The following is a 114,887-nucleotide window of genomic DNA, read 5'->3' as shown; positions in this document are numbered from 1 at the left end:
GCGTAACGCGCAGAACCGCAAGAGCCCGGCCGGAGCCCGCATGGGGTTCCGGCCGGGCTCTGCGCGTGCGGGATCCGAAAGGCGACGCTAGCCCTCTTCGATGCGGGTGAGGATGCGCTTCGCCAGGACGCCGAAGCGGGCCGTCTCGTCCTCGTCGAGGACGTCGAAGACCAGGTGGCGGACGAGGGCGACGTGGCCGGGAGCGGCCTTGGCGAGGATGTCCAGGCCGTGGTCGGTGAGCTTGGCGAGCGTGGCGCGCCCGTCGGTGGGGCAGGCGAAGCGCTCGATGAGCCCGGCCTCCTCGAGGCGGCGGGCGACGTGGGACAGGCGCGAGAGGGAGCCGTTGCACAGGTAGGCGAGATCGCTCATCCGGCGCGTGTGGTCCTCGGCCCGCTCCAGGACGGCGAGCACGCCGTATTCGAAGTGGCTGAGCTTCGCGTCGCGCCGCAGCTGCTCGTCGAGCGCACTGGGGAGCTTCATGACCAGGCTGATGAGGGCCAGCCAGGTCTCCATCTCGGCATCGTCGAGCCAAAGCGCGTCGTCACTCATCCCACAAGCTTAACTTCGCTGCTTGCCGCGGCGGCTTGAGCGAGTAATCTTAGTTGAAGGTTCAATATTTCCTGGGAATCATTCACCCGACACCCCGCAGTGGACCCCCATGGAGCGGACGAGGAGAGACCATGACCGCCCAAGCCGGAGCCGCGTTCGACGCGTTCCTTCGGACCACCGCCCCCGAGGCCGCCGAGCGCCGCCCCTGGACGAGCGCCGACGGCCCGATGCCGGTCCTGTACCTCAGCCACGGCGCGCCGCCGCTGTTCGACGAGGCCGACTGGATCGACCGGCTCTTCGCCTGGGCGCAGCGCCTGCCGAAGCCCAAGGGCATCCTCATCGTCAGCGCCCACTGGGAGTCGGCCCCGCTCATGCTCTCCAGCCCCGAGGCGGGCACGCCGCTGGTCTACGACTTCGGCGGCTTCGACGAGCGCTTCTTCCGGATGCGGTACGCCACGCCCGACGCGAGCGCGATGGCCGAGCGGGTGGCCGCGGCGATGCCCGACGCCGAACCGCTCCACCGGCACCCGAGCCGGGGCCTGGACCACGGCGCGTGGGTGCCGCTCAAGGTCATGTACCCCGACGGGGACGTCCCGGTGCTCCAGCTGTCGATCCCGACGCACGACCCGGACCGGCTCATGGGCATCGGCCGCCGGCTGCGGCCGCTGCGCGACGAGGGCTACCTGGTCATCGGCTCGGGCTTCATGACCCACGGGCTGCCGTACATCGACTTCTCGGACCGGGTCCCGGGCTGGTCGTCCGACTTCGACGCCTGGGCCGCCGAGGCCCTGGCCGCGGGCGACGTCGATACGCTCGCCTCGTACCGCTCGAAGGCGCCCGGGATGCCGTACGCGCACCCGACGGTGGACCACTACGTGCCGCTGTTCATCGCCTACGGCGCGGCGAGCGAGGCCGAGCAGGCCGCCGAGACCGTCATCGACGGCTTCTGGTTCGGCCTCTCGAGGCGCTCCTTCCAACTCGCCTGAGCGGGCCCGCGCGGGCCTGGGCGTCGACGTCGGCCGGAGTGACCGGCGGCAGGCGGGCGTCGGCATCGGCGCGGGCGCGCCGCCGTTCGGTGAACCCGCTGCGCGAGAACGGCGTCCCCGCCGGACGATGCGCGGTCGGCTGCGGTTATTTGAAGCCGCGGTGGAGGGCCACGGCGCCGCCGGCGAGATTGCGCCAGGCGACCTTCCGGTAGCCGGCCTTCACGATCCGCTCGGCGAAGGCGGCCTGGTCGGGCCAGTCCATGGTCGTCTCGGCGAGGTACTTGTAGGCCTCGGGGTCGGAGGCGACGCGCGCGGCGACCTTCGGGAGGATGCGCTTGACGAACAGGCCGTGCGCGGCCCGGTAAGGCTTCCAGGCGGGGCGCGAGACCTCGCACAGGACGAGGCGGCCGCCGGGCTGGAGGACCCGCAGGATCTCGGCGAGGCAGGCGTCGAGGTCGACGACGTTGCGGATGAAGAACGAGCCGGTGACGGCGTTGAACGTGTCGTCGGCGAAGGGCAGGCGGAGCGCGTCCCCGGCGACCAGGGGCACCTGCCGGTCGGCGTGGGCCTTGAGCATGCCGATGGAGATGTCCAGGCCGATGACATCGGCGCCGGACCTGGCCAGTTCGGCGGTGGAGACGCCGGTGCCGGCCCCGAGGTCGAGGCACCGCTCCCCCGGTTGCAGGCTGAGCGCCTCGCGGGTGGCCCTGCGCCAGCGCTTGTCCTGCCCGGCGACCATCACGGTGTTGGTGCGGTCGTATCCCGGAGCGACCCGGTCGAACATCGCGGCAACGCGACGGGGCTCCTTACTGGGGGTGTTCGCTTCATTCGCCTGGCTCACGGGCTCAGCCTCGCACATCGTGGAACGGGGGGCCGCCGGAGCCCTGGCAGTGTGGGCCGGAGCCGACCGGGACGGTGACCGAGCCCTCATTCGAGGCGGCGGGACCCGCTCGGGCCCTGGTGGCGGGGCCTCGCCGGGGACAGAGAAATCCGCCGGAGCCCTGTCGGTGTGGGCCCCGGCGGATCAAGGGGTTAGCGGGCGCGCGGAGTGCGCGTCACGCGCTGCCTCGAGGGAGCTGGGAAAGGAAGGCAGCGCGTTCGCCCGGCGGGAGTGCCCTTTCGGGAAGGCCGGTGAGCCGGAGATCGGCTCGGGTCGACGATCGGAATGTCTGCGCGGCAAGGCGGAGCGCGTCCGGATCAGCGGTCGCCGTGATCATCTGCTCCTCCTCGCGTCATCCGGCTCGGACGGTGGTCGGGCCGCGTCCGGGGTGAAGGGCTCGGGTCCGCCGATCGTGATCCGATCGACTTTCGGGCCGCCCCGCGGTGCGGTCTGCGTTACAGGACCACACTGACGCACCCGGGCTGTGATGTCGATCTATGAAACCGAACCGTTATCGCACGTGACCCATCCGATAACTACGGCGTGCTCGCTGTCACATTTCGGCTGGTAGTTGGCCCTTTCGGGGTGGGAGTGCGCCGTTTGGGGAGGTTTAACGCGGACATGAGCATGTGAACTGGAGGTTTCGCGGCGGCGGCGAGCGGCGGGAAGGGACCGCGGACGACGATCGGCGGGGCGCGCGTACACACACAAACGCGCGCCCCGCCATCTCCAGGGGATAGAGGAGAGCGGCGAGCGCCGCTCCCCAATGGGGTCGAAGTCCTGAGCCCTGCCAGCATCCCGGACACGAGCGGCGCGGCACAAGCAGTGTGACCGAACCGTTATCGAAACTCAATGTTCGATGAGGCGGCCCTTGACGACGGTGGCCTTGCAGTTCCCCGCCGCCTCCGACACGAGCGCGGCGTACGGGTTGGCCTCGGTGTCGACGTCGAACACGGCCAGGTCGGCGCGGGCACCGACCTTGATGGCGCCGATGTCGCTGCGCCCGAGCGCCTTCGCGCCGCCTTCGGTGGCGGCGCGGACGAGCCACTCGTTGAGGCCGTCGCCGTCGTCGCCCTGGGCGAGGGCCAGCTTGCGCAGCACGGGCCATTCGGCGGCGACGTCGAGGTCGGGCGCCGAGGCCCGCGAGTCGGTGCCGACGGCGACGGGGTTGCCTTCGGCGCGGTGCGCGGCCACGGGCGCCTCCCCCGCTTCGAGGCGGGCGTTCGAGCGGGCGCACAGGGCCACGGCGGTGCCCTGCTCGCGCAGGAGCGCCCGGTCCTCGGCGTCGAGGTGGACGCCGTGGGCGACATGGGAGTCGGCGCCGAGCCAGCCCACCTTCGCCATCTGCTGGGCCGGCGAGTGCCCGGCGCCGCCCGCGGCGAGTTCGAGGTCGAGGCCGATGCGGCGGTTCATGAACGCGAACGGCCCCGAGCCGCGGCGCACGAACATGTCCTCATGGGTGGTCTCGGCCAGGTGCGGGTGGAGGCGGATGTCGAGGGTGCGGGCCAGCTCGGCGAGGCTCTTGGCGACGCCGGTGCCCAGTGAGTAGAGCGTGTGCGGGCTGACGCCGACGGCCAGGTCGGAGCCGTTGACGGCGCGCGTCTCGGTGACGATCTCCCGCCAGGCCTTGCGGCGCTCCTCCCAGGCCTCGTCGTCGATGAAGCAGGCCTCCCAGTAGGCGACGCCCGCCAGGTCGGAGGCCAGGAGCGGCTCGAACGCGGCGGCCGGGGTGACGACGTCGGCGACGGCGGTGACGCCGGCCGCGAGGGACTGGTCGACGCCGTCCTGGGCGGCGGCCTTCCACTCATCGTCGGCGGTGGCCGGGTTGCGCCTGGCGAACTCCTGGATCCACTCGAAGAATTCCTTCTCATTGCCGTGCATGTCGGCGAAGCCGGTGTAGCACAGGTGGGTGTGGGCGTTGACCAGGCCGGGGGTGAGGACGCCCGCGAAGGCGGTGGCGTCCTCGGATTCGGGGGCGTCGGCGGCTGGCCCGACGTAGGCGATCCGGTCGCCGTCGACCCCGACCGCGCCGTCGCGGACGGGATCGCCGGCGATCGGGACGACGACGGGGGCGGTGTAGATGTGCATGCGGCGAGCTTACCGAGCGTGCCGTTCAGACTCCGAGAGCGGAGGCGGCGCTCACGCGGCGCGGTCGGCCCGGTCTTCGAGCCGCTCGTAGGCGGGGAGGACGACCTCGTCGATGAGGCGGCGGCGCTCCGGGTAGGGCAGGAACGCGGCCTCCAGGGCGTTCACGGTGCAGCGCTTGAGCTCCGGCCAGCTCCAGCCGAAGTTCTCGGACAGCAGCTGGAACTCGCGGGAGGTGTGGGTGCGGCTCATCAGGCGGTTGTCGTTGTTGACCGTGACGCGGAAGCCGAGGTCGTACAGGTCTCCCACCGGGTGGGTCTCGATCGACTCGGCGGCGCCGGTCTGGAGGTTGGACGAGGGGCACACCTCGAGGGCGATGCGGCGGTCGCGGATGTAGCTCGCCAGGCGTCCGAGCTTCGGTTCGTCACCGCGGAGGTCGATGTCCTCCATGAGCCTGACGCCGTGGCCGATCCGCTCGGCGCCGCACTGGGCGACGGCCCCGCTGATCGAGGGCAGGTGGGCCGACTCGCCGGCGTGGATGGTGAACCGCATGCATTCGCGCCGCAGGTGGTCGAAGGCGTCCAGGTGGGCCTCGGCCGGGTGGCCGATCTCGGCTCCGGCGATGTCGAAGCCGACGACGCCCTTGTCGCGGTAGGCGACGGCGAGTTCGGCGATCTCCTTGACGCGGTTCGCGTGGCGCATGCCGCACAGGATGGTGCCGGTCGTGATGGGGTGGCCGGCCGCGGCGGCACGGCGTTCGCCTTCGGCGAGCCCGGCGACGGTGGCCTCGACGACCTCGCCGAGGCTCATACCGCGCTGCAGCTGCTGCTCGGGGGCGTAGCGCAGCTCGGCGTAGACGACGCCGTCGGCGGCGAGGTCCTCGACGGCCTCGGCGGCGACGCGGGCGCAGTTGTCGGGGGTCTGGAGGACGGCGACGGTGTGGTCGAAGGTCGTCAGGTAGCGCTCCAGGCTGCCGGAGTTCGCGGCCTCGAAGAACCAGTCGGCGAGCGCCTTCGGATCATGGGCGGGGAGAGGGTGGTCGATCTCGGCGGCGAGCTCGATGAGGGTCTGGGGACGCAGACCGCCGTCGAGGTGCTCGTGGAGCACCGCCTTGGGGGCGGAACGGATCTCGTCGTGGGTCAGCGGCTTGAAATTCATTCCGCGAATGGTAGTCACCGGCTCTCGCGAGGACGCCTCAGAGTCGCACCTCGTCCCAGTGGACGGGGCGCTCCTCGGCGAAGACCACGGCCCACTCCAGGGCCCAGCGGCGGTGCCAGACGAGGCTGTCGTCCACGCCGGGCGGCAGGGCCGCGCCGGCGCGCCTGGACTGGTCGCACACCCAGTCCAGGCAGTAGTACAGATCGAGCATCTCAGCGACGACGCCGGCGTCCCGGGTGGGCGTCAGGTGGCGGTCGCGCCATTCGCTGAACGACTCGGGGCGGCGCAGGTCCGGCAGGAGCTCGGGGAGCTCTTCGGAGCAGGCGACGGTGGGGTCGAGGTGGTCGACGAGACCGAGCAGCCAGGCGACGGCGTAGAGGCACTCGAGCTGGTCGGCGTAGCGGGCCCGTTCGCCTCTGCCGCAGGCGATGAAGCCCCATTCGTCGGGGGTCAGGTGGTCCAGGACGTGGGCGTCGAGCAGCCAGCGCATGGCGAGTTCCTCGGGCATGTTGAACACGCGGGCCTGGACGATGTTGAGGATGGCCGCGCGCGCCTCCATGTGGACCCGGGGGCGGAGCCTGGGGAGACGGCCTTCGGGGAAGGGCATGGGGAAGCGTTCGGGGGGCGCGGGTATGCCCAGGGCACCGAGACCGTCCACTGTACGCACTCTAACGCTGCGGGGATCTGTGACCAGCGACGGCATATGGGCTCCCTACCACTAAGGGTTCACCTGACGGGGTGGTTGCATAACACGGAAGGGTATTTGTGAAAGACTGTAGCGTCCGACACATGTTCCAGTCAATCCGGGCCCGGTGAGACGCGCGCCGCGCCACCTTCGGGCATTCGACGGTTACGCAGGTGTTTCGCGGCTGATCACGGTGAGTCTCTTGTGGCCGGGGCCACGGCCCGCGACGGAGCGTCCGCAGAGCGTCAGATACGGGAACGCGGCCCCGCGGCCTCGCACCCCGGCCGGAGGCGGAGGCTTTTCGGTCGAAATTGGACAAGGCGCTTATATCGTGCCCCGCTTTCGGGTCGAAGGGGGAATTCTCCGCGTTCCACGCAACGGGGGCAAGCGTTTCAAGCGTCGTAACGGTGACGGGATCGCCCGATCCCGAACGAACCGCTTCCCGAGAGGACGACACGATGTCAACCACGGTGCAACGGCATTCGAAGCCCTGCAGGGCATTGGCAGCCGCCGCGGTGCTGCTCGCGGCGGGCGCGGGCGCCCTTCCGGCGCAAGCCGCCTCGGCGAACGGAACCGATGCGGCGGAGCTCTCGTGCGAGCTGGAGACGCTCCCGATCCCCGACGGGCTGCTGTTCACCTTCACGACCGGCATGAGCGACGACGGCTCGGTCATCGCCTACCGAGCCTATCCGCTCGACTTCGGCTTCGAGCGCTACACGATGCTGTACTCCGGCGGCAAGGTCACCGAGGTGCCGATCCCCGGCGAGGACCAGGCGCTGAACGATGTGAACTCCGGCGGCGAGGCCGCCGCCTCCACCTGGCTCGGCGACGGCTCGGTCCCGTACGCGTGGCGCGGGGGCAAGGCCGCGGAGCTGCCGAACACCGGCGGCGGCGAGGCGAACGGGATCAACGAGCACGGCGACATCGTGGGCCAGAGCGGCTCGCAGCCGGTGCTGTGGCCGGCCGGCTCCGAGGAGGCGGTCGAGCTGGAGCTTCCCGAGAAGGCCGTCTGGGGCACCGCCACCGACATCGGCGACGACGGCACGATCGTCGGCTACTTCTCCATCGAGAACGGCGACTTCAAGCCGTACGCATGGAACAGCGACGGCACCGGCTCCGAGCTGCCGTGGCCGGAGGGCGTCGAGCCGGGCACGGCCCACTCCTACGTTTCGGACCTGAACGGCCAGTGGGCCTCGGGGTACCTGGACACGCCGGAGCACCCCGGGGCGGGCATCCGCTGGAACCTCGCCGAGGGCACGGCCGAGGTCCTGGAGATCGAGGGCCCCGCGGCGGTCGCCGCCGACGGCACCGCGGCCGGATCGCTCTTCCCCGACGCCGCCGTCCAGACCCGCGAGGGGGTCGTCGCGCTGCCGGGCGTCAGCGACCCGGCCGACAACTACTTCGGCGACCAGGCCGACTCGATCAGCTCCGACGGCTCGATCGTCGCCGGGAGCGTCTACGTCGGCGAGGACGCCACCGGCATGCACACCCTCAACGCGGTCAGGTGGACCTGCGAGCCGTAGTGTCCTCGACGGCCGAAGCGGGCCCGTCCGGCCGCGCCGGGCGGGCCGCGCCCGTGCCCGACCGGTCTCGGGGCCGTGGCGATCGTGCAGTACAACGGACCGGTGAACAGCACTCGCGTCATCGCCGACCGATACGAACTGGCCCGGCCGGTCGGCGCGGGCGGCATGGGCCGCGTCTGGCAGGGCGTCGACGCCCGCCTCGGACGCGAGGTGGCCGTCAAGGTCGTCAGGCCCGACCTGCTGGAGGGCCCGCAGCGGGACGAGGCCGCCGCGCGGTTCCGCCGCGAAGCCCGCGTCACCGCCCAGATCGCGCACCCCGGCGTCCCGGCGATCTTCGACGCCGGGGTCGACGAGGACTCGGGCGAGCTGTACCTCGTCATGGCCTACCTGCCGGGGCTGAGCCTGCGCGACCTGCTCGACGAGACCGGCCCGCTCCCGGCCGACTGGTCGACCGCGATCGGCGCGCAGCTCGCGTCCGTGCTGGCCGCCGCCCACGCCCGCCAGGTGATCCACCGGGACCTCAAGCCCGCCAACATCATCGTCGGACTCGATGGGCGGGTGTCGGTGGTGGACTTCGGGATCGCCGCGATCCTCGAAGGCGACCCGACCCGCCTGACCGCCACCGGCGACAAGCCGGGCACGCTGAACTACATGGCGCCCGAGCAGATCAGGGCGCGCCCGGCGGGCCCGGCCTCCGATCTGTACGCGCTCGGGGCCCTGCTGTACGAGATGGCCACCGGCGAGCGGCTGTTCGCCGGGCGCGGCAGCGCCTACGAGGTCCAGACCGCGCACCTGGAGGAGGTCCCCGAGCCGGTGCGCCGCCGCCGGCCGGAGCTGCCGCCCGAGTTCGACGACCTCATCGGGCACCTGCTGCGCAAGGACCCCGGCGAGCGGCCGGGCGACGCCGCCGCGGTCTACCTCGTGCTCGCCGGGCTCCTCGAACGGCTGCCCGTCTCCGGCATGGCCGCCCGCGACTCGGGCGACCCGACCTGGCCGTTCCGGGCGCCGCTGGCGCCGCCGTCCGTCGCCCGGGAGGCCGCGGCCGAGCTCGGTCGGACCGCCGCGGCGCCGCGCGCCGCCGAGCGCCTCGCCGGGGCCGAAGGGCGCCTGCGCGAGGGCGACTTCGGCGGCGCGCTCACCGCGTTCCGGGCGCTGGCCGCCGACTTCGAGGCGGCCGACCCGGCCGAGGCCCTCCACTGCCAGGTGCGGGCGGCGCAATGCCTTGCGGCGCTGGGAAACGCGGCGACCGCGCTCAGCGGGCTGCACAGCGTCGTCGAGCGCCTGCGGCGCCTGGCGGGCGAGGCCGACCGGCGCACGCTGCGCGGGCGCCGCGCCGCGGTCGACATGCTGGCCGCGCTCGGGCGCGGCGCCGAGGCGCACGGGGCGCTCGCGGGCCTCGCCGTCGACATGGCGGCCGCGCTCGGCGAGGACGACCCCGATACCATTGAGGCCAGGCGGCTGCTGCGTGCCTGGTCCGTTCCTCCCCAGGCGGGCCCCGGGTGGCCGGTGCAGATCCAATCCACGGCTGGGAGTCCCCCGTAAATGACCGTCCCCGGTCCCGTCGTTCCCCAACAGCGCCTCAAGACCGCCTCCGAGATCGGCACGATCCTGTGGGCGATGCTGCCGATCCTCACCTGCGGCTTCGGCGTGGCCATCGCCTTCGGTGCGGCCGTGGCGAAGCGGCGCACCCCGGCCACGATCGCCGCCCTCGTCGGCTACAGCGCCCTGTCGCTGACGTGGATCTGCCTGGCTGGCACCTTCGGCGATCAGGCGCCGGGGTGGGCCGACGCGCTCATATACGCGATCCTGCCGGTCGTGACGGTGGTGGCGACGGTGCACCTGTTCGTGATCCGGCCGCTGGTGTGGGCGCCGCCGGCGCCGGCGCCGGACGTGCTGGTGGCCAGGGCGAGCGGCCCCGAAGCGGTCGACCGGGCCAGGCGGCTGCGCGCGCAGGCCCGCGGCACGGTCGCCGCCGATCCCATGCTGGCCAAGCGGCTCGGCATCGGACGGCCCGACCTGCCGCGCCAGTTCGACGACGGCGGCCTGGTCGACCTCAACCACGCGCCGGTGGGGGTCCTGATGTCGCTGCCGGGCGTGACCGCGGTGAGCGCCAAGCAGATCCGGGACCGGGTGGAGCGCTTCGGGCCGTTCCAGAGCCTCGGTGAGGTGCTGCTGGTCGTCGAGATCAGCCCGACGTTCGAGCACCACCTGCGCGAGTACGTGGTGTTCATACCGTAGGGGCGTCAGAGGTAGTCGAAGCAGATGATGCCGGACGTGCGGCCGAAGTCGTCGACGAGCCCCCGGTAGGCGCTGCCGGTGCATTGGCCCGAGAGCTCCTCGAACACGTCGCCGAACGCACCGCGGTCTTCGAGCTCGAGCTCGAAGACGTCGGTGACGACGGCGTCGGCCACGGCGGGATCGCACGGCCGCGTCCACCATTCGACGTCGCTGGACTCGAAGCACTCCTCGACGGCGGGGACGACCGGGGTCGCGCCCTCGGCGTCCGGCCTTCCGATGGCCTCGAAGCAGAACAGGTACTCGACCTCGCCGGACTCCTCGTCGTGGACCATGTCCCAGCCGGTGTGGGGCCGACCGGGGAAGTACGCGGTGATCTCCTCGCCGCACAGGTCGAACAAGGGCTGATCGTCGACGAGGTCGGCACCGTCCGGGGAACTCGCGCCGGAGTCGCCGCTGATCGCGGTGAGGGTCCAGAACGCCGCCTCGTCGTCGCAGTCGACGGTGAACTCGACGGCGTCGCGGGCGGGGATCTCCCGCGGGAGGCACTCGCCGGGTTCGGCTTCGGTGATGCCGGGTGCGGGGGACTCCTCGTTCGACTCGCAGCCGGTGAGCATCGCGAGGCCGAGCAGTCCGGCGGCGGCGAGGCGCCGCAGCGGGGCGGAGATCGAGGGGTGAGCGGTCATGCTGGCGCTTTCTGCGGAAGAGCGGTCGGGTGCCGGTGCCGGGCGTCTTCGACGATACGGCGGCGGTGCCAGTGCGCGCGGCGAAGGCCCGAGGCACAGCCTCGGGCCTTCGGTTCGGTCGTGCTCGTCGACTACTCGACGCAGAGCAGGCCGGTGGTCCGGTCGAACTGGTCGAGCAGCTCGTAGTAGGCGGTCCCGCCGCATTCGGCGGTGGCGCCTTCGACGTCGGGGGCCGCCCACTCGGAGGACGGGAACTCGACGGCGTTCGCGACGGTGGAGTCGGCCGCGGCCGAGTCGCACGGGAGGGTCTTCCATTCGGCGTCGGCGCTGGAGAAGCACTCGCCGGTGGTCGGCACGGCGAGGAGCGCGCCCTCGCCGTCCGGCTGGTCGGTGGCCTCGATGCAGAACAGGTAGTCGACGGCGCCGGTCGCCTGGTCGTAGATCATGTTCCAGTCGGTGAGGGGCTTGCCGGGCAGGAGGGCGCCGACCTCCTCGCCGCACAGGTCGAAGATGGGCTGGGGGTCGGCGATGTCGCCGCCGGAGGCGGTGACGCCGGGGTCGGCCTCGATGGCGGTGATCGTCCACTGCGCGGTCGGGTCGGAGCAGTCGATCGTGAACTCGTCGCTGGTGCCGTCGAGGAATCCGGGGGCGAGGCAGTCGCCGGACTGGGCGTCGGCGGCGGCGTCGACCTGCTCGTCGCTGACCTCGGTGGAGCCGGAATCGCCGTCGTCGGAGGACTCCAGGAGGGAGCAGCCGCTCAGGGCCACGGCGCCGGCCAGGCCGACGCCGGCGACGGCGAGGACGCGCTTGAAGGGGGCGGAAGTCGAGGTGTGCTCGGTCATTGGTCGCTTTCTGTGAGCCGCCGCCGGTCGGGTCCCGGTGGCGAGGTTGATGCTCCGCGACTCTAAGGACCGCCTTCCAGCCCCGTGCCGACGGTGCCCACCGGAATAGGCGTACACACCGGCCTCAAGCAGGCATTTCGCCGTTGTGACGGTTGCTTCACGCGGTGTTCGGAGGCGGAGATCACTGGCGCGGGGGTTCGGCGAGGACGGCGACCGCGGCGCGGGCGGGGTCGTCGGCGAACGTCGAGGGGAAGGCGTCGGCGAGCCGCCATCCGGCGCGGCGCAGGGCGCGGTGGCGGGCCAGGTGCGCCCGGGGCCCTTCGGGGTGGACGGCGCAGATGAGGCCGACCGCCCGCTCGCCGTCGCCGACGACGAGGTCGACGCTCCAGTGCCCGGCCGGGTAGGCGCGGCGCACCGGGACGTCCGAGGCGGCGAGGGCGTCCGCGAGGGCGGCGGTCCACTCGTCGGAGCCGGCCTGCCCGTCCACTGGGGATGCCGGTGGGCGGTCGGCGTAGGTGAGGAACTCGCCGACGAGGCCGTCGGGTCCGGTGAGGGCGGTGACGACGTGGAGGTGGGCGCGGGCGCGGGTGATCATGACGTTGAACAGGTTCGGGTTCGCGATGAAGCGCCTGCGCCCGGCCGGGTCGCCGTCGGCGGCGCCGAGGGAGGCGATGACGGTGTCGGCCTCGGAGCCTTGGAAGGCGTGGACGGTGCCGGCGCGGATGCGGCGGGAGCGGATGGTGGCGACGTCGAAGCGCCGCACGACGGCGGCCTCGATCGCCTCGGCCTGGGCGCGGAACGGCGAGAGGACGGCCAGGCCGGTCTCGCCGCGTTCGACGAGCTCGGCGAGCAGTTCGACCGACTTGTCGACTTCGGCTCCGAGGACGCCTTTCGGCGAGGATTTCGCGGCGGTGACGCGGTGGACGGCGATGACGTCGGCGTCGTGGTTGCGCGGGTGGGTGGTGATCGGCTTGACGCGGCCGTGGTAGAACTTCGCGGCCGAGAAGCCGATGAGGTGCGGGACGCTGCGGTGGTGCTCGGTGAGCTCGACGACCGGCCCGGCGCCGCAGGCGAGGTCGTAGGCGCTGACGCGCCTCGTGTCGAGCTGGGCGGCCCGGTCGGCGAGGCCGTGGGAGGCGAGGACCTCGGTCAGGCGCTCCTCGCCGGCGAAGGAGACGAACCGCAGCTGCCTTGGGTCGCCCGCGACGACGGCGCGGCGGGCGCGGGCCAGGACGGGGGCGGCCCGCAGCTGGTTGATGTGGCTGGCCTCGTCGAGGATGACCAGGTCGAACATGCCCGGCACCGAGGGCAGGAGGTCCTCGACGTCGGCGACGGTGCCGATCCACAGCGGCATGGCGCGGAGCATCGCGGCGGCGTCGACGGCGGCGAGCGCGCGGCGCCGCTGGCCGCGGTCGCCGACGCGCAGCGCCGTCGCGAGGTCGGCGAGGGCGCGCCGGGAGGAGCCCGATCGTCTCGCGGCCGAGCCGGTCTCGTGGCTCAGGGCGGTGCCGACGGCGGTGGCGGCGTCGCGGTCGGCCTCCTCCAGGGCGTGCCAGAGCGCGGCCAGGTCGGTGCCTTCGGCGGCGAGGCGGGTCATGGCGCGCCGGTCGCGGGCCGCTTCGAGGGCGCGGGTGAGCGCGGCGGCGGGGCCGTCGGCGCCTGCGAGGGCGCGCAGGCGGCGTCTGGCGAGGCGCCGCCGGAGCCCGGCCCACCAGCGGTCGTCGTCGCCGTGGGCGCGGTGGAGGAGGCGTTCGACCTCGTCGAGGTCGGCCTCCTTCAGGGCGGGGAACTCGTCGAGGAGGAAGGCGGGGGCGGTGAGGGCGCGGGCGCGGCGGGTCTCGAGCTCGAGGGCCCGTGTGATCTCGCCTTCGAGGCGGTCGGTGTAGTCGAGGGCGTCGGCGGCGGCCCGCTCGTGGCGGTCGACCTCGCGTCTGCCGTGGCCTTTGGCGACGCCCGAGCCGAGCCTGGTGGTGAACTCGTCGCGCCGTTCGGAGTCGCCGAACTGGACGGGCAGGGGGCCGGGGTGGCGGTCGAGGAGGGCGGCGAGGACGTCGGCGGCGTGGACGGACTGGGTGGCGATGAGGACCGAGCGGCCCGCGGCGACGGCGTCGAGGGCGACGGCGGCGAGCGTGTGGCTCTTGCCGCAGCCGGGCGCTCCGGCGACGACGGTGACCGCCTCGGTGCGGGCCGCGGCGACGGCGGCGGCCTGCTCGCGGCTGAGCGGGAGGGCGCAGCGCGGCGCCGGGGCGTCGGCGACGGCGGGGGGCTCGCGGTCGTCGGGGTCGTAGATCGCCGCGAGCGCGGTGGCGTCGAGGCCGGGCGCGTCGGCCCAGTCGCGCAGCCGGGAGGCGAGCGGGCTGGGGGCGGCCTCGCGGTCGATGTAGACGACGGGCCGGGGGACGACGACGAGGCGGCCCTGGTCGCGTTCGGGCGGGCCGTCCTCGATCGAGGCGTCGGGGAATCCGGCGGAGGCGGCGGCCTTGCGGAGCCAGTCGGTGTCAGCGAGGAGGGCGTCCCGGCGTTCGGGGTCGAAGACGGATTCGAGCGTCGGGGCGAACTCGGTCTCGGCGAGCTCCTCGCAGACGGCGATGTCGCCGGCGGGTCTCACGTGCTGGCCTCGGGAGAGGGACCTGGTGCTCTCGAGGCGGACGGGGCGGCTGATCAGCGGGTAGCGCACGCGCTGGGTCCTGCCTTCGACGTCGGTGCGCCCCATGACGACGCCCCAGCCTTGGCGCAGCAGCCGCTCGTCGCGGTGGAGCTCGTCGTAGGCCTCGAGCGCGCCGCCGTCCTCGACGTGGTCGAAGGCGGTGCCCCAGGCGGTCTTGGCGCCGAGCCGGTCGAAGGTGGGCGGCTTCGGGGCGGGGGCGAGGTCGGCGAGGGCGGACAGGAGCCTGGACACGCTCATAGCCGCAGTGTACGGCCGAGGCGCAGGCGCCGGGCGGCGCGAAGGAGGACGCGGGTTCCGCCCATGGTCGCCGCGTCCTCCGGTCCGTGCGGGCCTCAGCCCAGCTGGTAGTACGTCTCGGTGCTCTCCGCCGAGGACAGCGAGGACAGGGCGAGGACGGCCTCCTCGACGCCCGCGGAGTCGACGAAGACGCAGCCGTTGGCGGTGAAGGACTCGCCGGGGGCGACCTCGCCGACGTCGACCAGGTCGTTCGGCAGCACGCCGCAGGTGTCCTCGTAGCGGAAGTCGTTGAAGTCGACGGCCATCCACAGGTCCATGAAGGGGTCGGCGGCGGCGTCGCCGTTGTTGGTGCCGGTGAGGGTGAACATCAGGTACTGGGAGCCGTCGGCGGGCTCCTCGTTGAAGGCGTTGGCCTCCAGGATCGTGTCGGTCGCGTCGAGTTCGACCTCGGTGACGGCGACGTCCCAGGCGCCCACCGCCCCGGCGGCGCACCGCTCGAGCGGCGACGCGAAGTCGGTGCCGGCGCCGTCCTCGGCGGGGGCGATCTCGCAGGTGTCGGCGGCGGCGTCCTCGGCGGGCGCCTCCCCTTCGGCCGCGGTGTCCTCCCCGCCTGCGCCGTTCTCGACAGTGCTGGTCTCGGCGTCGGACTCGGCGCCGCCGTCGTCCGAGCCGCAGGCGGCCAGGCCGACCAGTCCGATCAGGCCGGTGCCGGCGACCGCGAGGAGCTTGCGGGCGGCGAGGGCGTCGATGTCGAGTTTCATGATCTGCCTTCCGTGTAGAGCTATTCAACACATGATTCTTGTGAACTTGGTTCACGAGCATAATAGGCTGTGTCAAACCTCAGCAACGCGGGGTAGGTTACGATTCGATAAACGCGAACAGGGGAGCCGCATGTCCGACGACGAGACCATCACCTTGACCGACCTCGCCCGCCTCGCCGAGGTCGGACGCAACGCCGTCAGCAACTGGCGCAGGAGGGAAGCCGACTTCCCGTCCCCAGTGGACGACAGTGCGAGGCGGCCCCGCTTCGCCCTCGCCGAGGTCGAGCGGTGGGCCGCCGAGCACGGCCGCCGCCTCCGCGTCACCCCCGCCGACCGCCTCTGGTTCGCCGTCCAGGGCTCCCACCCCTCAGCCGAAGCCGCCCTCCAGGCCATCGCCGCCGCCCTCGAGAGCCCCGCCGGGCAGGGGGAACTGGCGCACCGCCTCGCCGAGCTCACCGCGACCGCCTCCGCGGCAGAGCTGTTCGAGTTCTTCATCGAGCGCGCCCGCGAGGCCGCCGGGACCGGCACGGCGCCGGGGCTCGGCGCGCTCGTCGACATCGCGGCCGTGTGCGCCCCGCGGAAGGAGCGCCTGGCGGTCCACGACCCCGCCTGCGACGAAGGCGACCTGCTCACCGGGCTGCTCCGCGCCGTCCCCGGCGTCGGCGCCGTCAGCGGCCGGGACCGCTCGGCCGCCAGGGCCGCCGTCTGCGAGCGGCGCCTGCGCCTGGCCGCGCCGGGGGCCGAGGTCCGCGTCGACGTCGGCGACTCCCTCCTCGGCCCGCCGCCCGCGCGGCGCTTCGACCTCGTCGTCTGCGACCCGCCGTTCAACGTCAAGGACTGGGGCTACGACCGGCTCCCCGCCGGCGACGACCCGCGCCTGGCCTACGGCACGCCCCCGCGCACTGAACCCGAACTGGCCTGGGCCCTGCACTGCCTCGCGCTGCTCGGCGAGGGCGGCGTCGCCGTCGTCCGCATGCCCGCCATGGTCGCCCACCGCCGCTCGGGCAGGCGCATCCGCTCCGAGCTGCTGCGATGGGGCGCGCTGCGGGCCGTCGTCGACCACCCCGGCTCCAAGGCGCACATCTGGGTGCTCGCCCCGCGCGCCGAGACCGCGCACCTGCTCGTCTCCACCGGCGGCGACTTCGACACCGCCTGGCGCACCGCCGTCAAGGACCCCGGAGGGACCGTCGCCACCGCCCACTCGGCGACCGTGCCGCTCATGCGGCTGTGGGACGAGGACGTGGACGTCTCCCCCGCCGTCTACCTCGCCGCGGGCGAGACCGACGCCGGCCAGCTCGCCCAGCGGGCCGAACTCCTCGGCGAGCGGATCGCGGCCGCCTCGGACGCCGTGCCGCGCTTCGGCGCCGGCACCGCCGAGACCACCCCGGAGACCGGCCTGGCCGAGCTCGAACGCGACGGGCACCTGACCGTCCGGTCCGGCGCCGCCGAGGGCACCGGCGTCATCGTCGACCCCGTGGGGCCCAGGACCGTCCGGCTCGGCCCGCTCGAGAGCGCCGCCGACGGGCAGTGGACGATCGCCTGCGACGCAGCGGCTCTCGACCCGGGCTGGCTCGCCGCCGTCCTCGCCGCGCGCCTGCCCGCCGCCGCCAAGCGCACCGCCACCGGCGCCAGGCGGCGCATCCTCTCGGTCAAGGTCCCGCGGATCACGCTCGAAGAGCAGCGCAGGAGGGGCGCGGCCTTCGCGGGCGTCCTGACGATGCGCGACGCCCTCGACGAGGCGGGGGCCGAGGCCGCCGCGCTCGCCGCCGAGGCCGCCGCGGGCCTGGTGAGCGGGACGGTCACCGTAGAGGACTGAAGGCGAGCTCGCCGTCGCGCCAGATCACGCCTTTGTTGCGGCACAGGCAGAAAGGGTGCCCGATCGGGTCGGTGTAGACCTGCCAGCCGTAGCCTTCCGGCCCGATGAAGTTCTTCTGGAGCGTCGCGCCGAGCTCGACGACGCGGCGCTGCTCGGGCTCGAACTCGTCCACCTCGAAATCGAGGTGGTACTGCTTGGGGTGCTCGTCGCCGGGCCAGGTCGGCGGCCGGTAGCGCTCCACCCGCTGGAAGGCCAGCTCGATCTCGCCGAAGCGGATGCCGGCCCAGTCGCCATCACTGTCCGGTTTGGGCGATCGGCCGGTCACCTCGGCGTAGAACGACACCAGCGCCATCGGATCCGGGCAGTCGATGATGAAATCGGTGAGTTTCAGCATCAGACGATCTTGCCACGGGCGGCTCGCGGCCGACAGTGGTTTCACCGAGCGGCGCGGGCGCGCCCGGTGGGGCAGAGGAAATCGGGAGTTGCGCGACTGAATCGGTACAGTTATATTCGTTGATACGTACCGCCGAAATCAATCGGGTCTCTCGACGACCGGCACTCGCCGACTCCCACTCCCCCAACGAAAGGCGTCGACATGGGCGACCCCCGCGCTGCACGGACGTTCCCATTGGGCCGTCGAACCCTGTTCCAGACCGGCGCGGCCACGGCCGTCACCGCCGCCCTCACCGGATGCGCCGAACTCGACGAAGGCCCCGAAGGCACCGCCGCCGGCTCCGACGAACTGGCCGACCTGCTCCCCCAGCACATCCCCTACGAAGGCGCCGTCGCCCCCGACCTGCCCGCCGAGAGCGACGGCACCGTCTCCCCCGGCTACCTCTCGCGGCCCGCCGAGGTGATCCAGGCCGTCGCCGAGAAGCCCATGACCACCGGCGAAGAGATCACCGCCATCACACCACTGTGGAATCCTGCCCCGCCCGGGCTCCCCGACAACTCCTACTTCACCGCCGTCAACGAGGCCCTCGGCGGCACCGTCCGCTTCAACATCGCCGACGGCAACAACTACGTCGACAAGATCACCACCACCCTCGCCGGCGGCGACGTCCCCGACATGTTCCAGATCCCCGGCTGGGAGATCATCAAACTCTCCGACTTCACCGCCGCCGCCAACGAACTGTTCGCCGACCTCTCGCCCTACCTGGCCGGCGACAAGGTCACCGAATACCCCATGCTCGCCAACTACCCCACCGCCGCCTGGGCCATGGGCGTCTTCGGCGGCACCCTCCTCGGCATCCCATGGGAACGCGCGCCCTACACCAACGCCCTGTTCGCCCGCCAGGACATCCTCGACGAACTCGGCCTCGAACACCCCGCGAACCTCGAAGAGCTCATGGCCGTCGCCGAAGAGGTCAACGACCCCGCCGCCGGACGCTGGGCCTTCGCCAGCCTCGACCAGACCGTCCAAGAGGCCATGGGCGTGCCCACCCTGTGGCGCGACGACGACGGCGCCCTCGTCCACAAATTCGAGACCGAGGCCTTCGCCGCCGCCATCGCCTTCGTCCGCGAAGCGTTCGACAAAGGACTCGTCCACCCCGACTACGTCGCCGACCGCTTCACCAACACCAAGGAGCTCATCGGCTCCGGACAGGCCGTGTTCTACGAGGACGGCCTCGGCGCCTGGCACGAGATGCTCGGCACCTACCGCGACGTCGAAGGCTTCGACCTCCAAGCGGTCGACCCCATGGCCGCCGCACCCGGCGGCACGCCGACCATCTGGCGCGACGACCCGGCGGGCATGCTCACCTTCATCAGGAAAGACCTCCCCGAAGAACGCATCAGGGAATGCCTGCGCGTCGCCAACTGGTGCTCGGCGCCGTTCGGCACCGTCGAATGGGACCTCGTCTGGGACGGCGTCGAAGGCGTCCACTTCGAAGTCGACGCCGACGGCGTCCCCCAGCGCACCGAACTGGGCCAGACCGAGGTCGCCAACACCTACCTGTTCCTGTCCGGCAGGCCCAACGCCAACTTCAAGTTCCAGTACCCCGGGCTCGTCGAGGCCTTCCACGCCTGGGAGACCAACGCCGCCCAATACCTCGACGACCGGCCCTTCCAAGGGCTCCGCGTCGAGATGCCGTCCGAACTGGCCGCCGAGAACGAGACGATGACCGACGCCCACCACGAGATCTACCGCGGCCAGCGCGACGTGGCCGAATGGGAGACCCTCGTCGCGGACTGGCGCGCCAAGGTCGGCGACGAAGCGCGCGAGTACTACACCGGAGTCGCCGAGGACAACGGCCTGCTGTGACCGTCAAGACGCCACGCTCCCCGGCCGCCGAAGCCGGGGAGCCCAGCTCGACGACCACAGTGCGCAGGCCGAAGGCCAAGGCGCACTGGCGATCCATGCTGCGCCGCGACTGGCCGCTGCTCCTCATGGCCGCGCCCATGATGATCCTGGTGTGGGGATTCTGGTGGATCCCCTCACTGGGCAACGTCATCGCCTTCCAGGACTACAAGCCGTTCTCCGGCGGCATCTTCGGCTCCCGCATCGTCGGCTTCACCCACTTCCAGGCGCTGTTCAGCGATCCCGAATTCCTGCGGGCGCTCACCAACACGCTCTCGATCACCGCGTTCCAGCTCGTCTTCTACTTCCCGGTGCCGATCCTGCTGGCACTGCTGATGCACTCCATCGCCTCCGAACGGCTGCGGTCGATGCTCCAGAGCGTCGTCTACCTGCCGTACTTCTTCTCCTGGGTGCTCGTCATCGCGATCTTCCAGCAGATGCTCGGCGGCGCCGGTCTGATCAGCCAGCTCCTGCGCCGAAGCGGTTTCGACGGCATCGACTGGATGACCGACCCGGACACCTTCATCCTGCTCGTGACCTCCCAGGCGGTGTGGAAGGACGCCGGATTCGGCGCCATCATCTTCCTCGCGGCACTGGCCGCGATCGACACCGACCGCTACGAGGCGGCGGCCGTCGACGGCGCCGGACGCTGGCGGCGGCTGTGGCACATCACGCTGCCCGGCCTGCGCCCGGTCATCGTGCTCCTGCTGATCCTGCGCCTCGGCGACGCGCTCAACGTCGGATTCGAGCAGTTCTTCCTGCAACGCAGCGCCGTCGGCTCGCAGGCGTCCGAAGTGTTCGACACCTTCGTGTACTACAGCGGCATCCGCGTCGGCGACTTCGACTACGGCGCCGCCGCCGGACTGTTCAAAGGCGTCGTCGGCCTCATCCTCATCCTGGCGGCCAACAAGGTCGCGCACATGCTCGGCGAACGAGGGGTGTACTCGAGATCTTGACATCCTCCATCCGCCTGAAGGCGGGGGATTCCCGGCTTGCGGTCCGCGCGAGGCGGCCCGGCTACGGGTGGGTTCCTGTTTCAACGGGCCGCGCCGGGTCTCCCCGGTCTTACCAGCCCTCCGCAGGCGTTTCAGGTGTCCGCATGTCCTGCGGCCACCAGGCGCTTGCCTTCGCGCCTGATGTTCAGTTCGGCGTTCGCGTCACGGTCGTGCTCGGCTCCGCACTCGCACGCCCACTCCCGCACACGCAGGCCGCCCAGTCCTTTGGGACCTGTCAGTGCTCCGCACGCCGAGCACAGCTGCGTGGACGGGAAAAACCGGTCCACCTTCACGAACGTTCGCCCGGCACGGTTCGCTTTGGATTCGAGCCGGTTCAAGAACATGCCGAGTGCGGCGTCATGCACGGACTTCGCCGACCGGCCCCGGGACAGGCCACGAACGTTCAGGTCTTCGACGTACACGGCTTGGTTCTCACCGATGATCGCCGCGACCTGCTGGTTCAGCCAGTCGTCCCGCCGGTTCCTGGTCTTCTCGCAGATCTTCGCGACCTTCAGTCGTGCCTTAGCCCGGTTCTTGGAGCCTTTCTGCTTCCTGGACAGTGCCCGCTGTGCCTTCTTGAGCTTGCGTTCCATCTGGCGGAAGAACTTCGGGGAGTCGATGGTCTGGCCGCCGCGCAGGACCGCGAAGGACTTAAGTCCGAGGTCGATGCCGGTCTCCGCGTCCGGGTCGGTCAGTGGCTCGGCCAGGTCCGCGCCGTCGCAGGCCGCAACGACGAAGCTCGCGTAGTACTTGCCCGTGGGAGTCTTGACGATGGTCACCGAGCTGGGCTCGGCGGGCAGCTCGCGGGACCAGGCCACCTTGAGGTCGCCGACCTTCGCGATGTAGAGCCGACCATTCGCCTTGAGTCTGAATCCGCGCCGCGTGTACTCGGCTGTCTGCGTCCCCGAGCGGCGCTTGAACCGGGGTGGACCGACCCTCGCTCCCTGGCGCTTTCCAGACAGGGAACCGAAGAAGTTCCGATAGGCCCGGTCACAGTGCCGCAACACCTGCTGCAACGGCACTGCCGATACCGCCCCGAGCCAGGCCCGGTCCGGAGTGCGTTTCGCGTCCGTGATCAAGGACTTGGCGAGGGCGACCGCAGACGGGTACTTCGCTCCGGCCTCATATGCGGCTCTGCGCGCGGCCACGGCGTCGTTGTAGACCGTCCGAACACACCCGAACGTCCGCGCCAGCGATTGCCGCTGCGGACCGGTCGGATAGACCCGAAAGGAATACCGAAGATGCACAACGGGAACCATATCCGGTGGGTACGGCACTCCCAATGCTCGCAGTCCCGCTTCGCGGGATTGCGAGCAGGCAATCGCCCGCGTCTCCTCTTCGCTCTCAAGGGCGGTGGAGTATCCACGCGGAGGAATCCATGACCGGACGAGCCGCCTGGGAAGAGAAGCCGACCGCCGCCGGCCGGGCCGCGAAGGGCCTGAGCATCGCGGTGGTCATGCTCGTGATCCTGTTCCCGCTGTACGCGATCGCCCTGACGAGCCTGTCCAGCGCCGAGACGGTCCACCGCGTCGGCGGCCTGGTGATATGGCCCGGCGACGGCATCACCTTCGAAGCGTACGAGCAGATGTTCCGCAACCCCGTCGTCCTGCGATCGCTCCTGGTGAGCCTCGGCATCACCGCATTCGGGACGATCCTGAGCGTCGTGGTCTCGATCCTCGGCGCCTACTCCCTGTCGCGGCCCGGATCCTTCGGGCACAAGACGATCCTGTTCTCGGTGCTGCTGATGTTCGTGATCTTCCCCGGGCTCATCCCGGTCTACCTGTGGGTCAGCGCCATCGGTCTGCGGGACGACTACCTGTCGATCATCCTGCCGATGGCCGTGTCGGCGTTCAACGTCGTGGTCCTGCGGGCGTTCTTCATGAACATCCCGCAGGAGCTGTTCGACTCGGCGCGCATCGACGGCGCCGGCGAGTTCAGGATCCTGTGGCAGATCGTCACACCGCTGTCGAAGGCCGTCATCGCCGTGGTCACCCTGTTCTACGCGGTGGCGTACTGGAACAACTGGTTCAACGCGTTCCTGTACCTCGACGACACCGGGAAGTGGCCGCTCGCGCTCGTGCTGCGGACCTACGTGGTCGAGTCCGCGCCGCTCCCGCAGGCCTCGGGCCTGGCGGAGGCGCCCCCGACGCTGGCGGTCAAGATGGCGATCGTGATGATCGCGATCATCCCGGCGGTCATCATCTACCCCTTCGTGCAGAAGCACTTCAAGAAGGGCGTCATCATCGGAGCCGTCAAGGGCTGAACGCGCCGCCGTTCCCGTATACGGTGAATCGTCGACGGCCGGACACATGCCCGCCGTCGTGGTGTTCCGGGCCTGTGAGTGAGGCCGGGAGCGGGTGATGGAGCCGCCGAGGGGACTCGAACCCCTAACCTTCGACTTACAAGGTCGTTGCTCTGCCAATTGATGCTACGGCGGCTGGTCAGAGGCCATGCGGCCTCGGACGCCACGATTGTACTCGACACGGCGACGGCCTTGATAACGCCCGAGATCACATTTTCTCCGGATAGTCCGGGATCACCGTCTTGTCGGTGGTCACGGCTAACCTGGCCGTTATGTTGCTGCGTTATCAGTTTCGTGCCTATCCGGGAGGTCCCGAACGCGCCCGTGCCGCGCGGACCTTCGGGTGTGTTCGGACTGTTTTCAACGACGCGGTGGCAGCTCGGAAAAATGCTCACGCGGCGGGGTTGCCCTATCCTTCCTCAGCCGTTGCAGAAGCTGTTGATCACCCAGGCCAAGCAGACTCCGGAACGGAGTTGGCTGGCGGAGGTCAGCCCGGTGCCATTGCAGCAGGCAGTGCGCGATTGCGATCAGGCCTACCGCCGATTCTTTGCATGGATCCGGGGCGGCCGACCAGGTCCGAAGATGGCGCGGCCGAAGTTCAAGAAGCGCTCTCATCGCCAGACCGCGCGGTTCACACGAACGGCGTTCCGGCTGCGGGACAACGGCGCGCTCTATCTGGCGGGGATCGGCGAGATCAAGATCGCCTGGTCTCGGACGCTGCCGGCGGTTCCGTCGAGCGTGACGCTCATCAAGGCCGCGACCGGTAAGTATTTCGTGTCGTTCGTCGTCGAGGAGCCCGGCGAGCCCATGCCTCCGCGCGATGCCGACGAGGACACCGGGATCGATGTCGGTCTGGCCTGCTTCGCAGTCATGCGCAACGGTCGGAGAATCGAGACGCCGAAGTTCCTGCGCAAGCAGGAGAAGCGAATTGCCAAGGCACAACGTGCGTTGAGTCGCAAGCAGAAGGGTTCGAACAACTGGCACAGGCAGCGTGTCCGGGTCGCCCGGCTCCATGAGCGGGTGGGCAACCAGCGGCGGGATTTTCTGCACAAGCACTCCACGGTCATTGTCCGCGAGAACCAAGCGGTCTATGTCGAGGATCTCGATGTGCAGAGCATCCAGGAGCGGTTCGGCCGACTCGCCAACGATCAGGCGCTCAGTGCTTTCCTTCGGATGTTGGAGGCGAAGTGCGCCCGTTACGGGCGTGACTTCGTCAAGGTCGATCGGTACTTTCCTTCGACGCAGTTGTGCTCGTCGTGCCTTGAGCCGACCGGCCCTGAAGGCGTCGCCGGTCTGAATGTGCGCAAGTGGACCTGTTCGAATCCGAGGTGTGGCGCCACCCATGACAGAGATGAGAACGCCGAAGCCAATCTTCGCGCCTTCGGGCGTGAAGTACTCGCCGCAGGACGGAAAGGTCCGACTGACGCCGGACCAGGCGGAGAGTTGAAACGACTGCGGAGCGCTGATGAGTCCGGGATTTCCCGGCACGGCGCGGCATCACGATCGCCGCGAGGCGAACGGACAGAACCAGTAACCACCGCTGCCGTGAGGTAAGCGGCCGCGCGGACCATGCCCGCGCGGAGTTTCCGGCTTGTCCGGGAAGGACGTCAAAAGACAGTTGCTCTGCCAATTGATGCTACGGCGGCTGGTCAGAGGCCATGTGGCCTCGGACGCCACGATTGTACTCGACACGGCGGCGGCTCCGGCGGTGCCCGATTCTCCGCCTGGGCGCTATTCGCGGAAGGCGTAGATCTGCATGCCGCCTTCGATGAAGCAGGCGAGGTGCATGTCGGAGGCGGCGCAGTCGTAGGCCTCCAGCTCGGCCTCCAGCAGGTGGCGGGAGCCGTCGCGGACGCCGAGGCCGACGACCGTGCCCGGCTCCAGGATCGTCGAGCCGGAGGGGTAGGACAGGGCGCTGCCGCCGTCGATGCCGTGGAAGGTCTCGTCCCTGCTGTCGTCGACCTGCTCGAAGTCGTTGTCGTAGATGAGCGTGCGGACGTTCTCGCCTTCGTAGTACTCGACGAGGAGGCGGTCGCCGACGGCCTCGATGCCGCCGTACTCGTACTCGTCGAAGGTGTGGGCGACCTCTCCGTCCTCGGCGTCGTAGACGCTGTAGGTGTAGGGGCCGGAGCCGGCGACGGCGTCGCCGCGGAGCTCCTGGACGCACATGCGGTGCTCGCCGCAGGGGGTCATGCCGCTCGGCTCGAGATCTTCGCCGTCCTCTTCGGGGCGGACGCGGTCGTTGCCGGTCTCCTCCAGCGTCTCGAGGTCGTAGACGTTGATCCGGTAGCCGCTCTCCTCGGCCGCGACCACGTACATGCTGCCGTTGAAGGCGTAGTAGCCGTCCTCGGTCGACTCGATGGCCCTGGAGACGATCTTCTCGCCCGACTCGATGTCGAGGACGTGGACGACGCCGTCGCTGGTGAGGGCCCAGACGCGGCCGTCGCCGTTGTCCTGGGCGGTGGGGCGGGCGAGGTCGTCGGCCGGTTCGGCGAGGCCCCATTTGACGATGCCGACGCTCTCCTCCTCGTCGCCGACGTCCCAGGAGTGCTGCTCCTCGCCTTCCCGGTCGTAGACGGTGACGGTGGTGCCGCCCTCCCAAGCGGAGACGAGCTGGTCGCCCGAGCGGGCCGCCTCCGAGGACGGCCGGGTCACCTCGCCGAGCGTCTCGCCGGTCTCCCAGTCGAGGAAGTACCAGGTGTACTCGGTCTCCCCGGCGGTGTTCTCGGTCTCCTGGGAGAAGGTGAGGATCTCCTCTGAGTAGTAGAAGCCGTTGTTCCAGCCGTCGCCGTCGATGGTCTTCTCGTCCCACAGCGGTTCGCCGGACTCGGCGTCGAGGGCGCGCAGGCGCAGCTCCTCCTCGTCGCCGACGCCGCCCGCGGTGTAGGCGAACAGGGCCCTCTCGCCGCGGACGCGCACGTCGTAGAGGCTGCCGTTGGCCTCGGTTCCGAAGGCCGTGGTGTCGCCGACCTCGGTGAGCTCGATGAAGTCGCGCTGCTTGTAGGGGTTGGTGAAGTACCACCACAGCAGCGGCGCGGCGATCGCGAGCACGGCGATCCCCGCGGCGATGGCGATGAACTTGTTGCGCCTGGCCTTGCTCTGCTTGCCCGCGCCGGGCATGTGGAGGGGGAGGGTGCCGTCGCCGGGCGGGGTGCGGGGCGGCAGGCTCGCGGCGGTGGCCGGGGACTGCGTCGGGGGCGGGGACATCACCGGCGGGGTGACCGGCGCGGGCCCGTCGAGGGCGACGGCGGCGCCTTCGGAGACGGGCAGTTCGGGCTGTTCGAGGACGGTGGGCGCGATGCCGAGCTCTTCGTGGAGGACCTTGGAGACCAGTGGCATGCGGCTGGAGCCGCCGACGAGGAAGATGCCGGCGAGCTGCTCGGGGCTCCTGCCGGTCAGGCCGATGACGCGCCTGGTCTCGCCGACGGCGCGGGACAGCAGGGGGCGGGCGAGCTGGTCGAGTTCGCCGCGGGTGAGGTGGAGGGCCTGTTCGAGGTCGGGGACGGCGACGGGCGCGACGGAGGTGCGCGAGAGCATCTCCTTGGCGCCGCGCACGTCGTTCCACAGGGCCCTGCGGTCGCGCAGTTCGTTGGCGGTGGCGGGTTGTTCGAGGCGTTTCCACAGTTCGGGGTCGCGCTGGCTGACGGTCTCGCCGATGTGGGCGACGAGGGCGGCGTCGATGTCGAGGCCGCCGAGGTCGGAGAGGCCGCCGTCGGCGAGGACGCCGAAGGAGCCGTCGCGGCGCCGTTCGACGACGGCGATGTCGAGGGTGCCGCCGCCGAAGTCGAAGACGGCGAGGGCCTGGCCGGGGTCGATGGGGTGGGCCAGGCGCGTCGTGTAGTAGTGGGCGGCGGCGACCGGTTCGGTGATGAGCTGGACGGGCTGGTAGCCGGCCTGGGCGGCGGCGTCGTGGAGGGAGGCGCGGCGCTGCTCGCTCCAGTCGGCGGGGCAGGTCATGACGGTTCTGGGGAGGCCGCCGACGGCTTCGACGCAGGCGCGGGCGACGCGGGCGAGGATCGCGGCGAACGCGGCGGTGACGGGCAGTTCGCGGTCGCCGAGGAGGATGGTGCCGTCGGCGATGCGCTGCTTGGGGTTGGGTTCGAAGCGTTCGGGCGCGGTGGAGCCGAGGCGTTCGGCGTCGCGGCCGACGTGGACGGTTCCGGCCTCGTCGAGGAACACCGCCGAGGGCATGACCGGGGAGCCGTCGAACAGCAGCGGGCGGGTGCGGCCGTCGGGCCAGACCACGACGGCGACCGTGTGCGAGGTACCGAGGTCGACGCTGAGGAGGTAATCGGCCGGCATGGTCAGAGCAGCTCCGGGGGTCGTGGTGGGACGAGTCGTATCAGATTATGCGGCGGGGTCTAGCGTCGCTGGCGCTGGACCTCGGCGAGGGCGATGGAGGCCGCAACGGAGGCGTTGAGCGATTCGACGTCGGAGGCGATGGGGATGCCGACGCGGTAGTCGCAGGTCTCGGCGACGAGCCGTGAGACGCCTTTGCCCTCGTCGCCGACGACGATGAGGAGGGGGTCTTCGGCGACGGGCATGTCGTAGACGTCGGCGTCGCCGCCGGCGTCGAGGGCGACGGTCATGAATCCGGCGTCCTGGCAGGTCTTGACGGTGCGGGCGAGGTTGACGACTTTGGCGACGGGCAGGCGCGCGGCGGCTCCGGCGGAGGCGCGCCAGGCGACGGCGGTGACCGAGGCGGCGCGGCGGGAGGGGATGAGGAGGCCGTGGCCGCCGAAGGCGGCGGTGGAGCGGATGATCGCGCCGAGGTTGCGCGGGTCGGTGACGCCGTCGAGGGCGACCAGGAGCGGCGCGGTGCCGCTGGCCTCGGCGGTGGCGAGGAGCTCGTCGAGCCCGGCGTAGGCGTACGGTTCGACTTCGAGGCCGATGCCCTGGTGGAGGGCGTTGTTGGTGCGCCTGTCGAGGTCGCGCCGGGAGAGTTCCTTGACCGGCAGGTCGCGGTTGCCGGCGAGGCGGACGGATTCGGCGACGCGTTCGTCGAGGTCGGTGCCGTAGGCGACGTACAGGGCGGTGGCGGGGACGCGGGCGCGGAGGGCTTCGAGGACGGGGTTGCGGCCGAGGAGCATCTCGGGTTCGTCGCGGCGCTGCTCGCGTCTGGGTTTGGCCTTGCCGATGTTGGTGGAGCGGCCTTCGGCGGCGGCCTTGGCGCGTTCCTTAGCCTGTTTCCACTGGGTGCGCTGGGGCTTGTCGTCGCCGGTGTAGGACTTGTGCCAGGGCCGGTCCTCGGCCTTGAGGGTGCGGCCCTTGCCGGCCAGGCCCTTCTTCTGGCCGCCGGAGCCCTTGCTGGGGCCGGCTTTGGACGTCTTGCGGCGGTTCGGGTGGCCGCCTTTGCTGCTGCTCATGTGCGTGTTCCCTCGTGGGTGGTCGTGGCTGTGCCCCGGTCTGCGTCTGTGGACGGCTCGGTTATTCGACCGTCCAAACGGGGCCACGAGGGGTGTCTTTGACGGTCACGCCGGCGCGGGCCAGTTCGTCCCGGATGCGGTCGGCGGCGGCGTAGTCCTTGCGTCCTCGCGCTTCGGCCCGCTGTTCGAGCGCGATCGCGACCAGCGAGTCGACGACGCCGCTCAGTTTCGCCTCGGCCGGGTCGTCCCAGTGGGCGTCGAGCGGGTCGAGGCCGAGCTGGTCGAGCATAGCTCGGACGCCGCCGGCGATGTCGGCGGCGGCGGTGTCGTTCCCGGCGTCGAGGGCGGCGTTGCCCTCGCGGGCCATGTCGTGGATCGCGGCGATGGCGGCGGGCGTGTTGAGGTCGTCGTCCATGGCGCCTACGAAGTCGGAGCAGGCCATGCCGCCGATGGTGGCCTCGAGGCCGAGCTGCTCGGCGGCGCGGTGGACGAAGTTCGACAGGCGGTCCCAGGCGCTCTGGGCTTCGCCGAGGGCGGCCTCGGAGAAGTCGAGCGGGGAGCGGTACTGGGCGGTGGTGAGGTAGTAGCGGATGTCGACGGGCCGGAAGCCCTTCTCGCCGAGGGCCTCGACGCTGAGGATGTTGCCGAGGGACTTGCTCATCTTGGTGCCCGAGAGGTTGAGCATGCCGTTGTGGACCCAGTACTTCGCGAAGCCGAGGCCGGCGCCGCGGGACTGGGCGAGCTCGTTCTCGTGGTGGGGGAACATGATGTCGGTGCCGCCGCCGTGGATGTCGAAGGCGTCGCCGAGGTAGCGGCGGGCCATGGCGGAGCATTCGATGTGCCAGCCTGGGCGGCCGGGGCCCCAGGGGGAGGACCAGGCGGCGTCGTCCGGTTCGCCCGATTTGTGGGCTTTCCAGAGGCCGAAGTCGCGGGGGTCGCGTTTGTCGCCGGTGTCGGGGCTGGAGAGCATGTCCTCGGGGCGGCGGTGGGAGAGCTCACCGTAGTCGGGCCAGGAGGAGACGGAGAACCAGACGTCGCCGGCGTCGGTGACGTAGGCGTGGCCGCGGTCGACGAGCTCGGTGATGAGGTCGATCATCTGGGTGATGTGGCCGGTGGCGCGCGGTTCGTAGGTGGGGGCCTCGACGCCGAGGGCGGCGTAGCCGCGCGCGAGTCTGCGCTCGTTCTCGTAGGCGATGGCCCACCAGGGGCGGCCCTGCTCGGCGCCGCGGACGAGGATCTTGTCGTCGATGTCGGTGACGTTGCGGACGTAGGTGACGCGGTAGCCGGAGCGGCGCAGCCAGCGGATGAGGACGTCGTAGGCGACGCCGGAGCGCAGGTGCCCGATGTGGGGCGGGCCTTGGACGGTGAGCCCGCACAGGTAGACGCCGACCTCCCCGGCCTTCCTGGGTTGGAAGTCGCGGACGGATCGGGTCCCGGTGTCGTACAGTCGCAGACTCACCCGACAAGTTTAACGGCAGCGCCCGCCGGGGCCGCAGGTCCCGGCGGGCGTCTCCGATGCGTGTCAGGCGGTGCGGCGCTTCGCGAGGAGGAGCAGTCCGCCGCCGACGGCGAGGACCGCGGCGACGGCGATCAGGAGGCCGGTCGCGCCGGTACCGGTGACCGGCAGGACCGGTGCGCCGCTCGCGTCGTCGCCGGGCTCGGCGCCGGCGTCGCCCGCGGTGACGTCCCACAGGGTCGTGGTGCCGGAGACCTCGTTGCCGACGGCGAGCATGGGCCGCCCGTTCGGGGAGTCCTCGGCGCCGATGAACGCGATCGACTCCGGGCCCAGGTCGCCGGCGTCGCCTTCGCCGGGGACGGCGGTGAAGTCGCGGGCCGTGGCGTAGTCGACGAACTCGGCCGAGGCGGGGTCGGTGATGTCGTAGACGACGATGCCGCTCTGGCGTTCGAGGCCGATGAACGCGTAGGTGCGGTCGCCGACCTGGCCGACGGCGACGGCCTCGGGCTCGGGGCCCTTGTCGTCGGAGCGGCCGTCGAAGTCGTTGTCCTCGGAGTCGGCGTTGAAGTGCTCGGGCTCGGCCTCTGCGACGAGCTCCTCGATCGCCGAACCGGAGTCGAAGACGAGTTCGCCGCTCGAGTTCCAGATCGAGAAGGAGCGGCCGCCGAAGGAGTAGAGCTCCTCGTAGCAGCCTTCGGCGCTCTGGCCGAGACTGGCGGTGACCTTGAGGCGGCCGAGCTGCTCGGCGGACTGGAGCTCGGCGAGGTCGTGGCCTGCGAAGCGCTCGGCGCCTTCGCACAGTTCGAGGTCCTCGACGCGGGTCTCCTCGGAGTAGCCGTCCCAGTCGCGGGTGTCGCCCTCGTTGGCGGTGACGAGGTGGGTCTCGCCGCCGGCGGTGTAGGAGGCGATCGAGTCGGGCAGGTACATGCCGTAGACGGGCCAGGCGGCGAGGTGGGCCGCGCCGTCCTCGTCGGAGGCGTCGAGTTCGTTGCCGGGCGCGAGGTGGTCCTTGAAGCCGAGCGGGAGGATCTCGGTCACCTCGGCGGCGGCGATGTCGACGACGGCGATCGCGTTGTTCTCCTGGAGGGTCACGTAGGCGGTGTCGTCGTCGGCGACGGTGACGTACTCGGGTTCGATGTTCGCGGGGATGTCGGCGCCGCCGTCGGGGCCGAAGACGCGGAAGCCCTCGGGGAGCGATTCGGCGTCCCAGGAGGCGAAGTCGGCGGTGCTCGCCTCGTGGGTGGCGGCGTCCACGACGGAGACGGTCCCGGCCGGGTCGGTCGAGTAGTCCTCGGCGGGCTCGCCTTCGTTCGCGACGACGACGCGGGAGCCGTCGGGGGTGAACGCGAGGCTGTCGGGGAGCGAGCCGACCTGGGCGCTGTCGATGAAGCCGCCGTCGGTGTCGAAGAACGCGACCCAGCCGGGGTCGGTCTTGGCGGGGGCCTCGACGGCGGCGGCGACGAGGCCGCCGTGGACGTCCACGGAGTTGACGGTCGCGCCGTCGACGCCGAGGGCGGCGGCCGCGTCGAGCTCGAAGAGCTCGGTCGGCGCGGCGGGGTCGGCGACGTCGAGCACGTCGACGACGGCGGCCTCGGCGTTGACCGCGAACACGCGCCGCGTCTGGGGGTCGTAGGCGACGATCTCGGAGGCGCCGGCGGCGAAGACGCCGGTGTCGTGGGAGCCGAGGACGGACAGCTCGACGGCGCCTCCCGTTTCGGCGTCGCTCTCCTGAGCGGAGGCGGCCGAGGGGAGCGCGAGCGCCGCCACGGCGACGGCGAAGACTGGGGCGAGCAGTCGCTGATGCACGGTGCGATACCTGCCTTCTAGGGGGACGGGAGGGACCGCCCCAGTTCACCGGCGCGAGGGGACGGGCCGCCGAGCGCCAGGCGAACGGCGCATGAACAGGCAGCCGCGAAACGGCCCGGGCGGTACCCGGGTACTACGCCGGACGGCGGGCTCCTCCCGCGGCAGGAGGCCGATTTCCCTCTGTGAGGTCATGTGGTGGGCACCGGATGCTCATAGACTGACCGCGTCCCAAGACCCCATGCTCGAGATTGGAGCTCCATGATCACCGCGAAGGGTCTGTACAAACGCTACAAGAAGACTGTGGCGGTAGACCATCTCTCGTTCGACGTCCGGCCGGGCGTGGTCACCGGTTTCCTGGGGCCCAACGGCGCGGGGAAGTCGACCACGATGCGGCTGATGCTCGACCTCGACAACGGCGAAGGCGAGACCCTGTTCGACGGGCGGCGGTTCGACTCGATCCGGCGGCCCATGAACGAGGTCGGGGCGCTGCTGGAGGCCAAGCCGTTCCACCCCACCCGCTCGGCCCGCAACCATCTGCGGATGCTGGCCGCGGGCAACCGCATCCCCGACTCCCGAGTCGACGAGGTCATGGAGTTCGTCGGTCTCGCCGAGGTCAAGCGCAAGAGGCCGAAGGGCTACTCGCTGGGCATGGCGCAGCGGCTCGGCCTGGCGCAGGCGCTGCTCGGCGACCCGAAGATCCTGCTGCTGGACGAGCCCGCCAACGGCCTCGACCCGCACGGCATCCACTGGATGCGCGACATCCTCAAGAGGCTCGCCTCCGAGGGCCGCACCATCTTCGTCTCCAGCCACCTGCTCTCGGAGATGCAGCTGATGGCCGACGAGCTGGTCGTCATCGGCCGCGGCAAGATGATCTTCAACGGCGACGTGGACCAGTTCGTCCGCGACTTCACGCAGGCGAACGTGATCGTCCGCGGCCCTCGGATCGGGGATCTGACGGCGGCGCTCGAAGCCGCGGGCGCCGAGATCGCCAAGGGCGACGACGGCGAACTGGTCGTCTCCGGTCTGGAGATCGGCGAGGTCGGCCACGTCGCGTTCACCGAAGGCGTCGAGCTGCACGAGCTGTCGACCCGCCGCGCCTCCCTGGAGGAGGCGTTCATGTCCGCCACGGGGGCCTCGGAGCAGTTCGTGGCCCAGGAGATCCAGGCCGCCGTCGAGCAACCCGGAGGTGCCCAGCATGCTTGATGCACTCAGATACGAATGGACGCGACTGAACACGCTCCGGTCGACTTACTGGCTCATCGGCATCGGCCTGCTGTGCGCGGCGGCGCTCCCGACCATCTTCGGGCTCGCCGACGGCGGCGAGACGCCGCTCGCCCCCGAGGACATCGCGGTCGGCATCAACGGCGGCGCGTCGTTCGGCATCCCGTTCCTGGCCGTGTTCATGGCGATCATCGGGATCTTCGCCACCGGCCACGAGTACCGGCACGGCACGATCCAGCCGACGCTGACGGCCGTGCCGCAGCGCAACCGGCTGATCCTGGCGAAGATCCTGGTGGCCTCGGCCGTCACCGCCGTCGTCACGGTGGTGTCCATGGCGATCAACGCGGGCATCATGCTGGCGTTCTGGGGAGAGGTTCCGGGCCTGTTCGAGGACCCGGTCGGCTCCTCGCTGCTGGGCTACCTGGTCTACACCGAGATCTACATGCTCGTCGGCATGGGTCTGGGCCTGCTGTTCCGCGGCGTGCCCTCGGCGATCGTGGTCATCTTCCTGATGCCGCTGATCATCGAGAACGTCATCGCCGGACTGTCGGTCATTCCGGCGCTCGACTGGCTGGTCCCGGCGATCAAGTTCCTGCCGTTCACCGCCGGCATGATGCTGATGTCGATCGGCGGTCTGGAGATGGGGCCGGGAGCGCCGGAGTACGACTTCTTCGGCCGCTGGGGCTCCGGCGCGGTGTTCGCCACCTTCGCCGCGCTCATATTCGCCGCGGCCTGGACGCTGTTCAAGAAGCGCGACGCCTGAGCACGCACGACGCCGAACGGCCCGGGGCGAAGCCCCGGGCCGTTCCATGTCGGTCGATGTCACCTGTCGTCTATACGACATTCGACACGCGCTCGCGTTCAACAGGACCGAGCGTCGCGAACCATACGCTCACCGCATGGCCGATACTCCCCATGATGCCCTGCACCATCTGTTCCGCGAGGACCCGTCACTGTTCACCCGCACCATGAGTCGGGCACTCGGCGTCGAGTTTCCCCGTGTCGAGGCGGTCTCCTGGCTCGACACCGACGTGACCGAGGTCAAGAACATCGAGCGACAGGTCGACACGATCCTGTGGGCCGAGACCGACCAAGGCCCGCACATCATCGCGGTTGAACCGCAGACCGGCCGCGACGAGCAGAAGCGGCGCAGCTGGATCTGGTACATCGCTTACCTGTTGAACAAATACCAGGCTCAGGTGAGCCTGCTGGTGCTCACTCCGAAGGAGACCACCGCCCGGTGGGCGCGCAAGCCGATCCCGGTCGGGCTGCCGGACCGCCCGACGCTGCTGCTGCAGCCGTTCGTCATCGGCCCGAGCGACGTCGAGCCGGTGCACGACCTCGAGACGGCCAAGGCGGATGTCGTCTACGCGGTGTTCGCCGCGCTGGCCAGGCGGCTCGAATCCGACATCGAGAAGTCCCTGTCCGTGCTGGCGGAAGCGCTCGACTCGTTCGACGAGGAGACGGCCCAGTTCTGGGCCGAATACACCGAGGCGGGTCTCGGTGAAGGTTGCACAAGAGAGTTCTGGAGGAACATAATGACGACCATGCCGTACAAATACCCGTCGCAGATGCGGCTCATGGGCCGGGAGGAAGGCCGGGAAGAGGGCCGGGAGGAAGGCCGCCTCGAAGGTGAGATAGGCGCTCTGCTCGTCGTTCTCGAAGGGCGCGGCATCGCGTTGAGCGAGCCGGACCGGGAGCGGATCGAGACATGCACCGATGCCGAGCTCCTGCGGACCTGGCTGAGCCGGGCCGCCACCGCGGCCGACGCCGAAGAGCTGTTCGCCGACGAATGACCGACTCGTCGAAACGGCCCGGGGCTTCGCCCCGGGCCGTTCGGCGTGTCCTATCGGGCTTCGAGTTCGCGCCTGACGAGTTCGGCGGTCTCGATCGAGTTGAGGGCCGCGCCCTTCATGAGGTTGTCGCCGACGACGAAGAACTCCAGCGAGTTCGGGAAGTCGATCGACTGGCGGACGCGCCCGACCTGCGTGCCGGGCTTGCCGACGCCGTCGATCGGCATCGGGTAGACGCCGTTCGCCGGGTCGTCGACGAGGTCGACGCCGGGCGCTTCGGCGAGCACGCGGTGGGCCGCCTCGACCGAGACCTCGCGCTCGAAGGTGGCGTGGACGGCCTGCGAGTGGCCCACGGCCACCGGCACGCGCACGCACGTCGAGGCGACCTTGAGGTCCGGCAGGCCGAGGATCTTGCGCGACTCGTTGCGGACCTTGAGCTCCTCGGAGGTCCAGCCGCCGTCCCGCCAGCCGCCGACCTTGGGGACGACGTTGAGCGCCAGCGGCGCGCCGAACGGCGCGTCGTACTCCTCGCCGAGGACGGCGCGGACGTCGCCGGGCTCGGTGCCGATCCGCTCGATGCCGGCGGTCTTGTCGGCCTGCGCGTACAGCGCTTCGAGGCCTTCCTTGCCGGAGCCGGAGGCGGCCTGGTAGGACGCCACGGACATCGACACCAGGCCGAAGGCCTCGTTGAGGGCGGCGAGGGTCGGGATGAGCGCGAGCGTGGTGCAGTTCGCGTTCGCGATGATGCCCTTGGGGCGGTCGCGGGCCGCCTCGGGGTTGGCCTCGCGGCACACCAGCGGCACCTCGGGGTCCATGCGGAAGTGCGCGGACTTGTCGATGACGACCACGCCTCGGGCGGCGGCCACGGGCACCCATTCGGCGCTGACCTCGTCGGGCAGGTCGAAGTGGGCGATGTCGATCCCGTCGAAGACCTCGGAGGAGAGGGCCTGGACCTCGATCGTCTCGTCACCGACGGCCAGCCGCCTCCCGGCGGACCTGGCCGAGGCGACCAGGCGGATCTCGCCCCAGTGGTCGCGTTCGGCGGCGATGAGCCGCCGCATGATCGAGCCGACGACGCCGGTCGCGCCGACGATCGCCACGTTGAGTTTCCGGCTCATGCGCTATCGCCCCGTTCCCGCGTAGACGACGGCCTCTTCGCTGCCGCCGAGCGCGAACTTGTCGTGGACGGCGCGGACGGCGGCGTCCAGGTCGGTGTCGCGGCACACCACCGAGATGCGGATCTCGGAGGTGGAGATGATCTCGATGTTGACCCCGGAGTCGGCCAGGGCCTGGCAGAAGTTCGCCGTGACGCCCGGGTGCGAGCGCATCCCGGCGCCGACCAGGGATATCTTGCCGATGTGCTCGTCGTAGATGAGCTTGTCGAAGCCGACGGCGTCCTGGTGCTTCTTGAGCGCCTCGGTGGCCTTGCGGCCCGAGTCCTTCGGGAGCGTGAACGAGATGTCGGTGTGGCCGTTGCCGGTGGTCGACACGTTCTGGACGATCATGTCGATGTCGATCTCGGCGTCGGCGATGATCTGGAAGATCGAGGCGGCCGCGCCGGGCTTGTCGGGCACGCGGGTGACGGTGATCTTCGCTTCGGAGCGGTCGTGCGCGACGCCGCTGATGAGTGCTTGCTCCACGGGCAGCTCCTCCATGTAACCCGACACGGTCGTGCCGGTCTTGGTCGAGTACGACGATCGGACGTGCAGCGGGATGCCGTAGCGGCGGGCGTACTCCACGCTGCGCAGGTGCAGGATCTTGGCGCCCGAGGCGGCCATCTCCAGCATCTCCTCGAAGGTGATCTTCTCCAGGCGCTTCGCGTTGGGGACGATGCGCGGGTCGGCGGAGTAGACGCCGTCGACGTCGGAGTAGATCTCGCACACGTCGGCGCTCAGCGCCGCGGCCAGGGCGACCGCGGTGGTGTCCGAGCCGCCGCGCCCGAGCGTGGTGATGTCCTTGGTGTCCTGGCTGACGCCCTGGAAGCCGGCGACGATCGTGATGAAGCCCTCGTCGAGCGAGGAGCGGATGCGGCCGGGCGTGACGTCGATGATGCGGGCCTCGCCGTGCGCGGCGGTGGTGAGCATCCCCGCCTGCGAGCCGGTGAACGAGCGGGCCTGGAAGCCCAGGTTGTTGATGGCCATGGCGAGCAGGGACATGGAGATGCGCTCGCCCGCGGTCAGGAGCATGTCGAGTTCGCGCGGCTCGGGGACCGGCGAGACCTGCGCGGCCATCTCCAGCAGCTCGTCGGTGGTGTCCCCCATGGCCGACACGACGACGACGACGTCGTCCCCCCGCTTTCGCGTGTCGACTATCCGCTCCGCCACGCGCTTGACGCGCTCCGGATTCTCCACCGATGATCCGCCGTATTTCTGTACGACCAGCGCCACGGGATTCACCTCATGTCCGTTTTCTCGGGTGCTGTCGTGCCGCCCCAGGTCGCGGGGCAGCCACCTCACCTTAGCCGCGAGCTGCGGCGTGGCGCCAGGTCGTTCCGGGTCGCGGGACGCACAATCGCGCTGTGGCATGGCGATACTCCCTGAAAACCAAGACGGCTCTCGCAGTGGCGTGCGTCACGCTTCTGGCGGGGTGCGGGACGGCGACGGCGGTGGACGAGCCCGATCCGGCGCCGCGGCCCGCCGGGGCGCAGGCGACGCTGATCGGGCGGGTCTCCAAGGCGCTGGACGCGACGTTCACCGCCGAGTACGAGTGGTCGGGCGGGACCTCGGTGACGGTGTGGGCCGCCGAGGACGGCACGTGGCGGGTCGACGTCCCCGGCTGGGGGCTCGGCGGCGCGATGGACGTGTCGGTGGCGTGGACGACCGGCGGCTTCTTCCAGTGCGCCGAGCAGGCGTGCGTGAAACTCGCCGGGATCACCGGCGAGATCCCCGCGGCCTACGACCCCGAGGTGCAGCGCCCGTTCGTCGAGTGGCTGCCGCTGCTGCTGGACCGGCACCTGCCGTTCGCGATCTCCCGGGAGGGCGACTGCTTCACATTGACGCCGAACACGGTGGTGGTGGACGCGCCGATCCCCGGCGGCGAGTGGTGCCTGGACTCCGGCGGCACGATCCTGTCGGTGGCCGCCGAGGAGCTCGGGACGCTCACGCTCGTCGGCTCGCCCCAGCCGGCCGTCGAGACGGTCGAGCTGCCGGGGGAGGTCACCGAGGACGCCGAAGCGATCGGCCACGAGGCGCCCGAGCCGACGCCGTCGCCGAGCCCGTCGGGCTCGCCGTCCGCCGAGCCGGACCCCTCTCCCGAGCCGGCGGACGAGACGCCCACGCCCTCCTCCGAACCGGCGGACTATGAGTAAGGAAGGCGACACAGGGACGGGAATCCGGGCCTCGCCGTGGCACCATGAAAGTCGGCAGATCGCCGAGGCCGCGCCGGTGCGCGGCCGCTGACACACCATCCAGGTGATAGCACATGAACGGACCGATCGACCGGCACGCCGAGACCTCCGTGCCGATCCACCCGCTGCTGGCGTCCCGCCAGTCGACCCGGGCCTTCGAGGACGGCGTCGACCTGAGCGACGGGCAGATCGCCGCACTGCTCGAGGCCGCGCGGTGGTCGCCCTCGTCCGGCAACACCCAGCCGTGGCGGTTCATCGTCTCCAGGCGCGACACCCCCGAGTTCAAGCGGGTGCTCGACTGCCTCGACCCCGGCAACGCCGAGTGGGCGCAGCACGCCTCGGCCCTCATCGTCGCCGTGCGCGTCGAGTCCAATGCGAAGGGGCCGCTGCGCCACGCCGCCTACGACCTCGGGCAGTCCATGGCGCACCTGACGTTCCAGGCCGCCGCCGAGGGCCTGACGGTCCGGCAGATGGGCGGCTTCGACGCCGCGGCCATCGCCGGCGAGTTCGACCTGCCGGAGCCGTTCGAGCCGACCGCGGTGGCCGCGATCGGCGTCGCCGGCGACCCGGAGCGCCTGGCCGACGGCGTCGCCGGCCCCGACCGCGCGCCGCGCGCCCGGCTGCCCCTCGACGAGCTGGTCATCGGCTCCTGAGACGTCCCAATGTCCGGACACCGCATCGACGCCGGTGGTCACCGGGTGTAGGCTCGGCTGCGATCATGCGGTATTCGATGCTCCTTAGCTGCCGCGGCGGGGCCAACTAGGTCGGCTCCCTCGCCGCGGGTTCTGGCATGCCGGCTGGCAATGACAACCGCGATTCAAGGAGCAACCGTTGACTTCTCCAGTCTTCGCAGACCGCGCCAAGCGATACCGGCCCTACTTCGATCAGTTCACCGTCGACCTGCCGGGGCGCACCTGGCCCGACCAGGTCATCGACACCGCGCCGATCTGGTGCGCGGTGGACCTGCGCGACGGCAACCAGGCCCTCATCGACCCGATGACGCCCGACCGCAAGCGGAAGATGTTCCAACTGCTGGTCGACATGGGCTACAAGGAGATCGAAGTGGGCTTCCCTTCGGCCTCCCAGACCGACTTCGACTTCGTCCGGCAGCTCATCGAGCAGGACCTGATCCCCGACGACGTCACCATCCAGGTGCTCACCCAGTGCCGCGAGCACCTGATCGAGCGGACCTTCGAGAGCCTGCGCGGCGCCAAGCAGGCCATCGTCCACTTCTACAACTCGACCTCGACGCTGCAGCGCCGCGTCGTGTTCGGCCTCGACAGGGACGGCATCACCGACATCGCCACCACCGGCGCCCGGATGAGCATGAAGTACGCCGAGGCCATCACCCCCGAGACGGCCATCCGCTACGAGTACTCCCCCGAGTCCTACACCGGCACCGAGCTCGACTACGCCCTGGAGGTGTGCTCGAAGGTCGCCGAGGTCATCCAGCCCACCCCGGACTGGCCGCTCATCGTCAACCTGCCGTCGACGGTCGAGATGGCCACCCCGAACGTGTACGCCGACTCGATCGAATGGATGCACCGGAACCTGCCGAACCGCCGGTCGCTGGTCCTGTCGGTGCACCCGCACAACGACCGGGGCACCGGCGTCGCCGCGGCCGAGCTGGCCGTCCAGGCCGGCGCCGACCGCGTGGAGGGCTGCCTGTTCGGCAACGGCGAGCGCACCGGCAACGTATGCCTGGTGACCCTCGGCATGAACCTGTTCAGCCAGGGCGTGGACCCGAAGATCGACTTCTCGAACATCGACGAGATCAAGCGGGCCGTCGAGTACTGCAACCAGCTGCCGGTGCCCGAGCGGCACCCCTACGCCGGGGACCTGGTGTACACGGCGTTCTCCGGTTCGCACCAGGACGCGATCAAGAAGGGCTTCGCGCACCTGGCCAAGGACGCCGAGGCCGCCGGCGCCGAGGTCGACGACTTCACGTGGGGCGTGCCGTACCTGCCGATCGACCCGAAGGACGTCGGCCGCAGCTACGAGGCGGTCATCCGCGTCAACTCCCAGTCCGGCAAGGGCGGGGTCGCCTACGTCATGCAGTCGGAGTACGGCTTCGACCTGCCGCGGCGCATGCAGGTCGAGTTCAGCCAGGCGATCCAGCGGCACACCGACGCCTCCGGCAAGGAGGTGTCCTCGGCGCAGATCCACGAGATCTTCCGTACCGAGTACCACCCGGAGTACCAGCCGCGGCGGCGCCTGGTCGTGGACGACCACGTCACGAACTACGCCGACGAGACGCTCACGCTGGACGCCGAGATCACCCTCGACGGCGTGGAGCAGAAGATCTCGGGGACCGGCAACGGCCCGCTCTCGGCGTTCACCGACGCCCTGACGTCGGTGGGCATCGGGGTCGAGGTGCTGGACTACGCCGAGCACGCGCTGTCGGCCGGGCAGCACGCGCAGGCCGCGTCCTACGTGGAGTGCGTCATCGAGGGCAAGACGGTGTGGGGCGCGGGCGTGCACCCGAACATCGTCCTGGCGACGATGCGCGCGGTCGCCAGCGCCTACAACCGCACCTGAGCGACATGGGGCGGGGCCGCGGGGGACGCCCGCGGCCCCGCTTCACAGGTCGACGGTCAGGCGGATCGCGACGGTGTCGCCCTCCTCGACGCCTTCGGCCCTCCGCACAGCGGCCTTGATCGGGACGATGTAGCCGCCGTCCTTGGGCCACAGGGAGGTCTTCCAGGAGGTCGATCCGATGTGGGCGGCAACGGGGACCATGCCCCAGCCGTAGCTGACGACATCGGAGGCCGCCGCCAGTTCACGGCAGGCGTCCTCGGGCACCGAGACGAAGTACCACGGCGCCGGGCCCCTCCAGAACCAGACCTCGCCGCTGAACGCGAGTTCCATCGGCTCAGTATAGGAATCGGCCTAGCGGTAGGCCGAGGACTGGAGTCCGTAGAGCTCGGCGTAGGCGCCGCCGCGGGCCATGAGCTCGTCGTGGGTGCCGGTCTCGGTGACGCGGCCGCCTTCGAGGACGACGATGAGGTCGGCCATGGAGACCGTCGAGAAGCGGTGCGAGACCAGGACGGTGACGGTGCCCCTGCCGCGTCCGGCGCGGACCTCTTCGGCGAACTTCTCGAACAGGGCGTGCTCGGTCTGCGGATCGAGCGCCGCGGTCGGCTCGTCGAAGACGACCAAGAGCGGCTCGCGCCGCATGCGGCCGCGGCCGATGGCGAGCTTCTGCCATTGGCCGCCGGACAGGTCGGTGCCCTCGTCCCAGCGGGTGCCGAGGCGGGTGTCCAGGCCGGAGGGGAGGTCGCCGATGACGTCGTCGGCACCGGCGCGGGCCATCGCGGAGCGGACCCGCTCGTCGTCGAAGGCACCGCCTGAGCCGCCGTCGAGGTCGCCGACGCCGACGGTCTCGCGGGCGGTGAACTCGAACTGGGCGAAGTCCTGGAAGGTCGCGCCGATGCGCCGCCGCCACTGGTCGACGTCGAAGTCGGACAGGTCGGCGCCGTCGACGGTGACCGCGCCGCCGGTGGGGCGGTAGAAGGCCGACAGGAGCTTGACGAGGGTGGTCTTCCCCGCGCCGTTCTCGCCGACCAGGGCCACGACCTTCCCGGCGGGCAGGTGAAGTGAGACGTCGTCGAGCGTGGGGCGTTCGGCCCCGGGGTAGGCGAAGGAGACGCCGTCGAGGGCGATGCCTTCGACGAGCCGGGCGGGGACCGGCGCGGGCTCGGCCGGGCCCGCCGAGGCGTCGGCGTAGTCCTTCAGCCAGGCGAGGCGCCGCCCGAGGCGTCCGACGCGGATCAGCAGGACCGTTTGCATCGCGAGCTGCCCGGCCTGTGAGGCGACCATGCCGACCAGACCGACCAGGAGGACGACGTCGCCCGCGGTGGCGCCGCCGCGCAGGGCCAGGTAGAGGACGAAGCCGACACCGGCGGCCATGGCGGCGGCGGAGAGCAGGCCTTCACCGGTCGCCACCCGCGCGCCTTTCCACTGTGCCCTGTTGCGCTCGGACACCACCTCCCGCCCGGCCAGGCGGTGGCGGCGGGCGACCTCGTCGGCGTTGCCGAAGATCCGCAGCTCCTTGCCCGAAGGCGCGGCCGTCGCGACCTCGAACAGGTGGCGCCGCCTGCGTTCGGCTTCGCTGGTCCGCTCCATCGCCTTGATCTCGATGTCACTGGCGCGCCTGGCGAACCCCATCGCGCCCAGTGTGATCGCCGGGAACAGCAGGAGCAGCGGGTGCACGAGGGCGAGCAGGGCGCCGCCCACGAGGATGGTCACGACCGCGCGCAGCCACTGGGAGGTCTGGTTGACCGCGCCGCCGAGCATCCAGCGGTCTTCGCGGATGCGCTGGACCTGGTCGAGGTAGTCGGCCCGCTCGTGGTGGTCCAGGCCCGGCGGGGTGCCCATCAGGGACATGAGCTCCCGGTCGGCCGCGCGATGGGCGTGGTCGAGCACCGCGAACACGAGCTTGAGGTAGACGAACAGGTTGCCCCAGATCACGGCGATGCCGACCGCGAACGCGGCGGCGGCGAGGTAGGCGGTGCGCTCGTCGCCGTGCTGGACGCCGTCGACGAAGAGCTTGGTGCAGTAGGCGACCAGCGGCATGAGCACGGCTTGGAGGAGCGCGAGCGCGATCTGGGCGATGACGGCGGCGGGGGCGGCGCGGTAGCCGATGGCCAGGCTGTTCCAGTAACCGCGCCAGCCGGTCTTGAGGTCGTCGAGCATCAGCTGGGCTCCTGTCGGGCGAGTCGGGAGGCTTGGAGGGTGAACGCCTCGGCGTAGCGGCCGCCGAGGGCCATGAGCCGGCCGTGGCCGCCGTCTTCGACGACCGCGCCGCCGTCGAGGACGACGATGCGGTCGGCCCGGCGGACGGTGGAGAAGCGGTGTGAGATGACGATGGTGGTCAGCCCGGAGGTGATGTCGAGGAACTGCTCGTAGAGTTCGGCTTCGGCACGGACGTCGAGGGCCGCGGCGGGCTCGTCCATGATGAGGATCTTCGCTCCGGCCTGGACGGCGAACAGGGCGCGGGCCAGGGCGATGCGCTGCCACTGTCCGCCGGAGAGGTCGGTACCGCCCTCGAACTCACTGGAGAGGACCGTGTCGAGGCCCTCGGGGAGGGATTCGATGAGGCCGCGGATGCCCATGGGCTCGCAGGCCTTCCAGATCTTGTCGGTGTCGTCCGCCAGGTGCGGGGCGCCGAGGGTGATGTTGTCGCGGACGGTGAGCCGGTAGCGGGTGAAGTCCTGGAACAGCGCCGACAGCCGGGTGCGCCATTCGGCGGAGTCGATCCCGGCCAGATCGACGCCGTCCACTGTGATCTTTCCAGAACTCGGCTTGTAGAAACCGCACAGGAGTTTGACGAGGCTGGTCTTTCCGGCGCCGTTGTGTCCGACGATCGCCAGCGAGGTCCCCGCCTCGATCTCCAGGTCCAGGCCTTCGATCACGGCGACGTCGCCGCCGGGGTAGGCGAAGGAGACGCCCTCGAAGCGTATGGTCCGCTCGGGGGCCGCGGGTGCGAGGGCGGCGGTGACGGTCCCGTGGTCGAAGGCGAGCCGGGCGTCGAGGTCGAGCACCTTCGGGATCGGCAGCGCGCCGAAGGACAGGAACGCGGCCTCGTCGTTGAAGGCGGAGAATGCCGACAGGTTGTTGAGCGCGAGGACGTAGACGGCCAGTGCGCCGAAGCCGACCAGGCTCGCCAGCCCGGCGCCGACCAGGGCCACCGCGGTGCCGCCGAACAGGATCAGCAGCGCGAACGCGACGCCGAGCGCAGTGCGCTTGCGCACCCGCCGGGTCCGGGCCACCGGGCCCATGGTCTCGTCCCAGGCGCGGTCGTAACGGGCCAGGAGCCACGGCATCATGCCCCAGACGCGGATCTCCTTGGCGGGTTCGGCGGAGATGGCGAGGTCGCGGAGGTACTCGGTCTCGCGCATCTCGGTCGAGCGCAGATAGGCGGTCTTGCCGATGCGGGCGTATTCGTTCTGCATGGCGAAGAAGATCGCCGGCCAGGCGGCGAGCCAGGCGAGGCCGATCCAGAGGTTGAAGGAGGCCAGGACGATCGAGGCGCCGAAGGCGGCGAGGAACTGGGGGGCGACGGCGGCGAGGCCCTGGACGGCGCGTTCGGGGCGGATGTAGTCCATGCCGAGCTGGCGGGCGATCCGCAGCAGTGCGAGCACGTCGTGGTCTTCGAGGTGGGCGATCCCGACGGGTCGGCCGACCGCGGTGACGAGACGGTCTTGGAGCAGCAGTTCGAGATCGCGCCCGAGGTTGCGGGCGTTCGCGTTGTGGAGGTTGAGCACCAGTCTGTTGAGCAGGAGCGCGGCGGCGGCGACGGCGAGGAGCAGGTAGGCCTCGCGGGCCTCCGCGGAGCCGGGTCCGGCCTCGGCGGCGGTCGGGACGCGCCCGATGAGCAGGCCGGTGGCGATGGTCATGGTCAGCGGGAGGGCTGCCACGGCGACGGTGGTGGAGGCGAACAGCGCGGTGCGGGGACGGCTGATGCGGGGCAGCAGCCGTATGACGGTGGCGACGCCGCGGGCGGCGGGGAATCTGGGGCGGGACATGCGATTCCAATCTGACGTCATTATGACATCCAGATGACACCATATACGGCTCCGCAAGCGTTGGCAAGTCGCGCGGCCGTGCCGATGCCCGGCTCGCGGACGTCGCCGCCGTCGCCCCCGGTAGCCTTGGTCCACGTGTCAGCAGCGCCGAACCTCGTGAACCTCGAGACCGTCTCCAAGGCCTACCCCGACCAGGTCATCCTCGATGCGGTCTCGCTCGGCGTCTCCGCCGGGCAGCGCATCGGCGTCGTCGGCCGCAACGGCGACGGGAAGTCGACGCTGCTGAAGCTCATCGCGCGCACCGAGGAGCCCGACTCCGGCCGCGTCGTCCGCACCGGCGGGACCACCGTCGCGAGCCTCGGCCAGACCGACACGCTCCCCGACGCCTCGACCGTGCGAAGCGCCCTGTTCGGCGACGCCGACGCCCACGAGTGGGCCTCCTCGCCGCGCGTGCGCGAAGTCCTCGGCGGCTTGTTCGGCGGCCTCGACGCGCCGAGCCTGCCCGACGGGCTCGACTCGCGGATCGGCGTGCTCTCCGGCGGCGAGCGCAGGCGCGTCGACCTCGCCCGCGTCCTGGTCGGCAGTGCCGACGGACGGCCCGCGAGCGTCACCGAAGGCGCCGACCTCCTCCTGCTCGACGAGCCGACCAACCACCTCGACATCGAGGGCATCGCCTGGCTCGCGGCCTACCTCAACTCGACGAAGTCGGCGATCGTCGTCGTCACCCACGACCGGTGGTTCCTCGACGAGCTGTGCGACCGGATCTGGGACGTCCAGGGCGGCAGCGTCTTCGAGTACGACGGCGGCTACAGCGCCTACGTGCTGGCCCGTGCCGAGCGCGAGCGCCAGGCCGCGCTCGCCGAGGAGAAGCGCCAGAACCTGATGCGCAAGGAGCTCGCCTGGCTCAGGCGCGGCCCCAAGGCGCGCACATCGAAGGCGAAGTTCCGCGTCGACGCGGCCAACGAGCTCATCGCGAACGAGCCGCCGCCGCGCGATGCGGCCGAGCTGGTCTCGTTCGCCACCGCGCGCCTCGGCAAGACCGTCTTCGAGGCGCACGACGTGACCGTCAAGGCCGGGGACCAGGTCCTGCTCGAGCACCTCGACTGGATGCTCGGGCCGGGCAAGCGCGTCGGCCTGGTCGGCGTCAACGGCGCGGGCAAGACCTCGCTGCTGCGGACCCTGGCCGACGCGACCGAGGACCGTCGGCCCGCGGCCGGGCGCGTCAAGGTGGGCCGGACGGTGAAGCTGGCGTGGCTGACGCAGCACATGGAGGACCTGGACGGCTCGTGGCGGGTCCTCGAGTCGATCGAGCGGGTCGCCAAGCGGGTCCAGTGGGGCAGGAAGGAGATGACGGCCGGGCAGCTGGCGGAGCGGCTGGGCTTCGTCGGCGGGCGCCAGCGCACGCTGGTGCGCGACCTCTCAGGCGGGCAGCGGCGGCGGCTCCAGTTGGCGCGGCTGCTCATGGCCGAGCCGAACGTGCTGTTCCTCGACGAGCCGACGAACGACCTCGACATCGAGACGCTGACGCAGCTGGAGGACCTGCTCGACGACTGGCCGGGCACGATGATCGTGGTCAGCCACGACCGCTACTTCACCGAGCGCGTCGCCGACGAGACGTGGGCGCTGCTGGGGGACAAGCGCCTTCGGATGCTGCCGCGGGGCATCGAGGAGTACCTCGAGCGCCGGGCCGAGGCGAAGAGCGACTCGGCCGCTCCGGCCGCCGCGCGGGCGAAGGCGCCTTCGCAGTCGACGATCGACCGCGCCACGCAGAAGGAGCTGTCGAAGCTCGAGCGGCGCCTGGAGAAGGTCGAGGACAAGATCGCGGCCGTCCACGCCGACATGGCCGAGTTCGCGACCGATCCCGGCAAGCTCACCGAGCTTCAGGGGCGGCTGGGCGATCTGGAGCGCGAACGCGACGAGATCGAAGAGCGCTGGATGGACCTGGCCGACTGACCCGAGGCGTCCGAGGCTCGATGGAACCATTGGGGCCCACGGCGAATCGAAGCAGGCGAACCCGGCATCGCACTGCGGCCTCGCCGGAGATCACCGCTCGGTGACGGCGTTGCCGTTCACTGATTCGCACCTCCCGTCCGAGGCCCTCCCATTTCACGGCGGCTTTTCCACCCTCGGCGGGAGAACCCGAAAGCGTCGGTGTCACGGGACCGACGCGAGTTCGCGCTCCGCCCTCCTCCGTCGCACCGCGATGTCGCTCTCCGTGACGAGTCCGCTTCGAGAAGATTGTCTTTTTTAGACAGAAACTGTGCGTGATCGTTCAATGATTTAATTTTCGCTTTCGGGCCCTTTACGAACTTTGCTCTATACCTTAGCCTCAGAACATAAGGCCCTTATGGGTCGAACAGTTGAATCATCTCCCCCGGGCGACCCCCCAACGCCACCCCCGCGTCAGCCGTCCCCAGGGGCTGAACACAAAGGAGTTCCCCCGTCATGTCAACGGCAGGAAAACGGCGGCTCCGCCGCGGCGCTGCGATAGCGGTTGCCGGCGCGGTCGCCGGCGGCTCGCTGCTCGCGGTGAACGCGATGGCCAGCGCCGAACAGACCGAGTCGGTGGACCCCGCCGACGTCATCCTCGGCGCCGAGTCGGCGGACGCGATCGCCGGCGAATACCTCGTGGTCCTCGAAGAGGAAGCGCCCCAAGGCGTCTCGGCAATGGTCGATGACGTGGTGGAGGACGTGGCGGGCTCGGTCGAGGTGGTCGACGAGCTCGACGTCCTGGGCGGCTTCGTCGCCGAGATGAGCCCCGAGGAGGCCGTGGAACTCGCCGCGGACGACGCGGTGGCCTACGTCGAGCAGAACCGGACGGTCAGCGTCGCCGACATCCAGACCGACCCGCCCTCGTGGGGCCTCGACCGCGTCGACCAGACCGATCTGCCGCTCGACGCCTCGTACGAGTACGACTACAGCGGCGCGGGCGTCACCGCGTACGTCCTCGACACGGGGATCAACCGGACCCACAGCGAGTTCGGCGACCGCGTCGGCGAAGGCTACGACGCGATCGACTTCGGCGGCGACGCCTCGGACTGCAACGGCCACGGCACCCACGTCGCGGGCACCATCGGCGGCGAGACCTACGGCCTGGCCAAGGAGGTCACGCTAGAGCCGGTCCGCGTCCTGGACTGCGGCGGCACGGGCTCGTACGCGGGCATCATCGCGGGCATCGACTGGATCGCGGCGAACGCCTCGGGCCCGTCGATCGCGAACATGAGCCTGGGCGGCACCTTCAGCCAGGCGCTGAACGACGTGGTCGCCGAGGCGGTGGCCGCGGGCGTGACGTTCGCGCTGGCCTCGGGCAACGACGGCCTGGACGCGTGCGACACCTCCCCGGCCTCGGAGCCGAGCGCTATCACGGTGGGCGCCACCGACTCGGCCGACTCCGCGACCTCGTGGTCGAACTGGGGCGAGTGCGTCGACATCATGGCGCCGGGCCACGAGATCACCTCGGCGTGGATCGACGGCGACGACGCCTCGAACACCATCTCGGGCACGTCCATGGCGACCCCGCACGTCGCGGGCGTCGCGGCGCTGTACCTCGAGGCCAACCCGGAGGCGACGCCCGCCGAGGTCGCCGAGGCGCTGACGTCGAACGCGGTCCCGGACATCGTCGGCGAGACGAACGGCAGCCCGAACCTGCTGCTGAACACCGAGTTCCTCGCCGCAGAGTAGGCGAAGGCGACACGAAGGGGCCACCGCTCGGCGGTGGCCCCTTCGTCTTCGGTGGGGCTCGGACCCACAGCCCATGGTTTCGAGAACGGCCTATGGCCCGCGGGGCGACCGGCGTTCTCGCCGGTTTGTCCACAGCTCTTCCACCGTTGAGCCGACCCTCGACGGCGACTTTCCGCCCTTCGGCTCGCCCGACGACCTGCGGGGCCGCCTTCTCCGATGCGCCGCAACACTATGGCAAGTGTCCGGCAAGGCGCCACGGTTAACCTCTTCGCCAACACGAAGCCGGCCGCCAGGCGCGAGTCGGCTTCGCCGACATGGAGGAGGTCAGCGCTGCATGGACTTTCGAGGGACTGATCCCGCTGCGGCGGTCGCCCGCGTCGAGGCGTGGAAGGACCGGCTCGACAAGCTCGCGGCCGATACGAAGGCGATGAACGAACGGCTCGAAGGCTTGCGGTGTACGCACCACGACCCGAACCGCATCGTCGAGGTGACCGTCGACTCCGGCGGGATGCTGCTCGACGTCAGCTTCAGCGAACGGATCAAACGCGTCCGACCCGAGGACGCCTCCCGCGCGCTCATGGAGACCCTCGCCGAGGCCCGCCGCCGCGTTTCGGAAGAGACCGCGCAGGTCATCGGCGAGACGATGGGCGAGGACAGTGCCGCGGGGCAGGCGATCGCCGAGCGTCTCCGCAGTGGTCTCGTTCCCTCCTCGCCGGCGGAGCTGTGATGGCCGAGGGATACACCGTCGAGTCCGAGGAGCTGCTGGAGCACGCCGCGACCCTGGAGTCCCTGGCAGCGCGCTTCGATGCGATCGAGGAGGCCAGCACGCACATCGTGCAGGACGACGAGGCGTACGGCTTCTACTGCCTGTGGATGTCGCTGATCATGGCGAACCGCCACCTGGCGCAGGACCAGCTCGTCGCGCGGGTGCGGGAGAACCTGACGCTCGCCGCCGGTGAGCTGCGGGCCGCGGCCGCCGCCTACGACGACACGGACAAGGCGACACAGCAGGAGATGCAGGGGCTGTTCGCGGAGCAGGAGGCATAGGGCCATGGGCGACGACTCGTTGATCGCGGAGGTCGAGTCGACTCGGGAGGCGTGGAGCGGCTCGAGCCTGCTCGAAAGCGCCCAGGGGGTGGCCGACGCGATCTCGTCCGAGAACTGGGTCGATGCGAGCCTCGGCGGCCTGGGCCTGGCGTTCGAGGTGTACGGAGCGTCGATGGATCCGTTCAGCGCGCTCCTGTCGAACGGCCTGGGCTGGGCGATGGAGTACTTCGAGCCGATGCGCGAGGCACTGGACTTCGTGTCCGGCAAGCCCGACCTGGTGACCGCCCACTCCACCACCTGGCACAACATGTCGAGCGAGCTGTACTCGATCTGGGAGGAGCTCGGGGCGGCGCTGTCGAAGGACCTGACGGGCTGGACCGGCGAGGCCGCCGAGAAGTACCGGGCGCTCATGGGGCACAACGTCGAGGCGATCGGCGGTCTCAGCGGCACGGCGGCGTCGATGGGCGCGGCCACCCAGGGCGCGGCCGGGCTGATGACGATCACCCGCGAACTCATCCGGGAGTTCATCGCCGACTGCGTCGCGAAGTGCATCGTCTACTCGCTCGAGGCGATGGGCATCGTGACCGCGCCGGCGATCGCCCTCGGCATCGTGGGCGCCGTCATCGAATGGTGCGGCACCATCTTCGGCTGGGTCATGGCCTTCATCGCCAGCTACCAGAACCTCAAACTTCTCATCGAATTCTAGGGGGCGGTCAACATCCCGAACCTCAACGTCAACCCCACGCCGAACATCCCCAACGTCGACATCGACACCCCTGCGGTCCAAAGCCGCGGCGGCGACGGCGCCCCGGCGGATCTCGACAGCGGAGCGGGTGCCGCTCGACCCCGGTCGTCGCCGACGGTGCGACTCGAAGACGGCGGCACGATCACCCTGGTCCATCTCGGAATAGCGGACGCCGTGGACGGCGGCCTCGTCGCTTCGGGGACGGGACCCGCCGGAGAGCGGTTGGTCACGATGCCGAGGGAGTCCGGCCTCGGCCCTCTCGGCCGTTTCGCACTGCGCGACCTGGACGAACCCCGTCGAAGCCAGATGCAGTCCGTCTTCGAGGCGCTGGCGCGCCGGGACGGCCAGACGGGGGACGACCTCGTTCAGGCCCTGGCGGACACCGAGGGCAACGCGGGGGCGCTGCGACGGCTGGAGGAACAGGGGGCGGGGAGCATGCCCCAAGAGGTGGCCGGGCGGCTCAGGGGCTGGTTCAGCCGATCCGAATCCGGGGGCCCGGGCGTGTTCACGCGGTCCCTGAACGTCGCGAACATGATCGTCGGCCTCATCACGGACGGCGGTTTCGCCACCGGCGTCGCGGCGGGGATCGAGCACGACTTCACCGGAGCCCCGCCGGCGGCCGAAGCCCCGTACAACCCGTCCACCGGCGCCGCGAACGTCCCCGGTGATCCAGTGCTGCCGGGCCCGATTTCGCTCCCCGACCCCAACGACCGCACCAATTACTTCGAGCCGAACCGGAACCGGCTGCCCGGGCCCGAGCCCAGGCAGGGCACGGGCCCCGACGGCGACTCCGGCAAGAGGTCGTGATCCGGCGGGCCCGGCCGGCGGCGCGAACCCGGCGCCCTCGACCGGTCCGCTGGTCCGCGATGGGACTCGTCGCACTGCCGGTGCCCAAGGGGGTCCACAGGCGGTTTCGAATCCGCTGGTCCGCGATGGGACTCGTCGCACTGCCGGTGCCCAAGGGGGTCCACAGGCGGTTTCGAAGATGTTCGCGCCGAAGCCCGTCGCATTGCAGCGCATCCGTACCCGAGCTTAGGAGAGATATGAACCGGCAGCGATCGACCGATCAGGTCCGCGCCGTCGCCCGCACGCGCCCTCGGCGAGCCTTCACGGCACTGATCGCCGCAGCGATCCTCTTCGGACTCAGCGCCTGCGGCGGCGCCGAGTCCTCGGACGGGGGCGACGGCGCCGGGGAGTCGGCGGGGACCGGTCCCGAGTCGCCGATCGCGCTCGGCGACAGCGCCGAGATCTGGGGCTGGGACGTGGCCGTGACCGGCGTCGAGCTCGACGCCACCGCGACGATCATGTCGGACACCGGGCTCCTCGCCGAGGAGCCCGAGCCGGGCCACCAGTTCGCGAAGGTCGTCTACGAGGGCACGTACCGGGGCGACGACCCGGACAACAGCTTCCACTCGGACCTGGTCCTCGCGTTCTGGATCGACGGCGTGGCCTATGACGACTGCGGCCCGAACTTCCCCGCCGAGCTCTACACCGGCGGCCCGGTCGCCGAGGGGGAGACCGTGACCAGCGCCTTCTGCGCGCAGATTCCCGTCGACCGGTCCGCGGCGGTGCTCCTCAACGTCAAGGACTGGCAGCCGACCGGCCAGACCGGGTTCTTCTTCGCCACCGAGTGACCGTCCGGGACGGCGGCGCTCATCGCGGCTCGGTGAGTCCCATCTCGGCGTAGCAGGCGGTCGCCTCGTCGTGGAGGCGCGCGGCCCGCTCCACGTCGCCGACACCGTCGTGGGCCTTGCCGAGCAGGCGCAGTGCGGCCGCCGCACCGGGCCGGTGCCCGGTCTCGCGGTGGCTGCGCAGCGCGGCGGCGGCGTGCGCGATGGCGGAGCGGGGATCGGCCTCGGCGAGCGCGATCTCGGCGAACAGGTTGAGCGCCAGGCCTTCCAGTACGCCGTATCCGGAGGCGCGGCTCGCCGCGATCGTCGACTCCGCGCCCTTGCGGGCGCCGTCGATGTCGCCGAGGCGCAGGAGCGATCCCGCGCGGCCCAGGAGCGCGTCGACGCGCATGTAGTGCCAGCCCTGGTCGGTCAGGTCGATCACCCGCTCATAGCGGGCCACGGCCTCGGCGTACTCGCCGTTCGCGTGGTGCGCCGCGGCGAGGAGGCCGACCACGGTCGCTTCGCGGATGCGCTGGGGGTGCTCGCCGAGCCCTTCGACGGCCTCGGCCGCGACCTCGAGCGCCTCACCGGGTCGGCCCGTCGCCAGCAGGAGGCGCACTCTGACCCTGGCGTCGGTCGCGGGGGCGGGGGCGGTGAAGTCGCGGCCCCCGGCCGACGCCAGCCCTCCGAAGCACTCCTGCGCCCGGTCGAGGCGGCCTTGCAGCAGGTAGGCGCTGGCGAGGTTGCCGTACATCGTGACGGTGGCGGGGACGCCCTCGCCTCCGGTCAGGCGCAGTTCCTCCTGGAGCAGGGCCACCGCGGTCTCGAGCGCCCCCAACTGGAGGTTGATGCCGGCCATCGCCTCGAGGTTCTCGCGCTCGAGGACGGGGTGGCCCAGTTCCCGGGCGGTCCGCAGCGCCGCCTGCACGTGGCCGAGCGCGACACGGGGCCGTCCGATGCTGGCGTACCCGAGCGCGAGGAGGTGGTCGGCCGCCGCCAGAGCCCTCGGCGATCCGGCCTCGGCCGCCAGCTCGGCGCCGGCTTCACCGTGCTCGACCGCTTCGGCGGCATGGTTGGCGCTGATCAGGCCCCACGCGAGGCCGATCTCGGTCGCGGCGCGCCCGAGCGGGTCGCCGTCCCGCTCGGCGGCGGCGAGGACGGCTTCGCCGATGTGCAGCAGCTCGGCGGTGTGGACGCCCAGCCACACGAGTCCGGCGAGAGCGTCGAACAGCCGCCACGCCGGACCCACGCCCCCGTCCTCGGCCGCCCGGCGGAGCACGGCGATGAGGTTGTCGCGTTCGGGCGTCATCCAGGCGTCCGCCTCTTCGGGTTCGAGCCGGGGCCGCGAGCCGTCCGCGGGCGGCTCGATCGCGGTCAGTTCCGGGTACAGCAGGCGTCGGCTCTCGTCGGCCCGTTCCAGGTACCAGTCGAACAGGCGCCGCTCGGCCGCTCCGCGGGCGCCAGAGGGCTCCTCGGATCGCGCGCGCTCTTCGGCGTACAGACGCAGGAGGTCGTGGAAGCGGTAGCGGCCCGGGTGGTGGTGTTCGAGCAGGTGCACGGCCGCCAGCTGTTCCAGGATCCGCTCGGTGTCGGCGACGGGCCGGTCGGCCAGGCGCGCGGCCGCTTCGGCGGTGCAGTCCGGTCCCGGCATGAGGCCGAGGATCCGGAACAGGCGGCGGCTGTCGTCCGGGAGGCCGCGGTAGGCGGAGTCGAAGACGGCGCGGATCGCGGCGTCCGGGCTGCCGTCGACCTCCAATGCGGCGAGGCGGTTCCCTTCGGCCAGCATCAGCCTGTAGGAGGCGGGGTCGTGGTGGTCGGCGAGCTTGGCGGCGGCGATCTGGAGTGCCAGCGGCAGTCGGCCGCACAGTCCGGCCAGTTCGTTCAGATCCGCTTCGCCGACGCCGGGCGGGACGAACTCGGCGAGCAGCGACCGCGCCGCTTCGGGCGCCAAGGGGGCGAGGGAGATCCGCTTCGCCCCGTTCAAGACCACCAGGTCGGTCAGCCGGTGGCGGCTGGTGACCAGCGTCAGGCAGTCCGGTCCGGCCGGGAGCAGCGGCCTGACCTGGTCGCCGCTTCCGGCGTTGTCGAGGACGATGAGCATGCGCCGGTCGCCGACCTGGCTGCGGAAGCGGGCGGCGGCCCGGTCGGGCTCGGGGGGAACCTGCCCCGGAGGGACGCCGAGCGCGCCGAGCATGGCGGTGAGCGCTTCGAGCGGCGAGAGTGCCGCGTCGCCGTGCCCGCGCAGGTCGATGAAGAGATGGCCGTCGGGGAAGCGGTCGGCGACCTTATGTCCCCAGTGGACTGCGAGAGCGGTCTTGCCGATGCCGCTCATCCCGACGATGAGCGCGATGGGCGTGGCGTGGCCGAGCAGGCCTTCCAATGCCTCCATCTCGCGGTCGCGGCCGGTGAGGAGGTGCGGGGGCTGGGGCAGTTCCCTCGGGACCGGCGTGCGGGGCCGCTGGAGCGCGGGCGCCGCGGGAGCCCAGTCGCCGTCGAGGTCGGCGGTCACCACCGCGAACAGTCGCTCATCGGCCTGCAGCACCGCATCGTGTATGCGGCGCAGCAGCTTGCCGGGCTCGATGCCGAGTTCGTCGACGAGCCGTCGCCGATTGTCGCGAAACAGGCGGAGCGACTCCGCCTGGCGGCCCGAGCGGTAGAGCGCGAGCATGAGCAGTGCCGTGAGCCGCTCGCGGTACGGCTGCGCCGCGGCCAGCTCCGTCAGGGGCCCGACAGCCTCCTCGTGATGCCCGAGGTCGAGCTGCAGTTCGTGGAGTTCCTGCTGCGCGTCGAGCCGAAGCGACTCCAGGCGACGGGCCTCGGCCGCCACCATGCCGCTCGCGTCGACACCGACGTAGGCGTCCCCTCGCCACAGCTCCAGCGCCCGCCGCAGCGTGTCGACCGCGGCGGCGGGGGCGGCGGCGCGTTCACGCCGAGCGGTCGCGAGGAGTCGCTCGAATCGCGCGGCGTCCAGTTCATCGGCGGCGACGTCGATCAGGTAGCCCGCCTCGCCCCTGGAGATCCGCGTCGGGTCCCCGAGCGCACGCCGCAGACGGTGGAGGTGGACCTGGAGCGTCCGCTCCGCGCTCGGCGGCGGCGTGCCGGACCAGACCGCGTCGGCGAGCTCCCCGGAGGTGAGCTGCCGCCCGCCGCGAGCGAGCAGGACGGCGAGCAGTCGACGCTGCATGGGCGGAAGCGCCGGGCCCGGCTCACCGTCGAGAAGGAGGCCGAGCGGTCCGAGGACCCTGAACTCGAGATAGGCGGCCATTGGAGATGCTCATCCCCTCGGGGTCATCAGGGACACGGAAATGACTGGCGAATTCTATCCAAGGCCCACGCGGCGGCGCTTTCCCCGAGTGCCGCCGTGGCACCAGGTGAGATCGGCTGGCCGGACGGCGTTCCCGCAACCGGTCTTCGCGCTTCACGCCTCGGCGTTCGGACAGGGCTGCCGGCGGGATCATGACGGCCGGGCGGGCGAAGGCTCCGACACCGGCGCCGCTCCACCGAGTGCGGTCGGTCCAGGAGCCCGCTCCTGCGCCGGCATTGGGTCGATGGTGGGTCGCGTGGGACTCGAACCCACAACCTACGGATTAAAAGTCCGCAGCTCTGCCAATTGAGCTAGCGACCCATCGGCGACCTTACCGCATCGGGGCGGATCCGGTGAGGTGAGGCGCGGGCGGGATGGCGTGCGGCACCTCGGTTGTCGGGGCGGGATGGCATGCTGGAGGGATGAGGTCGTGGACGGCGCGGCGGCGTGCTGCGGAGGTGCCGCCGCCGCGCCTATTCGATCCGCGTCACACGTGGCCCTCGGTGGGATTCGGGTCCGCTCCCGCTTGATCGAACATATGTACTATAAACCATCCGCGCGTCGCTGTGAAGCCGGGAGTCGAAGCAGGTAGACTCGCCTGCTGTGCTCATACTGCTGCCTCCGTCGGAGGGGAAGGCCGGTCAAGGCGACGGGCCGCCCCTCGACCTCGGGCGACTCTCCTCACCGGCGCTGAACCCCACCCGCGAGCTCCTCGTCGACCGGCTCGTCGAGCTGTGCGCCGATGAGGACACCGCCGCCGAGGCCCTCAAGCTCACTGCGCGCCAACGGCATCACGTCAAGCAGAACCGCGAGCTGCGCACCGCCCCGACCCTCGCGGCCTGGGAGCTGTACACGGGAGTCCTCTACGAGCGGCTGGGCCTCGGCGATCTGCCCGACGGCAACCAGGTGCTCATCGCCTCCCCGCTGTGGGGCCTGCTGCGGCCCTCCGACCGCGTGCCGCCGTACCGGATGCCGATGTCCGCGCAACTGCCCGGCGTCGAGCGGCTCGCGAAGACGTGGAGGCCCGCCGTCGGGGAGGTCCTCGGCGCCCGCGACGAGCTCGTCATCGATCTGCGCTCCGGTGCCTACGCGCAGGTGTGGGGCCCGAAGAACCGCGGCGTCGCCGTCCGCGTGTTCAAAGAGGACGCCTCGGGCAAGCGCAGCGTCGTCACCCACATGGCCAAGGCGACCAGGGGCGAGGTCGCCCGCGCGCTCCTGGCGAGCGGCGCGCAGCCGAGCACCCCTGCCGAGCTGGGGGACTTCCTCGCCTCGCACGGCTGGAAGGTCGAGCTCTCCTCCCCCGCGACGCGGTCCAAGCCGTGGGTGCTGGACGTCCTCGGCGCCTGAGCGCCGACTAGTGGTCGTAGTACCCGGCGTCCTTGGCGCGCTCGAACGAGCGGCGCACCTCCTCCTCGGCCTCGGCGCGGCCGGTCCAGGTGGCGCCCTCGACGCTCTTGCCCGGCTCCAGGTCCTTGTAGACCGTGAAGAAGTGCTGGATCTCCAGGCGGTCGAACTCCGGCACGTCGGCGATGTCCCTGTACTTGTCCTTGCGCGGGTCCTCGGCCGGGACGCACAGCACCTTGTCGTCCACGCCCTTCTCGTCCCGCATGCGGAACATCCCGATCGCCCGCGCGCGGATCACGCAGCCGGGGAACGTCGGCTCGACGATCACCAGCGCGTCGAGCGGGTCGCCGTCCTGGCCGAGCGTGTCGTCGATGAAACCGTAGTCGGCCGGGTACACCGTCGCGGTGAACAGGGTCCGGTCCAGGCGGATCCGTCCGGTCTTGTGGTCGATTTCGTACTTGTTGGCGCTCCCTTTCGGGATCTCCACCGTCACGTCGAACTCCATCGGCCGACTCTCCTCCAGGCGTGATTCCAGTGCTCTTGATGGCCTAGTCTCTGTGCATGGCCCGCAGTGACAACGCCGACCCCGAAGTCGCGAGTACTACGCCACACGGTCGACCTGAGGAATCACCCCCCGACGCCCCCCGCAAACGCCGACGGACCGTCCTGGTGTGGGCTTTGTCGCTCCTCGTCGTCGCCGTGGCGGCCATGGGAGGCGCGGTGTGGGCGCTCCAGGCGTTGACAGAGCCTCAGACCGGGGCCTTCACCGCCCCGGAGGCGTACCCGCCGGCCGAGCCGCCCCGGGTCCTGGCCTCGGCGGACGAGAGCGCGCCGGTCCCCGACCTGGCCTCGGCGCTGCCCGAGCTGCTGGCCGACCCGCGGTTCTCGGGGAACCTGTCGGCGGTGTTCGCCGACGCCCTGACCGGCGAGATCCTCTACGAGCAGGCGGGCACGACGCCGATGACACCGGCCTCCTCCATGAAGGTCGTGACGGGCGTCGCCGCCTTCGAACACCTGGGCGCGGAGTACCGGATCCCGACGACGGTGGTCGAGGGCCCCGACGAGGACTCGGTGGTGCTCGTGGCGGGCGGGGACGTCGCCATGACCGTCGACGGCGAGGGCTACTACGGGACGGGCGCGAGCCTGACCGAGCTGGCCGAGGCGGTCCTGGCCGCCCGCGACGGCATCGCGCCGAGCACGGTCTACCTGGACACGAGCCTCTTCACCGACACGGTCAACGCCCCCGGCGTGCCGATGTCGGACCTGAACCTCTACACCGCCCCGGCCGCGCCGATCATGCTCGACGGCGGCCGGATCGACAACACGGTGCACTACACGCCGCACCACCAGGACCCGGCGCTGTACGCGGCGGAGGTCTTCGCGGGGCTGCTCGGCGCCGGCCAGGTCGCCGAGGGGACGGCCGAGGAGGGCGCCGCGGAGCTGGCGACGGTCTACTCCGAGCCGATGGCCTCGCTGGTGGACTTCCTGGTCCTGACCTCGGACAACGAGCTGGCCGACGCGGTGGCGTTCCAGACGGCGCTGGCCGTGGAGGGCGAGATGACGTGGGGCGCGATCGGGCAGGCCCACATGGCGACGCTGGAGTCGCTGGGCGTGGACACGACGGGCCTGGTCCTCAACGACGGCTCGGGCATGTCCCCGGCGAACCGCCTCACGGCCACGGCGTTCGCGCAGCTCATGACGGCGGCGGCGTCGTCGCAGGCCAGTTCGGTGTTCCAATCGCTGCCGGTGGCCGGCTGGTCGGGCTCGCTCGCCGAGCGCTTCAGCACGGCAGAGGAGGGCGAGGGCGTGGTGCGCGCGAAGACGGGGACGCTCACGGGCGTGTCGTCGCTGACCGGCTCGGTCACCACCGACGAGGGCCGGTTGATCGTGTTCTCGATGATCAGCAACGGGAGCGCGAACCCGCGCGATGTGGAGGCGGCGATGGACGAGGTGACGACGGCGGTCTCGCTGTGCGGGTGCTGAGGCGCCCGGCCGCCCCCGGGTGAGAACGGCCGGGGCCGGGTCAGCGCCAGGTGTCCTCGACGGTGGCGCAGCCTTCGGTCGGGACGGTCACGGTGCGGTTCGCGCCGGACTCCCAGGCGGCGACCGTGTTCGCGTATTCGCCGCGGGGCCGAGGCGCAGGCCGAACGTCCTGCAGGGTAGGTCGGAGAAAGCGGTTAATCCTTCGGGGATTGACCGCGTTCGGAGCCGGTCGCGCGTCTGATCGTCGCGATGATCCATGAGTTCAGTGAGCGGTCATCCGCCTCCGCCGCCCGTTTAGCAAGTTCGTGCAGATCGTCAGGCAGCCTCAGGTTCACATGCTTCATGGTCTCAATACTATGCTATTATGGGACCATGTCAAGGTTTCGGATGTACCCTACGCCCGCCCAGGAGCAGCAGATGCTGCGGCACTGCGCGCACGCTCGGTACGTCTGGAACCTTGCGGTCGAGCAGCGCTCCTACCGGGCTCGACATAAAGGCCCGACGCCCCAGTACGTCGAACTCACCCGGCAGTTGACCGAGGCCCGCGCCGAGTTCACATGGCTGCGCGAGGGCAACGCGGAGATCCAACAGCAGGCACTGCGCGATTTCGACCAAGCCGTATCGCGTCGGTTCGCCTCCGGGTTCGGCGAACCGACATGGCGGAAACGGTACCGGCATGAGGGTTTCCGGGTTATCGGCACTGAGCGGGTCCCCGCGTTCGAATCCGACGGGTCGCCGAAGCTGAACGCCAAGGGCAGGCAGGTCATGTCCCGCTCGGTCCGGGTCGAGCGGCTGAACCGTCGCTGGGCCCGGGTAAGTATCCCCGGGTGCGGCCCGGTCCGGTTCCGCATCGGCCGCAAACAGCGGCTCCCGGAGGCGAAGACGTTCCGTGTCACCTACCGGAGGGGGCAGTGGCATACGGCGTTCGCGATCATCCCTGATCCGAAACCAGCGCCGGGCACCGGCGCGGTCGTCGGGGTCGACCGTGGCGTGAGAATCACCGCCGCACTCTCGGACGGCCGCACCCTCAACTGCCCGCAGCTCAGCCCCAAGGAGCTGGCGCGGTACCGGAAGCACCAGCGCCGCGCCGCGAAAGCACCGAAAGACTCGGTTCGGAAGGCCGCCGAGTACGCCAAAGCCGCGAAGATCAAAACGGCCGAGGTGAATCGGCGTAAGGACTGGGTCGAGAAAACCAGCACGATGCTCGCCGAGTCGTTCGATGTGATCCGGTTCGAGAAGCTCAACATCACGAACATGACCGCCTCTGCTAAAGGCACGGCCAAGCAGCCGGGCCGGAACATCGCTCAGAAGTCCGGGCTGAATCGGGCGATCCTCGCCCAAGGGTGGGGCGCACTGCGGCAGCGCACTGCCCAGAAAGCCCTCAGCCGCGTCGAGGACGTGCCGGCGCCGTACACCAGTCTGCGATGTAGTGTCTGCGGATGGATCGACAAGCACTCGCGCAAGAGCCAAGCCGAGTTCGTCTGTTCGTCCTGCGGTTTCACCTGCAACGCTGATACCAACGCAAGCTTGAACGTCGCGGCAGGACATGTCGGAGGGGCGACACCGCGTCAGCGGTCGAGCGTCCGTGAACCTCAACTTACAGCAAGTTGGAATCCCCGGATTTTAGACCGGGGAGGATGTCAATCGAACATGTTGAGGATCGAGTCGCCGCCGCTCAGTGCGGCGGCGGGTGCGGCTTGCGGCGCGGTCTGGGGCGCGGTCTGGTCGCCGTGCGCGGTCGGTCCGGCCGCGGCGAAGGCCGCGGCGAAGGCCGCGGCGAAGGCCGCGGCGGCGGCCGCGAGGAGGACGGCGCCGACGGCGGCCGTCGCTCTGCCGCGCGGTGCGTTTCGGTGGGGCGTGACGTGAGGCATCGTTGCTCCTTGGGAAGATCTTGCGGTAGATCGCGCAAGATTTTGCCGATTGAACAAGAACGTAACATCATCACGTCATGAATTTCAAGAACTTCGATACATGAATTCCTTTGCGGCGACTCGGGGACACCGCCGAGTCCGCGGATGAGAGTGGCGAGCCGACTGCACTCTGGATAGGCTGGACCGATGGCACCGCCCGTGAGCAATCCGATGCTGCCGTCCATCGACTGGCGCACCGCGGCCTCGTGTTCACGCGCCTTCACCCGCGGCGGCCCCAGCATGAGCCCCGAAGGGGCCCTCGACGTCGTCGCCGACCTGCACCGCCACGCGCGCACCGCCACCGAGCTCGTCACCGACTACACCGGACTCACCCCCGCCGTCGAGGCGCCCATCGACGTCGTCGACCGCGTCCGCTGGAGCCATGTCAACATCGCCGGACTCAGGCGCCTGCTCAACGAGCTGGGCGCCGCCGAGGCCGACGCCGACCCCGCGCGCCAGCTCGGCGCCGCAGCCAAGGTCACCGGCGTCCAGGCCGGAGCCGTCCTCGCGTTCCTGTCCTCCCGCGTCCTCGGCCAGTTCGAGACCTTCTCCACCGACTCCGGCCGGCTCCTGTTCGTCGCCCCCAACATCGTCGACGTCGAACGGCGCCTTCGGCTCCCCACCAGAGAGTTCCGGCTGTGGATCGCCGTCCACGAAGCCGCGCACCTCACGCAGTTCACCGCGGTGCCGTGGATGAGAGACCACTTCCACGGCCTCATCCGCACCTTCTTCGACGCCGCCGAACCAGAGGAGTCCTCGGCCTCGCAGCTCGGCCGGGCCGTGCGGCGGGCCCTGAACGCCGCCCGCGAGGAGGCCTCCGGCGAACCGCCGGTCGGCGAGCTGCCCGGCGCGGATGTCATGGCCGCCATGACCAGCCCCGAACAGCGCGAGGCGATCACGCAGATCCAGGCGCTCATGACCCTCCTGGAGGGACACGCCGAGTCCGTCATGGACGGCGTCGGCCGCACCCACATCGAGCACGTCGCGCTGCTGCGCCGCCGCTTCGACCGCCGCCGCGCGCACCCCAGCGCCATCCAGCGCTTCCTGCGCCAGCTCCTCGGACTGGACGCCAAGATGCGCCAGTACGCGGCCGGGCGGCGCTTCGTCGACCAGATCGTCGCCGACCACGGCGTCACCGGCTTCAGCCGCGTGTGGGACTCCCCCGAGAACCTGCCGACCGAAACCGAGATCGAACGGCCCGAGACCTGGGTCGCGCGGGTCCTGAACGGCCCGTCCGCGGCGATCGGGCATGGCTAGGCTGCCCGGATCGCTCGCGCGGCTGCGCGTCGCCGTCCGCGACTGCCTGGACGACCTCCCCCGCGGCTCGCTGGTGCTCGTCGCCTGCTCGGGCGGCCCCGACTCCATGGCCCTGGCCGACACCCTCGCCTTCTGCGCCCCGCGCGCGGGACTGCGCGCCGGGCTCGTCACCGTCGACCACGGCCTCCAGGACGGCTCGGCCGAACGCGCCGCCGAGCTCGCCGAATGGGGCCTCGGCATCGGGCTCGACCCGTCGGAGGCCGCGACCGTGCAGGTCCTGGGCTCGGGCGGGCCGGAGGCGGCGGCCAGGGAGGCGCGGTACGCGGCGCTGGACTGGGCGGCCGAGCGGCACGGCGCCAAGGCGGTCCTGCTCGGGCACACCCGCGACGACCAGGCCGAGACGGTGCTGCTGGCGCTCACCCGCGGCGCCGGGCCACGCGGCATCGCCGGGATGCGGGCGGTGCGCGGACGCTACCGGCGCCCGCTGCTGGGCATCGGCCGCGACGACACCCACGCCGCGTGCGAGGAGCGCGGCCTCAAACCGTGGACCGACCCGCACAACGCCGACCCGCGCTTCCGCCGCTCGGCGCTGCGGGGCGCCATGGGCGTCCTCACCGAGACGCTCGGCGACGACATCGTGGCGAACCTGGCGCGCACCGCCGCGCTCGTGGCCGCCGACACCGACCACCTCGACGCCGAGGCCGCCGCCGTGGCCGACTCGTGCGCCGACGGCGGCGCGCTGCTCGTCGAACCGCTTGCCGCGCTGCCCGCGCCGATCCGGCAGCGGGTGGTCAGGACATGGATTTTTCAGCTGGGAGTGAACGGCGCGGACCTCAATCACCACCACCTCGACGCGGTCGAAGCGCTCGTGGCCGCCTGGCACGGCCAAGGGCCGACGTTCCTGCCGGGCGGCGTCGAAGTGCGCCGCGAACGAGGCAGGATCACCGCCGCCCGGCCCGCCTGAGCTGGGGCGACACTAGGGTTTCTGGTAGATCTCCGGTTTGAGGACCCCGATGAACGGCAGCTCGCGGTAGCGCTCGGCGTAGTCGAGGCCGTAGCCGACGACGAACTCGTTCGGGATGTCGAAGCCGAGGTAGGAGACCGGGATGTCGGCGCGCTGCATGCCCGGCTTGCGGAGCATGGCGACCACCCGCACCGAGGCCGGGTTCAGGCCCTCGAGGTACTTGAGCAGCCACGACAGCGTCAGCCCCGAGTCGATGATGTCCTCGACGACGACGATGTGCTTGCCGGTCACGTCCGAGTCGATGTCCTTGAGGATCCGCACCGTCCCCGAGGAACTGGTCGAGTTCCCGTAGGAGGACAGGGCCATGAACTCCATCTTCACCGGGACGGTGAGCGCCCTGGCGAAGTCGGCCATGAACATGACCGCCCCCTTGAACACCCCCACGAGCAGGAGCTCGTCGCCGGTCGCGGCGGCGCTGTCGGCGAAGTCGCGCGAGACCTGATCGGCCAGTTCCGCGACCTTGGAACGGATCTCGTCCTCGGTGATGATGGTGCGCTCGATCTCATCGGCGTACCACGAGTCCGGGTCGAACACCGCGTCCTCGGCCGCCGCGGACGGTACTGATGCTGGGCTGGCTAGCTCCGACGTCATGTCTCAAGAGTGCCACCCGGCTCTCGCCGACGCTGGCTTGGGTGGGCGCAGTCCACACGGGCGTGGTAGGAATTACTGATCACAATGCGCGGCAGTCGACGGTAGCGGAGCGAACGTTTCACGCCTGTGCCGTGTACTTTCGAATTGTCGGCAGATCGGCGAAGACTGCACCCGTTGAATCGCCGGGCCTGGCGACACCCGCGAGCCATGGATTCGGCTGGCGGACCCGCAGCGAGTCGCGATGAACGCAGGAGGAAGCGAGTGGTCGACGCCGGGAAGCCCACACCTGAGCGGAAGCGGTTTTTCCGGAGGCCGTTGGTCTGGATCCTGCTCATCGCAGTGATCGCGGTCCTGATCGGCACCTTCTTCTCCGGCGGCTCCGATTATGAGGAGGCCACCACTTCCGAGGTCCTCGACCACATCGCCGCCGGCGAGGTCGAGGAGGCGAACATCCTCGACAAGGAGCAGCTGGTCCAGGTCACGCTGACCGACGGCAGCATGGTCGAGGCGTACGTGCCGGCCGGGATGCCCGAGACGGTCGCGCAGGCCCTCGACGAGGGGAACGTCGACTTCGACACCGAGGTCAACGAGACCTCGGTGTTCGTCTCGTTCCTGCTGAGCATGCTGCCGATCGTCCTCATCGTTCTCCTGCTGCTGTTCTTCATGTCACAGATGCAGGGCGGCGGCTCGCGGGTCCTCAACTTCGGCAAGTCCAAGGCCAAGATGGTCTCCAAGGACACCCCGAAGACCACTTTCGACGACGTGGCCGGCTCCGACGAGGCCGTCGAGGAGCTCCGCGAGATCAAGGACTTCCTCGAGGACCCCAAGAAGTACCAGGAGCTGGGCGCCAAGATCCCCAAGGGCGTGCTGCTGTTCGGCCCTCCCGGCACCGGCAAGACGCTGCTGGCCCGCGCCGTCGCCGGCGAGGCGGGCGTGCCGTTCTACTCCATCTCCGGCTCGGACTTCGTCGAGATGTTCGTCGGCGTCGGCGCCTCCCGCGTGCGGGACCTGTTCACGCAGGCCAAGGAGAACGCGCCCGCGATCGTGTTCGTCGACGAGATCGACGCCGTCGGCCGCCACAGGGGCGCCGGCATGGGCGGCGGCCACGACGAGCGCGAGCAGACGCTCAACCAGCTGCTGGTCGAGATGGACGGCTTCGACACCCGCGGCGGGGTCATCCTCATCGCCGCGACGAACCGCCCCGACATCCTCGACCCGGCGCTGCTGCGCCCGGGCCGCTTCGACCGCCAGATCCCCGTCGACGCCCCCGACAAGGACGGGCGCACCGCGATCCTGTCGGTGCACGCCAAGGGCAAGCCGTTCGTCCCCGACGTCGAGTTCGAGACGATCGCGCGCCGCACGCCCGGCTTCTCCGGCGCCGACCTCGAGAACGTCATCAACGAGGCCGCGCTGCTGACCGCCCGCCGCAACGAGAAGGCCATCTCGAACGACGCGCTCGAGGAGGCCATCGACCGCGTCATCGCCGGGCCCGAGCGCAAGGGCCGGGTCATGGGCGAGGAAGAGAAGAAGATGACCGCCTACCACGAGGGCGGGCACGCCCTGGTGGCGTGGGCGCTGCCGCACGCGGCCCCGGTGCACAAGCTGACGATCCTGCCGCGCGGGCGCAGCCTCGGGCACACGCTGGTGCTGCCGACCGAGGACAAGTACTCGCAGTCGCGCTCGGAGATGATCGACACCCTCGCGTACGCCCTGGGCGGGCGCGCCGCCGAGGAGCTGGTCTACCACGACCCGACCACGGGCGCGCAGAACGACATCGAGAAGGCCACGAAGGTGGCCCGCGCGATGGTCACCGAGTACGGCATGTCCGCGAAGCTGGGCGCGGTCAAGTACGGCTCGGCCGACTCCGAGCCGTTCCTGGGCAAGGAGTACGGCCACGCGCGCGACTACTCCAACGAGATCGCCGCCACGATCGACGCGGAGGTCAGGGCGCTGATCGAGATCGCCCACGACGAGGCGTACGCGATCCTCACCGAGTACCGCGACGTGCTGGACCAGATGGTCGTGGAGCTGCTCGAGAAGGAGACGCTCACGCAGGAGGACCTCTCGCGGATCGCCGAGCGGGTCGAGAAGCGCCCGCCGATGTCGCCGTTCAACGGGACGTCGAGCCGCAGGCCCTCGGGCCAGCCGCCGGTGTCCTCGCCGAACGGCTCGCGGCCCGTCGCCGACTCGTCCGGCGAGGAGCTCGAGCAGCCCTCGTCCTGAGGCCTTCCGCCGCGGAGCGGATGGGGCGGTCCTCACAGGCCGCGCTCGAAGTCGAGCGGATGTCGGTCCCGGCTCGTAGGCTCGGATCATGAAACCGAAGCAATACGAGCCGTCGTCGTAGGCTTGTGCGATGGCTGAACTCGACACTCTGGCCGCCCGCCTGCTCGACGGCCGCATCAACGGGAGTCCGGTGGAGGACGCGGTCGACCTGCCTCGGATCGAGGCCGCCGTCCGCGAGATCCTCTTCGCGGTGGGCGAGGACCCCGAGCGGGAGGGCCTGAAGGAGACCCCTCGGCGCGTGGCGCGCGCGTACGCCGAGTTGTTCGCCGGGCTCCGGGTGGATCCCGAGCAGGTGCTGAAGGCCTCGTTCGACGAGGACCACAACGAATTGGTGCTGGTGCGCGACATCGAGGTGCAGTCGTTCTGCGAGCACCATCTGCTGCCGTTCACCGGCGTCGCCCACGTCGGCTACATCCCCGGCTCGGCCGGGCGGGTGGCGGGCCTGTCGAAGCTGGCGCGGCTGGTCGAGGTGTACTCCAGGCGCCCGCAGGTGCAGGAGCGGCTGACGAGCCAGATCGCCGACCAGCTGTACAAGTCCCTGGAGGCGAGCGGCGTCATCGTCGTCGTGGAGTGCGAGCACACGTGCATGTCGATGCGCGGCATCCGAAAACAGGGTTCGACGACGATCACCTCGGCGGTGCGGGGCATCCTCCAGTCCGACGCGAGGACGAGGGCCGAGGCGATGTCGCTGCTGCGCGGCACCGGCTGAGCGGGGCCGCGGACGCGGCCGCCGCTGGGTGGAGCGGCATCGGCGGCGAATGGTCATGGACGAGCGAAAAGGCCGGATGCGTTCGCATCCGGCCTTTTCGATTCTCGGTTCTTTCGCGAGTCCCAGGGTTACCGAAGCGCCCGGACACCGGGCGCCCGGCGTTAGAGAACCTCGCCGGTCGAGGACTGGAAGTTGCCGTCGGTGCCGGACGGCGCGTCCTCGGTGCCCGGGTTCGGGTTGTAGGCCTCGGGCGTGGTCTCGACCTGGTCGAGGTAGCCGTCGCCGTCGGTGTCGGTCATGACGGTGTTGGCGTAGCCGTCGCCGTCCGAGTCGATGCTGACCTCGTCGACGAAGCCGTCGCCGTTGGCGTCGACGATGACGGTGTCGGTGTAGCCGTCGCCGTCGGTGTCGGAGGCGACCGTGTCGATGTAGCCGTCGGCGTTGGTGTCCGAGCTGACCTGGTCGACGACGCCGTCACCGGAGGTGTCGGAGGCGATCTCGTCGATGTAGGTGTCACCGTCGGTGTCGAAGGCCTGCGACTCGAAGGTGCCGTTGCCGTCCATGTCGAGGTGCAGCTCGTCGGAGACGCCGTCGCCGTCGGTGTCCACCGCGACGCCGTCCGCGACGCCGTCGTAGTTGGCGTCGACGTAGGTGTTGCCGTCGGCGGTGAAGGTGGAGTCCTCGACCCCATCACCGTCGATGTCGAAGACCTCGGTGGTGGTCTCGGAGGTGTAGTCGTCCTCGGCGGCGTAGTCCTCTTCGGTGCCCGCGACGTCTTCTTCGACGCTGGTGTCGTCGTACTCGCTCATGGTTCCATCCTCTTTCGGTTCAGTGTTCGGAGCAGTGTTCCGTGCTTGTGAGTAGAACTCTATGGCAGCCGCACCGGCCGTGAATCCCCAGAGTGTGCCAACCGCCTATCCTGGTTCAAACCCGCTTGCGGGCGGGCTTGCCTGATCGATTGTCTGATTTGCCTGGAGTGTGCGGGTGGGAATCGCCGACAACGCCTTCGACGTCCCCGATCCGCCGCCCGTACTGGTCCCGGTGCCGGCGGTGCGCGTGTTCGACATGCACTCGGCGCGGGTGGTGTGCGGTGCGGCGGGCATCGGCTGGCAGTTCGACCTGCGGGCGGACGACCCCGTGACACGCGAGGGGACGCTGCTGGTCCCGCTGATCACCGAGGCCGACTACTACCGGGCCGTGGACGGCGACGGGGACGCCTACGCGACGCTCGTGCCGGCCGAGGACGTGTGGGTGCAGCGGCCCGAGTCGAACCCGGAGACCTCGACGCCGCCGCCGGGCTACCTCATCGACCGGCTGACCGACCCGGACGCGCCGCCGGTGCGCAGGCCGTTCCCGGCCTCGGACGTGCCGGGGCTGGTGGGGCAGCGGGTCTGGTACTGGCGGGGCGGGGAGTTCCGCGACGACTACCGCTGCGTCTCGGAGCCGTTCGAGATCGACGGCGACTTCTGCGTCCGGGTGGTCGAGGAGGCCGCGTGGTACCGGTGGCGGCGCACCGGGCAGCCGCCGAAGCCGATCGACGCGTTCATCCACCACCTGTGGACGCAGTAGGGCGCCGCCTGAGAGGTGCGCACCGCTGTGACGTCGCGGTCCGACGGCTCGGGAGGCCCGCTCGGCTAGGTGCGCTCGAAGTAATGCCGGTTCGGGCCGTCGGGGCCGTCCGGCATCAGGTAGAGCCGGTCGGCGGAGTCGAACCAGATCTGGATGTTGCCCATGCGGTCCACGGGCTCGTCGTAGGTGAAGTCGATGAAGTCGTCGGCGTGGTCGCTCGTGACGAGGTTCCAGGTGCCTTCCCGCTCGGGGCGGTCCGTCTCGACGGCGGTCATGGTTCCCGTGCCGTCGGATCGCAGGGTGATCGTGTCCCCGTCGCCGTCCGCGAAGGTGCCCGCGAGGTCCGCGGCGCTCTCGACCTCGGGAACACAGGCCGCCAGGGCGGTCATGAGGACTGCGGCGGCGAGCGGGCCGAACGGCGACCGGCGATGAACGCGTGGCATGGGGGTTCCCTTCGTGTCGGGGCTTCGGACTGCGCCGGACCTGGGATCGAGCATACCTCATTTTTGAACATGTTCAACTCGATGGCCTGGAGCAGCCCGACGGGAAGACGGTCCTCCGAGTTCGGGTCCTAGACCTGCCAGAGCTTCGTCATCATCGCCTCCACGGCGATGCGCGGGCGCACGTTCGCCTCGATGGCCTTGCGGCACTCCAGGATCGCGTCGATGCGGCGCAGCAGCGACTCGGCGCTGAGCTTCCCGGCGGCGGCCCTGGTGGTCTCGGCCATGTCGGGGTGGATCGGCGGGACGCGCGCCCCGAAGCCCGCGGCGAGCGCGTCGCGGTAGAACGCGGCGAGGTCGACCAGAGCGCGGTCGAGCGAGTCGCGCTGGGCGCGCGTGTCGCGGGTCTTCTGGCGCTTCTCGAGCTCCTTCATGGCCGCGGCGGAGCCGCGGGCGGCCTTCGAGGCGCCTTTGCCGGTGCCGCCCTTGCCGAGCGCGGTCTCCAACGCCTCCTTCTCGGCGGCCGAGCGCTCGGTGTAGGTGCCGGCGGCCTCGGCCTCGGCGGCCTCGATGAGTTCGACGGCGGCGGTGAAGCAGGCGCCCAGGCCGGTCAGGCGCCTGGGGATCTGGAGGACATCGTGGCGCCTGACGCGGGCGTCGGCGTCGGTGGCGAGGCGCCTGGCGCGCCCGACGTGGCCTTGGGCGGCGGCGGCGTACAGCTCGGCCTCGCGCCGGTCGAGCCCGTCGCGGGCGACCAGGAGCTCGGCGATCGCGCCGGGCGGCGGCTGCCGCAGCACCAGGACGCGGCAGCGGGAGCGGATCGTCACCGAGACCTCGGCGGGGTTCGTCGAGGGCGCGCACAGCAGGAACGCGGTCCGCGCCGGGGGTTCTTCGACGGCTTTGAGCAGGGCGTTCGCGGCGGCCTCGGTGAGGCGGTCGGCGTCTTCGACGATGAGGATCTGCCAGTGGCCGGAGGTGGGCGCGCGCCCGGCCTCCAGGATCAGCGTGCGGACCTGGTCGACGCCGAGGGACAGGCCCTCGGGGATGACGCGGGTGACGTCGGGGTGGGTGCCGCCGAGGACGGTGCGGCAGCTGTGGCACTCGCCGCAGCCGCCGTCGTCGCATTGGAGGGCGGCGGCGAAGGCGACGGCGGCGGTGGAGCGGCCGGAGCCGGGCGGGCCGGTGAACAGCCACGCGTGGGTCATGCCGAGGCCGCGGGCGGCTTCGGAGAGGACGCGCTGGGCTTCGGACTGGCCGACCAGTTCGTCGAAGACGCCTCCCGCGCCGTTCACGGCCGACCGGCCTCTTCGGCGACGCTGGCCCACGGGGCGCCTTCGGCGCCGTCGGCGTCGAGTCCGGGCCAGCGGGTCTCGGTGCGGGAGGCCTCGGTGCGGATGTCGAGGCGTTCGGCGACGGCGTCGCGGACGGCCGCGGCGATCTCGTCGGGGGTGCCGCCCGCGGGGATGACGAGGTAGCGCCCCGGGTCCTTGTCGGCGAGGTCGAGGAAGGTCTGGCGGACGCGCTCGTGGAACAGCAGGTCTTCCTGTTCGAGGCGGTCGCCTTCGCCGCCGCCCTTGGCGCGGGCCAGGCCGGCCTCGGGTTCGACGTCGAGCACGACGGTCAGGTCGGGTTTGAGCCCGCCGGTGGCCCACTTCGAGACCCACGCGACCTCGTCCCGGCCCAGGCTGCGTCCCGAGCCCTGGTAGGCGATGGAGGAGTCGACATAGCGGTCGGAGACGACGACGGCGCCGCGTTCGAGGGCGGGCCGGATGACCTTGTCGACGTGCTGGGCGCGGTCGGCGGCGTACAGGAGGGCCTCGGCGCGCGGCGCGGGGGCGGACTCGCCTCCGGAGTCGAGCAGGAGGGTCCGGATGCGCATGCCGATGTCGGTGGCGCCGGGCTCGCGGGTGAGGACGGCCTCGTAGCCGCGGAGCTTGAGCCAGGCGGCGAGTTTGACCGACTGGGTGGACTTGCCGGCGCCTTCGCCGCCTTCGAAGACGACGAAGAAGCCCTTGCTGTCGGTGGGGACGGCGGCGCTGAGGGGGCGGCCGCGCAGGGAGGACCAGAGGTCGGCGAGGACGGGCACGCCGGGCTTGTCGTCCATGCGGCGGAAGGCGGCGACGCCGAGCCAGGCGACGAGGACGGCGGCGACGAACAGGAGCACGCGGGCCATGGAGACCTGGACGACGGTGAAGCCGAGGTCGAGCTGGCGGGCGGCGTGCCAGCCGGCGAGCGGCGCGGCGGCGGTCATGGAGACCATGAGGATGACGCGGGCCGAGACGGCGATGAAGGCGAACATGCGGCCGCGGATGTCGTCCTCGACCTCCCGCTGGAGGAGGGTGATCCCGGCCAGGAACGCCATGCCCGCGCCGAGGCCGATGACCACGGAGCTGACCAGGGCGACCCACAGCCAGGGCGCGACGGCGTCCAGGGCGAGGCCGACGCCCGCCAGGACGATGCTCATGCCGAACCAGCGCAGGCGGGAGAGCTCGCGGACGAGCTTGGGCCCCAGCCCGATGCCGATGCCCAGGCCGAGGAACAGGAAGACGGCCAGGAGGTAGAAGGCGGCGTCGCCGGCGCCGATGTCGGCGGCGTAGAAGGTGCCGACGCCGATGAGGATGCCCGCGCCGCTGAACGCGCCGAGCATGCCGAGGACGAGGCCGCGGACGCGTTCGCGGCCCCGCAGGTAGGTCCAGCCTTCGACGAAGTCGGCCCACATCGAGCCGGTCTTGGCCTTCGCGCCGTCGCGGCCGGAGATCTGGGGGATGAGGAAGTAGACGGTGGCGGCGAGGATGGCGAACATGGCCGCGGTGAGGTACAGGGCCAGGACCATCGGCTCGGCCCAGGGGCCGAGGTTGGCCCAGACGTTGGTGCCGCGTTCGAGGCCGGCGAGGACCGCGAAGGCCAGGGGCGGGGCGAGGCCGTAGGTGGTGGCGAGGCTGAGCTGGTTGGCGGCCTCGTACTGCTGGGGCGGCAGGAGGTTCGGGACGGCGGCCTCCTTGGCGGGCGACCAGATCAGAACGGCCCCTTCGATGAGGAGCTGGGCGATCGCGAGCCAGGCGACGGTGATGGCCGTGGAGTCGGTGACGAGGTAGACGGTGGGGACCGAGGCGATCAGGAGGAAGCGGGCGGTGTCGCAGGCGGCCATGGTCTTGCGGCGGTCGAAGCGGTCGGCGAAGACGCCCGCGACGGGGCCGAGGATGAGCGAGGGGAGCAGGCGCAGGACGATGGTCGCCGAGAAGGCCGCGCCTTTGGCGGCGGGGTCGTCGAACAGGGACTGGGCGAAGCCCGCGGTGGCGAAGATGGCGAGCCAGTCGCCGAAGGAGGCCAGGCCGAGCACGGTCCACAGCCGCCTGAACGGTCGGATCTTCAGCACCGTCTTGAGATCGGCGGTCGTGTTCGCCATGCCACTCCTCAACGTTCGCCAGGCCGCGTCGGGTCGGCCGTGTTCTGGACCCGCGGGGATCGCGCCGGTCGCGGTGAGTCGGCCGGGACCGGCGGGACCGCACCGGGCCGACTAAGAGAAGACTAGTCGGCCCGGTGCGGTCCCGTTGCTCGGCGCGGTCCGAGTGAGTGCTCTACGACAGGCGGCGGGCCAGGTAGTCGCAGACGACGCGGTTGGCTTCGGCGATGGCCGCCGGGTCGCCCTCCGGGTCGCGGCGGAACGCCAGGCGGACCAGGGCCTGCCCGGTCTCGACGGCCACGGTGACCGTCTCGGAGAGCGGCGCGTCCCCGCCGAGGCCGAAGCGCTGCTCCAGGCCGGCGAGGATCTGCTCGGCGATGACGTCGCCGCCGGTGGTGATGGCGTCGGCGCGGCCGGGGTCGATCGCGTCGGCCAGGTGCAGGACCCTGAATCCCGGTGCGGTGCGGTACAGGTGGGCGTACTCGCCGACGGCGGTCTCGACTCCGGCCCGCCAGTCGGCGGGCGGCTCGGCGTCGAACCGCGCGGTGAGGCGCTCGAAGTACAGGTCGATGTAGCGCTGGCTGAGCGCTTCCGCGAGTGAGCGCTTGTCGCCGAAGAACTGATAGACCGATCCGATGGCGACGTCGGCTCGCTGGGCGATGGCCGTGGTCGACAGGCGGTCGTAGCCGACCTCCTCGATCAGGTCGGCGGCGGCGTCGAGCATCCTGCGGACGCGGGCGGCGCTGCGTTCCTGGACGGGCAGGCGGCGCAGCGAGTGCGCGGCGCCGAACTTCGGCGCCGGCGACATCGTCGGCTGCCTGGCGGCTGGCACGGTGACCGTGCTCATGGTGTTGTCTCCCCCCTCGTGATGACAAGTCTCCCCATCATGGACGACTTGCCCGGATTCGGGCCTCATTGCGGCCCGTGTCGCGAACAAATTTCTGGCTTATCGCCCGCTCGGGCGAACGCGGCCTGCGGATTTCGTCACGTCCGAGGGGACGGCGCTTGCCGGGGCGGACATGCCGGAGTTGACTTGCGGCTCGCGGGCTTCGGGCGGGCGGAAAGATTCCGAGGGCTCTGCGCGTTGTGCTGACGACGGCCCGCTCGAAGCGCGTCGGACGAGAAGCGGCGGGCCGCGGCAAGGTCGACATGCAGGAGAGGACGATTCATGCAGCACAGGCGAACCCCGGTCTTCCGAGCCCGATGCCGTCAGCGGGGCATCCGGCGGGTGGCGATGGTCTCGGTCCACACTTCCCCGCTCGCGCAACCGGGCACCGGCGACGCCGGAGGCATGAACGTCTACGTCCTCAACACCGCCACCGAACTCGCCCGCTCCGGCGTCGAGGTCGAGATCTTCACGCGCGCCACCAGCTCCGAGGAGCCGCCCACCGCCGAGGCCGCCCCCGGCGTGCTCGTCCACCACCTCCCCGCCGGGCCGTTCGAGGGCCTGTCGAAGAACGACCTGCCGACGCAGCTGTGCGCCTTCACCGGCGGGCTGCTGCGCGCCGAGGCCCACCGCCCCGCCGGGCACTACGACCTCATCCACGCCCACTACTGGCTGTCGGGCCAGGCTGGGTGGGTGGCCGCCGAGCGGTGGGGCGTGCCGCTGGTGCAGACCTTCCACACCCTCGCGAAGGTCAAGAACGCGCAGTTGGCCGAGGGCGACAGCCCCGAGCCGCACACGCGCGTGATCGGCGAGGAGCAGGTCGCCTCCGAGGCCGACCTCCTGATCGCCAACACGGCGGCCGAGGCCGCCGAGCTGCGGGACCACTACCGGGCCGAGGACGGGCGCATCGAGGTCGTGCATCCGGGCGTGGACCTGGACGTCTTCTCCCCCGGCGACCGCCGGGCCGCCAGAGAGGCGCTGCGTCTGCCGCCGGACGCGCTGGTGGTGGCGTTCGTCGGCCGGATCCAGCCGGCGAAGGCGCCGGACGTGCTGCTGCGGGGCCTGGCGCGGCTGCGCGAGACCGATCCGGCGCTGGCCGAGCGCATCGTCCCGGTGTTCGTGGGCGGGCCGTCGAACACCGATCTGTACTGGCTGCCGAAGCTGGCGTGGGAGCTGGGCCTGGGCGATCAGGCGCAGTGGCGGACGCCGCGCTCGGGCGAGGCCCTGGCGCAGGTGTACCGGGCCGCCGACGCGGTGGCCGTGCCGAGCTACAACGAGTCGTTCGGGCTGGTGGCGCTCGAAGCGCAGGCGAGCGGGACGCCGGTGCTGGCCGCGCGCGTCGGCGGGCTGCCGACCGCCGTGGCCGAGGGGCGCTCGGGGCTGCTGGTCGACTCGCATTCGGCCGACGACTGGGCCGCCTCGCTCGGCCGGGTCCTGGGCGACGCGGGGCTGCGCGGGCGGCTCGCGGCGGGCGCGAGGGCGCACGCCGAGGCGTTCTCGTGGAGCGCGACGGCGGCGGGGATCCGCGCCTCGTACTGCCGTGCCGCTGAGGCGCGGCGCGCGGCGCTTACGCTGAGACGGTGACAGGGAACCTCATCGCCGCTCTGGACGAGATGGGCCTGGAGTACCGGGCCGACGGGCCGCGCTCGGTGGCGCTGACGCTGCCGGGGCGGCGCAAGCTGGCGACGCCGTGCTCGCTGGTGGTCGAGGACCACGCGCTGCGCGTGGAGGCGTTCGTGGCGCGGCGTCCCGAGGAGAACGCCGAGGCGGTGTGGGCCGAGCTGCTGCGCCGCAACGGCAGGCTGTACGCCGTGTCGTTCGCGATCGACGAGTCGGGTGACGTCCACCTGGTGGGGCGGCTGCCGCTCGCGTCGGTGAACCCCGAGGAGCTGGACCGGGTGCTGGGCGCGGTGCTGGAGGCGGCGGACGAGACGTTCAACGTGATCTTGGAGCTGGGGTTCGCGACTTCGATCACCGAGGAGTGGCGCTGGCGCCTGGCCAGGGGCGAGTCGACGCGGAACCTGGAGGCCTTCGAGCACCTCAGACCGCGGGATTGATGCGTTCGGGCATCGGTGTCTCTGCTGTAGATCGTTCTGATGTAAAACGCTTTTACGTAGATGATTTCTACGTAGTGAAATTCTACGTCAAAACGATCTACGTCAGGAAGTCAGATGGAGAGAAGTCCGTTTTTCGGTCGTCGCCTGGAGCTCAGGAGCCTGAGGCGGCGGCTCGAGGAGATCGAACGCTTCGGCGAAGGGCTGTCAGTGGCGATCCGAGGTCGTCGCCAGGTGGGGAAGTCACGTCTTGTAGAGCACTTCTGCCAGGCTTCGGGCCTTCCTTACGCCTTCTTCCAGGCAGACCAGGGCGGCAGCCCAGCGCAATCGATGATCGACCTGCGCGATGTCGTCCGGGACTCCGAGCTGCCCGGAGCCGACGGCCTGCCGCGAGCCAGACCGAGTAACTGGCACGAGACGTTCAAGCTCCTGTCGACGGCCATTCCAGACGACTCCCCCTCGATCCTCGTCATCGACGAGGTCCCGTGGCTCATCGAGCAGGACAGGCTCTTGGAAGGCGTCCTTCAGACCGAATGGGACCGCCGTCTCAGGAAGAAACCCGTGCTGCTGCTCCTCGTCGGCAGTGACCTCCACATGATGAAGACCTTCCTCGGATACGACCGGCCCTTCTACGGCCGTGCGACCTCGATGACGGTGCTGCCCCTCAATCCCGCCGAGACGGCGACGATCACCGGCCTGTCCGGCTCGGACGCGCTGGACGCGCACCTCATCACCGGCGGGTTCCCCGGCCTGTGCCGAACCTGGGCTCCGGGTCTGACCGCAGCCGAGTACGTCGCCGACCAGTGCGAATTCGCGGAAACCCGCTGTTCACCGTGGGCGCGGAGGTGATCGCCTCTGAGTTCCCCGCACCGCAGCAGACCCGGCGAGTCCTCGCCGCGATCGGCCACGGTTCACGAACTTTCAAGAACATCGCGACCGCAGCCGGTTCGGATCCGAATACGCCCGTCGCTTCCGGCTCTCTGACACCGATCCTGCACCGTCTGATCGAGAAGGAGGTGGTCGCGGCAGACGAACCGCTCTCCACGCGGCCGGGCAACGACGGTCGGCTCTACCGCATGGCGGACAGTTACCTGCGGTTGTATCTCTCCATCGTCGCCCGTATGCACGCCGAAGTCCGAAGAGGTCGTTCGGACCTGGCATTCGACCTGTTCCGTCGCCAATGGTCGAGTTGGAGAGGCCGCGCCGTCGAACCGCTGGTGCGTGAGGCGTTGCTGATGGCAGAAGCCGATGACGAGTTCCCCTGGCCTGAGGCGATGTGCGTCGGAGGCTGGTGGCCGCGAAATTTCAATCCCGAGATCGACCTGGTCGGCGCCGACCGAGAGCGGGTCGCCAAGCAGATCTTCTACACCGGTTCCATCAAGTGGCTGGGCACGCCGTTCGACCGCCGGGACTACGACAAGCTCGTGGTCGACTCGGCTCACGTTCCCGGCGTTGTACCGAGTGAGACCGGTCTGGCCGTCGTCAGCCTCTCGGGTGTGGCGGACGGAGTCGAAGCGGACCTGATCTGGGGTCCGGACGACCTGCTCCGGGCTTGGGCAGGTTGACCTGCCAAGACACTCGGCGGCGCCCGCCTCCGGCGACTGTGTAGACGGCATCTTGGCAGATGTGATCTACCAAGATCTGATCTGCCGAGTTCGGCGGAACGGCGCACGCGTCGAGGAGTGTCTCGGCGACGTGCCCGTGGTTCCGGTTCCCTCGTTCGGGCGGAGCGATGAGCCGAGGCGCCGAGCCCGATCCCCGAACCCGGCGCCTCGGGGCCTCTCAGTCGACCGTGCGACGGCCGAGCGTGTGGACCAGCGCGCCGACCAAGAGGTAGGCCAGCGCGGCCAGACCGTAGTTGATCAGCGCCTGGAGCTTCGCGTTGTCCGCTGTGAACATGTCGTGGAACAGCCAGGCGAACCAGTCGGCGATCGCTCCGATGAAGTCCACCAGCGGGTTGCCGGGGTTGGCCTCCAGGAGGATCAGCACGAGGTACACGAGGATGATCACCGCGATGGCGGTGAGGACGCCCGTCAGGATGCGGACCGCGAGCGGGTAGTAGCGGGTTCGATGCCAGGCCATGGTCGGCTCCTCATCTCGTGACTGCGGGGGGTGGATCGGTCGGGTGGCGGCCGATTGTCCGCAATCGTCGGTAGAAGGCATACCCAATCCGTACGGCGTTAATCACCGGATCTGTCGGCCGGGGGCGCCTGTGTCTGGTTCGGCGCGCTCGGGCCCGGAGCGACCTCGGCCACATCGTCCGGGCGAGGGGGCCCCGCTGCCTGCGGCGGGGCGGCAGGATAGGGGCATGACCGCTACTCTCGTGCTGCTTCGCCACGGCGAAAGCGAATGGAACGCCAAGAACCTGTTCACCGGTTGGGTCGACGCCAAGCTCTCGGCCGCCGGCGAGGACGAGGCCCGCCGCGGCGGGCGGCTGCTGGCCGAGGCCGAGCTGCTGCCCGACGTCGTCCACACCTCCCTGCTGCGCCGCGCCATCAACACCGCCGAGCTGGCGCTGAACGAGGCCGCCCGCTCCTGGATCCCCGTGCGCCGGTCCTGGCGGCTCAACGAGCGCCACTACGGCGCGCTCCAGGGCAAGAACAAGGCCCAGGTCCGCGAGGAGTTCGGCGAGGAGCAGTTCATGACCTGGCGCCGCTCCTACGACACCCCGCCGCCCGCCATCGCCGCCGACTCCGAGTTCTCGCAGGCCGACGATCCGCGCTACGCCCTGCTCGCGCCCGAGGTGCGGCCGCAGACCGAGTGCCTCAAGGACGTGCTCGAGCGGATGCTCCCGTACTGGTACGACGGCATCGTGCCCGACCTCAAGGACGGCAGGACAGTGCTCGTCGCCGCGCACGGCAACTCGCTGCGCGCGCTGGTCAAGCACCTCGACGGCGTCTCCGACGAGGAGATCGTGGGCCTGAACATCCCCACCGGGATGCCGCTGCGCTACGAGCTCGACGAGACGAGCCTCAAGCCGACCGTCCCCGGCGGCCGGTACCTCGACCCCGAGGCCGCGGCGGCCGCGGCGGCGGCCGTGGCGGCTCAGGGCAAGAAGTAGGCGCGGCTCCTCCGGCCTTCGGCGACGGAGGGCGAGCGCACGGCGGCCCGGCGCACGGCGCCGGGCCGTTTCGCGTCCCGGCCGGGGATCACGGCGTCCCGGCCGCCCCGGTCAGGGCGACCGCGCGCGAGCAGGCGCCGGCGACGACGTCGTCGTGCGTGGCGATGACGATGGTCTTGCCGGCCTTGTTGATCCGGCGGAGGAGGCCGAGCACGACGTCGCGGTTCTCGGCGTCCAGCGAGCCCGTCGGCTCGTCGGCGAGGACGATCTCGCAGGGTTTGAGCAGCAGCCGCGCCACGGCGACGCGCTGCTGCTCGCCGCCGGAGAGCGAGTAGACCCTGCGGTGCTCGGATCCGGGGAGGCCGACCTGCTCGAGGGCCTCGGCGATGCGCTGCCGCTTCGGCGTCCCCCGGTCGGCGTAGGTCAGGGCGATCTCGAGGTTGTGCGCGACCGTCTCGCTGTCGATGAGTGCGAAGTTCTGGAACAGGTACCCCAGTCTGCGGCGCAGGAAGCGGTTGGCGGCGCGGGTGCGCGGCTTGGGCGCCTTGGCGCCGAGGATGCGGACCTCGCCGCCGTCGGGGGCGTCCAGCAGGCCCAGCATGTTGAGCACAGTGGACTTCCCTGATCCGCTCGGACCGGTGAGGGCGATCATCTCCCCCGCGGGGATCCGCAGGTCGAAGCCGTCGAGGATCCGGCGGCCGCCGTATTGCTTCCGCACTCCCATGAGTTCAGAGTGGATGTTCACTGCTACAGCTCCTTCAATCGCTTGACCGCGTCCCGGCGTTCGACGACGCCGGCGGTCACGGCCACGAACAGCGCCTCGATCCCCAACGACACGGCGAGCACGGCCAGCAGTCTCGGCATCTGGGCGAACGGCTCGACCGCCGCTTCGAACTCGCCTCCGGAGTTCAGCTCCAGCACCACGACCGCGACGCCTGCGAAGAGGGCCTGGACCAGCCATGTCACGCCGAGGATCGTCAGCAGCTCCCGGTAGGTGCGCGCGAAGCCGATGCCGTGGAGCCTGCGGACGGTGAGCTTCCGGCGCAGCCGGTCGGAGGCGATGACCACCAGTGCCGCGTTCAGCGCCAGCATGACCAGCAGGGCGGCCACCGCGACCGCCGTGACCCACGCGATAGCGGTCTCCACGTCGCCGGCCTCGGTGAGCATGGCCTCGTGGGCGGTCACCAGATGCCGGAGGTTGTCGTCGAGGCCCAGATCCCGCAGGAGCGGGGCGAGCTCGGCGAGCGTGGCCGCGGGGTCGCCGTCGACCCGGACCTTCAAGGGGGTGTTCATGTCGCCGGTGATCGCGTTGATCCGGTCCAGCATCAGGGTGTTGGAGGGGGTCATGATCTCGACGATGGGGTCGGTGATCGTGTGCCCGCCTTCGGGGTTGACATTGGAGTTGAAGGAGAACACCTCCTGCCCCGAGGCCGTCCAGACGATGCGGACCTCCTGCTCGGCGAGCTCCTCGGGGACGGGCTCGCCGAAGATGCGCTCCTGCGCCTCCATCACCGACTGGAAGCCCTGGCCGCCGGTGCGCACGGACTGGAAGAGCTCCAACAGCTCCGCTTCGCGCGGCTTGTACTGCTCGGGCACGGCGACCACCCACGCCCGCTCGTCGTCGCCGAGCTCGATCGGGGCCCCGGACTCGTCCAGGATCGGGTACTGCGCGAGGTAGTTGGTGTTGACCCGGATCGGCGGCACCGGCCACGGCGAGGAGGGGTCGTCCGGCACCCCGGTCTCGTAGTTGACGGCGTCGACGAAGATCGCGCCGTCCGCCTCGAGCGCCGGGTAGAGGTCGCGCGCCTCGGCGATCTTCGTGGTGTGGCCTCCGATCTCCAGCTCCTCCTGGTCGTTGCCGATCGCATGGGGGTAGAAGACCGCGTAGTCCTGGACGTCCTCCCAGTCCTCGCTCAGCTCCCGCCGCTCCTCCAGGTCCGCCAGCTGCTGCCACACCACCACGGCCAGGGTGGCCAGCACCGCCCCGCAGACGGTCTTCACCAGCGCCGGCACCGCCATCGCCGCGCCGAGGCGGCGCCTCGGCCGCTCGGCGGTCCGCATCTGAGCGTTCAATCCAAACTCCCTTTGATGAGATCTGCGATTCGCACGCGGTGGATGACGACCAGCCCGGCCCCGAGCGTGGCCGCGAATCCGACCGCGGCCACTTCGGCCAGTCCGACGGCGACGGTGCGCACGAAGAACGCGTCGACGCCGGGGACGGCGACGGCGCAGGCGGCGCAGGCGGCCAGTCCGGCGGCGAGGGTCGCCAGTTGCAGGCGCCCGACGACGCGGTACCAGATCCGCGGCGAGGAGTGGCCCATCAGCCGCAGCACGCCGATCCGCTTGCCTTCGCGCAGCAGGATGAAGGCGGCGACGAGCGTGGCGGTGCCCGCGAGGATGTAGGCCAGGGCGTTCAGTCGGCCGTCGCCGCCGGCGGCGCTGTGGAGCAGGTCCGGCCTCAGGTCTTCGGGGCGGAGTTCGGTGGCCCCGGCCTCAACTAGTCGATTGTGGACGATGGAGAGGAAGCGCTCGGCGGCCTCGCCGTCGGGGGCCTCGACCACGTACCGGCCCGCGCTCGGCAACGACTCGAAGGCGTGGTGGAGCGGCGCGAACGTCAAATCGTAGCGGCCGCCCAGGACTTCGGGCACGCCGACGACGTCGGCTCCGCCGGCCGAGGAGACGGTCGCCGTGCCGGTCCGCGACTCGGTCCGGCTCAGCCAGCGTCCTTCGGCGAGGGTGAACTCGTCGAACAGGCCCGTGCCGTCCCGGCCCATGAGCACGTAGTGGGTGATGCGCTTGCGGCCCTCCGTCCAGTCGTCGACGGTCGTGCGCAGCACATTGGACTCGGTGGCCTCGGCCGCCTCGGTGAGGATCCGCAGCGCCGCCTCGGGGTCGGCCACGACGGGCTCGTCGGGCCAGACGAACTCGGTGCCGATCCGCTCGGCGGCGGTCCGGGTCTGCGATTCGCCTTCGAATGCCGCGTCCACGAGAAGGACCGCCGGTATCGCGAGAATGATTCCCGCGAAGAGGACGGAAAGTGTCAGTCGCACGAACGTTCGCAATCCTTATCGGGCACTGGGATGGGGCGGATCCGCTGGCACAGGGCTCGAATGCGGCCGCACGAGGGCGGAGGAGGCGCTCTTGTCGCTCGCCGGTATCGAGCCGGATGGTCCGGCTCGATACCGGCTTGATGGTATTCGCGTTGCGCCGCTAAGCCTTCATCAGACTCAGGCGTTGGGATTGTAGTAGGTGTAGCAGGTGTAGGCCCATCCGGCCGTGATGTTGGCCCTGGCCCAGTACCCCGCCGAGGCGTACCGCGTCTCGGTTCCGCCGGCCATGGCGGCGGTCGCGCTGTGGTAGTTGCTGTTGTGCTTGTAGTTCGAGTAGCACTCCTTGAGCAGGCCGTCGGGCTGCGTGCCCTGGCACCAGGTGCCGCCGCCGACGTTCGAGCAGGCCTGGTAGCCGAAGTCGCCTTCCGCCGGGGCCGCCTGAGCGGCGGTGGCGCCGCCGGCGATCATCATGACGGCCATTGAGGCGACCGCCGCCGCCCTGGAGGCGCGGACTTTGAGCGAGTGGATACGAGTGGTCAACGTTGTCTTCCTTCGGTCTTGAGGAGTCCGGCTTTCGAGGGCCCGCGTGCTCGCCGCGTCCGCTGCGCGGGGGCGGGGCCCGTCGGTCCCTGTGCGTCGTCTGAGTGGGGCGCCGTCACATGCGCCCTCGGTGCTGCCGCGTCTCTCGCTCCGCCGGCCCGGTCCTCACGACGGCCCTCGTCGGGCCGGTCGCCTCCGTCGTCGTCCGCTTCGGCCTCTCGGTGCGAAGGACCGAGCGGACCGATGGGGCGGTGAAGGCGTCGGGCTAGGATTCGCTTGAGGCCGCTGGCAATCGGGTTCTCCTTTCTGTCGCGGTCTCGCCGCGGCGCACGGCCGGTGGTGTAGGAGCTTCTGGTCGTGCGCCCTTGGCCTTCTTAAGCTATCGATGTCGACAATGGCCCGCAAGGCGCGCGTTCGGTTCCGAACATCGCCAGGGGCGCGGGGAGGCCGGGCCGCCCTCGGCGACCAGACCTCCCCGAACGCCCATCGCCACCGCGGGGAGCCCGGTCCGGTCGGCGGCGCGGGGTCGCCCGTTGTCATCTTCCTGGCACACACGGACCGCACTCGAGCTGTTACCGTTTGATTTGTCCCCAAAGGCACCGCCCTGCTCCTTACCACTCAAGTGAAGAGAGAAAGAGCGTGAACCTTCCCCCTTCGCACACCCCCACCGCGCTCGGCGCGACCGAGATCGAGCTGCTCAACTGCCTGATCGCGGCCCCCAGCCAGGAGGTCGCCGCCCAGTGGCTGGGGTATTCGCCGACGCACCTGCGCCGCCTCCTCAAGGACCTGCGGAACCGGTTCGCGGTCGACACGAACGCGCAGCTGATCGTCCTGGCATCGGTCAGCGGGGCGATCGACCCCGCCAAGGTCCTCCCGTTCCGGCACCTCGACCCCGCGGTTCCGGCGCGCCTGCCGGCCGGCGGGGAGGCGGTGCCCGAGGCGTCGGCCGCCGTCGCGGCGCAGGGCGAGCCCGAGAGGCTGGGTTAACGGAGGGTTACCGCGTGGCGGCCCGGCACTCGACGCCGGGCCGTTTCATGTTTAGGCTGGAAGCGTGCGTCATAACGATTCGAACCCCCCTCGCTCGGCGCTTCGCGGAAGCACCGGCCGGGCGCTCGCGGGCCTGGCCGCCGGCGCCGCCCTCGGCGCCGCCTCCACGGCCCTGGCCCTGATCAAGGGCCGCAGGGCGCCGCGGTACCACGGCGCGGCCGTCTCGCCGGACCGCCGCCCGTGGGCGGCCGCGATCGACCTGCTGCGCACCGGCGTGTGCCTGGTCGACGAGCAGAACCAGGTCCTGTACGCCAACACCGCCGCCCGCGGCCTCGGGCTCGTCGACGACGTCGAGATCACCTCGCTGACCCTGCGGGCGCTCCTGGCGCAGGCCAGGCGCTCGGGGCGCTTCCGCGACGCCGAGCTGGACGTGCCCGCGCCCGCGATGGGCGAGCCCTCGGCGGTGCGGGCGCGCATCACGCCGCTGGCCGACGGCGTGGCCGTCGTCGAGCTCCAGGACATCTCCGAGCTGCACCGCGTCGAGCGGGTGCGGCGCGACTTCGTCGCGAACATCAGCCACGAGCTGAAGACGCCGGTCGGGGCGATGCAGATCCTCGCCGAGGCGCTCAAGGACGCCGCCGAGGACCCCGACGCGGCGGCCCGCTTCGCCGACCGCATCCAGGCCGAGTCGGCGCGCATGACCCACCTCGTCACCGACCTGCTCGAGCTCTCGCGGCTCCAGGGCGCCGAGAAGCTGCCCGACCCCGAGCCGGTGTCGGTCGACCGGATCATCGCCGAGGCGCTCGACCAGACCCGGATCGGCGCCGAGACGAAGGGCATCGGCCTCAAGGTGAACGGCGTCACGGCGCTCGAGGTGCTCGGCACCGAGTCGCAGTTGGTGATGGCGGTGAAGAACCTCGTCGACAACGCCATCGCGTATTCACCTGAGAACACGACGGTCGAGGTGACCACCTCGCTGTGCCGACCGAACGGTTCGGTGGCCCGGTCGCAGACCGTCTGCATCGGGGTCCGCGACGAGGGGATCGGTATTCCCCCAGAGGAACTGGACCGGATCTTCGAGCGGTTCTACCGGGTGGACGCGGCGCGGTCGCGGGCCACCGGGGGCACCGGCCTGGGATTGGCTATTGTGAAGCACGTCGCGGTGAATCATGGGGGACGTGTCGAAGTGTCCAGTATGCCGGAATCTGGATCAATGTTTACCTTGATGTTGCCTGCGCGTTCCCTTCCGGCCGACGCCACGGCACCGGACTCGGCTGAAATCGACAGATCCGACGATGCTTTATCGCTAGGGAAGGTTGACCCGTGACCCGCGTTCTCGTAGTCGAAGACGAGGAATCGTTCTCCGACGCTTTGTCTTACATGCTCCGCAAGGAGGGCTTCGAGGTGTCGGTCGCCGCCGACGGCGACGCCGCCATCAAGGAGTACGAGCGCACGGGCGCCGACGTGGTCCTCCTCGACCTCATGCTGCCCGAGAAGTCCGGCACCGAGGTGTGCCGCGAGCTGCGGGCGAACTCGAACGTCCCGATCATCATGGTCACCGCCCGCGACTCCGAGGTCGACAAGGTGGTGGGCCTGGAGCTGGGCGCCGACGACTACATCACCAAGCCGTACTCCTCCCGGGAGTTGGTGGCCAGGATCAGGGCGGTGCTGCGCCGCTCGGCCGAGCCCGACGACCCGATCGTCACGGTCCTGGAGGCCGGGCCGGTGCGCATGGACGTCGACCGCCACACCGTCTCGGTCGGCGGCGGGGACGTCCAGCTGCCGCTCAAGGAGTTCGAGCTGCTGGAGATGCTGCTGCGCAACGCCGGGCGCGTGCTCACCCGCGGCCAGCTCATCGACCGGGTCTGGGGCGCGAACTACGTCGGCGACACCAAGACCCTCGACGTGCACGTCAAGCGCCTGCGCTCCAAGATCGAGCCCGAGCCGGGCAAGCCGCGGCACCTGGTGACGGTCCGGGGCCTGGGCTACAAGTTCGACCCGCACGCCTGAGCAGCGGAGGCCCCTGCGCGGCCCGCACCGCCGGTCACCTGAGAGCGCCGCGGATCCACGCCGGTGGAGCGGCGTTGAAGCCGTGCACCATCTGCACGTAGTCGCCGAACGCCTCGGTGATCTGGTCGTGCCCCTTGCCGTAGGCGGCCGCCTCGTACTCGTGGCGGCGGGTGGTGTCCCGCTTCGCGAAATGCTCGTCGAGCGACCGCTCGGAAGCCGGCCCCCAGGGGACGTCCAGCCGCTCGAACAGCGCCGGGATCGTGCTGTACGGGTCCGTGGTCAGCCAGTGGTAGGGCACGTCCACGATCCGCTCGCGCGGCAGGCCCGCCCGGGCGGTCCTCGCGGTCTCGATCCCCTCCACGAGGAGGTCGAGCCACAGGTCCCCGAGCTCGTGCAGGTCCACGGCCTCGGGCTTGAGATGCATCCGCCAGGTCGCCTCGTTCATCGAGCAGGTCGACCCGAACGCGGTGACCGGGTCCCGGTGGCACCACACGATCGTCGCGGTCGGGAAGACCTTGAAGATCTCCGGCAGATGCCACAGGTGCGCGGGCTGCTTCAGCACCCACCGCCGCCGGGGCCTGCCGTACTGGAGGACCTGGAGCACCCGCTTGAGGTACTCGTACCAGGGGACGGCGTCGGCGCCGTCGATCCACTTGCGATAACCGGGCAGCGGCGCCGAGCCCATGAAGAACCGGGTGGCGACCTCGGCGAAGAACGTCTCCTCGGGCTCGAACGCGCTGAGCGGGTGGATGTCCTTGAAGTAGGGCTCATAGCGGTACATCATCTTGATGACCTTCTCGATGCCCTTGGACTCCTTCTTCCAGTCCTCATAATGCGTTCTCGTCGAGACCAGCTCCGCCATGAGGGGCCCGCGGCAGCCCTCTGCCGCGGCCAGGAGCCGGTGCGTGACGGTGGTGGCGGTGCGGGGCAGGCCGAGGATGAAGATCGGGTCCTCGATCGGCTCGGCGCCGATCGCGGGTTCGGCGCGGTGCTGCGCGTCCACTTGGGCGACGTTCCGGAGCCTGGGGCCCACCTGCGAGTGCTCGGCGCTGAAGCGTCCCATCGCGGAGAGCCCGGGCTCGTCGTACATGGCGTTCAGCAGCTGCCGCAGCGCTTCGGCCTCGGGGCCTTCGGGGACCAGGCCGAACTCGCGCTCGCAATCGTCGAGAAGGCGGCGCCACAGCGCCTCGGGGTCGCGGCGGCGCTGGGTGAGGTTCAAGAGGCCGTTGGTCACTGCGAGGAGCGGGGTGGGGCGCGGCATGGCGGATCTCCTTGGGGCGGGGTGGACCACGCGAGACCGATGTCGGTCGCAGCAACGATGTTCGCACAGACGCGGCGAGAAGTGAAGCCGACGAGGCGAGCGGCCGCCGGGACGCGAGGGCCCCGGCGGCCGTCCTCGCCGGTGTGCCGCGTCAGAAGCCGGAGTTGCCCTCGCCGCGGACGACGTCGAATTCCGCGGGCGCGCTCAGACCGCCCGAGCCGGTCCCGCTGACGTCCACATCGGTGAAGGAGGCGGAGCCGGTCGCCTGGATCTCGATGCCCCAGGTGCCCGTGCCGTCGATGACGACGTCCTCGAACGTGACGTTCGTGATCTGCCGCTGCCAGCTCATCAGGATCCCCGCGTACGTGGAGTCGCGGACGACCATGTCGCGGACGGTGACCGGCGCGGTGATGTCCGAGGTGTCGGCGTAGATCCACAGCGCGCCGAACCGGCTGTTCCAGTTCGGCTCCAGGCCGCCGGCGCGCACGAGCGTGTTGCCTTCGATGAGGGTCTCGCCGCTGAACGGGACCGGGTCGAACCGCGTGCTGACGGCGATGCCCGCCGAGGCGGTCACGGTGTCGGCGATGAGGTTGCCGACGGCGCTGTTGCCGTGGCCGCCGTAGATCGCGATGCCGTTGGCGAGGTTCGGCGTCTGCACGGTGTTGTGCCGGAACGAGGAGTTCGAGACCGCGGTGCCGTTGGACCACATGGCGAGCGCGTCGTCGCCGGTGCCGCGTATGTGGCTCTGCTCGACGACGGTGTCGCTGGTGCCGCCGTTGAGGTGGATGCCGTCGGCGAAGGTGTTGCGGACGCGCACGCCGGTGACGGTCAGGCCGTCGGTGCCATTGTGGATCCACATGCCGACCTTGGCGTGCTCGATCCACACGTTCGACACCACCGAACCGGGGCCGAAGACGCCTTCGACGGCGGTGTCGGTGGTGATCTGGTCGTCGGGGTCGCGGTGGCGGACGTCGCCGTCGATCATGAGGTCGGCGATGGTGACGGTGCCGCCGGTCGGCTCGATGCCGCCGCGGCCGTCCGCGCCTTCGAGGACCGAGTGCCAGGGTCCGGCGCCGCGGACCTCGATGCCGTTCACCTGGATGCGCTCGGTGATCGTGAAGCGGCCTTCGCCGACCCAGACGCCGGTCCCGGCCGACTGGGCGGCGGCGACGGCCGAGCGGATCGCCGCGGTGTCGTCGGCCCCGTCGTCGGGGACGGCGCCGTGGTCGGCGATGTCCACCAGGCCGGCGGGTCGCGGCGACGGCGATCCGACCTGCTCGGTGTCGATCAGGTCGATGTCGTAGTGGGCGGCGGTCGAGGCGGCGTCCTTCTCCAGGCGCAGGACCGTCCCGGCCGGGAGCGGGTCGAGCAGCGTGCGGGTCTCGTCGAAGAACCGGTGCGCCAGCCCTTGGGACGGGTCGTTGGGGAACGGGTACTGGCCGTAGACCCAGCTGTAGGCGCTGGTCAGTTCGAGGTCGGTGTGCTTGCGCCCGTCGATGTAGAGGCCGAGCGGGGCGGTCAGGCCGCTCCCGTCGGCGGAGTCGGGAATGGAGTAGCGCAGGACCAGCGAGTTCGCGGGCTCGGTGAGGGTGAACTCGACGTACTCGCCGGTCTGGTCGAGGCGGACGGCCTGGCGGCCGGACGCCTCGGAGGCGACGGTGCGGTAGGTGCGGTCGGGGCCGAGCACGGTGGCGTTGGTGGCCGCGTCCTCGGCTTCGTACTCGGTGTACGGCAGCTCGGCGCCGCTGCCGCCCGGGTCGGGGTCGGGCCCGTCGTCGTCGGTGACGGTGATCCTGTCGAGGTTGACGTTGCCGGAGTCGGTGGAGTCGAAGCGGAGTGCCACGTCGCTGCCTCCGGCGGCGAGGTCGACCGGGGCCGTGACGGTGCCCCAGGCGTCCCAGCCGCCCGGCGAGGGCAGGGTCAGTTGGCGGGCCCTCGTCCCGTCGACGTACAGCGAGAGGGTCATGTCGACGCCGGTGCCGTTGGCGTAGCGCAGTTCGAGCTCGCCGGTTCCGGCCGAGGCGGCGGCGACGGTGAACGTCACCGCCGCCGAGCCCTTGTTGGCGTCGGTGAAGCCGCCGACGTAGCCCGAACCGGTGTAGCCGGCGTGCTCGGTCTCGACGGCCGCGCCGCCGGAGAGGGCCGCGTCCTCGGCTTCGTAGGCGCTGCTCGCGGCCTGCGCGGTGGAGATGCAGGCGGCGCCGACGGCGAGCGCGAGCACCGCCGAGAGGGTGAGCAGGCGTGGTCTGAGCGGGAGTGGTCTGGATGGGTGCGACATCGTCGTCGTCCTTTCGCAAGAGGTGTGGGCGGCGGTCAGCCTTTGATCGCGCCTCCGAGTCCGGCACCGGAGAGGAACATGCGCTGGAAGACCAGGAACAGCGCCACGGGAATGAGCGTCGAGATCGCCAGGGCGGCGAGGAAGACGTCGAGCTCGACGAACTGCTGGAGCGCGGGCAGGCGCACCGACAGCGGCTGGAGGTTCGGGTCGGGCAGCACCAGCATCGGCCACAGGAAGTCCTTCCAGGACGCGATGACGGCGAACACCGAGACGACGCCGATGATGGGGCGCGACATCGGCAGCACGATCGACCAGAACAGCCGGTAGGGGCCGGCGCCGTCGACGCGGGCGGCCTCGAAGACCTCCCTGGGGAGGTTGGAGAAGAACCGCTGCATCAACAGCACGTTGAACGCGTTGGCTCCGGCCGGCAGCCACACCGCCCAGAAGGAGTTGAGCAGCGAGGTCCCCAGCACCGGCGGGTCGAGCACGGTCAGGTAGAGCGGCACGAGCAGCACCACGGCCGGCACGAACAGCGTCGCGAGCACGATCCCGCTGAGCACCTTGCCGTACCGGGGGCGCAGGACCGCCAGCGCGTAGCCGGCGGTGGCGGCGACCAGGAGCTGGACGGCCCAGGCTCCGGCGGCGAGGGCGACGGTGTTGAAGAAGTACTTGTCGATCTCGACCCGGGTCCACGCCTCGGTCAGGTTCGCCAGGTCGAGACCGTTCGGCCACAGCGCGAGCGGTTGGCGCAGCGTGTCCTGTGTGGGCGTGACGGCGGACTTGGCGAGCCACAGCATCGGCCCGAGGCCGATCACGATGAGGGCCGCCAGGAGCGCGGCGTGAGCGGCGCGCGCGCTCCAGCGGACGCCGGGCCGCTTCCAGTCGGTGGGGGCGATGACCCCGCGGTCGGCTTGCCGGGTGCTCATGAGTTGCTCCAGGAGCGGGTGAGTCGGAAGTACAGCGCCGAGAACAGGGCCAGCACGATCGCCAGCATGAGGCTCAGGGCGGTGGCGGCGCCGTAGTCGCCGCCGAGCGAGTTGGTGAACGCGTAGCGGTAGATCAAGAGCAGCACGGTCACCGTCGAGTTCGCGGGCCCGCCGTCGGTGAACAGGAACGGCTCCAGGAAGACCTGGGCGGTGCCGATGATCTGGAGGATGAACGTGATGAGCAGGATGCCGCGCAGCTGCGGCAGCGTGATGTGCCAGATCTTGTGCCAGATGCCGGCGCCGTCGATCTCGGCGGCCTCGTACAGGCTCGGGTCGACGCCGGTGAGCGCGGCCAGGTAGATGATGATCGTGCCGCCGGCGGCGGCCCACGTGGCCTCGAGGACCAGGGCGGGCATGGCGATGTCGGCGTCCTGGAGCCAGGCGTAGGGGCCGAGGCCGACGTGGCCGAGGAGGGTGTTGAACACCCCTTCGGGCCCGGGGTCGTAGAAGACCTTCCACAGCAGGACGGCCACCACCGGCGGGACGACCACCGGGAGGTAGGCGAGGGCGCTGAACAGCCCTTTCATGCGCCGGACCTCGCTCATCAGCAGGGCCGCGACGAGCGGGATCGGGTAGCCGAAGAGGAGCGCCAGGAGCGCGAAGTAGAGGGTGTTCTTCACGGCCGTCCACAGCAGCGGGTCGGCCAGGACGGTCTGGAAGTTCTCCAGGCCGACGAAGCTCGGGTCGGTGACGAGGTTGGTCTGCTGGAAGCTCATCAGGATCGCCCGGCCGATGGGGAACCAGGAGAACACCCCGAAGATGATGAGCATCGGCAGCAGGAACACCAGCGTGTGGAGGCCGCCGCGGCGGGAGGAGCGGCGCGGCCCGCGCCGCCCGGGCCGGTCCGCGGTGCGCGGCACGGCCCGGGCGGCGGTCCGGGAGGAGTCGGTTCGAGTGGTCGCCATGGTCGTCTCGTCCCGGCTCAGGCGGCCGCGTCCATCGCGGCCTGGGCGTCGGCCTCGGCCTGCTCGAGCAGGGCGTCGACGTCGGCGCCCTCGTCGGTCAGGACGGTCTGGACGAGCGGGTCGAGCACCGCGTAGACCTCCTGGGTGGCGCGGACCGGTTCGGTCAGCAGCGTCTGGTCGAAGATCTGCTCGGTGTAGGGGGTCATCTGGTCGAGCGGGACGTTGACGTACTCCTCGACCCAGGCGAGGGACTCGTCGTAGGTGGCCTTGTCGAACACGGGCAGCTGCGGGGCGCCGACGGGCTGGCCGGAGTCGGCCAGGGCCTGGGCGTCGGCGACGGCGGCCGCTTCGACGGTGAGCTTCTCCATGTAGTAGAAGTCGATCCACTCGACGGCGGCGGCCTGCTGCTCGGCGTCGGCGTTCGGGCTGACCGCGGCGAGGGTGCCGCCGCCGAGGACGCCGGACTCGGCGCCTTCGAGCGGCAGGACGGTCAGGCCGTAGTCGTCGGGGTCGAGCGCGTTCTGGGTGAACAGGTTGCCGTAGTTGCCGCCGCCGGAGACGTACATGCCGATGCGGCCGGAGGCGAAGTCCTGGTTGATGGTGCCCCAGTCGTAGAGGAACTCGTCGCCCATGGAGTCGTCGTCCCAGCGCATCTGGCGGATCATGTCGATCGCCTCGCGCATCTCGGGGGTGTCGATGGTGGCGGTGGCGGTGTCGCCGTCGATGACCTCGGTGCGCCCGCCGAGGGCGTAGACCATGGTCGTCAGGATCCAGCCGCCGGTGTTGGCGTTGGTCATCATGGCGTAGCCGGTCTCGCCGGTGGCCTCGGCGATCTGGTCGGCGGCCGCGCGGATCTCGGCCCAGGTGGCGGGCGGGGCGTCGGGGTCGAGCCCGGCGGCCTCGAACAGGGTCCGGTTGTAGTGGAGCCCTTGGCCGTAGGCGGAGATCGGGACGGCCCACATGTTGCCATCGGCGTCGGATCCGGCCGCGGCGACGTTCGGGTTGAAGTCGCCCGCGTACGGCAGTTCGGCGGTGAGGGCGCTGATGTCGGCGATCTGGCCGCGTTCGATCAGGCCGCGCCCGTCGGTGAAGGGCGCGGTGAACACGGTCGGGAGGGTGCCGCCGGCGAGCTGCGCGGTGAAGGTGGTGGCCGTCCAGGTGTACTCCTGGGTCTCGACGTCGATGTCGGGGTTGGCCTCCTCGAACTGGGCGACGCGCTCGTTGAAGGCGTCGATGGCGCCCTGTTCGAGTCCGGCGTCGATGGCGACGGTGATGTCGGTGATGCCGTCGTCGTCCTCGGATTCCGAGCAGGCGGCGAGGCCGGCGGCGGTGATGGCCGCGGCCGCCGTCGCGGCGATGATGCGAGAGGGTTTCATTGCTTGCTCCTTGTTCGGTGTTGAAGGGATCGGTCCGCCGTCAGGTCCGCAGCCAGGCGGCGGCCTCGCCGGGCAGGCGGTCGCCTTGGATCTCGGCGCTGCCGATGAGCACCGCGGCGTGGTCGGGCAGGTCTACTGGGGCGTCGCCGAAGTTGACGACGCAGGTGAGGTCCTCGCCGCGGCGGAAGGCGAGCACGCCCGGCTCGGACTCGCGCCAGGCGAAGTCGGTGCCGCGCAGCGCCGCCTCGGTGCGGCGCAGGCGCAGGGCCTCGCGGTAGAGCGACAGCGTCGAGGCGGGGTCGCCCTGCTGGGCTTCGACGGCGTGGGAGCCCCAGTCGGCCGGCTGCGGCAGCCAGGGTTCGGCCGCGGTGCCGCTGAAGCCGTGGTTCGGGCCGGTGCGGGTCCACGGGAGGGGGACGCGGCAGCCGTCGCGGCCGGGGTCGGTGCCGCCGGAGCGGTGGTGCATGGGGTCCTGCCTGGCGCCCTCGGGCAGGTCCTCGACTTCGGGGAGACCGAGCTCGTCGCCCTGGTAGATGTAGAGGACGCCGGGCAGGGCGGCGGTGAGCAGGGCGGCGGCGCGGGCCCGCCTCCGGCCGAGGGCGAGGTCGGTGGGGACGCCGAAGCGTTTGGCGGCGAAGTCGAAGGAGGTGTCCTCGCGGCCGTAGCGGGTGACCGGTCTGGTGATGTCGTGGTTGGACAGGACCCAGGTGGGCGGGGCGTCGACGCCGCGGTGGGCCTCGAAGGTGGTCGTGATCGAGGAGCGGATCGCCTCGCAGGCCCACGGGGCGGTCATGAAGTCGAAGTTGAACGCCATGTGCATCTCGTCGTCGCGCAGGTAGCGGACGAAGCGTTCGGTCTCGGGGAGCCAGACCTCGCCGATGAGCACGCGGGGCTCGGGGTAGGAGTCGGCGATCTTGCGCCAGCGCCGGTAGACGTCGTGGACCTCGTCGCGATCGAGGTGGGGGTGGGTGCCGGGCTCGTGGTGCTCGGCGAGCTCGGGGAGCTCGGGGTCCTTGGCGAGCATGGAGGCCGAGTCGATCCGCACGCCGGCGGCGCCGCGGTCGTACCAGAAGCGCAGGACGGCCTCGTGCTCGGCCATGACCTCGGGGTGGTTCCAGTTGAGGTCGGGCTGCTCGGAGGCGAACAGGTGGAGGTACCACTGGCCGGGGGTGCCGTCGGGGCCCGCGGTGCGGGTCCAGGTGGGGCCGGAGAAGCTGGAGGTCCAGGCGGTGGGGGCGATCTCGCCGGACTCGCCGAGGCCGTCGCGGAACCAGAAGCGGTCGCGGGCCGGGTCGCCGGGCTCGGCGGCGAGGGCCTCGACGAACCAGGGGTGCTCGGCGGAGACGTGGTTGGGGACGATGTCGACGATGGTGCGGATGCCGAGCGCGGCCGCGTCGGCGATGAGCCGCTCGGCGTCGGCGAGGGTGCCGAAGGCCGGGTCGATCGCGCGGTAGTCGGCCACGTCGTAGCCGCCGTCGGCCTGCGGCGAGCGGTACCAGGGGGTGAACCACAGGGCGTCGACGCCGAGCTCGGCGAGGTAGGGCAGGCGCGAGCGGACGCCTTCGAGGTCGCCGGTGCCGTCGCCGTTCGCGTCGGCGAAGCTGCGCGGGTAGACCTGGTAGATCACCGCGCCCCTCCACCAGGCGGGGGTCGGCTCGTCTGCTTCGTTTCGAGGGCCCGAATGCACCGTCACTCCGTTCTTGTTCGCTCGCCGCACGGGGGTTGAGGGGCCCACGGCACGGCAAAGATGCTGCACATGCTAGGTTTAGCGCTATACCTTAGACGGAAAGCATAGAGTGAGCTGTCAGACTTGTCAACACCGGGTTCCCGACACCGCGAGCCGGAGCGTCCGCCCCGACCACCCCGAGAGGAGCCGCGCGTGCGCGTCACGCTGAAGGACATCGCCGCCGAGGCCGGCGTCAGCCCCATGACCGTGTCCAATGTGATCAACGGGAAGCGGGCGCGGGTCTCCCAGGCCACCATCGACCGGATCCTGCGGATCGTCGAGCAGCGCGGCTACGTGCCCAGCGCCTCCGCCCGCAGCCTCGCCGCTCGCTCCTCGCGGATCATCGGCCTGCTCGTCCCCGCCGCCGGCGAGGACAGCCTGACCATCAGCCCGCACACCGTCGAGATCATCGGCGTGCTCGAACGCGAGCTGCGCAAGCACGACTACCACCTGATGCTGCGCGGCATCGCCCGCCTCGACGAAGTCGCCGAGGCGCTGCGCTCGTGGAACCTCGACGGCGCGGTCCTCCTGGGATTCCAGGACGTCGAGATCGACCGGCTCGGCCCCGCGGTCGTCGGCCGCGTCGCCCTGGTGGCCATGGATAGCTACTCGGAGAACCCGCTCGCCCTGGGCGTGCGCTCGGACGACTTCACCGGCGCCGAACTGGCGGCGCGCCACCTGCTGGAACTGGGGCACCGCCGCATCGCCTTCGCCGGGCCCGCCTTCTTCGAGACCGGCGTGGTCCGCCAGCGCTACGAGGGCTTCCGCAGCGCCTTCGCCGAGGCCGGGGCGCCGTGGGAGGGCGCGATGGTCTCGGCGGTGGAGACCACCCACGCCGCCGGGCGCGAGTTCGGCCGCCTGCTGGCCGTCGAGCACCCCGAGGTCACCGCGGTCTTCGCGACCGCCGACATCCTCGCCATCGGCGTCATGGAGGGCCTGGCCGAGGCGGGGCGCGCCGTGCCCGGCGAGGTGTCCGTCATCGGCTACGACGACCTCGACATAGCAACGTACGTCACACCGAAACTGACGACCGTGGCGCAGGACATACCCGCGAAGGCGGCCGTGGCGGTCCGGCTGCTGCTGGGCCAGATCACCCGCGAAGAGCACCCCGACGCGGCCATCACGCTGGGAGCCACCCTGATCGAACGCGGCACCACGGCGAGGCCGAGGTGAGCGTCGTTCTTGGGAAGGATCCGGATCGGAACGGAATCCTTCCCGTGGCGGACGTCCGGCGCCACGGGCCGCTTTAAGGTGAACGCATGCTCGAAATCAAGGACCTCAAGAAGAGGTTCGGCGATACCGTTGCCCTCGATGGGGTGTCGCTGTCAGCCGAACCGGGCGAAGTGGTCGGCTTCGTCGGCGCCAACGGCGCCGGCAAGACCACGACCATGCGCATCGCCATGGGCGTGCTCGCCGGCGACGCCGGCGAGATCGTCTACAACGGCGCCGAACTCGGCGTCGAACAGCGGCGGCGCTTCGGCTACATGCCCTCCGAACGCGGCCTGTACCCCAAGATGAAGGTCGGCGACCAGATCGCCTACTTCGGGGAGCTGCACGGCATGAGCCGCGCCGACGCCAGGCGGTCGGCCGCCGAGCTGCTCGAGCAGCTCAACCTCACCGAGCGGATCGGCGACAACGTGCAGGACCTCTCGCTGGGCAACCAGCAGCGCGTCCAGTTGGCCGTCTCGCTCGTGCACGACCCCGAGGTGCTCATCCTCGACGAGCCGTTCTCCGGGCTCGACCCGATCGCCGTCGACGTCATGGGCACCGCCCTGCGGGACCGCGCCGCCGCCGGAGCGCCGGTCATCTTCTCCAGCCACCAGCTCGACCTCGTCGAGCGGCTGTGCGACTCGGTCGTCATCATCGGCGCCGGGAGGATCATCGCCTCCGGGACGGTCGCCGAGCTCAAGGCGCGCGAGGTCAAGCAGCTGCGCGTCAGGGTCGACACCGACCAGGACCTGGGCGCCTCGCTGCCGGGGCAGGTGCGGCACGACGGCGAGGACTACCTCGTCGAAGGCGCCGACGACCAGGAGGTGCTGCGGATCGCCGCCGCGGCGGGCCGCGTCACCCACTTCGCGTACGACCAGCCCACCATCGCCGAGATCTTCCGAGAGGCCGTGACGAGATGAGCGCCCAGAACGACACGTCCAAGTTCCGCGGCCTGATGCTCGTCGCGGGCCGGGAGATCCGCGTCCGCGGCCTGTCCAAGGCCAACCTCATCAGCCTCGTCGTCACCGTCGTCATCGTCGGCGTGCTCGCCGCGCTGCCGTCGATCATCGGCGGCGACGACGGCCCCACCGAGGTCGGCCTCGCCGGCGAGAGCGCCCCCGCCATGGAGGCCCAGCTCGACGCCATGGGCGGCTTCGACATCACCTCGTACGACAGCGTCGACGAGGCCGAGCAGGCGGTCACCGACGGCGAGGTCGAGGCCGCCGTCGCCGACGGCGCACTCTACAGCGAGGGCGCGGCCAGCACCGAACTCCAGGCCCAGCTCGACGCCGCCTGGCAGGCCGCGGGCGTGCAGACCGGGCTGGCCGACGCCGGGCTCTCGGACGAACAGATCCAGCAGGCGTTGACCGTGGAGCCGCTGGAGACCGTGTCGCTGTCCGAAGAGCACGACATCGGCGGACCGCTCGACTACTTCACCGGCCTGATCATCTCCATCATGATGTTCATGATGCTCATGACGCCGGTCCAGTACATCGCCATGGGCGTCGTCGAGGAGAAGTCCAGCCGCATCGTCGAGATCCTGCTGACCAGCCTCAAGCCGTGGCAGCTGCTCGGCGGCAAGGTGATCGGGCTCGGCGTCATCTCGCTGGTCAACCTGATCGCGATGGTCGCCGTGGGTCTCGGCGTGGCGGCCGGCTCGGGCCTGCTGGCCGATTTGCCGGAGGGCACGGCCTCGGCGGCGCTCTCGTCGATCGGCTGGTGGTTCATCGCCTTCGCGCTCTTCGGCACCCTCGCCGGCGGCGTCGGCTCGCTGGTCTCGCGCCAGGAGGACGCCGGTTCGGTGCTGACGCCGCTGATCATGGCGCTGACGGTCAGCTACGTGGGGGCGATCTTCCTGCTGAACGCGCCGACCAGCGCGTTCGCGCGGATCCTGTCGATCGTGCCGCCGTTCTCAGGGATCGCGATGCCGACCCGCATGGCGATCGCCGACGTTCCCGTGTGGGAGATCGCGCTGGCGCTCGGCCTGCTGGCCGCCGCCGCGGTCGGGGCGCTCGTCCTGGGCGCGACGCTGTACAAGCGCAGTGTTCTCTACACCGGTTCGCGGCTCAAGCTCGCCGACGCGCTCAAGCGCGCCGCATAGCGCGAACGGCGAAGCGGCCCGGCACCGTTCGGTGCCGGGCCGCTTCGCGTCCGGGGCTCATTCGTTGAGGAAGAAGAAGTATCCGAGGAAGACCACCATGAGCACGTAGACGATCGGGTGGACTTCCCGCCAGCGGCCCTTGGCGATCATCGCGAGCGGGTAGAAGACCAGGCCGAGCGCGATGCCGTTCGAGATCGAGTAGGTCAGCGGCATCGCGATCACGGTCAGGAACGCCGGGATCGCGAACTCCATCCGGTCCCAGTCGATGCCGCCGAGCTGCTTCGCCATGAGCACGCCGACCACGACCAGCGCGGGGGCGGTCACCGCGGGGTTGTTCGCCACGAGCCCGAACACCGGGAAGGCCACGAGCGAGACCAGGAACCAGCCCGCCGTGGTGACGGCGGTGAGGCCGGTGCGCCCGCCGACCGACACGCCCGCGGTCGACTCGACATAGGACGTGGTCGTGGAGGTGCCGAGGATCGCGCCGCCCATCGTGGCGACCGAGTCGGCGGCCAGGGCGCGCCCGGCGCGCGGGAGCCTGCCGTCCCTGAGCATCCCGGCCTGCCCGGCGACGGCGAAGAGGGTTCCGGCGGTGTCGAAGAAGTCGACGAACAGCATCGTGAGGACCACGATGATCATCTCGGTGGTGAAGGCGTGCTCGAAGCCGGTGAAGGCCGCCCCGAACGCGTCGAGGTTCGGCGAGCCGATCTCGGAGAGGTCGAAGTCGACGACGCCGGTGGCCAGGCCGACCGCGAGCGTGGCGAGCATGCCGTAGAACACGCCGCCCTTCCAGCCCAGGACCACGAACACCGCGGTGACGGCCAGACCGAACAGGGTGAGCAGGACCGGACCGGAGGTGAAGTCGCCGAGGGCGACGAGCGTGGCCTCGTCGGGGACGACGATCTCGCCGCCCTTGAGGCCGATGAAGGCGATGAACAGGCCGATGCCCGCTCCGATGGCGAGCTTCATCTGCGCCGGGATCGCGTTGACGATCGTCTCGCGGACGCCGGTGACGGCGAGGATGAAGAACAGGACGCCCGAGACGAGCGTCCCGGTCAGGGCGGTCTGCCAGGGGATGCCCATGCCGACGACGACGCTGAACGCGAAGAAGGCGTTGAGCCCCATGCCGGGCGCGAGCGCGATCGGGTACCTGGCCCACAGGCCCATGACGAGACAGCCGAGCGCCGCGGCGAGGGCGGTGGCGGTGAAGATCGCGCCGGGGTCGGGTGCGGCCTCGGGGCCGAGGATGTCGGCGATCCCGAAACTGAGGATGCCGGGGTTGGCGGCGAGGATGTAGGCCATCGCCAGGAAGGTCGTGGTGCCGGCGAGGACCTCGCGCTTCCAGGTGGTGCGGTGCTCGCTGAGGCGGAAGTAACGGTCGATCGGGCCGGAGGCGGCGGGGCCGTCCTGCGTTTCGGTCGATTCGGTTGCCATCGGTGGGCGTCTCCAGGGAACGGTGCGGATGCCGGGCAGCTGGCACCGCGGAGTGGCGGTGGACAGGGGCTCTGCGCTGAACCCGCCGGTAATCTACCGCGCCGGGAGACTGGGCGGCGAATGGGCGAACGCCGCTCGGCGGGGCGGTGAGATGAAGATGACGCCCCGGAACCAAGGGGGGACGGTTCCGGGGCGCGGAGGGTCGAGCCCCCGGTGGCAGGATTCCGGGGGCTCGACAAGGACCGCACCGTCAAGCAGCGGGCGGTAGTCCTGGGATCGCTTCCCTGAGACAGTTGCTAAACGCGGGAGCGCTTCACAGGGTTGCATAACGGTTGAATAACGGACCTTTGGTGGCGCTCTACCAGTTCTCGGCCGCGCGGCGGCGCCGCATCACGACGAACAGCACGACACCGGCGGCGGCCAGGGCGGCGGCCGAGACGAGGGCGACGGTCAGCGGAGTGCCGGTGGCCGGCAGGGTGGAGCCGGCCGGCGTGGTGGAGACTTCTCCGCCGGGCGAAGTGGTCCCGTCGGTGGGGCTTTCACCGCCGGGCGTGGGAGTCTCGTCGCCGGGCGTGGGGCTCTCGTCGCCGGGCGTGGGGCTCTCGTCGCCGGGCGTGGGAACCCCGCTGCCCGGGGCCTCTTCGCCCGGACAGGTGTGGGTCAGGTTGAACTTGGCGCCATGGTCGGGGTCCTCGACGTCGGCAGTGGCGGAGACGAGCGTCCAACCGGCCGGCGTGATGATGAAGGCCTTGTTGTCCCCCTGGCCGTCGACGACCCCGCCGTCGTCAGTGGTGTTGAGCGTGTGGCTCGCGCCCGAGGCGTCCTCGAAGGTGGCCTGGACCTCGATGAAGTTGCCCTCGGCCCCCGCCGCCGCCGGAAGCACGAACACCCAGCCGTCCTCGTCGACGGCGATGTCGTCGGGCACCTGGTCGCAGTTGTTCGGGCCGAAGCCGGCAGCCGTGGTCGGCACGTTGCCCGGGTTGATCGGAATGCTCTCGACCGCGGCGCTCGCCGGCGCGGCGAACGCCAGCGCGCCGATGAGCCCGGCGGCGCCCGCCAGACCCAGGGCACCGATCGTCTTGGAGGCTTGCTGTTTGAAAGTCACGTCTCAGTTCTCCGTAGTCGTTCTGCCGTTGGATTGAACGTGCCGGGTTCACAGTTGGGCAATACCTTCACGCGCCCCGGTCCCGCGAAGTTGCATTGTAATTTCGCGACATGCCGGGGTGAGCTCACGGGCGACACGCCAGTCGCAACCGGCCGTCTCCGGAGTGAAATCCTTGTCCCATGTCGGACGAGTTGAAACTGAGCTACGGCACCCCGCCCCGCGCCTGGCACGAGGGCCTGCCGATCGGCAACGGCCGCATCGGCGCGATGCTCGAGGGCGGGCGGATCACCCTCAACGAGGACGGGTTCTGGTCGGGCAGGGGCGATTGGAGCGTCCCCGAGGGCGTCGAAGGCGTCGCGGCCGAGGCCGCCGAGGCGGTGCGGCGCGGCGAGCTGTTCGCGGCCGATCAACTCGTGACGCGGCTCCAGGGCGAGAGCACGCAGGCCTACCAGCCGGCCGGAGCGCTGCTCGCCTCGCACTCGGACGACGGCGAGGGCGAGACGCGCGAACTGGATCTGCGCGACGGCGTCGCGAGGGTCGCGCGGGGCCGGGTGCGGCAAGAGGCGCTCGTCTCGGTCCGCTTCGGGGTCCTCGCGCTGCGCTGGAGCGCCGAGGAGGCCTTCGACCTCGCGCTCGACTTCGAATGGCCGCATCGGCACGGAACGAGCGAGGCCGACTTCGACGAGCTGTCGTTCACCGGTTTCGCGCCGGTCGGCGTCCGCGGCGGGACACCGGACTACTCGAGCACCGACGGCGTGCGCGCGCTCGCGCTCAACGCGCAGCTGCGCTGCGACGGCGAGGTGGCGCCGACCTCCCGCGGGCACCGCTTCACCGGCTGCCGCGAGGTCGTGGTGTTCCTCGCGATGCGCAGCACCGACGAGCCGGGCGCCGAACTCGAGGCCGTGCGGCGCGAGGCGCGCGGCGCGGCGGCGAACGGCTGGGAGACGGTCCTGCGGGACCACGTGGACGAGCACCGGCGCGTCATGGACCGGGTGCGGCTGGACCTCGGCGGCGCCGGCGCCGGAGAGCCGGTCGACCGGCGGCTCGAGCGCCGCGCCGCGGGCGGGGCGGACGAGCACCTGCCGGTGCTGGCCTTCCAGTTCGGCCGGTACCTGCTGGCGGCCTCCTCGCGGCCCGGCACGCAGGCGGCGAACCTCCAGGGCATCTGGAACGACCAGGTCACCCCGCCGTGGAACTGCGACTACACCACGAACATCAACGTCGAGATGAACTACTGGCCCGCCGAGACGTGCGCTCTCCCCGAGTTCCACGAGCCGATGTTCGACCTCGTCGACGACTTGGCGCGCACCGGCGCCGAGACCGCGCGGCGGCTCTACGGCGCGGGCGGCTGGTGCTGCCACCACAACACCGACTACTGGCGGCTGACGACGCCGTGCGACGGGCGCGCCTGCTGGCAGGCGTGGCCGATGGCGGGGCTGTGGCTGTGCATGCACATCGCCGAGCACTGGCGCTTCACGCGCGACGAGGAGTTCCTCGCCGACCGCTTCCCGGTGGTGCTCGGCGCGGCCCGGTTCGCGCTCGACAGGCTCAGTGAGAACGAGAGCGGCGAGCTCGTCACCAATCCCGCCACGAGCCCCGAGAACGAGTTCGTCACGCCCGAGGGGAACGCGGCCGTGGACGAGACGACGGCGATGGACGCGACGCTCGTGCGGGAGCTGTTCGAGTTCGTGCTCGAGGCCGCGGACGTGGTCGCCGAGACCGTCCACAATGAGCTCCTAGCGGTGGTCGCCGAGGTCCGCGAGGCGCTGCCGCGCCTGGCCGGGGTGCGGATCGGCTCGGACGGGCGGGTCCTGGAGTGGGCCCGCGAGCGCGAGGAGGCCGAGGTCCACCACCGGCACGTCTCGCACCTGTACGGGGCCTTCCCCGGTTCCTCGTTCGCCGACTCCCCCGAGCTGACCGAGGCGGCGAGGCGGAGCCTGGAGGCGCGCGGCGACGCGGGGACCGGCTGGTCGCTGGCGTGGAAGACCGCGCTGTGGGCGCGGCTGGGCGACGGGGACCGGGCGCACCGGCTGCTCGGGGAGTTCCTCACGCCGGTCGGCTTCCGCAAGTCCGACGCGGAGTACTCCGACGGGGGCGTCTACACCTCGCTGCTGTGCGCGCACCCGCCGTTCCAGATCGACGGGAACTTCGGCACCACCGCGGCGATCGCCGAGATGCTGGTGCAGTCGCACCGGACGGTCGACGGCGTGCCGGTGGTCGAGCTGCTGCCGGCGCTGCCGGGCGCCTGGCCGGACGGAGAGGTCTCGGGGCTGCGCGCCAGGGGCGCGGTGACGCTGCGCCGCCTGCGCTGGGAGGCGGGCTCGGTGGCCGAGCTGGAGCTCGAGGCCACCGCGCAGACGCGGGTGTGGCTGGCCGTGCCGGGGCGGGAGCCGCGGCCGCTGGCGCTGGGGGCCGGGGAGCGCTGGAGTCCGGAGTAGACACGGGGTTGGCCGGGAGTCCTGGCGGACCCCCGGCCGTCGGGTATGAACGGTATGCGGACGCGCTCGCCGTTCAGCAGTCGAACGCGTGCACCTCGGAGAGCACCGCGATGCCGCAGACGCTCCAGTTGAGGGCACCGCTCGTGTCGGCGTTCACCAGCGACACGCCGTTGCCGGGATCCATCGGCTGCCGCTCGGGAACCGAGTTGTCGCACGTGACGTCCTCGGTCGTGGAGCCCGCGGCCACGCCGCAGACCTCCCATCTCGCGAAGTCGCGCATGTCGACATTGGCCACTGTGGGCACTCCTCCGCCGGACGTCGGCGGCGCCTGCGGAGCCTGTGGCGTCTCGGGCAGCTCGACGCCGAAGGCTTCGGCGGTCGAGGGCTGCGCTCCGAAGACGCCCGCGCAGGCGGGGTCGACGACCGTTCCGGCGGATTCCGCTCCGCACACGGCCGGAAGCAGCGATGCGTTTCCGGTGTTCAGGTTCACCAGCGTCAGCCAGTCCGGCGTCGAGGCCGAAGCCGCCCCGCACGGGATGGCCGCCGCGGCGGCGGCCGCGGCCGAAGCCGCGACGATGGTCTTGTATCGCATTTCCTCTTTCGACCTCCCCTTCGGGTACGAGTGCTGACCGAGCGCGGGCGTTCCCGTTGCGCGGCGCTAGAAGTCGCCTTGGTCGACGCCCTTGTCGTGGTCGTGGCCGTGGCCGTGGCCGTCGTCCTCGTCGATGTGGTCGGCGTTGCCGCAGTTCTGGCCGAACGAGGTCGCCAGGACGTTCTGGCCGCAGACCTGCCAGTGGGCCAGGCTCGAGACGTCGCCGTTGACCAGCGACTGGTCGCCGGCCACGACGCCCGAGTTGGGTCCCTCGCCGATGTGGTCGCGGTTGTCGCAGTTCTGGTCGACCGACGTCGTCAGGACGTTCTGGCCGCAGACCTGCCAGTGCAGCGCGTCGGAGGCGTCCAGGTTGAGCAGTGACTGGTCGCCGGCCACGACGCCGGAGTTCTGCGCCATGGCCGGAGCGGCGGCGCCGAGCACGGCGAGACCGGCGGCGACCGCGGCGGCGGCAGTGGAGGTGCGCATGCTGTGGTTCCTTTCTCGAACGATGAGCGGGGCGGGCCGTGCGCCCGTCGAGGGCCGGCCCGCCCGACGGTCTTATTGGGCGTCGTCCGACACGTGGTCGTAGTTCAGGCACTGCTGCGCCAGCGACGGCGCGACGCCGATGTTCTGGCCGCAGATCTGCCAGTGGGCCAGGCTCGAGACGTCGCCGTTGACCAGCGAGCGGTCGCCCGCCAGGACGCCGGACTGCGGACCCTCCTCGCCGATGTGGTCGCGGTTGTCGCAGTTCTGCTCGAACGACGTGGTCAGGATGTTCTGACCGCAGATCTGCCAGTGGGCGGCGCTCGAGGCGTCCAGGTTGACCAGTGACTGGTCACCGGCGACGACGCCGGAGTTGCTGCCCAAAGCCATGGCGGGCGCGGCGGCGCCGAGCGCGGCGACGCCTGCGGCGGCGGCTGCGACGGTGAGAACCTTGCGCATGATGCTGTTCGTTTCCTTCTCGGTTGTGCGCCCGATGATTCGGGCGTCTTCGTTTGGATCCGGCCGGCCTCCGCTCGAAGGCGGCCGGTGCTGGCCTGACCGCGCGTCGACGCGCCGGACACCGCCGGGGTCGCGACCCCGGACGCTGCCACCGGTGGGAACGAAGAGCACTGCGAATGCACTGCGGCTCCCGCGCGTCGACGCGCGGAGGCGCTAATCTGGGGCGACGGACAGCTCGGCGGCGCGGTCCATTGGTCGCCCCAATCCCCTGTCCACCGCACGGTCGAACGACACCTGTTCGCCGTCGGTTGACGAGGAGACGTCGACAGCGGTCTGGCCGCTGTCCACACTGACACCGGTGCTCGAGCCAGTGGCTCCACCGGGGATGATCTTCAGGCCGGGCAGCGCGGGACCGTGGTCGGTCCACGGCTGCGAGACGTCCGCGCGCGACACGTGCCGCCAGGCGTCGTCCGGATCTGCCGGCTGCTCGCCCTGGGGGGCGGCAGCGCACTCGAAGGCGGCGGCCGACCGGTCGTCCGGCGTTCCGCTGAACGCCGCCGCCGCCTCGGTGGAGTCGGTGACCTGCTGAAGCGTGGTGAGGCTCGGTTGTCCTTGGCCGGTGGCGGGGACGCCCCCGGGTGGCGTCGCGTCGCTCGGCGGCACAAGGCCATCGGTCACCAGTCGCGCCAGTACGTCGACCTCATCGGTCGCGGGCGCGACAGTCTTGTAGACACCGGACACCGCCGGGGCTGGGCTCTGTACGACAGAGACCGTCTCCTTCAGCAGGGTTCCCAGCAGCGGTGTCACCACTTCAGCGGCACTGTCTCCCACAGACTCGCCGTTCGACGTGCCGGACGGCTCGTCGCTTCGCAGCACCGTTCGCACGGTGTCCACCTGCTCTTCCACCAGCGATTCCACCGGTTCGGTCAGACCCGACACCAGCCCCGGTGACGTCCCCTCGACCGCCGGCGCCCGATGTCCCTGCTGGTTGTGCGGGACCAGCCGCGCGACCAGGCGCGACGTGTCGGATACCTCTGCGGAGAGCGGATCTGTCACCGCGGCAAGGTCTGTCGCCTCGGTGGTCTCGTCCGATGCCCAAGCGGCGGTCGCCATGCCGAGGCCCCCGAGAAGCAGGGAGCCGAACACTGCGAACGCGACGCGGAGGAGGAGCCGGGGCACATCGAGGCGGCGAGCGATCTCGCAGCCGCGCATGATGATCCCCATGTCTCCCCCGTCGTCCTGAACCTGAGTGCGGGCGGTACCACCGCCCGCATCTAGAAGAACGAAACTGGTCGAATCAGGGATACGGGAGGATCAGGATTTTCTCGGTCTAATTTGGGTGATGAGGGCTCGCGAACGGCCGCGGGCCTCGGCGAATACCGGTTAACAGACTGTTTACACGTCATCAATGCAGGGGAAATTGCGTCTTGGGAGCTTGGCGGTGCATCCGCCGATCACGAGAGGGGCTCCCACCCGATGACCATCAAGGCCGAGTACATCTGGCTCGACGGCACCGAGCCGACCGCCAAGCTGCGTTCCAAGACCAAGGTCCTCGCCGACGGCGCGGAGCCGCCGATCTGGGGCTTCGACGGCTCCTCGACGAACCAGGCCGAGGGCGACTCCTCGGACTGCGTGCTCAGGCCGGTCAAGACGGTGCCGGACCCGATCAGGGGCGGCGACCACGTGCTGGTCCTGTGCGAGGTCCTCGACACCGACTTCACGCCCCACCCGAGCAACACGCGCGCGGCGACGGCCGGGGTGGCCGAGCGGTACGCCTCGCAGGAGGCCTGGTTCGGCATCGAGCAGGAGTACACCTTCATGGTCGGCTCCCGGCCGCTGGGCTTCCCCGAGGGCGGCTACCCGGCCCCGCAGGGCGGCTACTACTGCGGCGTGGGCGCCGACGAGATCTTCGGCCGCGAGATCGTCGAGCGGCACCTCGACAACTGCCTGGCCGCGGGGCTGCCGATCTCGGGCATCAACGCCGAGGTCATGCCGGGCCAGTGGGAGTTCCAGGTGGGGCCGGCCTCGGCCCTGGAGGTCTCGGACTCGCTGTGGCTGGCGCGCTGGCTGCTGTACCGGACCGCCGAGGAGTTCGGCGTCTCGGCGACGATCGACCCGAAGCCGGCCAAGGGCGACTGGAACGGCGCCGGCTGCCACACCAACTTCTCGACCAAGGCGATGCGTGAGGACTACGAGCCGGTCATCGCCGCCTGCGAGGCCCTGGGCGAGAAGGCCGAGGAGCACATCGAGGGCTACGGCGACGGCATCGACCAGCGCCTGACCGGCCAGCACGAGACGGCCCACTGGAGCCAGTTCTCCTACGGCGTCTCCGACCGCGGCGCCTCGATCCGCATCCCGTGGCAGGTCGAGAAGGACAAGAAGGGCTACCTCGAAGACCGCCGCCCGAACGCCAACTGCGACCCCTACGTCGTGACCCGCCTCATGGTCGACACGGTCTGCGGCGCTCTCGAGCGGAAAGGCCTGGTCTGAGCCGAAACCGCAGGTCTCCGTGCAAGTGGAGGGCCGCCGCGCTTCGCGCGGCGGCCCTCCACTTTGTCCAATTACGGCCGAACGCCCACATTCGGCGGTGTTCGTGGGCAATGGCCCTGATATAGTCGTCCGGGTCGTATGTTGAATAACTCTCGTTCCATCCGTGGCAGGAAGCGATTCGAGCATGACCCCCGAACCCTTGCGATACTCCGTGCTGGGCACCTGCGTCACCCGTGACGCCGGCGACGTCGGCCGCGCCCCGCTGGGCAGGCCCGTCAAGTACTACTCGCGCACCCGGATCCAGAGCGTCGTCTCGACGCCGACGCCGATCGACCCGGCCGAGATCACGACCGACAACATCTTCAACCGGCAGGTCATCCTCAACGACCACCGCAAGACCGCCGCGACGACGCTGCCGCGCCTCGACCACCCGATCGTGGTCGACCTCGGCGACGAGCGGCTCCCGCTGACCAACACCGGGCACGGCCTGGTGACCGCCACGCGCAGCTTCAAGCAGGACTTCCTCGGCCGCGAAGGCTACACGCGAGTGCCCGAGGACACCGAGCTGCGCGAGGACGGCCCCTTCGCCGAGGCGTGCCGCCGCTTCGCCGCGCTGCTGCGGCCGGACCAGCGGATCATCGTCCACCGGACGTTCTGGGCCACGCGCGAGGCCGACGGGAAGCCGGTCGGACGGATCGAGGAGTCCGAGCGGCACAACGCGTGGCTGGAGCCGGCCTACGAGCTGTTCATTCGCGCGCTCGGCCCGCGGGCGACCGTCATCGACATGCCCGAGGAGCTGCGCGTGCCCGACCCGAACAGCCGCTGGGGCCACGCGCCGGTCCACTTCATCGCGGAATACCACGAGTTCTTCGCCGCGAAGGTCCGCGCACTGCTCTCCGCGCCCGTGCCCGCGCAGCGCGCGGCCACGTCGACGCTCTACCGCTCGGCCGCGGCCGGCTAAGAACTCGACGGCGGGGCGGGCCGGGGCGACCCGGCGCGGCGCGGTGCGCGTTCGGACCAAGTGCCCCGCCTGTCGGCCTGACACCTTTCACGGGCGTGCCGCTCTCTTGGCAGGAGACCCAGCCGATGACGAACTCCTCCCCGACCTACTCCCTCATCGGATCCTGTGTCACCCGGGACGCCGGCGACGTCGGACGGGCTCCCCTGCCGGCACCGGTTCACTTCTTCTCCCGCACCCGGGTCCAGAGCCTCGTCTCGACACCGACCCCGATCGACCCGGACGAGATCCGGCTCGAGTCCGGCTTCCAGCGCAGAGTGGTGGCGCAAGACCACGACAAGACGGCCGCGCGGGTCCTGCCCACGATCGACCACCCCGTGGTCATCGATCTCATCGACGAGCGGGCACCGCTGGCTCACACCGGATTCGGCCTGGTGACGGCGACCGGTTACTTCAAGAAGGCCGGCTTCGCGAAGCGGAAGGGCCTCACTTCCGTCCCCGAGGACGCCGAACTCGCCGATGACGGCCCCTTCGCCGAGGCCTCCCGGCGGCTCGCGGCCCTCCTGCCGCAGCAGCCGGTCGTCGTCCACCGGGCGTACTGGGCGACCCACGACGCCGACGGGCGGGCCCTGGAGGATCGGGCGCGCGCCGAGGCGACCAACGCCTGGCTCGAACGGGCCTACGCGGTCCTGACGGCGTCGCTCGGTGAGCGGGCCCTCACCGTCCGGCCGAACCCGGCGCTGACGGTGGCCGACCCGGGGCACCGCTGGGGCGTGGCCCCGTTCCACTACGTCTCCGAGTACTACGACGAGCTCGCCGGGCAGGTCCGCGAACACATCGGTTCCGCCGCACCGGCACTGCGGTGAACGCTTCTTCCGAGCGCCGAGCGGCCGACCGGCGCCGATAGGATTCCCATTCGAACCCCTCTGGATCCGTACCCCGATCACTCCGACTCGATCCCCCGAGCGAGTTAGGCGAAGACATGAACCTTTCCAAACGGACCGCTGTCATCGCGACCGCGACCTGCGCGGCGGCCATGGCGGGCGGCTATGCCCTCGGCGGAGCGAACCTCGCCGCATATGCCCTGCTCTCCTCGGTGCTGACCCTCGCCGTCGCGAAGCTGTGGAGGCAGATCGACCGGGCCCAGCGGGAGCAGACCGCCGCGCGGGCCGCGATCGAGGAGCGGATCGCCACGCTGTCCAAACGCGTGTCCCAGGTCCGCAAGGACCAGGAGACCGGGCTGCGGGAGCTGTCCGCGCAGGTGGACCGGACCAGAAACCGCATCCGCCAGGTGCCCGCCGACACCCGGCGGCTCATGGCGGAGGACGACCGCACCGGTGAGCTGGTGCGGCGACTCGACGACGTCGCGGGGAAGGTGGAGGACCTGCCGAAGCAGACCCGGCTGCTGGTCCGCGAGTGGAGTCGGATCGTCTACAGCGAGCTGGAGGACCTCACCGCCCTCTACCGGGACATCGAGCCCGACCGAGCCCTGCCCGAGCTCCACGGCTGGGCCACCGGCGCCGATCTGGCGCGGTTCATCTACCAGCAGGTCGCCGTGCACGGGCGGAGCAACGTCCTCGAATGCGGCTCGGGCTCGACCACTGTCGTCCTCGCCTACGCCATGAGAGCGAGAGGCGGGGGGCGGGTGACCTCCCTGGAGCACGAGCCCCGGTTCGCCGAGGCCACCCGCGCGATGCTGCGCGAGCGGGGCCTCGGCGAATGGGCGGAGGTCGTCGATGCGCCGCTGACCGACGTGAAGCTCGGCGAGGACGTCTGCCGCTGGTACGACACGGCGCACCTCCCGGACGGGCCGATCGACCTGCTCCTGGTGGACGGCCCGCCCGCGTCCGTCGGCCCCGGCGCCCGTTACCCCGCCCTTCCGCTGCTGGCCGACCGCCTGTCGGAGGACGCGACCGTCCTCCTTGACGACACCCGCCGTCCCGACGAACGCGCCATAGGCGAGCGCTGGGCGAGCGAATTCGGCGAATTCGAACTCACCTCGCTCCCGCACGATCACGGGACCATGCTGCTCACCCGCCGGACGAGGCCGTCCGGCACCTGAGGAAACCGTCCACTTCGCTCTCATTTGAGCGTCGATGTCCGCCGTGCGGCGCCGGTCGCAGTCGGCCCGCCCACACCCTCTATCGCCAGGTCAGCACGCTCGCCACCGACGGATACAATCCCTTCACACTGATCGCCCGTGGCCCCCGCACTCTCGTCCTGGGCGGAAAAGCACGCCTCTACGAACGGAGAAGGATGAGCACGATCCCCAGCTCTCCGAGCCGCATCGACGGGATCCTGCCGCGCGTCGCCGCGCTCCCGAGCGGGACGCTGCTCGCGAACGCCCTGCGGTCGCGGTCCCGGCTCGGGCGGCGCCTGCTGGCGGCTCTCGCGCTGCCCGGCGACGAGGGGCGCGACTACGCGGGCCTCACGACGCGGGGCAGGGACGCCGAGCTCAACCTGGAGGCCTACGGCGACCTCGCCTACGCGCTCGCCGCGCAGCCCCTGGACGGCGGCGACCAGGTCGCCGCGCTGGCGATGTACGACCGGCTCGCCCGGATCCTCGGCTCGGCAGTGCCCGAACGCGACCAGATCGCGCACGTCCGGCTCGCGGCCCTGTTCGGCGACGAGCGGCGCGTCAAGACCCTGCGGCGGACCTACCCGGAGCTTCCCGAGGCCGTGGTCAGGGCCGCCGAGTTCGAGCTGCTGCGCTCGGCCGCCCCCGACCGGCCCGAGCGGTTCTTCCCCGCGTTCGGGGCGTTCGCGGGCTGGCGCGACGTGAAGCTGGCCGAGTCGGGGCCCGAGCCGAGCCTGCTGGGCCGGCTCGTCTCCGCCTCGTCCAAGACCGTCGAGGACGGCCCGCTGATCTCGGTGGTCATGACCGCCTACCGTCCGGGCCCCGAACTGCTGACGGCGGTCGGGTCGGTGCTGGCGCAGAGCTGGCGCAACCTCGAACTGCTCCTCGTCGACGACGCCTCCGGGCCCGAGTACACCCCGATCCTGGTCGAGGCCGCCGCGCTCGACGAACGCGTGCAGCTGCTGCGGCAGCGCGCCAACGGCGGCACCTACCGGGCGCGCAACCGGGCCCTGGGCATCGCCCAGGGGGACTTCGTCACCGGACTCGACTCCGACGACTGGGCCCACCCGCGCTGGCTCGAGAAGCAGGTCGCGCCGCTCCTGGCCGAGGCCGAGCTCGTCATGACCGTCGCCGAGGGCATCCGCTGCTCCGAGGACCTGGAGCTCGCGCTCACGCCGCAGATGCGCCTGACCGAGCCGCGCTCGACGTCGATCATGTACCGCGCCGCCGAGGTCAGGGCGAAGGTCGGCTTCTACGACACGGTGCTCAAATCCGGCGACACCGAGTTCAAACTGCGGATTCAGCGGAGCTTCGGCGCGCAGCGGGTCCGGATCCTTTCCGGCCGCAACCTGACGATCGTGCGCGAGCGGCCCGACTCGCTCTCCCACGGCGACGTCTCGGCCGAGTGGGTGCATCCGGCGCGGTTCGCCTACAGCTGTGCCTTCAAGCACTGGCACCAGCGACTCCAGCGCGGCAAGGCTCCGGCGTTCCTGCCCGCCTCCGCTCCCGAGCGGCCCTTCCCGGCCCCCCGCCAGCTGCTGGAGCGGGACGCCGTCCCCGACGCCTTCGACCTGGTCTGCGCCGCCGACTGGCGCAGAGCCGGCTCCGCGCAGCAGGAGCTGCTCGACCGGGCGGCCGAGGCCGCCGCGGGCGGGGCGAGCGTGGCGCTCGTCCACTACGCGGATTGGGAGGCCCTGGGGAACAACCTGGTCAGGATCGCCCCCGATGTGCTGGCGACGGCCGCCGCGCACGGCCTCGAGTTCGTCGACCCCGAGACCGTCCGCGCCGACGAACTCGTGGTGCTCGGCGAATCGGTGCTGGCGGGTCTGAGCGAGGACTTCGCCGCGCTGCGCGCCGAGCGGATCGACACGGTGCCCGATCCGCAGGCGGTCGCGACGGCGCCGTCCGCACCGGCCCGGACGGGCCGGCCGCGCCTCGGACCGAAGCGCCTGGCGCTGGCGGCTTTGGCGGTGTGCGCCGTCCTGGCCGGCCTCGGCGTCGGCCTGGCGCGGGCGGACACGCTCGCGGCGGCCTCGGTGCCGGTCCTCGCCGGGCTCGCGGCGGCCGCTTCCATCGGGGCGCTGCCTGCCGGTGCCTCGCTGGCGCGGACACGGCGACTCCTCCAGACCAAGTGACGGGCGGACCGACTACTCCAATGGCGAAACAGCAGATCAAGAAGCAGTGGAACCGCCTACGCCGGCTCGGCGCCGTCCCGGCGCTGGCCGGGTTCGCCGCGGCGGTGCTCGCGGCGGCGCTGATCGAGGACGCCGCCGTCGCGCTGGCCGTGGTCGCCGCCGTCCTCGTCCTCGAGCTCGGCTTCGTGACCGTGCTGCTGACGCGGCTGCTGCGGGGCCTGCGCGAAGCGGCGGTCATGCCCCGCGCCGCCGTCCCGGTCCGGGAGGCCGACCCGCGCGGCGGCCTCGAGCCACTGCCCAAACGCAAGCTCCGGCCGCTGCGCCGGTGGACGTCGCGCCTGGAGAACGGCTTCGCCGCCTCCGCCCTGCCGACCATGTACAAGGTCGCCGACAGCAGGTCGGAGCTGCCCGTCTACAAGCTCGCGATGCTCGAAGCGGTGGTCTCCTGGCGCGAACGGCGGCGGAACACCCGCTCCGAGGGCGCGCGCCTGCGGCTCGACGTGGTCCTGGTGTCCAACCTGAACCTCCTGGGCGGCACCAACGCCTCCAACGTGGAGGAGGTCAAGGCCTACCGGCGCGCGGGCCTGACGGTCGGGCTGCTCCACCACCCGGTCTACGAGTGGAACGTCGGCCGGGAGATCAACCCGAGGGTCATCGATCTCCTCGACGACGAGGGGGTGGTCATGCTCACCCCGAGGCACGAGGTCGAATGCGAGCTGATGATCGTGCGCTTCCCTCCGGCGCTGATGCGGCCGCTGGACGAGCGGCCCGACATCACTCCGGCCCGGACGGTCCTGCTGATCAACCAGACCCCGTTCGAGTCCTACGGCCCCACCGGGGGGCGCCACTTCTCGTGGGACGTCGCCACCGTCCAGCGGAACCTCACCGAGTGGGTCGGCGAGAGCACCTGGTACACGATCGGCCCGTCCGTGCGCGAGGCGCTCGAGCGGTACCACCGCGAGGAGCTGGAAGGCGTCGACATCGCCGACGAGCACTGGTTCGGCTCGCTCGACCCCGACGTGTGGCGGCGCGAGGGCCGCCGCGAGAGCGACGGCGTGATCCGCATCGGCCGGCATTCGCGCGACCACATGCTCAAGTGGCAGACGATCGCCGAAGACCTGCGGGCCTGCTACCCGGACGCCGACGACATCGAGATCCACGTGCTCGGCGGCGCCGAGGCCCCCCGCCGGGTGCTGGGGCGGTTGCCGGACAACTGGACGGAGTACCCGTTCGGCTCGATGCCGGCCCCGGAGTTCCTGCACACCCTCGACGTGGCCGTCTACTTCACCGCCGAGGAGTACGTGGAGGCCTTCGGCCGCTCCCCCATGGAGGCCATGGCCGCGGGTCTCCCCTGCGTGATGCCGCCGCGCTTCGAGCCGCTGTTCGGCGACGGCGGCCTCTACTGCGAACCTGAGGAGGTCGAGTCGACGGTGCGGCGGCTGATGGAGGATCCCGAGTTCTACCGGCGGCAGTCCGAGCGCTCGCTCGCCGCCGTCAGAGAGCACTTCTCGCACGAGGCGCTGCTGCGGCGGGTCGCGAAGCTGGGTGTGCGGGGACCGGGCGTCCCGATACCCGCCGGAAGCGTTGCGGAGAGCGGTGAACGGCGTGGCTGACGGGCGACGGAACTCCCAGGGCCGCACCGAGCGGGCGGTGCTGCTCGGCGCGTCGTCAGGGGCGCTGGCGGCCGCCTGCGCCGCGCTGCTGCTGCCGACGCCGCTCGCGCTCACGGTCGTCGCCGTGATCGCGGTGGCCGAGGCGGTCGGGATCGGAGTGCTGCTCGTCGCGGTGTCGCGCCGCGCCGCGAACGTGCGCGTGCGCGAGGCGCTCACACGCGCGGCCGCGCCGCCCGTCCTCGAACCGGCGGCCCCGGCGGAGGACGGACTCCTCGAAGCGCGGATGCGCCACCACGACAAGTGGAAGGCGCGCCTGTACAACGGTTTCTCGGCGACGGCGCTCGAGCCGCTGCTGCGCTCGGCCCGCAATCCCAGGGAACTGCCCGAGTACCGCTTCCAGGTGCTCAGGACGCTGGACGAGTGGTTCCAGGCCGAAGAGCGGGCCCACGAGGCCCGCGTCGAGCTGTCGGTGGACGTGCTGATCGTGTCCCACTTCGGGCTGCCCGGCGGCAACACCTCGGCCAACGTCGCCGACATCACCGCGCTCACCGGCGCGGGCCTGCGGATCGGACTGCTGCACCACCCGGTCTACCGGTGGGACGTGGCGACGCCGCTCAACCCGAAGATCGCCGAACTGATCGACGACGACCGGGTCGTGCCGGTCTCCGTCCACGACACGGTGCGGGCCGAGCTCACCGTCGTCCGGCTGCCCACGATCATGGAGCGCCTGATGGAGGACCTCCCGCGGATCGAGACCGGCCGCACCGTGCTGCTGGTGAACCAGACGCCGTTCACGTTCTACGGCGAGGACGGAGGCAGCCGCGAGCAGTGGAGCGTGCGGGGCGTCCACGAGACGATCCGGGGCTGGCTCGGCGACCACACCTGGTACCTGATCGGCCCGGAGGTGCGCGCGACGCTCGAACGACACCACGGCCACGAGCTCGACGGCCTCGACATCGCCGACGAGTACTGGTACGAGATCATCGACGCCGCCGACTGGGTCCGGCCCGAGCGGCGCCCCGAGTCCCGCCCCATCCGCATCGGACGCCACGCCCGCGACGCCCCGCTGAAGTGGCCCGAGACCCCCGAGAAGCTCCTGGCCTGCTACCCGGACGACCCCGAGTTCGAGGTGTACTCGCTCGGCGGCGCCGAGACGCCCCGCGAGATGCTGGGGTCGCTCCCCGGCAACTGGGTCGACCATCCGTTCGGCTCGATGACGGCGCGCGAGTTCCTGCGCGAGCTCGACGTGATGGTCTACTTCATCGCGGGCGAGGCCGTCGAGGCGTTCGGCCGCTCCCCGCTGGAGGCCATGGCGGTCGGGGTGCCGTGCGTCATGGACCCTCGGTTCGAGCCGCTCTTCGGCGACGGCGCTCTCTACTGCGCGCCTGACGAGGTCGCGGGCGTCATCCGGAAACTGGTCGACGAACCCGGCGCCTACGAGGCCCAGGTGGCCAAGGGCTTCGCGAAGATCGAGGAGTCCTTCTCCCCACGGGCGCTGGTCGGCCTGGTGCGGCGGCTGGGCGTCGACGCGCGGCGAACTCCGGTCTCAGGCCCTCCCGGCGACGGAACGGAGTGACCATGCCGACCACCGCGAAGCTCCGGAGCGGCTCGGGCCGGGCGTGGCTGCGCTTCTGGCAGGCCGCCGCGGTTCTCACCGCCGCGGCCTGGTCCGTCCTCGCGCCGTACGGCCGCTGGATCGCCGTGGCCTGCCTCGCCGTACTCGTCCTGGCGCTCGCGGCGGAACCGCTGCTGCGGCGCCCTCGGGTGAGGCCCGAGGCGGAGCCCGCATCCCGGGAGGCGGCCGAGGCCGAGTCGGCGCCGGAGCCCGTCGCCGACGTTCCGGCGGCCGGACGGACTCCGACGCCGGTGCTGACGCCGGCCTGGGAGGAGCACACCGGCAACCGGAAGGTCCTCCACGTCATCGCCACCCGCCACGGCATCGGCGTCTTCGACGAGCACTGGTTCGCCTACCGCCAGCACCTGCTGGAGAACATCACCGTCCCCTCACTCGACGCCCAGACCCGGCAGGACTTCGTATGGCTGGTCGGGATCGATCGCGACATGCCTCCGATCGCCCGCGAACGGCTCGACGAGCTCGCCGCGACCCGCCCGTACGTCCGACTGCTGGAGCTCGAACTGAAGAACGACTTCCGGGACGCGGTCGCCAAATGGGCCGTCAAACGGGCCCCGAGGCGGGAGGCCGACTGGGTTCTGACCACCCGCTTGGACGACGACGACGCCTTCGACACCGGCCTGGTGGAGCGCCTGCGCGCCGAGGCCGGGAGCTTCCTGAGCCGGGGGGAACGCCGGCCGGCGCTGTTCGCGCCCGTCCTCGGCTGCAACTGGGTCCCGAGCAGGACGGCCGGGCACCGGACCTTCCGCCCCGGCCCCTCGATCGGCCTGAGCCTGCTCCTGCCCGCCGGCGACCGCCGCTCGGTCTACCACTGGAACCACATGAGGGTCAACAAGGAGCTGGCCGCCGCCGGAGCCTATGTCAAGTGCTTCGACGACGACACCCTCTGGTGGCTGTACGCGAACACCACGCTCTCGGACCAGCAGGGCGCGCAGACCGACCGAAGGGCCAGGGCCGTGGAGCATCCGAACGTCTTCGACCTCGACGAGGACCTCCTCGGCCGATTCGGGATCTCCGCCGAGTCGGCCGAGCGGCTGCGCTCGGTGCCCGAGCCAGATCCGGTCGACACCACCTACTACCTGACCAACCGCGGCCTGGACGTCGAACGCGAGATCGCCGCGCTGCGCAGGTCCCTCAGCAGGGAGGACCACGACGAGACCGAAGCCGAGGCGATCAAGGCCCGCATGGCCGAGCTCCACGCCGAGCGCCGCCGCATGCACGAGCACATCGTCAAGCCGCCCGTGGACGCCCCGGCCCGCCACCACAGCCCGGACTCGGGGGGCCGTTTGCCGACTGCGGGTACGTTAGAATGGCTCACCGCGCGGCCCCCTGGGAAACTCGCATCCTTACAGCGCCTTGACGCGTGGATTCTTTGGAGCACCATCGGCTCGGCGACGAGCGGGAGCGGTGCTCCGGCGATGCCCGGTGGCACGTCCGGCGGGCGGCGGCGCCGGGAGGTCGAGTGCCACCTCCCACTGAAATCGACGATAAGGACCCACTTCCTCGATGTCCCTGAACGCGATGTCCGCAGAGCCCACTGCGACCGCCTACGACCCTCACCTGGGCGCGGTGGTCGACGCCATGGAGGCGAGCGGTCCCATCGTCGCCTTCCACACCGCGCTGCGGACCCGCTCGGTCCTCGCCGAACGGGCCGTGGCCCGCCTCGCCTCCCCCGAGCTCGGCGTCGAGGAGCTGCTCGATGAGGCCGGGGACACCGCGGCCGCGGTCGACACCGGGTTCCTGTGCGCGCTGGCGGGCCTGATGTACTCCAAGGCCCGCTACGAGGACGCCTTCGCGCTGTACGCCCTGGCCGAGCGGCGCGGCGCCGCCATGGCGCCGGAGCATCAGAAGTGGTACGTCCGCAGCGCCCTGCACACCGGCCAGGACCTCGCCGGGCCGCTGGAGCGGCTGACCG

98 protein-coding genes, 2 tRNA genes and 1 pseudogene (1 of these 101 only partly in view) are annotated in these 114,887 nt (G+C 70.8%); 53 read left to right on the top strand and 48 right to left on the bottom strand.

Annotation, left to right across the window (positions count from 1 at the left end; genetic code table 11):
* Window positions 1–6, top strand: the 3' end of a protein-coding gene (gene wrbA, locus YWW_RS0126035; RefSeq protein WP_035697835.1) for an NAD(P)H:quinone oxidoreductase. It extends 624 nt beyond the left edge of the window; 6 of the gene's 630 nt are visible here — the last part of the coding sequence; its start codon lies beyond the left edge, outside the window; it ends in the stop codon at window positions 4–6.
* 81 nt (window positions 7–87) lie between these two features.
* Here wrbA and YWW_RS0126030 read toward each other — a convergent pair whose 3' ends face one another.
* The gene (locus YWW_RS0126030) at window positions 88–549 is read right to left on the bottom strand and encodes a MarR family winged helix-turn-helix transcriptional regulator (RefSeq protein WP_026932365.1); all 462 of its coding nucleotides are present in this window, start codon (window positions 547–549) and stop codon (window positions 88–90) included.
* 131 nt (window positions 550–680) lie between these two features.
* Here YWW_RS0126030 and YWW_RS0126025 point away from each other — a divergent pair, with 131 nt between their 5' ends.
* Window positions 681–1,535 (top strand): dioxygenase family protein, encoded by an 855-nt coding sequence (locus tag YWW_RS0126025; RefSeq protein ID WP_026932364.1) that lies wholly within the window; start codon window positions 681–683, stop codon window positions 1,533–1,535.
* A gap of 145 nt (window positions 1,536–1,680) precedes the next feature.
* Here YWW_RS0126025 and YWW_RS0126020 read toward each other — a convergent pair whose 3' ends face one another.
* From YWW_RS0126020 to YWW_RS0126005, 4 genes are all read right to left on the bottom strand, one after another.
* Window positions 1,681–2,394, bottom strand: a complete 714-nt coding sequence (locus YWW_RS0126020) for a class I SAM-dependent methyltransferase (RefSeq protein ID WP_051326340.1) — start codon at window positions 2,392–2,394, stop codon at window positions 1,681–1,683.
* Between the two features lie 870 nt (window positions 2,395–3,264).
* The gene (locus YWW_RS0126015) at window positions 3,265–4,503 is read right to left on the bottom strand and encodes an amidohydrolase family protein (protein ID WP_026932362.1); all 1,239 of its coding nucleotides are present in this window, start codon (window positions 4,501–4,503) and stop codon (window positions 3,265–3,267) included.
* A 51-nt stretch (window positions 4,504–4,554) separates the two neighbouring features.
* A complete protein-coding gene (locus YWW_RS0126010) occupies window positions 4,555–5,658 on the bottom strand; it encodes an adenosine deaminase (protein WP_035697803.1) in 1,104 nt (367 codons plus the stop codon).
* Window positions 5,659–5,695: 37 nt separating this feature from the next.
* Window positions 5,696–6,316, bottom strand: a complete 621-nt coding sequence (locus YWW_RS0126005; RefSeq protein ID WP_162146010.1) for a DUF4272 domain-containing protein — start codon at window positions 6,314–6,316, stop codon at window positions 5,696–5,698.
* A 485-nt stretch (window positions 6,317–6,801) separates the two neighbouring features.
* Here YWW_RS0126005 and YWW_RS0126000 point away from each other — a divergent pair, with 485 nt between their 5' ends.
* The 3 genes from YWW_RS0126000 (at window position 6,802) to YWW_RS34600 (ending at window position 10,104) form a co-directional block, all read left to right on the top strand.
* A complete protein-coding gene (locus YWW_RS0126000; protein ID WP_155830417.1) occupies window positions 6,802–7,866 on the top strand; it encodes a hypothetical protein in 1,065 nt (354 codons plus the stop codon).
* A 102-nt stretch (window positions 7,867–7,968) separates the two neighbouring features.
* The gene (locus tag YWW_RS33235; protein ID WP_155830416.1) at window positions 7,969–9,408 is read left to right on the top strand and encodes a serine/threonine-protein kinase; all 1,440 of its coding nucleotides are present in this window, start codon (window positions 7,969–7,971) and stop codon (window positions 9,406–9,408) included.
* On the top strand, window positions 9,409–10,104 hold the full coding sequence (locus YWW_RS34600; protein ID WP_051326337.1) for a ComEA family DNA-binding protein: 696 nt from the start codon (window positions 9,409–9,411) through the stop codon (window positions 10,102–10,104).
* A gap of 5 nt (window positions 10,105–10,109) precedes the next feature.
* Here YWW_RS34600 and YWW_RS33225 read toward each other — a convergent pair whose 3' ends face one another.
* From YWW_RS33225 to YWW_RS36595, 4 genes are all read right to left on the bottom strand, one after another.
* Window positions 10,110–10,787 (bottom strand): hypothetical protein, encoded by a 678-nt coding sequence (locus YWW_RS33225; protein ID WP_051326336.1) that lies wholly within the window; start codon window positions 10,785–10,787, stop codon window positions 10,110–10,112.
* Window positions 10,788–10,918: 131 nt separating this feature from the next.
* Window positions 10,919–11,629, bottom strand: a complete 711-nt coding sequence (locus YWW_RS34595; RefSeq protein ID WP_026932357.1) for a hypothetical protein — start codon at window positions 11,627–11,629, stop codon at window positions 10,919–10,921.
* A 181-nt stretch (window positions 11,630–11,810) separates the two neighbouring features.
* Window positions 11,811–14,534, bottom strand: a complete 2,724-nt coding sequence (locus tag YWW_RS0125970; RefSeq protein ID WP_026932356.1) for a DEAD/DEAH box helicase — start codon at window positions 14,532–14,534, stop codon at window positions 11,811–11,813.
* A gap of 95 nt (window positions 14,535–14,629) precedes the next feature.
* Entirely contained in the window at window positions 14,630–15,295 is a 666-nt protein-coding gene (locus YWW_RS36595) for a hypothetical protein (protein ID WP_026932355.1), read from the bottom strand.
* A 130-nt stretch (window positions 15,296–15,425) separates the two neighbouring features.
* Between YWW_RS36595 and YWW_RS0125960 the strand changes: the two genes are divergently transcribed.
* A complete protein-coding gene (locus YWW_RS0125960) occupies window positions 15,426–17,111 on the top strand; it encodes an N-6 DNA methylase (protein ID WP_026932354.1) in 1,686 nt (561 codons plus the stop codon).
* Here YWW_RS0125960 and YWW_RS0125955 read toward each other — a convergent pair.
* Complete coding sequence (locus tag YWW_RS0125955) at window positions 17,095–17,505, bottom strand: VOC family protein (protein ID WP_026932353.1); 411 nt, start codon at window positions 17,503–17,505, stop codon at window positions 17,095–17,097. The two genes, YWW_RS0125960 and YWW_RS0125955, sit on opposite strands and share 17 nt — an antisense overlap.
* Window positions 17,506–17,739: 234 nt before the next feature.
* Between YWW_RS0125955 and YWW_RS0125950 the strand changes: the two genes are divergently transcribed.
* The gene (locus tag YWW_RS0125950) at window positions 17,740–19,374 is read left to right on the top strand and encodes an extracellular solute-binding protein (protein ID WP_026932352.1); all 1,635 of its coding nucleotides are present in this window, start codon (window positions 17,740–17,742) and stop codon (window positions 19,372–19,374) included.
* Window positions 19,371–20,366 (top strand): ABC transporter permease, encoded by a 996-nt coding sequence (locus tag YWW_RS33220; RefSeq protein ID WP_245595504.1) that lies wholly within the window; start codon window positions 19,371–19,373, stop codon window positions 20,364–20,366. Before YWW_RS0125950 ends, YWW_RS33220 begins: the two co-directional genes overlap by 4 nt.
* A gap of 131 nt (window positions 20,367–20,497) precedes the next feature.
* Here YWW_RS33220 and YWW_RS0125940 read toward each other — a convergent pair whose 3' ends face one another.
* Entirely contained in the window at window positions 20,498–21,682 is a 1,185-nt protein-coding gene (locus YWW_RS0125940; RefSeq protein ID WP_211228705.1) for an RNA-guided endonuclease InsQ/TnpB family protein, read from the bottom strand.
* Between the two features lie 101 nt (window positions 21,683–21,783).
* On the opposite strand from YWW_RS0125940, the gene YWW_RS0125935 reads away from it, so the two are divergent.
* Window positions 21,784–22,668: a carbohydrate ABC transporter permease gene (locus YWW_RS0125935; protein ID WP_026932350.1), complete on the top strand. Its 885-nt coding sequence runs from the start codon at window positions 21,784–21,786 to the stop codon at window positions 22,666–22,668.
* Window positions 22,669–22,766: 98 nt separating this feature from the next.
* On the opposite strand, the gene YWW_RS0125930 is transcribed toward YWW_RS0125935, so the two are convergent.
* Window positions 22,767–22,843 (bottom strand) — tRNA-Thr (locus tag YWW_RS0125930).
* A 136-nt stretch (window positions 22,844–22,979) separates the two neighbouring features.
* Here YWW_RS0125930 and YWW_RS38390 point away from each other — a divergent pair.
* A pseudogene (locus tag YWW_RS38390) lies at window positions 22,980–23,051 on the top strand (hypothetical protein); the annotation flags it as partial.
* Between the two features lie 82 nt (window positions 23,052–23,133).
* Window positions 23,134–24,261, top strand: a complete 1,128-nt coding sequence (locus tag YWW_RS33215; RefSeq protein ID WP_162146009.1) for an RNA-guided endonuclease InsQ/TnpB family protein — start codon at window positions 23,134–23,136, stop codon at window positions 24,259–24,261.
* 177 nt (window positions 24,262–24,438) lie between these two features.
* Here the strand turns inward: YWW_RS33215 and YWW_RS34590 are convergent, their stop codons facing one another.
* From YWW_RS34590 to YWW_RS33200, 4 genes are all read right to left on the bottom strand, one after another.
* Complete coding sequence (locus YWW_RS34590) at window positions 24,439–27,009, bottom strand: Hsp70 family protein (protein WP_051326334.1); 2,571 nt, start codon at window positions 27,007–27,009, stop codon at window positions 24,439–24,441.
* A gap of 59 nt (window positions 27,010–27,068) precedes the next feature.
* Entirely contained in the window at window positions 27,069–28,073 is a 1,005-nt protein-coding gene (gene rlmB / locus YWW_RS0125915; RefSeq protein WP_026932349.1) for a 23S rRNA (guanosine(2251)-2'-O)-methyltransferase RlmB, read from the bottom strand.
* A 61-nt stretch (window positions 28,074–28,134) separates the two neighbouring features.
* The gene (cysS, locus tag YWW_RS0125910) at window positions 28,135–29,532 is read right to left on the bottom strand and encodes a cysteine--tRNA ligase (RefSeq protein ID WP_026932348.1); all 1,398 of its coding nucleotides are present in this window, start codon (window positions 29,530–29,532) and stop codon (window positions 28,135–28,137) included.
* Between the two features lie 63 nt (window positions 29,533–29,595).
* Window positions 29,596–31,335, bottom strand: a complete 1,740-nt coding sequence (locus YWW_RS33200) for a choice-of-anchor I family protein (RefSeq protein WP_155830414.1) — start codon at window positions 31,333–31,335, stop codon at window positions 29,596–29,598.
* 258 nt (window positions 31,336–31,593) lie between these two features.
* Here YWW_RS33200 and YWW_RS0125900 point away from each other — a divergent pair, with 258 nt between their 5' ends.
* The 3 genes from YWW_RS0125900 (at window position 31,594) to YWW_RS0125890 (ending at window position 34,352) form a co-directional block, all read left to right on the top strand.
* Entirely contained in the window at window positions 31,594–32,538 is a 945-nt protein-coding gene (locus YWW_RS0125900; RefSeq protein WP_026932347.1) for an ATP-binding cassette domain-containing protein, read from the top strand.
* Window positions 32,531–33,319: an ABC transporter permease gene (locus YWW_RS0125895; RefSeq protein WP_026932346.1), complete on the top strand. Its 789-nt coding sequence runs from the start codon at window positions 32,531–32,533 to the stop codon at window positions 33,317–33,319. Before YWW_RS0125900 ends, YWW_RS0125895 begins: the two co-directional genes overlap by 8 nt.
* Before the next feature lie 136 nt (window positions 33,320–33,455).
* Window positions 33,456–34,352: a hypothetical protein gene (locus YWW_RS0125890; RefSeq protein WP_026932345.1), complete on the top strand. Its 897-nt coding sequence runs from the start codon at window positions 33,456–33,458 to the stop codon at window positions 34,350–34,352.
* Window positions 34,353–34,402: 50 nt separating this feature from the next.
* Here the strand turns inward: YWW_RS0125890 and YWW_RS0125885 are convergent, their stop codons facing one another.
* On the bottom strand, window positions 34,403–35,467 hold the full coding sequence (locus YWW_RS0125885) for an aspartate-semialdehyde dehydrogenase (RefSeq protein WP_026932344.1): 1,065 nt from the start codon (window positions 35,465–35,467) through the stop codon (window positions 34,403–34,405).
* 3 nt (window positions 35,468–35,470) lie between these two features.
* Window positions 35,471–36,736 carry an aspartate kinase gene (locus YWW_RS0125880; protein ID WP_026932343.1) on the bottom strand — a complete coding sequence of 422 codons (1,266 nt, stop codon included), beginning with the start codon at window positions 36,734–36,736 and terminating at the stop codon, window positions 35,471–35,473.
* Between the two features lie 131 nt (window positions 36,737–36,867).
* On the opposite strand from YWW_RS0125880, the gene YWW_RS33195 reads away from it, so the two are divergent.
* From YWW_RS33195 to leuA, 3 genes are all read left to right on the top strand, one after another.
* The gene (locus YWW_RS33195) at window positions 36,868–37,656 is read left to right on the top strand and encodes a hypothetical protein (protein ID WP_155830413.1); all 789 of its coding nucleotides are present in this window, start codon (window positions 36,868–36,870) and stop codon (window positions 37,654–37,656) included.
* 113 nt (window positions 37,657–37,769) lie between these two features.
* A complete protein-coding gene (locus tag YWW_RS0125870; protein WP_026932342.1) occupies window positions 37,770–38,348 on the top strand; it encodes a nitroreductase family protein in 579 nt (192 codons plus the stop codon).
* A 178-nt stretch (window positions 38,349–38,526) separates the two neighbouring features.
* Window positions 38,527–40,233 carry a 2-isopropylmalate synthase gene (gene leuA, locus YWW_RS0125865; RefSeq protein ID WP_026932341.1) on the top strand — a complete coding sequence of 569 codons (1,707 nt, stop codon included), beginning with the start codon at window positions 38,527–38,529 and terminating at the stop codon, window positions 40,231–40,233.
* A 42-nt stretch (window positions 40,234–40,275) separates the two neighbouring features.
* On the opposite strand, the gene YWW_RS0125860 is transcribed toward leuA, so the two are convergent.
* Genes YWW_RS0125860 through YWW_RS33190 form a run of 3 tightly spaced genes read right to left on the bottom strand, consistent with a single transcriptional unit; the run spans window position 40,276 to window position 44,222 of the window.
* Window positions 40,276–40,563, bottom strand: coding sequence for a DUF1905 domain-containing protein (locus YWW_RS0125860; protein WP_026932340.1), 288 nt, complete (start codon window positions 40,561–40,563; stop codon window positions 40,276–40,278).
* 21 nt (window positions 40,564–40,584) lie between these two features.
* Window positions 40,585–42,390, bottom strand: a complete 1,806-nt coding sequence (locus YWW_RS0125855) for an ABC transporter ATP-binding protein (protein ID WP_035705121.1) — start codon at window positions 42,388–42,390, stop codon at window positions 40,585–40,587.
* Window positions 42,390–44,222, bottom strand: a complete 1,833-nt coding sequence (locus tag YWW_RS33190) for an ABC transporter ATP-binding protein (protein WP_051326332.1) — start codon at window positions 44,220–44,222, stop codon at window positions 42,390–42,392. The genes YWW_RS0125855 and YWW_RS33190 overlap by 1 nt, the downstream gene beginning before the upstream one ends.
* A 135-nt stretch (window positions 44,223–44,357) precedes the next feature.
* Between YWW_RS33190 and YWW_RS0125825 the strand changes: the two genes are divergently transcribed.
* The 7 genes from YWW_RS0125825 (at window position 44,358) to YWW_RS0125795 (ending at window position 51,329) form a co-directional block, all read left to right on the top strand.
* Window positions 44,358–46,175 (top strand): ABC-F family ATP-binding cassette domain-containing protein, encoded by a 1,818-nt coding sequence (locus YWW_RS0125825; RefSeq protein WP_035697845.1) that lies wholly within the window; start codon window positions 44,358–44,360, stop codon window positions 46,173–46,175.
* 492 nt (window positions 46,176–46,667) lie between these two features.
* A complete protein-coding gene (locus tag YWW_RS0125820) occupies window positions 46,668–47,903 on the top strand; it encodes a S8 family peptidase (protein ID WP_026932336.1) in 1,236 nt (411 codons plus the stop codon).
* 334 nt (window positions 47,904–48,237) lie between these two features.
* Complete coding sequence (locus YWW_RS36590) at window positions 48,238–48,630, top strand: YbaB/EbfC family nucleoid-associated protein (protein ID WP_051326330.1); 393 nt, start codon at window positions 48,238–48,240, stop codon at window positions 48,628–48,630.
* Entirely contained in the window at window positions 48,630–48,950 is a 321-nt protein-coding gene (locus YWW_RS33180; RefSeq protein WP_051326329.1) for a type VII secretion target, read from the top strand. The genes YWW_RS36590 and YWW_RS33180 overlap by 1 nt, the downstream gene beginning before the upstream one ends.
* A gap of 4 nt (window positions 48,951–48,954) precedes the next feature.
* The gene (locus tag YWW_RS0125805) at window positions 48,955–49,656 is read left to right on the top strand and encodes a WXG100 family type VII secretion target (protein WP_026932335.1); all 702 of its coding nucleotides are present in this window, start codon (window positions 48,955–48,957) and stop codon (window positions 49,654–49,656) included.
* 156 nt (window positions 49,657–49,812) lie between these two features.
* Complete coding sequence (locus tag YWW_RS0125800) at window positions 49,813–50,502, top strand: hypothetical protein (RefSeq protein ID WP_026932334.1); 690 nt, start codon at window positions 49,813–49,815, stop codon at window positions 50,500–50,502.
* A 236-nt stretch (window positions 50,503–50,738) separates the two neighbouring features.
* Entirely contained in the window at window positions 50,739–51,329 is a 591-nt protein-coding gene (locus tag YWW_RS0125795; RefSeq protein WP_026932333.1) for a hypothetical protein, read from the top strand.
* A 19-nt stretch (window positions 51,330–51,348) separates the two neighbouring features.
* Here the strand turns inward: YWW_RS0125795 and YWW_RS0125790 are convergent, their stop codons facing one another.
* Together YWW_RS0125790 and YWW_RS0125785 are read right to left on the bottom strand one after the other, a co-directional pair.
* Window positions 51,349–54,573, bottom strand: a complete 3,225-nt coding sequence (locus YWW_RS0125790) for an AfsR/SARP family transcriptional regulator (protein WP_026932332.1) — start codon at window positions 54,571–54,573, stop codon at window positions 51,349–51,351.
* A gap of 284 nt (window positions 54,574–54,857) precedes the next feature.
* A tRNA-Lys gene (locus YWW_RS0125785) sits at window positions 54,858–54,933 on the bottom strand.
* Between the two features lie 282 nt (window positions 54,934–55,215).
* Here YWW_RS0125785 and YWW_RS0125780 point away from each other — a divergent pair.
* The gene (locus YWW_RS0125780) at window positions 55,216–55,959 is read left to right on the top strand and encodes a YaaA family protein (RefSeq protein ID WP_026932331.1); all 744 of its coding nucleotides are present in this window, start codon (window positions 55,216–55,218) and stop codon (window positions 55,957–55,959) included.
* A gap of 7 nt (window positions 55,960–55,966) precedes the next feature.
* Here YWW_RS0125780 and YWW_RS0125775 read toward each other — a convergent pair whose 3' ends face one another.
* Window positions 55,967–56,461: an inorganic diphosphatase gene (locus tag YWW_RS0125775; RefSeq protein ID WP_026932330.1), complete on the bottom strand. Its 495-nt coding sequence runs from the start codon at window positions 56,459–56,461 to the stop codon at window positions 55,967–55,969.
* A gap of 56 nt (window positions 56,462–56,517) precedes the next feature.
* Here YWW_RS0125775 and dacB point away from each other — a divergent pair, with 56 nt between their 5' ends.
* On the top strand, window positions 56,518–57,939 hold the full coding sequence (gene dacB / locus YWW_RS0125770; RefSeq protein ID WP_155830412.1) for a D-alanyl-D-alanine carboxypeptidase/D-alanyl-D-alanine endopeptidase: 1,422 nt from the start codon (window positions 56,518–56,520) through the stop codon (window positions 57,937–57,939).
* A gap of 194 nt (window positions 57,940–58,133) precedes the next feature.
* On the opposite strand, the gene YWW_RS35540 is transcribed toward dacB, so the two are convergent.
* Complete coding sequence (locus YWW_RS35540) at window positions 58,134–58,283, bottom strand: YlcI/YnfO family protein (protein WP_155830411.1); 150 nt, start codon at window positions 58,281–58,283, stop codon at window positions 58,134–58,136.
* 73 nt (window positions 58,284–58,356) lie between these two features.
* On the opposite strand from YWW_RS35540, the gene YWW_RS35535 reads away from it, so the two are divergent.
* From YWW_RS35535 to tilS, 3 genes are all read left to right on the top strand, one after another.
* A complete protein-coding gene (locus tag YWW_RS35535; protein ID WP_211228702.1) occupies window positions 58,357–59,805 on the top strand; it encodes an RNA-guided endonuclease InsQ/TnpB family protein in 1,449 nt (482 codons plus the stop codon).
* Between the two features lie 191 nt (window positions 59,806–59,996).
* On the top strand, window positions 59,997–61,106 hold the full coding sequence (locus tag YWW_RS0125755; protein ID WP_081687781.1) for a zinc-dependent metalloprotease: 1,110 nt from the start codon (window positions 59,997–59,999) through the stop codon (window positions 61,104–61,106).
* Window positions 61,099–62,070 (top strand): tRNA lysidine(34) synthetase TilS, encoded by a 972-nt coding sequence (gene tilS, locus YWW_RS0125750; RefSeq protein ID WP_026932325.1) that lies wholly within the window; start codon window positions 61,099–61,101, stop codon window positions 62,068–62,070. Before YWW_RS0125755 ends, tilS begins: the two co-directional genes overlap by 8 nt.
* A gap of 12 nt (window positions 62,071–62,082) precedes the next feature.
* Here the strand turns inward: tilS and hpt are convergent, their stop codons facing one another.
* On the bottom strand, window positions 62,083–62,721 hold the full coding sequence (gene hpt, locus YWW_RS0125745) for a hypoxanthine phosphoribosyltransferase (RefSeq protein WP_081687780.1): 639 nt from the start codon (window positions 62,719–62,721) through the stop codon (window positions 62,083–62,085).
* Window positions 62,722–63,036: 315 nt separating this feature from the next.
* On the opposite strand from hpt, the gene ftsH reads away from it, so the two are divergent.
* Window positions 63,037–64,944, top strand: coding sequence for an ATP-dependent zinc metalloprotease FtsH (gene ftsH / locus YWW_RS0125740; RefSeq protein ID WP_281171026.1), 1,908 nt, complete (start codon window positions 63,037–63,039; stop codon window positions 64,942–64,944).
* A 130-nt stretch (window positions 64,945–65,074) separates the two neighbouring features.
* Window positions 65,075–65,713, top strand: a complete 639-nt coding sequence (gene folE, locus YWW_RS0125735) for a GTP cyclohydrolase I FolE (protein ID WP_026932322.1) — start codon at window positions 65,075–65,077, stop codon at window positions 65,711–65,713.
* Window positions 65,714–65,874: 161 nt separating this feature from the next.
* On the opposite strand, the gene YWW_RS37100 is transcribed toward folE, so the two are convergent.
* Window positions 65,875–66,522 carry a hypothetical protein gene (locus tag YWW_RS37100; protein WP_211228701.1) on the bottom strand — a complete coding sequence of 216 codons (648 nt, stop codon included), beginning with the start codon at window positions 66,520–66,522 and terminating at the stop codon, window positions 65,875–65,877.
* 175 nt (window positions 66,523–66,697) lie between these two features.
* Between YWW_RS37100 and YWW_RS0125725 the strand changes: the two genes are divergently transcribed.
* A complete protein-coding gene (locus YWW_RS0125725) occupies window positions 66,698–67,282 on the top strand; it encodes a hypothetical protein (protein ID WP_026932321.1) in 585 nt (194 codons plus the stop codon).
* A gap of 65 nt (window positions 67,283–67,347) precedes the next feature.
* Here the strand turns inward: YWW_RS0125725 and YWW_RS0125720 are convergent, their stop codons facing one another.
* The 4 genes from YWW_RS0125720 to YWW_RS0125705 form a co-directional block, all read right to left on the bottom strand.
* Window positions 67,348–67,725 carry a hypothetical protein gene (locus tag YWW_RS0125720; protein ID WP_026932320.1) on the bottom strand — a complete coding sequence of 126 codons (378 nt, stop codon included), beginning with the start codon at window positions 67,723–67,725 and terminating at the stop codon, window positions 67,348–67,350.
* 128 nt (window positions 67,726–67,853) lie between these two features.
* Window positions 67,854–69,047 carry a DNA polymerase III subunit delta' gene (locus YWW_RS0125715; RefSeq protein ID WP_425402714.1) on the bottom strand — a complete coding sequence of 398 codons (1,194 nt, stop codon included), beginning with the start codon at window positions 69,045–69,047 and terminating at the stop codon, window positions 67,854–67,856.
* A complete protein-coding gene (gene tmk, locus YWW_RS33170; protein WP_051326328.1) occupies window positions 69,011–71,128 on the bottom strand; it encodes a dTMP kinase in 2,118 nt (705 codons plus the stop codon). Before tmk ends, YWW_RS0125715 begins: the two co-directional genes overlap by 37 nt.
* 172 nt (window positions 71,129–71,300) lie before the next feature.
* A complete protein-coding gene (locus YWW_RS0125705) occupies window positions 71,301–71,972 on the bottom strand; it encodes a TetR/AcrR family transcriptional regulator (protein WP_162146008.1) in 672 nt (223 codons plus the stop codon).
* 321 nt (window positions 71,973–72,293) lie between these two features.
* Here YWW_RS0125705 and mshA point away from each other — a divergent pair, with 321 nt between their 5' ends.
* The 4 genes from mshA (at window position 72,294) to YWW_RS37090 (ending at window position 75,630) form a co-directional block, all read left to right on the top strand.
* Window positions 72,294–73,595, top strand: coding sequence for a D-inositol-3-phosphate glycosyltransferase (gene mshA / locus YWW_RS0125700; protein WP_051326327.1), 1,302 nt, complete (start codon window positions 72,294–72,296; stop codon window positions 73,593–73,595).
* Window positions 73,592–74,068, top strand: a complete 477-nt coding sequence (locus YWW_RS0125695) for a type III secretion system chaperone family protein (RefSeq protein ID WP_026932316.1) — start codon at window positions 73,592–73,594, stop codon at window positions 74,066–74,068. Before mshA ends, YWW_RS0125695 begins: the two co-directional genes overlap by 4 nt.
* A 327-nt stretch (window positions 74,069–74,395) precedes the next feature.
* Window positions 74,396–74,914: an AAA family ATPase gene (locus YWW_RS37095; protein ID WP_211228700.1), complete on the top strand. Its 519-nt coding sequence runs from the start codon at window positions 74,396–74,398 to the stop codon at window positions 74,912–74,914.
* Complete coding sequence (locus YWW_RS37090; RefSeq protein WP_211228699.1) at window positions 74,869–75,630, top strand: DUF234 domain-containing protein; 762 nt, start codon at window positions 74,869–74,871, stop codon at window positions 75,628–75,630. Before YWW_RS37095 ends, YWW_RS37090 begins: the two co-directional genes overlap by 46 nt.
* 217 nt (window positions 75,631–75,847) lie before the next feature.
* Here YWW_RS37090 and YWW_RS33160 read toward each other — a convergent pair whose 3' ends face one another.
* A complete protein-coding gene (locus YWW_RS33160; RefSeq protein ID WP_051326326.1) occupies window positions 75,848–76,147 on the bottom strand; it encodes a hypothetical protein in 300 nt (99 codons plus the stop codon).
* A gap of 226 nt (window positions 76,148–76,373) precedes the next feature.
* Between YWW_RS33160 and YWW_RS0125680 the strand changes: the two genes are divergently transcribed.
* Entirely contained in the window at window positions 76,374–77,126 is a 753-nt protein-coding gene (locus YWW_RS0125680) for a phosphoglyceromutase (RefSeq protein WP_026932315.1), read from the top strand.
* Between the two features lie 88 nt (window positions 77,127–77,214).
* Here YWW_RS0125680 and YWW_RS0125670 read toward each other — a convergent pair whose 3' ends face one another.
* The 4 genes from YWW_RS0125670 to YWW_RS34585 form a co-directional block, all read right to left on the bottom strand.
* Window positions 77,215–77,871 (bottom strand): ABC transporter ATP-binding protein, encoded by a 657-nt coding sequence (locus YWW_RS0125670; protein WP_026932314.1) that lies wholly within the window; start codon window positions 77,869–77,871, stop codon window positions 77,215–77,217.
* Window positions 77,872–77,873: 2 nt separating this feature from the next.
* Window positions 77,874–79,199 carry a hypothetical protein gene (locus YWW_RS0125665; protein ID WP_155830410.1) on the bottom strand — a complete coding sequence of 442 codons (1,326 nt, stop codon included), beginning with the start codon at window positions 79,197–79,199 and terminating at the stop codon, window positions 77,874–77,876.
* Entirely contained in the window at window positions 79,196–80,176 is a 981-nt protein-coding gene (locus tag YWW_RS0125660; RefSeq protein ID WP_026932312.1) for a hypothetical protein, read from the bottom strand. Before YWW_RS0125660 ends, YWW_RS0125665 begins: the two co-directional genes overlap by 4 nt.
* A gap of 177 nt (window positions 80,177–80,353) precedes the next feature.
* The gene (locus tag YWW_RS34585) at window positions 80,354–80,716 is read right to left on the bottom strand and encodes a lactococcin 972 family bacteriocin (protein WP_051326325.1); all 363 of its coding nucleotides are present in this window, start codon (window positions 80,714–80,716) and stop codon (window positions 80,354–80,356) included.
* A 639-nt stretch (window positions 80,717–81,355) separates the two neighbouring features.
* Here YWW_RS34585 and YWW_RS0125650 point away from each other — a divergent pair.
* From YWW_RS0125650 to YWW_RS0125640, 3 genes are all read left to right on the top strand, one after another.
* Window positions 81,356–81,703, top strand: coding sequence for a hypothetical protein (locus YWW_RS0125650; protein WP_026932311.1), 348 nt, complete (start codon window positions 81,356–81,358; stop codon window positions 81,701–81,703).
* A 64-nt stretch (window positions 81,704–81,767) separates the two neighbouring features.
* Window positions 81,768–83,030 (top strand): sensor histidine kinase, encoded by a 1,263-nt coding sequence (locus tag YWW_RS0125645; RefSeq protein ID WP_051326324.1) that lies wholly within the window; start codon window positions 81,768–81,770, stop codon window positions 83,028–83,030.
* Entirely contained in the window at window positions 83,027–83,713 is a 687-nt protein-coding gene (locus YWW_RS0125640) for a response regulator transcription factor (RefSeq protein ID WP_026932309.1), read from the top strand. The genes YWW_RS0125645 and YWW_RS0125640 overlap by 4 nt, the downstream gene beginning before the upstream one ends.
* Before the next feature lie 34 nt (window positions 83,714–83,747).
* Here YWW_RS0125640 and YWW_RS33150 read toward each other — a convergent pair whose 3' ends face one another.
* From YWW_RS33150 to YWW_RS0125605, 6 genes are all read right to left on the bottom strand, one after another.
* Window positions 83,748–84,974: a sulfotransferase family protein gene (locus tag YWW_RS33150; protein WP_051326323.1), complete on the bottom strand. Its 1,227-nt coding sequence runs from the start codon at window positions 84,972–84,974 to the stop codon at window positions 83,748–83,750.
* Window positions 84,975–85,125: 151 nt separating this feature from the next.
* Window positions 85,126–87,252, bottom strand: coding sequence for a right-handed parallel beta-helix repeat-containing protein (locus tag YWW_RS33145; RefSeq protein ID WP_051815523.1), 2,127 nt, complete (start codon window positions 87,250–87,252; stop codon window positions 85,126–85,128).
* A 35-nt stretch (window positions 87,253–87,287) separates the two neighbouring features.
* Window positions 87,288–88,178 carry a carbohydrate ABC transporter permease gene (locus YWW_RS0125620; RefSeq protein WP_026932308.1) on the bottom strand — a complete coding sequence of 297 codons (891 nt, stop codon included), beginning with the start codon at window positions 88,176–88,178 and terminating at the stop codon, window positions 87,288–87,290.
* Complete coding sequence (locus YWW_RS0125615) at window positions 88,175–89,143, bottom strand: carbohydrate ABC transporter permease (RefSeq protein ID WP_026932307.1); 969 nt, start codon at window positions 89,141–89,143, stop codon at window positions 88,175–88,177. The genes YWW_RS0125620 and YWW_RS0125615 overlap by 4 nt, the downstream gene beginning before the upstream one ends.
* A 17-nt stretch (window positions 89,144–89,160) precedes the next feature.
* Complete coding sequence (locus YWW_RS0125610) at window positions 89,161–90,519, bottom strand: ABC transporter substrate-binding protein (protein ID WP_026932306.1); 1,359 nt, start codon at window positions 90,517–90,519, stop codon at window positions 89,161–89,163.
* Between the two features lie 40 nt (window positions 90,520–90,559).
* Entirely contained in the window at window positions 90,560–92,146 is a 1,587-nt protein-coding gene (locus YWW_RS0125605) for a glycoside hydrolase family 13 protein (RefSeq protein WP_245595503.1), read from the bottom strand.
* A gap of 252 nt (window positions 92,147–92,398) precedes the next feature.
* Between YWW_RS0125605 and YWW_RS0125600 the strand changes: the two genes are divergently transcribed.
* From YWW_RS0125600 to YWW_RS0125590, 3 genes are all read left to right on the top strand, one after another.
* A complete protein-coding gene (locus YWW_RS0125600) occupies window positions 92,399–93,418 on the top strand; it encodes a LacI family DNA-binding transcriptional regulator (RefSeq protein ID WP_026932304.1) in 1,020 nt (339 codons plus the stop codon).
* 86 nt (window positions 93,419–93,504) lie between these two features.
* The gene (locus YWW_RS0125595; RefSeq protein ID WP_026932303.1) at window positions 93,505–94,374 is read left to right on the top strand and encodes an ABC transporter ATP-binding protein; all 870 of its coding nucleotides are present in this window, start codon (window positions 93,505–93,507) and stop codon (window positions 94,372–94,374) included.
* The gene (locus YWW_RS0125590; RefSeq protein ID WP_051326321.1) at window positions 94,371–95,555 is read left to right on the top strand and encodes an ABC transporter permease; all 1,185 of its coding nucleotides are present in this window, start codon (window positions 94,371–94,373) and stop codon (window positions 95,553–95,555) included. Before YWW_RS0125595 ends, YWW_RS0125590 begins: the two co-directional genes overlap by 4 nt.
* Window positions 95,556–95,612: 57 nt before the next feature.
* Here the strand turns inward: YWW_RS0125590 and YWW_RS0125585 are convergent, their stop codons facing one another.
* Together YWW_RS0125585 and YWW_RS34580 are read right to left on the bottom strand one after the other, a co-directional pair.
* A complete protein-coding gene (locus tag YWW_RS0125585) occupies window positions 95,613–96,989 on the bottom strand; it encodes an NCS2 family permease (protein WP_026932301.1) in 1,377 nt (458 codons plus the stop codon).
* 358 nt (window positions 96,990–97,347) lie between these two features.
* Window positions 97,348–98,094, bottom strand: coding sequence for a hypothetical protein (locus YWW_RS34580; protein WP_026932300.1), 747 nt, complete (start codon window positions 98,092–98,094; stop codon window positions 97,348–97,350).
* Window positions 98,095–98,273: 179 nt separating this feature from the next.
* On the opposite strand from YWW_RS34580, the gene YWW_RS33135 reads away from it, so the two are divergent.
* Window positions 98,274–100,532, top strand: coding sequence for a glycosyl hydrolase family 95 catalytic domain-containing protein (locus tag YWW_RS33135; protein WP_051326320.1), 2,259 nt, complete (start codon window positions 98,274–98,276; stop codon window positions 100,530–100,532).
* 73 nt (window positions 100,533–100,605) lie between these two features.
* Here YWW_RS33135 and YWW_RS0125570 read toward each other — a convergent pair whose 3' ends face one another.
* The 4 genes from YWW_RS0125570 to YWW_RS0125555 all read right to left on the bottom strand — a co-directional run bounded on the left by YWW_RS0125570 (window position 100,606) and on the right by YWW_RS0125555 (window position 103,290).
* On the bottom strand, window positions 100,606–101,124 hold the full coding sequence (locus YWW_RS0125570) for a hypothetical protein (RefSeq protein ID WP_026932299.1): 519 nt from the start codon (window positions 101,122–101,124) through the stop codon (window positions 100,606–100,608).
* 66 nt (window positions 101,125–101,190) lie between these two features.
* Window positions 101,191–101,610: a hypothetical protein gene (locus YWW_RS0125565; protein WP_026932298.1), complete on the bottom strand. Its 420-nt coding sequence runs from the start codon at window positions 101,608–101,610 to the stop codon at window positions 101,191–101,193.
* A gap of 72 nt (window positions 101,611–101,682) precedes the next feature.
* Window positions 101,683–102,066 carry a hypothetical protein gene (locus tag YWW_RS0125560; RefSeq protein WP_026932297.1) on the bottom strand — a complete coding sequence of 128 codons (384 nt, stop codon included), beginning with the start codon at window positions 102,064–102,066 and terminating at the stop codon, window positions 101,683–101,685.
* 213 nt (window positions 102,067–102,279) lie between these two features.
* Window positions 102,280–103,290: a hypothetical protein gene (locus YWW_RS0125555; protein WP_026932296.1), complete on the bottom strand. Its 1,011-nt coding sequence runs from the start codon at window positions 103,288–103,290 to the stop codon at window positions 102,280–102,282.
* 252 nt (window positions 103,291–103,542) lie between these two features.
* On the opposite strand from YWW_RS0125555, the gene glnII reads away from it, so the two are divergent.
* The 9 genes from glnII to YWW_RS36585 all read left to right on the top strand — a co-directional run.
* Complete coding sequence (gene glnII / locus YWW_RS0125550) at window positions 103,543–104,556, top strand: glutamine synthetase (protein ID WP_026932295.1); 1,014 nt, start codon at window positions 103,543–103,545, stop codon at window positions 104,554–104,556.
* Between the two features lie 184 nt (window positions 104,557–104,740).
* Entirely contained in the window at window positions 104,741–105,517 is a 777-nt protein-coding gene (locus YWW_RS0125545; protein WP_026932294.1) for a DUF6270 domain-containing protein, read from the top strand.
* Between the two features lie 125 nt (window positions 105,518–105,642).
* Window positions 105,643–106,380 (top strand): DUF6270 domain-containing protein, encoded by a 738-nt coding sequence (locus YWW_RS36365; RefSeq protein WP_026932293.1) that lies wholly within the window; start codon window positions 105,643–105,645, stop codon window positions 106,378–106,380.
* 116 nt (window positions 106,381–106,496) lie between these two features.
* The gene (locus YWW_RS34575; RefSeq protein ID WP_051326319.1) at window positions 106,497–107,576 is read left to right on the top strand and encodes a class I SAM-dependent methyltransferase; all 1,080 of its coding nucleotides are present in this window, start codon (window positions 106,497–106,499) and stop codon (window positions 107,574–107,576) included.
* Between the two features lie 194 nt (window positions 107,577–107,770).
* Window positions 107,771–109,726 (top strand): glycosyltransferase family A protein, encoded by a 1,956-nt coding sequence (locus tag YWW_RS0125530; RefSeq protein ID WP_026932292.1) that lies wholly within the window; start codon window positions 107,771–107,773, stop codon window positions 109,724–109,726.
* Between the two features lie 20 nt (window positions 109,727–109,746).
* On the top strand, window positions 109,747–111,339 hold the full coding sequence (locus tag YWW_RS33125; RefSeq protein ID WP_051326318.1) for a glycosyltransferase family protein: 1,593 nt from the start codon (window positions 109,747–109,749) through the stop codon (window positions 111,337–111,339).
* Window positions 111,332–112,915: a glycosyltransferase family protein gene (locus YWW_RS33120; RefSeq protein WP_155830409.1), complete on the top strand. Its 1,584-nt coding sequence runs from the start codon at window positions 111,332–111,334 to the stop codon at window positions 112,913–112,915. Before YWW_RS33125 ends, YWW_RS33120 begins: the two co-directional genes overlap by 8 nt.
* Before the next feature lie 2 nt (window positions 112,916–112,917).
* Window positions 112,918–114,675: a glycosyltransferase gene (locus tag YWW_RS0125515; RefSeq protein WP_035705119.1), complete on the top strand. Its 1,758-nt coding sequence runs from the start codon at window positions 112,918–112,920 to the stop codon at window positions 114,673–114,675.
* On the top strand, window positions 114,626–114,887 hold a 262-nt coding region (locus tag YWW_RS36585), incomplete at its 3' end, for a hypothetical protein (RefSeq protein ID WP_035705113.1). The genes YWW_RS0125515 and YWW_RS36585, both read left to right, overlap by 50 nt.

The sequence above is a fragment of the Glycomyces tenuis DSM 44171 genome (assembly GCF_000427885.1).
Classification (GTDB): domain Bacteria; phylum Actinomycetota; class Actinomycetes; order Mycobacteriales; family Micromonosporaceae; genus Glycomyces; species Glycomyces tenuis.
The sequence above is the reverse complement of the archived record's forward strand: the minus strand, read 5'-3'. Positions and strand labels throughout refer to the sequence as shown.

Bases quoted from the DNA above. Each gene is read 5' to 3' on its own strand.
- YWW_RS0126030 (WP_026932365.1), bottom strand. From the start codon at position 549: ATGAGTGACGACGCGCTTTGGCTCGACGATGCCGAGATGGAGACCTGG.
- YWW_RS0126025 (WP_026932364.1), top strand. From the start codon at position 681: ATGACCGCCCAAGCCGGAGCCGCGTTCGACGCGTTCCTTCGGACCACC.
- YWW_RS0126020 (WP_051326340.1), bottom strand. From the start codon at position 2,394: ATGTGCGAGGCTGAGCCCGTGAGCCAGGCGAATGAAGCGAACACCCCC.
- YWW_RS0126015 (WP_026932362.1), bottom strand. From the start codon at position 4,503: ATGCACATCTACACCGCCCCCGTCGTCGTCCCGATCGCCGGCGATCCC.
- YWW_RS0126010 (WP_035697803.1), bottom strand. From the start codon at position 5,658: ATGAATTTCAAGCCGCTGACCCACGACGAGATCCGTTCCGCCCCCAAG.
- YWW_RS0126000 (WP_155830417.1), top strand. From the start codon at position 6,802: ATGTCAACCACGGTGCAACGGCATTCGAAGCCCTGCAGGGCATTGGCA.
- YWW_RS34600 (WP_051326337.1), top strand. From the start codon at position 9,409: ATGACCGTCCCCGGTCCCGTCGTTCCCCAACAGCGCCTCAAGACCGCC.
- YWW_RS33225 (WP_051326336.1), bottom strand. From the start codon at position 10,787: ATGACCGCTCACCCCTCGATCTCCGCCCCGCTGCGGCGCCTCGCCGCC.
- YWW_RS34595 (WP_026932357.1), bottom strand. From the start codon at position 11,629: ATGACCGAGCACACCTCGACTTCCGCCCCCTTCAAGCGCGTCCTCGCC.
- YWW_RS0125970 (WP_026932356.1), bottom strand. From the start codon at position 14,534: ATGAGCGTGTCCAGGCTCCTGTCCGCCCTCGCCGACCTCGCCCCCGCC.
- YWW_RS36595 (WP_026932355.1), bottom strand. From the start codon at position 15,295: ATGAAACTCGACATCGACGCCCTCGCCGCCCGCAAGCTCCTCGCGGTC.
- YWW_RS0125960 (WP_026932354.1), top strand. From the start codon at position 15,426: ATGTCCGACGACGAGACCATCACCTTGACCGACCTCGCCCGCCTCGCC.
- YWW_RS0125955 (WP_026932353.1), bottom strand. From the start codon at position 17,505: ATGCTGAAACTCACCGATTTCATCATCGACTGCCCGGATCCGATGGCG.
- YWW_RS0125935 (WP_026932350.1), top strand. From the start codon at position 21,784: ATGACCGGACGAGCCGCCTGGGAAGAGAAGCCGACCGCCGCCGGCCGG.
- YWW_RS34590 (WP_051326334.1), bottom strand. From the start codon at position 27,009: ATGCCGGCCGATTACCTCCTCAGCGTCGACCTCGGTACCTCGCACACG.
- rlmB (WP_026932349.1), bottom strand. From the start codon at position 28,073: ATGAGCAGCAGCAAAGGCGGCCACCCGAACCGCCGCAAGACGTCCAAA.
- YWW_RS0125900 (WP_026932347.1), top strand. From the start codon at position 31,594: ATGATCACCGCGAAGGGTCTGTACAAACGCTACAAGAAGACTGTGGCG.
- YWW_RS0125895 (WP_026932346.1), top strand. From the start codon at position 32,531: ATGCTTGATGCACTCAGATACGAATGGACGCGACTGAACACGCTCCGG.
- YWW_RS0125890 (WP_026932345.1), top strand. From the start codon at position 33,456: ATGGCCGATACTCCCCATGATGCCCTGCACCATCTGTTCCGCGAGGAC.
- YWW_RS0125885 (WP_026932344.1), bottom strand. From the start codon at position 35,467: ATGAGCCGGAAACTCAACGTGGCGATCGTCGGCGCGACCGGCGTCGTC.
- YWW_RS0125870 (WP_026932342.1), top strand. From the start codon at position 37,770: ATGAACGGACCGATCGACCGGCACGCCGAGACCTCCGTGCCGATCCAC.
- YWW_RS0125860 (WP_026932340.1), bottom strand. From the start codon at position 40,563: ATGGAACTCGCGTTCAGCGGCGAGGTCTGGTTCTGGAGGGGCCCGGCG.
- YWW_RS0125855 (WP_035705121.1), bottom strand. From the start codon at position 42,390: ATGCTCGACGACCTCAAGACCGGCTGGCGCGGTTACTGGAACAGCCTG.
- YWW_RS33190 (WP_051326332.1), bottom strand. From the start codon at position 44,222: ATGTCCCGCCCCAGATTCCCCGCCGCCCGCGGCGTCGCCACCGTCATA.
- YWW_RS0125820 (WP_026932336.1), top strand. From the start codon at position 46,668: ATGTCAACGGCAGGAAAACGGCGGCTCCGCCGCGGCGCTGCGATAGCG.
- YWW_RS36590 (WP_051326330.1), top strand. From the start codon at position 48,238: ATGGACTTTCGAGGGACTGATCCCGCTGCGGCGGTCGCCCGCGTCGAG.
- YWW_RS33180 (WP_051326329.1), top strand. From the start codon at position 48,630: ATGGCCGAGGGATACACCGTCGAGTCCGAGGAGCTGCTGGAGCACGCC.
- YWW_RS0125805 (WP_026932335.1), top strand. From the start codon at position 48,955: ATGGGCGACGACTCGTTGATCGCGGAGGTCGAGTCGACTCGGGAGGCG.
- YWW_RS0125795 (WP_026932333.1), top strand. From the start codon at position 50,739: ATGAACCGGCAGCGATCGACCGATCAGGTCCGCGCCGTCGCCCGCACG.
- YWW_RS0125790 (WP_026932332.1), bottom strand. From the start codon at position 54,573: ATGGCCGCCTATCTCGAGTTCAGGGTCCTCGGACCGCTCGGCCTCCTT.
- YWW_RS0125775 (WP_026932330.1), bottom strand. From the start codon at position 56,461: ATGGAGTTCGACGTGACGGTGGAGATCCCGAAAGGGAGCGCCAACAAG.
- dacB (WP_155830412.1), top strand. From the start codon at position 56,518: ATGGCCCGCAGTGACAACGCCGACCCCGAAGTCGCGAGTACTACGCCA.
- YWW_RS35540 (WP_155830411.1), bottom strand. From the start codon at position 58,283: ATGAAGCATGTGAACCTGAGGCTGCCTGACGATCTGCACGAACTTGCT.
- YWW_RS35535 (WP_211228702.1), top strand. From the start codon at position 58,357: ATGCTGCGGCACTGCGCGCACGCTCGGTACGTCTGGAACCTTGCGGTC.
- YWW_RS0125755 (WP_081687781.1), top strand. From the start codon at position 59,997: ATGGCACCGCCCGTGAGCAATCCGATGCTGCCGTCCATCGACTGGCGC.
- tilS (WP_026932325.1), top strand. From the start codon at position 61,099: ATGGCTAGGCTGCCCGGATCGCTCGCGCGGCTGCGCGTCGCCGTCCGC.
- hpt (WP_081687780.1), bottom strand. From the start codon at position 62,721: ATGACGTCGGAGCTAGCCAGCCCAGCATCAGTACCGTCCGCGGCGGCC.
- folE (WP_026932322.1), top strand. From the start codon at position 65,075: ATGGCTGAACTCGACACTCTGGCCGCCCGCCTGCTCGACGGCCGCATC.
- YWW_RS37100 (WP_211228701.1), bottom strand. From the start codon at position 66,522: ATGAGCGAGTACGACGACACCAGCGTCGAAGAAGACGTCGCGGGCACC.
- YWW_RS0125720 (WP_026932320.1), bottom strand. From the start codon at position 67,725: ATGCCACGCGTTCATCGCCGGTCGCCGTTCGGCCCGCTCGCCGCCGCA.
- tmk (WP_051326328.1), bottom strand. From the start codon at position 71,128: ATGGCGAACACGACCGCCGATCTCAAGACGGTGCTGAAGATCCGACCG.
- YWW_RS0125705 (WP_162146008.1), bottom strand. From the start codon at position 71,972: ATGAGCACGGTCACCGTGCCAGCCGCCAGGCAGCCGACGATGTCGCCG.
- mshA (WP_051326327.1), top strand. From the start codon at position 72,294: ATGCAGCACAGGCGAACCCCGGTCTTCCGAGCCCGATGCCGTCAGCGG.
- YWW_RS37095 (WP_211228700.1), top strand. From the start codon at position 74,396: ATGATCGACCTGCGCGATGTCGTCCGGGACTCCGAGCTGCCCGGAGCC.
- YWW_RS33160 (WP_051326326.1), bottom strand. From the start codon at position 76,147: ATGGCCTGGCATCGAACCCGCTACTACCCGCTCGCGGTCCGCATCCTG.
- YWW_RS0125680 (WP_026932315.1), top strand. From the start codon at position 76,374: ATGACCGCTACTCTCGTGCTGCTTCGCCACGGCGAAAGCGAATGGAAC.
- YWW_RS33150 (WP_051326323.1), bottom strand. From the start codon at position 84,974: ATGCCGCGCCCCACCCCGCTCCTCGCAGTGACCAACGGCCTCTTGAAC.
- YWW_RS33145 (WP_051815523.1), bottom strand. From the start codon at position 87,252: ATGTCGCACCCATCCAGACCACTCCCGCTCAGACCACGCCTGCTCACC.
- YWW_RS0125620 (WP_026932308.1), bottom strand. From the start codon at position 88,178: ATGAGCACCCGGCAAGCCGACCGCGGGGTCATCGCCCCCACCGACTGG.
- YWW_RS0125615 (WP_026932307.1), bottom strand. From the start codon at position 89,143: ATGGCGACCACTCGAACCGACTCCTCCCGGACCGCCGCCCGGGCCGTG.
- YWW_RS0125610 (WP_026932306.1), bottom strand. From the start codon at position 90,519: ATGAAACCCTCTCGCATCATCGCCGCGACGGCGGCCGCGGCCATCACC.
- YWW_RS0125595 (WP_026932303.1), top strand. From the start codon at position 93,505: ATGCTCGAAATCAAGGACCTCAAGAAGAGGTTCGGCGATACCGTTGCC.
- YWW_RS0125590 (WP_051326321.1), top strand. From the start codon at position 94,371: ATGAGCGCCCAGAACGACACGTCCAAGTTCCGCGGCCTGATGCTCGTC.
- YWW_RS0125585 (WP_026932301.1), bottom strand. From the start codon at position 96,989: ATGGCAACCGAATCGACCGAAACGCAGGACGGCCCCGCCGCCTCCGGC.
- YWW_RS33135 (WP_051326320.1), top strand. From the start codon at position 98,274: ATGTCGGACGAGTTGAAACTGAGCTACGGCACCCCGCCCCGCGCCTGG.
- YWW_RS0125570 (WP_026932299.1), bottom strand. From the start codon at position 101,124: ATGCGATACAAGACCATCGTCGCGGCTTCGGCCGCGGCCGCCGCCGCG.
- YWW_RS0125565 (WP_026932298.1), bottom strand. From the start codon at position 101,610: ATGCGCACCTCCACTGCCGCCGCCGCGGTCGCCGCCGGTCTCGCCGTG.
- YWW_RS0125560 (WP_026932297.1), bottom strand. From the start codon at position 102,066: ATGCGCAAGGTTCTCACCGTCGCAGCCGCCGCCGCAGGCGTCGCCGCG.
- YWW_RS0125555 (WP_026932296.1), bottom strand. From the start codon at position 103,290: ATGGGGATCATCATGCGCGGCTGCGAGATCGCTCGCCGCCTCGATGTG.
- glnII (WP_026932295.1), top strand. From the start codon at position 103,543: ATGACCATCAAGGCCGAGTACATCTGGCTCGACGGCACCGAGCCGACC.
- YWW_RS0125545 (WP_026932294.1), top strand. From the start codon at position 104,741: ATGACCCCCGAACCCTTGCGATACTCCGTGCTGGGCACCTGCGTCACC.
- YWW_RS36365 (WP_026932293.1), top strand. From the start codon at position 105,643: ATGACGAACTCCTCCCCGACCTACTCCCTCATCGGATCCTGTGTCACC.
- YWW_RS34575 (WP_051326319.1), top strand. From the start codon at position 106,497: ATGAACCTTTCCAAACGGACCGCTGTCATCGCGACCGCGACCTGCGCG.
- YWW_RS0125530 (WP_026932292.1), top strand. From the start codon at position 107,771: ATGAGCACGATCCCCAGCTCTCCGAGCCGCATCGACGGGATCCTGCCG.
- YWW_RS33125 (WP_051326318.1), top strand. From the start codon at position 109,747: ATGGCGAAACAGCAGATCAAGAAGCAGTGGAACCGCCTACGCCGGCTC.
- YWW_RS0125515 (WP_035705119.1), top strand. From the start codon at position 112,918: ATGCCGACCACCGCGAAGCTCCGGAGCGGCTCGGGCCGGGCGTGGCTG.